We start from the raw sequence: 114,302 nt of genomic DNA, 5'->3' as shown, positions 1-114,302 counted from the left end.
CATCGTCTCGTAGCGCGCGCGGCCTTCGCGAAAATCGTGACGCTCGATGATGCCGGCGTCTTCGAACAGCTTCACCGTGCGATACACCGTCGAGATCGAGATCTTGTCATCCACCGCAACGCAGCGGCGATACAGTTCCTCGACATCGGGATGATCGTCGGCTTCCGCCAGAACGCGCGCAATCACGCGGCGCTGTTCCGTCATGCGCATGCCGGTCGCGGCGCAGCGCGCCTCGATACCAGCAGACTTCATCGCAGATGATTTCAGTGCAGTCATGATCCGAGTCCCATCGTAGCTTCTTTTGCCACTCCGCAGGCGTCAGGACAAGTCGCGCCGCATCACCAGCGCATTCAATTCCGCTCCATCCGCTTCCTTGTAGTAACGTTCCCGGCGTCCCGCGACTGCGAAGCCGGTTCTGTCGTAAAGCCGCCGCGCCGGTAGATTATTTTCCTCGACTTCGAGGAACACGGTACGCACGCCGCGACCGGCCAGATGACCGAGATGGGTGAGAAATAGATCGCGCGACAGGCCGCGGCCGCGATAACCGGCCGATACGGCGATGGAGAGAATCTCGGCTTCGTCGGCCGCGATTCGCGAGACCGCGAAGCCGATGAGGTGGCCGCGCAGTTTCAGCCGATGCACGAGGGTGTTTTGTTCGCGCAGCATCTGTTCGAACTCCCCGGCACCCCAACCGCGATGGAAGGACGCGGCATGCAACTGCGCAAGTTGTCGCGCGTCGCGCAATGTCGCGGGCTCGACCACCGCGTTGCCGCGGCTGAACAGGCGCAGCAACCAGGCCGGCATCATGATGCGGCTAGTGCGGCCTGCTGCATCAGGCTGCTTTGCGGCTTGGCATCAGGGGCGCGCAGATAGTAGGGACGCGCCAGCGCGGTTTCCGGATTCACCGCGGCGCCAAGCCATGCCACCCATGAGATTTCGGGAGCGGGTTGCATGTCGACGTGCAACGGCGCCGGCGCATCGGACGGCCAACGCGTGGCCAGGATCTCTGCGGCATTGCCGACCAGATACGGTGCGCCGAACTGCACGGCCTCAAGGGCCTCGTCGATGGGGATGACGCCCGGCCGCACCAGCGAGGTGCCGTTACCGCTGACGACCTGGAAATAGACATGGTCATGCCGCGCATCGATGGCGGCGATGACAGGCGCATCCATGTTCTCGCTGACGACAGGGGCTGCATAGGCCGTCAGCGTGGTGATGCCGACCACGGGCTTGCTCGCCGCCAGGCCAATGCCGCGCGCCGCCGCCAGGCCGACGCGCAGCCCGGTGAAGCTGCCGGGGCCAGTGGTGACGGCAATGCGGTCGAGGTCAGCGAAGGCGATGCCGGAGCCCGCCATGACGCGCCCGAGCAACGGCATCAGCGCCTCGGCATGACCGCGCTTCATCGGCATGGACTCATGCGCAATGAGCTTGCTGGTGCGGGTGTCGAGGATGGCTGCGGCGCAGGCATCGAGGGCGGTATCAATGGCAAGGATCAACATAAAAGAGACGCTACCACGGCTTGCGAGGGTTTGCGCCTGCCACTCGCAGAATATCGCTCCACGCGCAATGGTGCTGTGATTCGCTTTGCTGCCGGAGAGGGGCGGCAGCTTTGGCGTGCATCCACTACTCGCTTTCTCATAAAGATATTTCACAAGATACGATAGCGAGACCACGAAAGTTCCCGTGAGCGAAATGGGCTCGTGGAACAGCTTCAGTTTCACTCTGGTTAAAAGCTTCACTTAATAAATTCTTCGGAGATCGATGAGATAAGCATACCGTTTGGAAGCGACATTTCGCGGATGCGTGTGGCTTTCATGCGGGCTGAAATTATTCGTCTAATTTTTTGGATACGATTATATTTATGGGAGGCGATCCGATGCTGCATTGGTTGAGCAGTTCAGAGGCGCGCGAGGGGCGGGCCCTGGCGGCAGCGATCAAAAAATCGCAAGCCGTGATCGAGTTCAGCGCTGACGGCACGATTCTCGGAGCCAATCCAAACTTCCTGTCCGCCCTTGGATATACGCTGGAAGAAATCGTCGGCAAGAACCACAGCATGTTCGTGACGCCGGAAATGAAGAGCAGCGCGGAATATCGCGCGTTCTGGAATAACCTCAATCGCGGCGAGTACCAGGCCGGCGAGTTCAAGCGTCTCGGCAAAGGTGGCAAGGAGGTCTGGATCCAGGGTTCCTACAACCCGATCCTTGGGAATGATGGCAAGCCCCTGAAAATCGTCAAGTTTGCCATGGATACAACTGCAGTGAAAACCCGCAGTATGGACGATGCCGGCAAGATCGCAGCCATCAGTCGTTCGCAGGCTGTCATCGAGTTCAAGCTCGATGGGACGATTGTCACGGCCAATGACTTGTTCTTGAATGTCATGGGTTACAATCTCGCGGAAATCGAAGGCAAACATCACAGCATGTTTGTCGATTCTGCAACTCGCGACGGCGCGGCCTATCGCGAATTCTGGGCCAGCCTCAATCGTGGTGAATATCAGGCCGCCGAATACAAGCGGATCGGCAAGAACGGCAAAGAGGTCTGGATTCTCGCGACCTACAATCCAATCCTTGATGAGACAGGCCGGCCAATCAAGGTAGTCAAGTTCGCGTCAGACGTTACCGATCAGAAGCTGCGCACGGCGAATTTCTCAGGTCAGATCGAGGCCATCGGCAAGTCGCAGGCCGTGATCGAATTTAGCATGGATGGCATCGTTCTCAGCGCCAATGAGAATTTTCTGGGCGTGCTCGGTTACGCGCTCTCGGAAATACAGGGCAAGCACCACAGCATGTTCGTTGTGCCGAGTGAGCGCGACGGTGCCGACTATCGCGAATTCTGGGCGGCGCTCAAGCGGGGTAACTACCAGGCGGCGGAGTACCAGCGGATCGGTAAGGGCGGCAAACAAGTCTGGATACAGGCTTCGTACAATCCGATTCTCGACCTCAATGGCAGGCCCTACAAGGTCGTGAAGTATGCCACCGACACCACGGCGCAGGTGATCGCGCGCATGAAGAGCGAACGCGTCCGCGCGATGATGGAATCGGTCGCCGCTGGCGCTGAGGAACTGAACGCGTCGGTGCGCGAAATCTCTGAGGCCATGATGAAATCAAAGACCACGGCGATGTCTGCGGTGGGCAAGGTCGAGTTGGCGGACGATCAAGCGCAGCGTCTCAGCACGGCAGCGCAGGCGATGAGCGGGATCGTCGAGCTGATCGGCAACATCACCGGGCAAATCAACTTGTTGGCGCTGAATGCCACCATCGAATCGGCGCGTGCCGGTGAAGCCGGTCGTGGCTTTGCGGTCGTTGCATCGGAGGTGAAAAATCTGGCCAACCAGGCCAAGCAGGCGACCGATAAGATCGCCAGCGAGATCGGCAGCCTCAATGGCATTTCGAGCGATGTGGTCGACGCGCTGAGCGCGATCAAGCAGGAGATCCAGAACGTCAGCGAATATGTCACCGCAACGGCGGCCGCCGTCGAAGAGCAGAGCACGGTGACGAACGAAATGTCATCGAGCATGCAGCGGGCCGCAGAAGAAGCCGCAAGTATCGGCCGCTAAACGAAGGCTGGTTCCAGAAACGAAAATGCCCGGGATTGTCCCGGGCATTTTTATGTGTCGCGGTGCGACCGAACTTACATCGGGCGGACTTCGACAACGTCCGGCACGAAGTGCTTCAGCAGGTTCTGTATGCCGTGCTGCAGGGTCGCTGTCGATGACGGGCAGCCGGCGCACGACCCCTTCATGTTCAGATAGACGATGCCGTCCTTGAAGCCGCGGAAAGTAATGTCGCCGCCGTCATTCGCAACAGCCGGGCGCACGCGGGTCTCGATCAGGTCCTTAATCGTATCGACTGTCTCGGCGTCTTCCTCATTGAAGAATTCTGCCTCGTCGTCGGAGATCACGTCGCCCTTCACGCTGCCGTCGGCCATGAGCGGCGCGCCGGACATGTAGTGCTCCATGATGGCGCCGAGGATCGCCGGCTTGAGGTGCTGCCAGTCGCTGTCGTCCTTGGTTACGGTGACGAAGTCGGAGCCGTAGAACACGCTGGTGACGCCCTTCACGGCGAACAGCTTTTCGGCCAGCGGCGAACGCGTTGCGGCTTCCGGTGAGGTGAATTCCATGGTGCCGCTGTCGAGCACGTCGCGGCCGGGAATGAACTTCAGCGTGGCGGGATTGGGGGTAGCTTCGGTCTGGATGAACATCGGTCTCTCCTGCGTCGCCGGTTCAAGGCCGGCGCGTGAGTATCCCCTAGCAGATGGCGACGAAAAACGCACGATCAAGGCGCGAAATCGCCGAATTCGGCCTATTTCGCAGTCCCTTAGCCGTCCGAAAGGGTGGTTACGACAGGGCGTCGATGTCGAGGTCGCTCAGGGCGCCCGACACGATGACGACCGGCACCGGAAACGAGCCGACCAGCTTGGCCATCATGGTGACGATCGGGCCGGGGCCTTCCGCGCCGGCCGAGGCAGCCAGCACCAGCATGGAAATGTCGACGTCCTTGTCGATTACGTCGAGGATTTGCTCGGTGGGATCACCCTCGCGGATCACGCGTTCAGGGGTGATGGCGGCGATGCCATTGGCGCGGCCCGAGGCGCGGTCCAGCGCGGCATTGGCGCCTTCTTCGGCTTCGGCCTTCATGACGTCGGCAACGCCGAGCCATTGCTGGTTGCGATCTTCAGTGTCGATGATGCGCAGCATTACCACGCCGCCACCGACACGAATGGCCCAGCGACTGGCGTAATATACTGCGCGATCCCATTCCTCGCTGTCATCGACGACCACGAGGCATTTCGGCTTGTGGCCGCTCTCATAACTACGTCGCTGGGTGCTCATGCATGTCCCGATGCTGTGGCGCGTCTGATGCGCCAGAATGTGAGCGGCTTGGCAATCGTGTCATGCTGCCACGGCGCAGCGACGTTCGACAAGCGCGACGCAAGGATGACTTGCGTCGCGTCGATTGTGGCGGAGAAAAGGAATGCGGTAGCGAAAATTACCGCTTGTGGACGAAGCCGATGATGTCCTTCACGGACTTGATGGTTTCGGCAGCGATGACACCTGCGCGTTCACCGCCATCGGCCAGAACCTGATCGACATAGGTCAGATCGGATGTCGTCAGCCGCTTCATCTCGCCGGCGATAGGCGACAGTTTTTCGACAGCGAGATCGACGAGGCTCGATTTGAAGCCGGAAAACTGCGCGCCGCCGAATTCTGTGAGAATGTCAGCCTTCGACCGGTTGGACAGTGCGGCATAGATACCGACGAGATTGTCGGCCTCGGGACGCGGCTCAAGGCCCTTCTCTTCCGACGGCAACGGTTCCGGATCAGTCTTCGCCTTGCGGATCTTCTGCGCGATGGTGTCCGCATCATCCGTGAGGTTGATGCGCGAATTGTCCGACGCGTCCGACTTCGACATCTTCTTGGTGCCGTCGCGCAGGCTCATCACCCGCGTTGCCGGGCCAGTGATGACAGGCTCCGGCATCGGGAAGTAAGGGCCGTCATGGCCCTGCGCTGCGATGGATTCGGCGAAGTCGTTGTTGAACTTCTGCGAAATGTCGCGGCACAGTTCGAGATGCTGCTTCTGGTCCTCGCCGACCGGAACGTGCGTGGCGCGATACAGCAGAATGTCCGCAGCCATCAGCACCGGATAATCATAGAGACCCACGGACGCGTTTTCGCGGTCCTTGCCGGCCTTTTCCTTGAACTGGGTCATGCGATTCAGCCAGCCGAGGCGAGCGACGCAATTGAAAATCCAGGCCAGCTCGGCGTGGCCGGAGACCTGGCTCTGGTTGAAGATGATCTGCTTCTTTGGATCGATGCCCGAGGCGATGAAGGCCGCAGTCACTTCACGGGTGTTGCGGCGCAATTCATCCGGGCCGCCCCACACGGAAATAGGCACGGTGACGGCATGCATATCGACCACGCAGTAGATGCAATTATGCGTCTCCTGCAGTTTGACGAAATTCACGATCGCGCCGAGATAGTTGCCGAGGTGCAGATTGCCGGTCGGCTGGACGCCCGAAAAAACCCGTTGAGTAAAAGCCATCGTCTAGTTCCTGTACGCCCGTGGTGGAATGCGGGCCAAGGGGCGTGACTTGCCATAGGCGCCGGGCGGCGTCCATTGCCAATCTGCCCTAGCCGGCCGCCGGTGATCGCTTGAGGGCGCCGCGGACTTCGGCCCAGCGCACGGCGCCGGAGAGGGTGAGCAGTGCTGCGTAGATTGCCAGCCCGCCAACGATCAGGAGGCCGAGCAAGCTCGCTCGTACCAGGCCGTGGGCCTGCGCCGTCCAGGGCAAGGCAATATGCGCGGCGAGCCATAGCAGGCCGCCCATGGTCAGCGACGACAGGACAATGATCGGCAGTCGGCGTCTTGCATCATGGTCGGGCGAGAAGCCGAAAGCTGCTGCGCTCCGGACGATCAAAAAGATCGCGCTGCCCCACGCAGCCAGAGCGATCGCCGCCGCGATGCCGCTCGTACCGAATGGCCTATTCAAAACCAGTGCGAAGATGATTGCGATTACCAAACCGACGAGCGTCGCCAGCAGCGGCGTCGTCGTGTCCTCGCGTGCGAAGAAGGCCGGCGACAAGGCTTTCACGAGCACCTGAGCGGGCAGGCCCAAAGCCAGCCATATCAGCGCGCTTGCAGTCGAGATCGTGTCGCTCGCGCCGAACGCGCCGTGTTGGAACAGACACTGCACGATGAGATGGCTCAATATCATCAGTCCGAGCGTAGCCGGCAATGCGAGACCGATCGCGAGTTCAAACCCGCGCGATTCCGCCTGCGCGATGGCGGCTTGATCGTCTGATCGCACGGCGCGCGTCAATGCGGGGACCAGCACAGTGCCCATGGCCGTGCCGACGATGCCGAGCGGCAGTTCAATCAGGCGGTTCGCGAAATACAGCCACGATACGGCAGCCGGAGTCGTCGATGCGATGATTGCGCCGGTGACGATGAGAAGCTGCGGCCCGGAATTGGCGACCATGCCAGGCAACGCCTTGCGGAAGAAGCCGCGCATCTCGCCATCGAACGACAGCCGCAAAGGCGCCGCAAGATTGCCGCCAGATTTCCGCAAGATCAGCATCAGCAATTGTAGCAGCCCGGCAATGCCCACAGTGGCCGCCATGGCCATAGCGGCAGTGTCCGGCTCTTGCCGCCACACTAGCAGTAGGGCCATGACGGCGATCAGGGCGATGTTGAAGAGCAGCGGCGAAAATGCGGTCACCGCGAAGCGTTGTTGCGCGTTCAGCAGTCCCATCATGACAGTGACGGGGCCGGCGAAAGCGAGATAGGGCAGCATCAATCGCGCATTGTCGACGGCGAGCTGCAGCGTCGGCTGGCCGACGAAACCCGGGGCAAGCATTGCGATCACGAGCGGCATCGCAAAGCCGATCAGGATCGTCGCGACCATCAGCGCAACGCTGATGGTGCCGAGCACACGACCCGCAAAAGCTGTGGCTGCGACAGCGCCCTGCGTCGTCTGGATGCGCAGCCAGGCCGGAATCAGCGCCGCGTTCAGCGCGCCCTCGGTGAGCAGCCGGCGGATCACATTGACGAGCTGAAATGCGACCAGAAAAGCATCCGCGATCGGGCCTGCACCGAGCAGCGCAGCCACCATTGCGTCGCGGGCAAAGCCCAGCAATCGCGACGCCAAAGTGCCCGTGGAAACGGTCAGGATGGAACGGATCATAGAACCATCGTAAGGGGCTGTCCTTGCTGGCGCGGGGCAGAACGTGATAGTCGCTGCAGCCATCAAACCGGCCTTTGCCGACGGCTCAACTTGGGCGACCGCGAGACGAGTTGAAACGGATTTTCAGCCTCATCGCAATTGCCGCAACGGGATATTCTTAATGACCTCAGCAAAATATGACGTGCTCGGAATCGGCAACGCGATTTTCGATGTGCTGGTGCAGGCCGACGACAAGTTTCTCGCCGCGCATGAGATGACCAAGGGCGGTATGGCGCTGATCGACGAAGCCCGCGCCGCTGCGATCTACAAGGCGATGGGCCCTGCCACCGAAATGTCCGGCGGTTCGGCCGCCAATACCATCGTCGGCCTCGCCAGCCTCGGCGCCCGCGCGGCCTATGTCGGCAAGGTCAAGGATGACCAGATCGGCACGCTCTATACCCACGACATCCGTGCGGCCGGCGTTGCGTTCGACACCAAACCCGCCACCGGCGGTCCGGCCACCGGCTGTTCCTACATCCTGGTGACGCCCGATGGTGAGCGCACCATGAACACCTATCTCGGTGCCGCGCAGGATCTGACGCCCGCCGATATCGACGCCGCCGCCGTTGCAGCTTCTTCGATCGTCTATCTCGAAGGCTATCTATGGGATCCCGCCAGCGCCAAGGAAGCCTTCGTGAAAGCCTCGAAGATCGCCCACGACGCCAAGCGCCAGGTCGCGTTAACGCTGTCGGACGCGTTCTGCGTTGGTCGTTATCGTGCCGAGTTTCTCGACCTGATGCGTTCCGGCACCGTCGATCTCATCTTCGCGAACGAGGCCGAACTGACCTCGCTCTACGAGACCACGGATTTCGATGCCGCGCTCAAGCAGCTCGGTAAGGACATCAAGCTCGGCGTCGTCACCCGCAGCGAGAAGGGCTGTGTCGTGACATCGGGCGATGGCATCGTTGCGGTCCCTGCACACAAGATCGAGAAGCTCGTCGACACGACAGGCGCTGGCGATTTGTTCGCAGCGGGCTTCCTGTTCGGCCTGGTGCGCAACGCCGGGTATGAGAATGCCGGCAAGCTCGGCGCGATGGCCGCTGCCGAAGTCATCCAGCATATCGGCGCGCGTCCCCAGGTTTCGCTGAAGGACCTTGCGGGCAAGAACGGGTTGCCGGTTTAAGGCTGCATTTCTTGGGTTTTCTTCTCTGTCGTCATGCCCGGCAGCGTGAAGCGAGCTTCGCTAGATGTGCCGGGCATCCACGTCTTGGCAAGAGAGGAAAGTCGTGGATGGCCGGGTCAAGCCCGGCCATGACGTGGTGAGAGATCAGCGCATCGCGGCTCTCACGCCGCCTTCTTCGCATGCAGCTCCGCATAAACGGCGCGTTCGAAATCCGAAAACACCTTTAAACAGGTCGAATCCGCAAACGGCAGCACCTGCATCATGATGACGCCGGTGATATCTCGCGCTGGATCTATCCAGTAATAGGTGTTAGCGAGTCCGGCCCAGGCAAGGCTGCCGGCGCTACGGCCTTCGGCTGACTGCGCCGTGTTGATCATGAAGCTGAGGCCGTATTTCTTGTCGATGCCCGGAAGGAAGTCGACATTGTTACTGGCGGTCGGCACTGCTGAAGTCATCGGCGTCATGTTGAGTTCGCCGATGTGGTTGTGGCTCATCAGCGCGACGGTCTCTGGCTTTAATATCCGATTGCCGTTGCCGGTCCCGTTATTCAGCATCATTTGCGTAAACTTGATGTAGTCGGGGGCGGTGCCATAGAGCCCCCCGCCACCGGCGAAGAATTCCGGATCCTGTTTGATCTCGAATGGGATCGGGGTCAGTGCACCGTCGGCGCCGCGGCTGTGCATGGCAACGAGGCGCTTGCGCTGGTCGCCGCCAATCACGAAGGCGGTGTCGGTCATCCCAAGTGGCGCCAGCAAATGGTTCTGGAAATAGGCGTCCAGGCGTTCGCCGCTGACGGCCTCGACGACCTTGCCGACGAAGTCGATATTGGTGCCGTACTCCCAGCGGGTCCCGGGATCGCGCATGATCGGCACCTTCATGGCGGCGTTCAGTCCGGAGCGAAACGGCGGAATGCCGGTTGTCTCAAGATAGCGCACCATGTCGCCGTTCCACATGTCGTAACAGAAGCCGGCGGTGTGGGTCAGCAGATGCCGCAAGGTGATCGGCTGGCGCGGCGGACGTAGTTTCGGAGTGCCTTCGCTGTCGAAACCATCCAGCACCTGCGTCTCCGCGAGGTCCTGAAGCATGGTCGCCAGCGGTGCGTCCAGCGTCAATTTGTCCTGCTCCACCAGCTGCATCGCTGCAGCGGCCGTAATCGCCTTGGTCATGGAGGCGATCCAGAACACGCTGTCCGGCGTCATGGTGGTATCTTTGGATGCGTCGCGCTTGCCGAATGCTCCTTGGTAAATGATCTCATTCCGCGTCGCAGCCACCGTCACGGCACCTGGAATCGCGCTGGTTTCGCTGGCTTGCTGCAGAATCCGGTCAATCTCGACTTGAACTGACATCCGTTTCCTCTCCGATCTCTTTGATCTTACCGATGTGCGGCGTGGACATTCAACTTGGGCGCGAGGTCGTCGGTCTCGCGGATGTGATTACATTTGCGCTGGTTTTAGCATTTGAGGGGAACCATATCGGGCCTGGGGGCGAGTTTCATCGCGCCTTGGAACGAAATTGGCGCAGCTGTGTTCAAAGAATGACGTGAACGTCAAAGCGCTTTCCGACACTAACCCGTAAGACGATGAGTAACACGTGCAGCGTGTCAGCTGCGGAGACCGACGATGATCGCGAACTGGACCGACTGGAAACATTATCCCCGCGCTTCCCGTGGCGAGAGCATCGAGGCCCCGATCGGTCCAGGAATTTTCGAAGTTCGCGTGGCGCAGACCGGCGCCCTGTTCGCTTTCGATGCGGCTGAAAATCTGGCGCAGGCGCTGGCGAAGATTTCGGCCCCGCCCAAATCGTTTATTTCCTGGTTCGGTCGCAGCGACGCAGCGATGCTGCCGGAGCTGGAATACCGCACCTTCTCCACGACCAACCGTGCCAACGCCCGCATCGCTTTCGAGCGAATGATCGATCGGCGCGAGACCTATATGCGCGGCGCGGCCTGATCGGGCTTGCGGCGTTCTGCGACTGTTGAATTCGGGCGTTAAATACCCCTGCGGGCGATAGCTGCCATTCGCCGCCAAGGGGCGCTTTCGGGCCTATACTCCTCTACAAGTCCGCGGCTATACGTTCGCGACACTTTCCGCAGGAGAACCGCCCATGTCACCGACCTCAGCCGCACGCCAGTCCACCGCCCCTTCGCTGCGCGACCGCCTCAAGGACCCCTCGCTGCTGCGCGACAAGTGCTACATCGACGGCGCCTGGGTCGGCACGGGCGAGACCTCGGTGACCAATCCGGTCAATGAGATTGAAATTGCCAAGGTGCCCAATATGGGCGCCAAGGAAACGACGCAGGCTGTCGAGGCCGCCGAAAAGGCGTTTCCTGCCTGGGCTAAGTTCACCGCCAAGCAGCGCTCCAACATCCTTCGCAAGTGGTTCGAGCTGATCATCGCCAACCGCGAGGATCTCGCGCTGATCCTGACCACCGAGCAGGGCAAGCCGCTGGCCGAAGCGCTGGGCGAGGTCGATATCGGCGCCGCTTATATCGAATTCTTCGCCGAGGAAGCCCGCCGCGTCTATGGCGAGACCATCCCGACCCAGCGTGCCGATGCCCGGCTCCTCGCCATCAAGCAGCCGATCGGCGTCTGCGGCGCCATCACGCCGTGGAATTTCCCGAACTCGATGATCACCCGCAAAGTGTCGCCGGCGCTGGCCGCCGGCTGCACCGTGGTGATCAAGCCTGCCAACGAGACGCCGCTGTCGGCGCTCGCGCTGGCTGAACTCGCCGAGCGTGCCGGCGTGCCGAAGGGTGTGCTGAACATCATCACCGGCGACGCATCGGCGATCGGCCTCGTGCTCTGCGAACATCCTGCGGTGCGTTTCGTCGGCTTCACCGGCTCCACCAATGTCGGCAAGATCCTCTACAAGCAGGCTTCGGTCGGCGTGAAGAAGCTCGGCCTTGAACTCGGCGGCAATGCGCCCTTCGTGGTGTTCGACGATGCCGACATCGACGCCGCCGTCGAAGGCGCGATCGTGTCGAAGTATCGCAACATGGGCCAGACCTGTGTCTGCGCCAATCGCCTCTACGCTCAGGACGCCATCTACGATCAGTTCGTCGAGAAGCTGGCGAAGAAGGTTGCGGTCATGAAGGTCGGCGACGGCACCGAGCAAGGCATCACCCAAGGCCCGCTGATCAACGAAAAGGCGATCGAGAAAGTCGAGCGTCACATCGCTGATGCCGTGAAGGGCGGCGCAAGGATCGTCACCGGCGGCAAGCGCCATGCGCTCGGTGGTACGTTCTTCGAGCCGACGGTGCTCGCCAATGTGAAGTCGGATGCGCTGGTCTCGCAGGAAGAAACCTTCGGCCCGCTGGCGCCGGTGTTCCGTTTCAAGGACGAAGCCGACGTTATCGCCATGTGCAACGCCTCGCCGTTCGGTCTGGCATCGTACTTCTATTCGCGTGATCTCGGCCGTGTCTGGCGTGTTGCGGAAGCGCTGGAGTCCGGCATGGTCGGCGTTAATACCGGCCTCATCACCACCGAAGTCGCTCCGTTCGGTGGTGTGAAGGAGTCGGGTTTGGGCCGCGAAGGCTCGCATCACGGCATGGAAGAGTATGTTGAGATCAAATACATCATGATGTCAGGGATCTGAGGCGTCACCTCCGACCCAATTAAAATTCATTATGCGTCATGCCCGGCCAGCGCGAAGCAAGCTTCGCTAGATGTGCCGGGCATTTGCATTTGGGCTGGCCGAGCCAGCGTCGCTCAGTAGCAGCGACGTACGCGCACGCCATTGACCCAGACGGTGCGGCACGCGACCGCCACCGGGCGGCGCACCACCGCGGCGCCACGATAGCCGGCGCAGCCGGCACGGTAAACGCCGCGTGCGCAGACGACGGCGTTGGCGTCGGTGGCTTCAAACGTCATCGTCGTGCCGAATGCGAGAACGGCTGCAACCATCATCAAGAAAGTACGCATGGTGATCTCCCGGCTGTGTTGGTTGGCAAAACAAACGAAGAAAGGTTCGTGGGCTTCAGTAGGCGGAATTAAGAACGATCAAATGAGAAGTGGCTTCACGCGCAAAGAGTAGTTCGCAGGAGACGCAAAGGCTGAGTGGTCAATCAGAAATCTTGCGACGCCGCCTTGCGTCTCGATCCGACAGAACGTTTATTCGATCTCCTAAATACAAATCCTTGCCGACCAGAAACATGCGATGGGACGATTTTGCCCGGTGTTGATCTCAACAGGAGAAAGCATGTCGGATTTCAGAACCAGGTGGCTTACTTTTCACGGTCGACATATCGAGCCCGCTTCAAAGGAAATATTCGGTCACGTCGAAAAGATGGTGATCGGCACTTTGATCATCTCGGCCGGGGCGCATGTGTCGAGCAATGAGCCCCTGATCGTTCTGTTTGGATATTTGCGCCACGGTCTTGTCGGTCGCGGTGTCATGCTGTTCGGAATTGTTTTGTTGCTGCTGAATTTCCTCGATGGCCTCTACAAGCTCGCAAAGTTGGAATGGCACGTGGCGCTTCAGATCATCATGTCGCTCTGTTACGTCATTCTGTCTGTCCGGTTGATCCAGTTGATTTTGGCCTTCCGTGGAGAGTGATCCCGCCTATTGCCGGGCGCATCGTGTTCATCGTTGAGCGAATGGCGCAAGAACGCTGGTGCAAGCCGGCGAAAGTGATGCGCTGTTGCTGGCCAGGCATTGCACGATGCGGCCGCCACCAGGCGCTATGCCGCCGCAGAGCGATCTGATGTCGCCACCGCATGCTGATCTCATCACGAGCAATTCTTCGCGTGGCCGCATCGGCCGCAGCACGATGGCTGCAGGAGCAGCGGCGGCGGCAGGCGTAGCGGTTGTGGCTGCCGCAGCAGGTGGCGGGGCTGTGCTTTTCACTGCCGCCTTTGGTGCGGCAGTGGCGGGCGCGGGCTTGGTAGCCGGTGGTGTTGCTTCTGTCTTGGGCGCTGCAGCAGGCGTCGGCGCGGTGGCCTTCGGTGCCGCAGTTGGCGCCTGAACTGCGCGCACCGCGCCCGCACATCCCGCAGAAAGACTAGCCATGTTCTTTTGCAGGCATTGCAGCGAGGCTTCTCCACCAGGAGGAACGCTTGAGCAATGCGCGATGTAATCCGAGCGACACTGCGTCTTGATCGCGTCACGCTGCGCCTGGCTCGGCGCTTGCGCAAAGGTGGGGCTCGCGATTGCGATTAGAATGATAGTAGCCATCGATACGCGATATCGCGCGGCCAAGCCGAACATGAAATTCATCGCTGAAATCCTCGTTGCTACCGCCCGGTTAGTCAGGGCAACTGCGTAAAATCTTCAAGAAGCGTGAGTTCTGAAAGGCATTCGCAAAACAACTTCGGTCCGACATCATTTTACGGTTTCGGTTTCACTACAAGTGGATTGTTGCTATTGATGCGGGCGGCTGTCGTTTTTGGCCAAGGATTTTTTTGAGAGTCTTTTGATTGAGGCAGGACAATGCGATTTGTGCGCGCCTGTTCATCTGGACCGAAAACCCGCATTGAGCAGCTGCAGCATGTCACGGTCATGCGTGTTTCAAGCATCGCGCTGGCGAGTCTCTTTTTAAGTGCCTGCGAGCAAAACACTTTCGTGCAGCCACCGCCGCCGAAAGTTGAGGTGGCGGTCCCTGTGCAGCGCGGCATCACGCGCTTCCTCGAAGCGACAGGCAATACAGCACCGATCAAGAATGTCGATCTCGTGGCGCGCGTTCAGGGCGTTCTGCAGTCGATCAACTACCAGGACGGCTCCTTCGTCAAGCAGGGCACGACGCTGTTCACGATCGAGCCTGAGACATACCAGTTGAAGCTTGAACAGGCGCAGGCTGCGGAAGCCGGTGCGCAGGCGTCTGCAAAGCAGGCGGAATCGGATTTCAAGCGCCAGTCGGACCTCGTATCCCGGCAGGTTGTTGCGCAGTCAACGCTCGAGCAGTCGACGGCGACACGAGAAAATTCACAAGCCAATCTGCAGCAGGCGCAAGTCAACACTAAAATCGCGGCCGTCAATTACGGTTATACGAATGTCATTGCGCCATTTGACGGCATCGTCAGCGCACATCTGGTGTCGGTTGGCGAACTGGTTGGTGTCGCGTCGCCGACCCAGCTTGCGACGATCGTGCAGCTCGATCCGATTTATGTGAATTTCAACGTCAACGAACAGGATGTTCTGCGCATCCGGGATGAAGCCCGGCGACGCGGGCTGACGGTGAACGATCTCAGGCAGCTGCCGATCGAGATCGGACTGCAGACCGAGACTGGTTTTCCGCACAAGGGCCAGATCGACTACATCTCGCCGACTATCAACCAATCGACGGGTACGCTGCCGGTGCGAGGTGTTCTGCCAAATCCGGATCGCATCCTGTTGCCGGGTTTTTATGTTCGCGTGCGCGTGCCTATCGACCAGCAGGACAGCGCCCTGCTGGTGCCGGATGTATCGCTCGGCAGCGATCAGGCCGGGCGTTATGTGCTGGTCGTGAATGGCGACAATGTCATCGAGCAGCGCAAGGTCGTCACCGGCCCGCTGGAAGGTGAGCTTCGCGTAATTGAAAGCGGTCTGAAGCCGGATGATCGCGTCGTCATTGCAGGCCTGCTGCGTGCCATTCCGGGGCAGAAGGTCGATCCGCAACTGAGAAAGATCGAAGCGCCGACCCCGACCAAATAGGACAGGCCATGATTTCGAAGTTCTTCATCGAGCGGCCGGTCCTGTCCAATGTCATCGCGTTGCTGATGATCCTGATCGGCGGCGTCTCGCTCTATGGCCTCGCAGTCGCACAATATCCGGACGTGGTGCCGCCGACCGTCCAGGTGACGACGCGCTATCCCGGCGCCAGCGCCAAGACCATCGTCGACACGGTGGCGCTGCCGATCGAGCAGCAGGTGAATGGCGTCGAGGATATGCTCTATATGCAGTCCTACAGCGCAGCGGATGGCACCTATTCACTCACGGTCACGTTCAAGATCGGCACCGATTTGAATTTTGCGCAGGTGCTGGTGCAGAACCGCGTATCGAGCGCGCTGTCGTCGCTGCCGACCGCCGTGCAGAATCAGGGCGTGACCGTTCAGAAGAAATCGACGGCGATCCTGTTGTTCGTGACACTGACGTCGCCGAAGGCGACCTATGACAGCCTGTTTCTGAGCAATTACGCCACGATCAACATCCGGGACGAGTTGTCGCGTCTGTCGGGGGTCGGCAATGTGACGGTGTTCGGCGCCGGCCAGTATTCGATGCGGATATGGCTGGATCCGAGCAAGCTGCAAGTGCGCGGGCTGATGCCGCAGGATATCATCCAGTCCATCCAGCAGCAGAGCCAGCAGGTTTCTGCGGGGCAAATCGGCATGCCGCCGACGCCCGCGGGACAGGCCTTCCAGTACACACTGAACATCAACGGGCGGCTGGATGATCCCAGCGAATTCGAGGACATCATCGTCAAGACCGGCGACAATGGCGATGTCACGCGGGTCCGTGACGTCGGACGCGTCGAATTGGGTGCGCAGACCTACAGCCAGATCTTTTCGCTCAACCAGAAGCCAGCCGTCGGCATCGGCGTATTCCAGTCGCCGGGCGCCAATGCGCTCGAGGTGGAGAAGGCTGTCGAGAAGAAGATGGCGGCGCTGGCCACGCAATTTCCCGACGACATCAAATACGACACGCCGTTCGACACCACGAAATTCGTCCAGGCATCGATCAACGAGGTCTACAAGACCCTTATCGAGGCTGGCCTTCTCGTGCTGGTGGTCATCCTGATCTTCCTGCAGGACTGGCGCGCGATGCTGGTGCCGGCGACGACGGTGCCGGTGACGATCATCGGCGCCTTTGCGGCCATGGCGGCGCTCGGTTTCACGATCAATCTGTCGACCCTGTTCGCCATCGTTCTGGCGATCGGCATCGTCGTCGATGACGCCATCGTGGTCGTCGAAGGCGCGGCCTACAACATCGAGCAGGGCATGTCCGGCCATGACGCGGCGATCAGCGCGATGGACAAGCTGTTCGCCCCGATCATCGGCATCACGCTGGTACTGATTTCGGTGTTCCTGCCGGCGGCATTCCTGCCCGGGCTGACGGGGCGCATGTATGCGCAATTTGCACTGGTCATCGCGGCCACGGCGCTGCTCAGCGCCGTCAATGCGGCCACGCTGAAGCCGACGCAATGCGCATTGTGGCTGCGCCGCCCGGTGCCGCCGGAGAAGCGCAATTTTTTCTATCGTGGGTTCAACAGGGTCTACGACCGGCTCGAACGGGGCTATGCCGCTCTGATCGGTCGCATGGTCGCGCACAGCAATCTCTCGGTTGTCCTGGCATTGATCCTGATCAGTATTGGCGGTTACGGCCTATCCCGGATCCCCACCGGCTTCATCCCGATCGAGGATCAAGGCTATCTGCTGGTCGCAGTCCAGTTGCCCGATGGTGCCGCGCTGGATCGGACTCAGCGTGTACTCGATCGAGTCAGTGAATTGGCCGCGAAGACGCCAGCGGTGGAACAGGTGGTTACCATCGCCGGCATCTCCGCGCTCGACAGCAGCTCCAGCCTGGCCAATGCCGGTGTCGCCTATCTGATCCTGAAAGAATGGAGCGAGCGCGGACCGGGACAGGATCTTCGTTCGCTGTTCGTTGGATTGAACGAGAGCCTGTCGGTGATTCCAGAGGCGCGCATTCTGGTGATCCCGCCGCCGCCCATTCAGGGCATCGGCAACGCGGCGGGCTTCGCCATGCAGATCGAACTGCGCGATGGCAATGCCGATTACAGCAAGCTGCAGGCGATCACCGGGGCGATTGTAGCTAATGCAGAGACGCAGAGTGCTTTGCAGCGCGTCAGTTCGCCGTTCCGCTCAATGGTGCCGCAATTCGATATCGAGATCGACCGTATCAAGACCCAGACCCTGCATGTCACGACGGATCAGGTGTTCTCAACCCTGTTGTCCTATCTGGGCTCGTCCTTCGTCAACCAGTTCAACAAGTTTGGCCGCACCTTTCAGGTCTACACACAAGCAGATGCCAAATTCCGGCTGACTGCCCGGGACATCGAGAACCTGATGGTGCGCAACCAGCAGGGCAACATGGTTCCGCTTGGCACCGTGGCGAAGATTACGCCTGCCGTGGGGCCGTCGCTGATCAGTCTCTATAATCTTTATCCGACGGCGACGGTGATCGGCCTGCCAGCACAGGGCTACAGTTCGGGGCAGTCCATGGCGTTGATGGAGCAGATTGCGGCGAAGACGCTGCCTCCGGGAACGGGCTTCGAGTGGACGGCGATGTCGTATCAGGAAAAGATCGTCGGCAATCAGCTCTATTATGTGTTCGGTCTTGCGTTGCTGCTCGTCTATCTGGTGCTCGCAGGGCAGTATGAAAGCTGGTACGCGCCGATTTCGGTGATCCTGGCCGTGCCGCTGTCACTGCTCGGCCCGATGGCGGTACTCACCGCGCTGCGGATCGAGAATAATCTCTACACCCAGATCGGCATTATTCTTTTGATCGCGCTGTCGGCGAAGAACGCGATCCTGATCGTTGAGGTGGCGATCGAACTGCACGTGCATGATCGCAAGCCACTACTGGAGTCGGCGGTCGCAGCCGCACGTGCGCGATTCAGGCCGATCCTGATGACGTCCTTCGCCTTCATTCTCGGCGTGCTGCCGCTGGTGCTCGCGACCGGCGCCGGCGCCAACGCCCGCAAGTCGATCGGCATCACCGTATTCTCGGGCATGCTCGCCTCGACCTGCCTTGCCGTCCTGTTCGTTCCGACCTTTTTTGTCGTTGTCCAAAGGTGGGAGAACTGGCGCGCCAGCCGCAAGGCAACGAAACCTGCCAATTCGGCCGTCGGTGTCGGCGGCTCCAACTCGTAGACGATCGCGACGTCCGTTTCAGATGCGCTGTGTCGGCTATTCTTACCTTCGCAGCACCGCGATCATCCGGCTCGCAAAAGCCAGCCTCTCCGCCATCACAGACACGAAATAAGTCAGCAGTTTCTGGCTCAATGCCGGATGGTTCTGCTTGATGTCCTCGAAGGCGTCGGCGCGCAGCAGATACAGCACGCTGGCGATCTCTGCCTGGATGGTGGCGCTGCGCGGTGCATAGGCGACAAGGCCCATTTCGCCCACCGTCGTGTAACGCCCGAGGCTGCGCACCCGCGTCAGCTTGCCATCGCCCGCCGGCACCATGATGCCGAGTCGGCCGTCCAGAATGAAGTGCATGGAATCGGCAGCGTCGCCGGCCTGAACGATGATCTCGCCGGCAACGACCTCGACGCGCTGGCAGCGGCGCATCAGTTCTTCGGAATCGTCGGCGGTGCGCAGGATCTTGGTGAACCAGTCGCGCAAGTTGGCTTCTTCTTCGGCGAGCCCGCGATGCCGCGCGATCACCTCGTTCTCGCACCACTCCAGCGCGTGATCGAGTTCGCCCATGACCTTGACGGCGTCATCGATGAACAGGCTGGCGCGCAAATTGCGATTGGCTGAGGGATGAAGATTGGCGAGCACCAGCGTGGTGCCGTGGCCTTCGGCGATGCGCTTGATCTGGGCGAAGCTGTGGGCGGCCGACGAATCGATGCCCGTCACCAGCTTGAAGTCGAAGACGAGATAGCGGCACTCGGGATGACGGCGCAGCAGCGCCTTGACATGCAGATAGAGCCGGTTGGCCGAGCCGAAGAACAAATAGCTCTGCAGGTTAAGGCCTTGGATTTCGCGGCCATGCGCCGCCAGCGTACGCTGATCCTCAAGTGATCGATCGAGCGAACTGCGATATTCGGAGCCATCGAAACCGTATTTGATCGAGGATACCCGCGATACGCTGAGCGCAAAGGTGGTGCAGCCGATCACGATGCCGATCAGCACGCCGGCCACGAACCCCCATGTGAGAATAATGATGATGATTGCCAGTAGCGACAGGTAGTCGAGCAGCGACAGCCGCTTGCGGGAGTCGACGATCCAACGATGAAGTTGCTCCAAGCCGAGATACAGCAGCAGGCCGCCGAGCACGAAGCGCGGCATATAGGCCAGCAGCGCGGGGTCGACGACGAGCATCAGCGCGGCTGCCGCGGCGACGGTGAGGCCCGAAAGCCGCCCCGTGGCACCGCTGTTGCGATTCAGGAGCGAACGGCTGATCGAGATGCAGCCGGCATAGCCTCCGAGTACACCGGCCAGGATATTGGCCGCCCCGGTCGCATTGAGCTCGCGTTCGATATCGGCTTCCCGATGTGCGGCGACTTCGAGGCCCGTCGTATTGAACAGGGTACTCACGGCCGTCACGAAGATCACAGCGATGAAATTGCCGATGAGTCCGGGCAGCGCCTGCCATGGATAGCCGTCGCTGAAGAAGGCCCAGGGTAAGGTCAGGTTGGCCTTGGGCGGCGATGCGAAGGTCCAGCCCATAGCCTGTGCCTCGATCACGGACACACCGGCGATCTTGAAAATTAGATGAGCCGCTATGACGCTCCCGATGAGAATCATCGGCAGGCCTAGTGGCTTACGGGACCGATGCCAGGTCGCATAGATGGTGAGTGCGACGGCTACCGCGGCCAGCAACTCGTAGAACATCATCGGATTGGCGAGTTTTGCCAGGTTCGTCCATTGCAGCTTGTAGCCGGTGATCACCTGAATGGCGCCGGTGACGATCAGGCAGGCGGTGGCTCCCAAAAATCCGCCGATCACCGGATAGGGCACATAGCGGATCGCGCGTCCCATGCGGGTAACGCCGAAGCCGCACAGCACAATGCCGGTGATGATCGTGGCCGAGGATAGGGTGATGAGCACCGGGCCAAGCAAGGCAGACGGTGCATCGGCCGTAACGATGTGCTCGACCAGAGCCGCCGCCAGGATGGCGGTGACGGCTGCGGTCGAGCTCTCGGGGCCGGCGACCGCGAAGGGGAACGAACTGCCAAGGGCGATCACGGCGGCTATGACGCTTGCAGAGATGAAGGTCGCGGCAATGCCGTAGGGCAGCAGCGAGGCCAGCGGCCCGGTGAAGATCAGCACCGAATAGGACAGGCCGAAGCTGATGGTGAGGACGCTGGCGACCAGGCCGCCGAACACGTCATTGCGCCATGCGTGCAACACGCCCGGGCTGACAAGGGAGTCAGTCATGGGCGGCTACTTTCGCAATGACGGGCGATGAGGAGTGCGGGCCGGAAGTATGTCACGCGCGAACCTGTAGGAGCGCTGCGCGACAGGCGCAACCGCCGCCGTCTCTGGTAGACGACGGTGAGATGTACGGACAAGACTATTTTTATGACAGTCCGAGGGAAAGACAGTCAGTTTGTTAGTTGATGACCAGCTCCGTGCCGGTCAGGCGGCGATAGGCCTCCAAATAGCGCTTGCTGGTGGCGTCGATCACCTCAGGGGGCAGCGGCGGCGGCGGGGCTTCGCCGTTCCAGCGGCCGGCGCGGCGCTCGATGTCGAGATAGTCGCGCAGCGGTTGCTTGTCGAAGCTCGGCTGCGGCTGGCCCGGTCTATAGACGTCGGCGGCCCAGAAGCGGGAGCTGTCGGGGGTCATCACCTCGTCGATCAGGATGATGCGGCCATTGCCTTCCCTGCCGAATTCGAACTTGGTGTCGCCGATGATGATGCCGGCCTCGCGAGCGATCTCTTCACCCTGGGTGTAGACGGCGCGAGTCATGCTCTCGAGCGTGAAGGCATCCTCCTCGCCGATAATCTCGCGCATCCGGGCGATGGTAATGTTCTCGTCATGGCCGGTCTCGGCCTTGGTGGCCGGGCTGAACACCGGCTCGGCGAATTTCTCGCTTTCGCGCAGCGCAGCTTCCAGTTTCTCGCCGGCCAACGTGCCTGACGCGGCATATTCCTTCCAGGCCGATCCCGAAATGTAGCCGCGGATCACGCACTCGATCGGGAAGACGGTGGTGCGGCGGCACAGCATGGCGCGACCGGCCAAGGCGGCGCGGTGACCTGCGAGCGCCGGCACCTGCCCGATGATCTCGTCGGCATCGGCCGAGATCATGTGATGCGGGACCACGCCGCCAAGCTGGTTGAACCACCAGGCGCTGATCTGGGTCAGCACCGCGCCCTTCATCGGGATGGTTTCGTTCATGACCACGTCAAAGGCGCTGATGCGGTCGGTGGTCAGCAGCAGCACGCGGTCGTCGCCGACGGAATAGATATCGCGCACCTTGCCGCGACCGATCTTGGGGAGGGGCAGGTCGCTGGCGGCCATTGTGGTCATGTCAGGGTCTTTCGAAAGCAGAGTCGTCCGGCGTCTGGCCGGCGGCGACGTGATGAAGGAGTGAGCCTATTCCGGCAGCGGGATGAATTCGTGTTCGTTGGGCACATGCGCGAAGCGGCCGGTTTTCCAGTCCTCTTTCGCCTGCTCGATGCGCTCCTTGCTGGAGGACACGAAATTCCACCACAGATGCCTCGGCCCTTCCAGCGCGTCGCCGCCGAGGAACATCATGCGGGTATTGCGCGTCGCCTTGATAGTAATGGCATCGCCGGGCCGGAAGATCAGCAGTTGCGGCGCCTCATGGCGGTCGCCAGCGATCTCGATCTCGCCATCGACGATATAGACCGCACGTTCCTCATGGTCGGGATCGAGCGGCACACTGGTGCCGGCCTCGACGGCCACTTCGGCATAGAACCATGGCGACACCATCGACACCGGCGAAGCTTTGCCAAACGCCTTGCCGGCGATCACGCGCGCGGTGAAGCCGGTGTCGGTGATGGTCGGCAGGCTGTCTGCGGCATAATGCTGGAACGACGGTGCGATTTCCTCGGAGCCCTTGGGCAAAGCGATCCAGCTCTGCAGGCCAAGCATCTTCTGGCCGTCGCGGCGTTGCACATCCGGCGTGCGCTCGGAATGGGCAATGCCCTTTCCGGCAGTCATCAGATTCATGGCGCCGGGCTGGATCTCGCGGACATTGCCCTCGCTGTCGCGATGCATGATCGCGCCGTCGAACAGATAGGTCACCGTGGCCAGGCCGATATGCGGATGCGGCCGCACGTCCATGCCCTTGCCGGAGATGAACTGCATCGGGCCGAAATGGTCGAAGAAAATGAACGGGCCGACCATCTGGCGCTTGCCATGGGGGAGGGCGCGGCGGACGAGGAAGCCGTCGCCGAGATCGCGGGTGCGCGGCACGATCACGAGCTCCAGCGCGTCGCAGGTCTGCGCGTCGCCGAGGATCGGATCTTCTGATGGTTGCCAGCTCATGAGGGCTCCGTGGGGTTGGGCCCATCATAGCAGCATTTGGCGGGGCGGGTAAAAGGCCTCAGCCCGGATGGATCGCTCCGTCCGGACTGAGGAATGGCTGTGCTTACAGCGGTTTGATCTGGACCTTGCGGAATTTCACCACGCCGGAGCCGTATTGCAGGGCGATCGGGCCGGCGGCGTGCTTGGTGTCCTCGACATCGACGGTCTTTTCGCCGTTCAGGATGACCGTGAGCTTCGGGCCCTTCGCCGTGATCTCATAAGTGTTCCACTTGTCCGCCGCCTTGGGCATCGGATTGACCTTGGCCACATCGACGATGGCGCCGGTGCCGTAGGACGGGTCGGGCCGCTTGTCGAAGATGTTGACCTCGTAGCAGGTCTTGCCGTCGATCACCTTCGGGTTATCGCAGCGGATGAAGATGCCGCTATTGGCTTCGGCATCGGTCCAGAACTCGGCTTTGATCTGGAAATCCTTGTAGGGCGTCTTGCTGACGAGATAAGCGAGATCCTTGCCGGAGAGCAGCTTGTCGGCGGCGAGCGCGCCGTCCTTCATTTCCCAGTTGGCGTCGCCGACCTTGTCCCAGTCGCCCATCTTGGTGCTATCGACCAGCGTGACCCAGCCGTCAGACTGGCTCATGGCAGGCTGGATTGTCGTAAGAGCCGCAACGCCGATAACGAATCCGGCTGCAATCGCTGTAACGCGCAACATAAAGGTCTCCTCCTGTTTGCTTTTTATTGGCGTGACGTTAGCCACGGGAGAATGCGGTTGTAAATCTACTTCACATTGTGCGGTGCGTTAACGCTTGATGCCTTGCGCTTATCTGCAGGGCCGCGGGTCGTTCGTTCGTCCAGCAGCACTTTTTGCATTGCCTGGACGTTCGGCGAAGCCGCGCCCTTGCGCCAGATCAGCACCGTCTCGGCGTGATTCTCGCCGCGCGGCAGGCGATGCACGGTGAGCCGCTTGCCCTCCGGGAATGTCGACAGCACGCTTTCCGGCAGCAGCGCGATGCCCATACCCGCGACTACGCAGCCGAGCATGGCGTGATAGGAGCCGAGTTCGATGGTGCGCTCGGGCATCTCGCCGCGCTTTGCATACCAGTCTTCCAGCCGCTTGCGATGCGGGCAGCCGTTCTCGAACACCAGTACCGAGCGCGGCGCGCTGTCCTTGCGCCCGATCGGCGGATGGCGTGGCGACGACACGATCACCGGCTCCTCGTCGAACGCATGCATGCGGTCGAACGGCGCCGCGGCAATCGGCTCGGCCACGAAGGCGGCGTCGAGATCACCGGCAAGGATGCCTTTCGCGAGGGTCTCCGGATTGCCGATGCGCATTTCGAGTTGCACGTCGGGATAGCGGCGGTGAAATTCATTGAGCGGTCCGGGCAAGCGCACCGCCGCGGTGCTCTCCATGGCGCCAAGGCGGAAGACGCCGCGCGGCCGTGGGTCCTGCACCGCGTCGCGGGCCTCGTCGGCCAGCGCCAGCAGCCGGTCGGCATAGCCGAGGAGCGTTTGGCCCGCGGGCGTCAGATGCAGGCGCTTGCCTTCGCGCACGAACAACGCCGTGCCGAGATCGTCCTCGAGCTGACGCACCCGCGTCGTCACGTTGGACTGCACGCGGTGCAACCGTTCCGCGGCGCGCGTCACACCGCCTTCGCGCACAACGGCGCGGAAGATGCGCAGCTCGGACAGATCCATACATCTCTCCATGAGATCGAAACGATCTTGATTATTCATTTTATGGGATGAAATGCGCCGGGTAAACCCGCATGGCCAACGGCACCCATCAGCGGAAAGGGGCGGACATGATCGACGACAAACGCGAAACGTATGCGCACGACGTCCGTCGCCTGACGCCGCTGCAATGGACTGCGCTGAAGCGATCCATCATCCGGCGTGTCCATGCTGAGCGCGGCCGGATGTTGCGTTCGGTCGCGATCGCCGCCGTCGCGGCCCTGCGTCACGGCTGGCGATGCCTGCGCGAGCGGCAACAGGCGCGTGACGAACTACGCTCCATGAGCGATTACGAATTGCGCGATATCGGCGTGACCCGCGCCGGCATTGATGCGGTGACCCGCCGTGGCAACGACGACGCGACGCAGAGCGCGTCACAACGATCACATCAAAACTGGAGAGCCATGATGTCGAAAGCCTACTGGATTGTCCGCGTCTCGGTGCGCGACGAGGGCCGTTATCCGGAATATCTCGCTGCGGCCAAGCCGGCGTTCGACAAGTTCGGCGCACGGTTCATCGTGCGCGGCGGCGCCTTCGAAACCATGGAAGGCGACGCCCGCGATCGCAATGTGGTGGTGGAATTCGCCGACCACGCGACCGCAACCGCCTGCTACCGTAGCCCGGAATACGAAACCGCCAGATCCATCCGGCAAAAATACGCCGAGGCCGATTTCATCGTCATCGACGGCGCTTGATGTCCGTTACCGTCCCAGCGCCGTCGCCGTCGCCACGCGGTCGAAAGTCTCAAGCGAGAGGATCGCATCCGCGAATTTCTCGGCGCGATTGTTCAGCACGGGGCGCGCGAGCTGCAGGAATTTCTGCTGCATCGCCACGGCATCGGGAAACGATGTCGGCTCGCCCGACGGATCGGCATAGATGCGCTCATGCACGCCATCTTCAGTGTGGATGCTGACGCGTGCGCCGAACGGATGACGCTTGCCTTCCAGGCGTTCGTCCTGAACCACGTCGAAGCGGTCGGCCAGCGTGTTGATCGCGCTGTCGCCGAGGCGCTTATAGTCGTCCCAGCCGAAGCTGCCCTGATCGAGCGCGAGCGCGCCGGTGAAGAACATCGAGAACTGGCCGCCAACGATGGAGGTCGGATGACGCTTGGTGGCGGCGTCGCCGGTCAGCGTGATGCCGTTGCGATGCAATCCGATCTCGACGCGCTTGACCTGCTCGGGCGTCAGATTGTGCTCGCGCCGCATCGCCACCAATGCGTCGATGGCCGCATGCGTATAGCGGCAGCTCGGATAGGGCTTGATGCCGATCTTCATGGTCTCATAGACCGAGCCGAGATCGGCCACGGCCTTCTCCGGATGCGCGTTATCGCTATAGCCAACCAGGAGGCCGTGCTTGCCTTCGACGGATTCGGTCGCGCCGATGAAGTCGTTGCGCGCTAAAGTCGCGGCGATCACGCCGTTCATGGCGGCCGCGCCGACCTGGTAGCGCTTGTTCCAGGCGCCGTTGACGAGGAACTGCAGCGAACCCGCCGCTTGGCTGCCCGACACGCCGAAGGCTGAAATCAGCTGATCCTTCGAGAGCCCGAACAACTTGCCGGCTGCAGCCGCAGCACCATAGGTGCCGGCCGTCGCGGTGGGGTGGAAGCCCTTGGCATAATGCGAGGTCGGGTCGAGGGCGTTGCCGAGCCGGCAGCAGACTTCGTAGCCGGCGACGATGGCTGTGAGCACCTGCTTGCCCGATGCGCCGACCATTTCGCCGATGGCGAAGGCGGCGGGTACCACGGGAGCGCTGGGATGCAGCGAGGAATCGGCATGGGTATCGTCGAAATCGAGCGAATGGCCGAGCGCGCCGTTGAGCAGGGCGGCCACGGCCGGTGTCCAGGTCTTGCTGTCGCCGAAGACGGTGGATTCTCCCTTGCCGTCCAGCGACAGGGCCTCCAGCATCTTGAGCAAAGAGGGGGTGGATTCGGCCTCGCTGCGGGCACGGATGGTGCTGCCGAGATAATCGAGGGTGAGGACCTTGGCGCGTTCCAGCACGTCCTGCGGAATGTCGTCGAATTTCAGGTCCGCGACATAAGCGGCAAGCGTTGCGGTCTCATTGGCCATTGTGTTTCCTCACTCTTGTTGAAATAGCCTTAGGCGGACCAAATCGGCGTTTCAAGCGGCCATGGCGACGCGTGGATCAGCCATGCTGAAACTGGTTCGTCAAAATCCGTTTCAGGGATCAATTCTGACATGTCCGCATCGAAGCGAATTCTCGGCTTCCTGAAACGGGTGGTTGCCTTCTTCCGGGCGCGAAAGGTCGAACTCGGCCTCGGCGTCCGGGTGACCACAGCGGCGCTTGCTGCGCTGATCATAGCCCTGACCGTCGGGCTGAAACTGCCGCTGTGGGCTGTGCTGACGGCGATCATTGTCACCCAGATGAGTGTCGGGCGGTCGCTGAAGGCAACACGTGATTATCTGGTCGGCACGATCGGCGGCGCCATCTATGGCGGCGCGGTTGCGATCCTGATCCCGCATTCCAATGAAGGCGCGCTGCTCGCCGTTCTGGTGCTGGCGGTGGCGCCGCTGGCCTTCATCGCGGCGATCAATCCCAGCCTCAATGTTGCAACGGTGACGGCGATCATCGTGCTGTTGCTGCCGATGATGAATCACAACACACCACTGGAATCCGCCATCGACCGCGTGCTCGAAGTCACGGTCGGTGCCGTCACAGGTCTTCTGGTGTCGTTCCTGGTGCTGCCGTCGCGGGCGCATAATCAGGTCCGCGCCAGTTCGGCCGAGGCGCTCGATCTGATCGCGACGGCGCTCACCGAACTGCTCGCCTCTCTGACGCGCGGCCGCGACAATGAAGCACTGCACCGGTTGCAGGATGGCATCGGCCATGCGCTCACCAATCTGAATGCGATCGGCGCCGAAGCCGAGCGCGAACGTGCGGCGCATCTGTCCAGCGGCCCTGACACTGGCCCGCTGTTGCGCACAACGCTGCGGCTGCGGCATGACCTGGTCATGATCGGGCGGTCCACTGTGGTGCCGTTACCATCTGCGTTGCAGGTCAGGCTGGCGGGTCCGCTGTCGCGGGTCAGCGATGCGATGGCGACGTTTCTGCATTCGACCGCCGTAGCACTGCGCAGCGGCACCGGCGCGCCGGCGATCTGGCCGGTGCAGACCGCACTACAGGCTTATGCAGGAGAGGTCGGTGCGCTTCGGCAAGAGGGGCTAACGCGCGGATTACCCGGCGATGTAGCCGAGCGCTTCTTCGCGATCGGCTTTTCGCTGGAACAGATGCGGCAGAATTTGAAGGATCTCGAACGTTGCGTCGCCGAATGGGCCGAGACGGATCCGGTGAGCAAGGAGCCTACTGACGCGATTTGAGCAATGCCAAGGCGTGGAGCTGCAGCTTTTCCGGGTCGCGCTCCCCGCGCGATGCTTCATCGAGAATACTGCTCGAGAGCAACTGCACGGCGTCCGATGAAATCTGCAGCGGCAATTCATCGAGGCAGCGATCCAGCGCTGTGGACATCGCAGCGACCGTCTCCGGGCCGAACGACTGGTTTCGTTGGTCGTCAGTCTGAGGTGCCAGATCGGGAGATGCGACGTCACGAATGCGGGTGGAAAGCCGCGCCGCCTCGGCGAGTACGCGGAGGTAAATCAATCCGGCCTCGCTGAGCGCCTTTTCATCGATCTGTCCTGACCGCGCCACGGCGACAATCCGCGCGGCAAGGCGGCGGCGGTTCTCGGGCGTGTCCGCGGACTCGCCTTCATGCGTCACAAAGGGCTGCCAAGCGGCGTCAAACGCGTGCGCCAGCGTGACTTTCAGCTCCTCGTTCTGCGGATCAATCTCTGTAAATGGCATATGGGCTAACGGGCTGCGATGACCCAGGTTCCCCACGGCTGCCACGGCAAATTCAGCGCGTGACCTGCCGCAGCATGGAACGGACCACCATTCGGTGAAACGGCTTGATGACCGTCAGGTAGATACGTCCGAGCCAGTTATGCATCAGCACGACGGTCGTTGCCGTAACGCGCTGGCCGGTACCGTCCGCTGCGACATCGACCACGACGCGAAAATCGAGATGATTGTCATTGAAGCCCGCGATCAGACGCTGCGGCGTCTCGCTGAGCACAGGGAAAAAGCCGACCTTGTCGACATTGGCGTGACGCGCGGATTGCGCCGTCTTCAGCCCGAAGGGCGCAACGATCAGATCCCGCAGCCGCATCAAGGCGTCCACCCAAGGCGGAGAATGGCTGAGCATGCGGGTGGCGGCGTCGCGGGCGGTCAGGTCCGTCGTCTCGGTCGTGATACTGAAGGCGTCGGCGAATTGTGCGCCGGTCAGCAGGCTCTTGGTATCGATCGTTGGGTGAACCATGGAGATGGTCATAGGACCTCCGTAGACGTCAAGGAACGGCGCCGCACGCCGTCGGTTACGCCGCTCTGCAGCATAACATGTCTTTGCATCCGGCGCCGGATACTCCCTAAGATCACGGAAAAATCAGGCAAAGATCTACTTAGACAAGACCTGGTCAGGGAGGATTTGGGATGGCTTGGTTCAGGCTTGCTCCGCTCTGTCTGGTGCTGATCGCGCCGCTGTGTGCATCCGCGCAGGATTATCCCACCCGTCCCATCACGCTCGTTGTGCCATTCGCTGCCGGCGGCAGTTCCGATGTCAACGCACGGCTGATTGCCGAACAGATGAGCCGGCATCTCGGTCAGCCCATCGTGATCGAAAATATCGGCGGTGCGGGCGGGGCCGTGGCGCTGGCTCGCGTCGCGCAGGCCCCGCCTGACGGCTACACCATCGTGCAGGGCAATAGCGGCACCAATACTGCGGTCTACCTGTTCACGCCCGATGTGAAATTCGCGCCGTCGGATTTTGTAGGCATCGGCATGTTCAACAAGAGTTCGGCTATGGTTGCCATCCGGCGCAATTTTCCGGCCGACAATCTCGCGCAATTCATCGCGCATGCGAAACAGAATCCCGGCCGTCTCAATATCGGCCACTCCGGCGTGGGCTCGCAGAACTATCTATTCTGCAAGGCTTTCGTTCAGGCTGCGGGCATCGATGTTACGCTGGTCGGCTATCGCGGCGGCGGTCCGGCCCTGAATGATCTGATCGGTGGGCAGATCGATGGCATCTGCGATTCCTCGGCGTCGGTGACGCCGGCCATCCAGAGCGGTCTCATTCGCGCGATTGCGCTGGCATCCAGAACGCGCTTGCCGCATCTGCCTGACGTTCCGACTGCCAGCGAGGCCGGGTTGCCGCAATTTGAAATATCTGGCTGGTATGCGCTGTTCGCGCCGAAGGGCACGCCTGCGCCGATCATCGCGAAGCTCAATGCCGCGATGCGCGCTGCTGTTGCCAATCCCGATTATCAGAAGCGCCTCGATGATCTCGGCTCGATGCCCGCCGCAGATGCCGAAATGGCGCCGGCCTATCTTGCGCATTTCGTGCCGCAGGAGATCGAGCGTTTTCGAAAGATGCTGGGTGACAGCAAGTGATCTAAGGCCGGACCACCCATGCAACGGTATAGTATGGCCGTCATCGCTTCTGTGTTATAAGGGTTCCAGTCTGATTGTGGGTGGGGGACTAAGTTGGCTTATGATCGTTCGACCGTTGAAGCGGTGATCCAGCATTATTTCGACGGCCTCTACGAGGCTGATGCCGACAAGCTTGGCGCGATCTTTCATCCGACCGCGGATCTGCGCTGGGTCGAGAATGGCGAGCTGAAAGTGCTGACTATGCCGGACTGGATGGCCATGGTTCGTACGCGGACCTCGGGCAAGGTCGATGGCAAGACCCGCGATGACCTCATTGTCACCATCGATCGCTCCGACGACAAGACAGCCTTCATCAAGGTGCGCTGCCAGCTGCCGCCGCGTTACTTCACCGATTACCTGATCGCGATGAAGCTGGCCGATGGCTGGCAGATCGTCTCGAAATCCTATCGCTACGACGTGAAGGACTAATAGGCGCAGGCATCCTGTCTGCGCCTATAGAAGAGACGCGTCAGGTTCGGTTGCGCGACATTGGTTGTAAGTATCAAAAATTGCGATTGATCCCGGTCGGAATCCGTTCGCGGGCTTGACCTAAGTCAATCGCTGTGGCGGCGGAGTGAGTTAGTCGTGATGGTGTGAGGATGCTCTGTGCCGATCGGGCGCTGCGCGTCCTGCCTGACGAGCCGCCGCGAGACGAGCAGGGGACGACCGGATGATCGCGCAATTGACCAAATCGGAGCGGCAGCTCGCGCTCATCATCCTGCTGGCTCTCACGATTTGCGGCCTCGCGATGGCGATCGCCGGCCGCCAGGACCCGCTCGGCGTCCATGGTGCGATTGTCATGCTGGCGGGGATCGCCGGCATCTTCGGTGTCATTTATGTCTATTACGAGCCAGAGCCGGACGAGGCCCGGCTGGCGCTGTATTACGATGACCCTACCAAATTGGCGATCATCCTGGCGATGATCTGGGCCGTGATCGGCATGTTCATCGGCGACTGGGTTGCCTGGCAGCTGGTGTTTCCCAATCTGACGTTCGATGCCGGCTGGTCGAGCTACGGCCGCATCCGCCCTGCGCATACCAGCGCGGTGATCTTCGGCTTCGGCGGCAATGGGCTGATTGGCACTTCGCTCTATGTGCTGCAGCGGACCTCGCGCGCGCGGTTGCCCGATCAGATCAGCCCGTGGTTCGTACTGCTCGGCTACAATCTGTTCTGTGTGCTCGCCGCCACCGGCTACTTCATGGGCGTCACCCAGTCGAAGGAATATGCCGAGCCGGAATGGTATGCCGACGTCCTGCTGGAAATCGTCTGGATCGTCTATTTCGTCATCTATATGCGGACGCTGGCGCGGCGGAAGGAGCCGCATATCTACGTCGCCAACTGGTACTACATGGCCTTCATCCTGGTGGTGGCGATCCTGCATACCGTCAATAATCTGGCGATGCCGGTCTCGTTCGGTCACGCCAAGAGCTATTCGGCCTTTTCCGGCGTGCAGGATGCGATGACCCAATGGTGGTACGGCCACAACGCCGTCGCCTTCTTTCTCACCTCCGGCTTCCTCGGCATGATGTATTACTATCTACCGGTGCGGGCGGGACGGCCGATCTATTCCTACCGGATGTCGATCATCTCGTTCTGGGGCATCACCTTCATGTATATGTGGGTGGGCTCCCATCACCTGCATTACACGGCGCTGCCGCAATGGGTGCAGACGCTCGGCATGACTTTCTCGCTGATGCTGCTGATTCCGTCCTGGGGCTCCGCCGGCAATGCGCTGCTGACGCTGAACGGCGCCTGGTACAAGGTGCGCGACGATGCGACGCTGCGTTTCATGATGGTGGCTGCGGTGTTCTACGGCCTCACCACGTTCGAGGGATCGTTCATGGCGATCCGCTCGGTGAACTCGCTGTCGCATTACACCGACTGGACCGTCGGCCACGTCCATGCCGGCGCACTCGGTTGGGTGGCCATGATCACCTTCGGCTCGATCTATGCGTCGGTGCCGTGGCTGTGGAAGCGCGAGCGGATGTATTCGCCGGCGCTCGTCGAATGGCACTTCTGGCTCGCTGTCGCCGGCCTCTTCACATACGTCTTCGCGATGTGGAATTCAGGTATCATCCAGGGCTTGATGTGGCGCACCTATAACAGTAGCGGCACGCTGTCTTATTCCTTTATCGAGACAGTGATCGCGATGAAGCCCTATTACGTTGCGCGCGCGGTCGGCGGGTTCTTCTTCTTCGCTGGTGCGGTGATCGGTCTCTACAACATCGTCATGACTATCCGCACTGCTGATCAGCCGGCCGATGAACGCGCCGCAGATCGTCCGGCGGCACAGCCCGCTGGCGTGCCTGCGCTGCAGCCGGGAGAATGACGATGGGTTTGTTCGGCCTGCATTACAAGCTCGAACGCAAGACGATGAGTCTTGCCATCGGCATCATCATTGCCGCTAGCATCGGCGGCCTCATCGAGATCGTGCCGCTGTTCACGATCCATCAGACGGTGGAAGATGCACCGGATATGCGCGTCTATACGCCGCTCGAAATCGCCGGCCGCAACATCTACATCCGCGAGGGCTGCTACGCCTGTCATTCGCAGATGATCCGCACATTGCGCGACGAAGTGGAGCGTTATGGGCCATATTCGCTCGCGGTCGAATCCAAATACGACCATCCGATGCTGTGGGGCTCGAAGCGTACCGGACCGGATATCGCGCGTCTCGGCGGCAAATATTCCGACGAATGGCACGTTAAGCACCTGATCAACCCACGCGACGTGGTGCCGGAATCCGTGATGCCGCCTTATGCCTATCTCACGCGCGCCAAGGCGCGGATCGACGATCTCGGCCTGCATCTGGCCGCGCTGCGCAAGGTCGGCGTGCCTTATACGGATGAGATGATCGCCAACGCATCCAACGATGCCTATGGCCAGACCTCGCCCGATACGCCCTTCGCCGAAGGCGTCACCAAGCGCTATGGTGAGGCGACCAATGTGCGCGCCTTCGATGGCCAGCCCGGCGAGCCCACCGAGATGGATGCGCTGGTCGCTTACTTGCAGATCTTGGGCAAGCTGACTGATGCGGCCCACAAGGCTAAAACGGCTGCGGCGGGAGAGTGACGATGGAGCACGAGGCCACTGTCTGGTTCGCGAAGTCCTTCGGGCTGTTCTATCTGATCGCAATGTCGATCGGCGTGGTGGTCTATGCATATTGGCCGAAGAACAAAAAGTCGTTCGACTCTGCGGCGCAGTCGATCCTCGATCCTTCCGTTGAGGACAAGCCGTATGAGGCAAAGCGATGGCAGTAGAGGAACGCGATCCCGTCTCCGGCTATCTCACCACCGGCCACGAGTGGAACGGCATCAAGGAATTGAACACGCCGGTGCCGCGTGCGGTGGTCTTCTTTCTCTGGGCGACCTTTCTCTATTCGGTCGTGTACTGGATCCTGATGCCGGCCTGGCCGCTGGGCGTGACATATACCAAGGGTCTGCTGGGGATCGATCAGCGCAATATCGTTGCGGAGCAAATCAAGGACGCGGCCGCGGAGCGCGCCAAATGGAGCAAGCTGATCGAGACCGAAAGCTTCGAGGCTATTCAGGCTGACAAGCGGCTGATGACGATCGTGCGGCAAACCGGCGCGACGTTGTTCGGCGATAATTGCGCCGCCTGTCATGGCCGCGCCGCCGAGGGCGGCAACGGCTTTCCAACGCTGGTGTCGCAGGCCTTCCTGTGGGGCGGTACGCCCGATGCGATCGCCGAGACGATCCGCGTTGGCATCAATTCGCCGCATAAGGATTCACGGACCTCGCAGATGCCGGCCTTCGGCCGTGACGGAATGCTGAAGCGCGAGCAGATCGACGATGTCGTCGACTATGTTCGCAGCCTGTCGAACCCTGCCGTCGCCAAGGCGATCGCGCCCGGGAAGCTCGCCAGCGGCAAGGTGGTGTTCACCGACAATTGCGTCGCCTGCCATGGCGAGAACGCGACCGGCAATATCGAACTCGGTGCGCCGAACCTGCGTGACAATTTCTGGATCTATAGCGGTGACGCCCAGTCGGTCTTCACGACTGTTTGGGGTGGCCGGCAAGGTCACATGCCGAGCTGGGATTCCCGGCTGTCGGCGCTCGATCGCAAGATCCTCGCGCTCTATCTCGTCAACCTCAGGGCTGCCGGGCCATGAATGTAGCAGCGATGAAGCACGTCAACGCGAAGATCTGGGTCTGGATGGCGATTGGTGCCGGTCTGCTACTGGTGCTGATGGCCAATGCGCACATGGTCTATGTGGCGTTTTCGTCGCAGCCCGACTGTATCGATCACGTCAAGCGCGGCGCCAGTGTCGCGGAAGCCGGCAAATTCAGTGCGGCGTCCTCGTCATGCACGCCGCGTCATTGAGATTGCGAGGTCGAAGATGACTCTTCCAGCCGTTGCCCCTCCGCGGCCGCCCTCGGTGTCGTGGAATCGCCATGTCGCGCCATCCGTCGCCTTTGACTGGCTCAAAGCCGGCTGGCGCGATCTGACAATTATCCCGTCGGTGAGCCTCAGCTATGGCGTGCTCGTTTTCGCGGTCTCGGTCGTCCTGGTCGGCGGGTTGTTCGCCTTTGGCTGGGACTACATCCTGTTTCCGGCCTTTGCCGGCTTCATGGTGGTCGGGCCGGTACTCGCCATCGGACTCTATGAGAAGAGCCGCCGGATCGCCGCCCATGAGCGTGTCTCGCTGTTGCAGATAATTCTCGTCCGGCCGAAGTCGGGCGGGCAGTTGCTGTTCGCGGGCCTCTTGTTGTGCTCGCTGATGTTGGTCTGGATCCGCGCCGCGGTGATCATCTACGCGCTGTTTTTCGGCATGAACCCGTTTCCCGGCCTCGATGGCGTCGCTTCCATGCTGTTCACCACACCCGTCGGCTGGGCGATGCTGATCGCCGGCACCGCGGTCGGCGGCATCTTTGCGGCATTCTCCTTTGCGATCAGCGTGTTCGCCATTCCCATGCTGCTCAACGAACGCGTCGATGCGCTTACCGCCATGGGCACCAGTATGGGAATGGTCTGGGCCAATCTGCCGGTCATGCTGACCTGGGCGGGAATCGCGCTGGCTTTGTTCTTGATCAATGTCATGACCGGCCTGCTCGGTATGATCGTCGTGTTTCCCGTGCTCGGTCACGGGACATGGCACGCCTATGTGGCGATGAAGCCGGGTGTCGAGGTGACTGGCTAAAGCATGATCCGGAGAAGCGGGAACCGGTTTCCGAAAGGATCATGTGCAAAGTGAGAAACGAGGTCTCCGATGAGTTGCTGTGGCTCAGGAGCAGAATTGGCCATACTGTCGGCGCCGGATCCGCGCGAAATCCTGCTGGTCAGCCGGACCATTGCGGGCGGTTTGAGGCAGACCGATCTCTCGGTGCCGGACGTTCATTGCGGCGCCTGTATTCGCACGGTCGAACAAGCGCTTGGTGCGCTTGACGGCGTAACATGGGCGCGGGTGAATCTCTCGACCAAGCGCGTCACCATCAAATGGCGCGCCGATGCCGCACCGCCGCCTTTCATCGAAACGCTGCGCAAAGTCGGCTATGAAGCGCATCTGTTCGAGGTCGACGGCGATGCCACGGATACGACGCTGTCGGAACTGATCCGTGCGCTCGCGGTATCGGGCTTTGCGGCCAGCAACATCATGTTGCTATCGGTCTCGGTGTGGTCCGGTGCCGAGCCCGCGACGCGCGATCTGTTCCACGGTATCTCTGCGCTGATCGCGCTGCCGACGCTGATCTATTCCGGCCGGGTATTCTTTCGCTCGGCCTGGCAGGCACTGCGTCACGGTCGCACCAATATGGATGTGCCAATCTCGCTCGGCGTGTTGCTGGCCTTCGGCATGAGCCTGTATGAGACTGCGATCCATGGTCCGCATGCCTATTTCGATGCGTCGGTGTCGCTACTGTTCTTCCTGCTGATCGGCCGCACCCTCGATCACATGATGCGCGAGCGCGCGCGTGTCGCGGTGAAGGGGCTCGCACGCCTGGCGGCGCGGGGTGCGCTGGTTCTGCAGAGTGACGGTGCGCAGATCTATCTGCCGGTCGGTGAAATCACTGTGGGTATGACCATCATGCTTGCTGCCGGCGAGCGCGTGCCGGTCGATTCGCAGGTGACCAAGGGTCTGTCGGAACTCGATGTCTCGCTGGTGTCAGGCGAAAGCGTGCCGCAGCCGGCACTGCCGGGGTCGGTGCTGCGCGCGGGCACATTGAATCTGACGGGGCCGCTGACGATTACCGCGATGGCCTCTGCCAACGAGTCGTTCCTCGCCGAGATGCTGCGGATGATGGAAGCCGCGGAGCAGGGCCGTTCGGTCTATCGCCGCATCGCCGATCGTGCAGCTGGGCTCTATGCGCCGGTCGTACATCTCACCGCGGCCATCACACTCGTCGGCTGGCTCGTTGTGTCCGGCGATGTGCATCGCGCGATCACCATTGCAGTGGCGGTGCTGATCATCACTTGTCCTTGTGCGCTTGGCTTAGCTGTGCCGATGGTGCAGGTGGTTGCTGCGCGGCGGCTGTTTGAGAGCGGCATCATGATCAAGGATGGCGGGGCGCTTGAGCGTCTCGCCGAGATCGATACGGTGGTGTTCGACAAGACGGGCACACTGACGCTTGGCAATGCCCGCGTCGTCAATTCGGACAACGTCGATCCTGCGACCCTGGCGCTGGCCGGCGCGATCGCCGCGCATTCACGTCATCCCTATTCGCGTGCACTCGCTGCTGCCGTTTCAACAACGACGACTCCGATTGCGCTCGATGATGTCTCCGAACATCCGGGCTGCGGCATGGAAGCGCGCTTCGGCGGCAACGTGCTGCGCCTCGGCCGGCCGGAATGGGCCCTCGCCGATACCAGCGGTATGGATCTCGATGGATCCTCCGTCGTGTTGTCGCGCGATGGACAATGCGTGGCGGATTTCCGCTTTGAGGATCGGTTGCGCGAGGGCGCAACTGAGACGGTCGGCGCGTTGAAGCGCAACGGGCTCGCTGTCGAAGTCGTTTCGGGAGATCGTGAGACGCCGGTGCGGATGCTTGCGAGTGGCATGAGCGTGCCGCATTTCGCGGGCGTGCTGCCGGGCGGCAAGGCGGCGCATGTGGCGAAGCTGGCATCGGCCGGCAAGAAGGTCCTGATGGTCGGCGACGGGCTCAATGACACGCCGGCGCTGATGGCCGCGCATGCGTCGATGGCGCCGGCGTCGGCTGCCGATGTCGGGCGCAACGCCGCAGATCTCGTCTTCCTGCGCGAGGATCTGTCGGCCGTGTCTCAGGCAATCGCGGTCTCGCGCGAGGCAGGGCATCTCGTGCGGCAGAATCTCGCGCTGGCAGTCGGCTACAATCTCATTGCGGTGCCGATCGCGATCATGGGTCACGTCACGCCGCTAGTTGCCGCGATTGCGATGTCCGGTTCGTCCATCGTCGTGGTGGCCAACGCGCTGCGGCTGCGTGGCCGCGGCAAGTCCGACAAGTCTCAGGGCGCAAGCGCATCAACGCCGCGAATGTCAGTCAGAATGGAGCCGGCGGAATGACAGACTATTTCTATCTGATTCCGATCGCCATCGGGCTTGGCCTATGCGGCCTCGCGGCGTTCCTGTGGTCGCTGAAATCAGGCCAGTATGACGATCTGCAGGGCGCCGCCGAACGCATCCTGCATCAGGATGATGTGCCGCTGTCGCATTAGCGAAGTAGATGCCGGTTCGCGTCAGGAAAACGAGTCAAAACAAAAAGAAAGAGCCCCGGTCCTGCTCAGAACCGGGGCTCTTTCTTCAGCGGCAGTGTTGCTTACGGCTGGATCGCCGAGGCGTCGCGGCTGGCGAACTGCCGGTTGATCGAGATCGCAAGCAGGGTCACGACCGCGCCCGACAGCAGATACACGCCCGACGAGGACAGGCCGAAGCGGCTCGACATCACCAGCGCCACGAATGGTGCGAAGCCGGCGCCGAACAGCCAGGCAAGGTCGGTGGTGAGCGCCGAACCCGTATAGCGGAAGCGCTTCGAGAAGCTCGATGCAACCGAGCCCGACGACTGACCGAGCGACAGGCCGAGCAGGATGAAGCCGGTCACCATGAAGGCCAGTTCCCCGACGATGCCGCCGTCCAGCATCTGCGGAGCGAAGCCGCTAAACACGGCGATGGCAATCGCCGAGCCGGTCAGCAGCGTGCGGCGACCGACCTTGTCGGCGACATAGCCCGACACGATCATGGCGACGATGCCGAAGACGGCGCCGATACATTCGACGATCAGGAAGCGGCCGGGTGCTTCGCGGGTGAACAGGAACACCCATGAGAGCGGGAACACTGTGACCATGTGGAACAGTGCGAAGCTCGCCAGCGGTGCGAAGGCGCCGATAACAACGGTGCGGCCCTGCTGGGCGATCGTCTCGGTGATCGAAGACGGCTCGAGTTCGCGGGCTTCGAAGAGTTCGGTGTAGCCCGGCGTCACCACCATGCGCAGGCGCGCGAACAGGGCGACGACATTGATGGCGAAAGCAACGAAGAACGGATAGCGCCAGCCCCAGTCGAGAAAGTCGTCAGCGGACAGCGTGTCGACGAAGAAGGCGAACAGCGCGCTCGCCACCAGAAGGCCGATCGGCGCGCCGAGCTGCGGGATCATGGCGTACCAGCCCTTCCTGCCTTCCGGCGCATTGAGCGCCAGCAGCGAAGCAAGGCCGTCCCAGGTGCCGCCCCAGGAAATACCCTGGCCAATACGTGCAGCAGCCAGCAGCCACGCCGATGCGACGCCGATGGATTCGTGGCTGGGCAGGAAGGCGATGGCGACGGTGGCAACGCCGAGCAGGAACAGCGCGATGGTCAGTTTGGCGCCTTTGCCCTGGCTGCGATCGATGGCCGTGAAGATCATCGTGCCGATCGGGCGGGCGATGAATGCCAGCGAAAAGATCGCAAAGGAATAGAGTGTGCCGGTCAGAGGATCGAGATAGGGGAAGACGAGCTTTGGAAACACCAGCACCGAAGCGATCGCATAGACGAAGAAGTCAAAGAACTCGGAGGTCCGGCCGATGATGACGCCAATGGCGATCTCGCCCGGGTTAACCGCTCCGTGGCCATCCGTGTGCAGAAGGCGTGCGTCCCGTTCGATCGTCGATGACGTCTGCGCCATTTTTTCTATCCGTCGGTGGTGTGTTGAAGGTCATGCAATCGACGCCCAAAGGGCGACGCGAGGTTGACGATTTGTCGCGAACCGCGTCTTCGGACCATTGGACAAATTGTCCAATGTTGCCCTGCAGCAAATACGCCTAACCGTGCGCGCGACGGACATTATTGAATGGGTAACACCTTGAGCCGCCTACGGATACTCCTTTTGCTGCCCTTGGTTGCCTTGCTGGGCGGATGCAATTTCGTCGTGATGAATCCTGCGGGTGACATCGCAGTGCAGCAACGCGATCTCGTGGTCATTTCCACGGTGTTGATGCTGCTGATCATCGTGCCGGTGATGGCCCTGATCGTGTTCTTCGCCTGGAAGTACCGGCAGTCGAATGCCGACGCGAAATACGAGCCGGACTGGGATCACTCGACCCATCTCGAGCTGGTCATCTGGTCGATGCCCCTCCTCATCATCATCTGTCTCGGCGCCGTGACCTGGTCCAGCACGCATCTGCTCGACCCGTATCGTCGGCTCGACCGGATTGCGCCCGGCAATGCTGCGAGCCTTCTGGAGCCGCTGCAGGTCGAAGTCGTCGCGCTCGACTGGAAGTGGCTGTTCTTCTACCCGGAATACGGCATTGCTACGGTCAATGAACTGGCCGCGCCGGTCGATCGTCCGGTGCGCTTCAAGATCACTGCTTCGTCGGTGATGAACTCTTTCTATATCCCCGCGCTCGCCGGCCAGATCTACGCGATGCCCGGCATGGAAACCAAGCTGCACGCGGTCATCAACAAGGCTGGCGTCTATGACGGCTTTTCGGCGAACTATAGCGGCGTCGGCTTCTCCGGCATGCGCTTCAAGTTCCATGGCGTCGATCAGGCCGGCTTTGATGCCTGGATCGCCAAGGCCAAGGCGAGCAATGAGACGCTGAGCCGCGAGGCCTATCTGGATCTCGAAAAGCCCAGCGAGAATGTGCCGGTGCGTCTCTACAAGGAAGTCGCGCCTGACCTCTACAAGGCGATCCTCAACATGTGCGCCCAGCCCGGCAAGATGTGCATGAGTGAAATGATGGCGATGGATGCGAAGGGTGGCCTCGGCCTCGCCAGCGCTCGCAACATCCTGCCGCTGAAATACAATATCTCGATGCTCGACGGCACAAGCTCGACGAAGAACTACGTCGCCAGCGTCTGTACCCTTGCCGAGGCCGCACGCGAAGCAGCCGATCACCGCTCGACGACGACTCCACTCGACCCGACACCGGTCACCGGTGCCGGTCTCGCGCGCCCGGGTGCCGCCCCCGCGCCGTTCAATTTCACGCCTGCGCCGCCGCCTGCCGAGCGGCGCGCTTCCAACACCTGATCGGGTCGATCTAAATGTCTGATACAGCCGCACTGGCAAATACCGGGCTTGCGAAGTTCATCTTCGGCCGCTTGACGCTTGAGTCGTTTCCATATCATGAGCCGATTCTGGTCGCGACTTTCGCGATGGTCGCGCTCGGCGGCATCGTGCTGCTCGGCGCGCTGACCTATTTCAAGCTGTGGGGCTATCTCTGGAAGGAGTGGTTCACCAGCGTGGACCACAAGAAGATCGGCATCATGTATATGGTGCTGGGCATCGTCATGCTGCTGCGCGGTTTCGCCGACGCGATCATGATGCGCGCCCAGCAAGCCATGGCCTTCAACGGCTCCGAAGGTTTCTTGCCCGCCCATCACTACGATCAGGTGTTCACGGCGCATGGCGTGATCATGATCTTCTTCGTCGCGATGCCGCTGGTCACCGGCCTGATGAACTACATCGTGCCGCTGCAGATCGGTGCGCGCGACGTGTCGTTCCCGTTCCTGAACAATTTCAGCTTCTGGATGACCACCGGTGGCGCCATCCTTGTCATGATGTCGCTGTTCGTCGGTGAGTTCGCCAAGACCGGCTGGCTGGCTTATCCGCCGCTATCGAACATCGGCTACAGTCCGGATGTCGGCGTCGACTACTATATCTGGGCGCTGCAGGTGGCCGGCGTTGGCACGACGCTGTCGGGCATCAACCTGATTGCGACCATCGTGAAGATGCGTGCGCCGGGCATGACCATGATGAAGATGCCGATCTTCACCTGGACCTCGCTCTGCACCAACGTCCTGATCGTCGCGTCCTTCCCGATCCTGACCGCCGTACTCGCGCTGTTGTCGCTGGATCGTTATGTCGGCACCAACTTCTTCACGAACGATCTCGGCGGCAACCCGATGATGTATGTGAACCTGATCTGGATCTGGGGCCATCCGGAGGTTTACATCCTGATCCTGCCGCTGTTCGGCGTGTTCTCGGAAGTGACCTCGACCTTCTCGGGCAAGAAGCTGTTTGGCTACACCTCGATGGTCTACGCCACGCTGGTCATCACGATCTTGTCCTATCTGGTCTGGTTGCATCACTTCTTCACCATGGGCTCGGGCGCCAGCGTGAATTCCTTCTTCGGCATCACGACGATGATCATCTCGATCCCGACGGGCGCGAAGATATTCAACTGGCTGTTCACAATGTATCGCGGCCGCATCCGGTTCGAACTGCCGATGATGTGGACGATTGCCTTCATGCTGACCTTCGTAATCGGCGGCATGACCGGCGTTCTGCTCGCAGTACCGCCGGCCGACTTCGTCCTGCATAACAGCCTGTTCCTGATCGCTCACTTCCACAACGTGATCATCGGTGGCGTGGTGTTCGGCATCTTCGCTGCCATCAACTTCTGGTTCCCGAAGGCCTTCGGCTTCAAGCTCGATCAGTTCTGGGGCAAGGTCTCGTTCTGGGGCTGGGTCCTCGGCTTTTACTTTGCCTTCATGCCGCTCTATGTGCTTGGTCTGATGGGCGTCACCCGCCGCCTGCGCACCTTCGACGATCCGTCGCTGCAGATCTGGTTCGTCATCGCCGCCTTCGGTGCGGTTCTGATCGCGATCGGCATCGGTGCTTTCCTCGTCCAGATCGCCGTCAGCATCTGGAATCGCGAGAAGCTGCGCGATACCACGGGCGATCCCTGGAACGGGCGCACGCTGGAATGGGCAACGTCGTCGCCGCCGCCGGATTACAACTTCGCTTTCACCCCGGTCATTCACGACAATGACTCGTGGTGGGACATGAAGCGCCGCGGTTATACGCGCCCGCTGGAGGGCTTCAGGCCGATCCATATGCCAAAGAACACCGGCACCGGCGTGATCCTCTCGATCTTGGCCACGGCGATGGGCTTCGCCCTGATCTGGTACATGTGGTGGCTCGCGGCCCTGAGCTTCGTTGCCATCGTCGGCGTCGCGATCTTCCATACCTTCAACTACAACCGTGACTTCCACATTCCGTTGGAGGACGTCATCCGTACCGAAGGCGAGCGTACGAAACTTCTCGCAGTGCAGGCCGCGTCATGAACGTACCGACCCAAACGATAAACGGCACTGAAGTGCCGGTCTTCTACGTCGTCGATGAACACGATCATCCGGCCGGTTCCAGCACCATGCTGGGCTTCTGGCTCTACCTGATGAGCGATTGCCTCATCTTCGCGATGCTGTTCGCCACCTTCGGCGTACTCGGCGGCAGCTATGCTGCGGGCCCCGGGCCGAAGGATTTGTTCGACCTCAAGCTCGTCGCGCTTAACACCGCGATGTTGCTGTTTTCGTCGATCACCTACGGCTTCGCGATGCTGGAGATGATGAAGGGCAGAGTGAAGTCGACCCAAATATGGCTCGGCATCACCGGTCTGTTCGGCCTCGCGTTCCTCTGCATCGAACTCTATGAGTTCCATCACATGATCCACGAAGGTGCAGGCCCCTGGCGCAGCGCCTTCCTGTCGTCCTTCTTCACGCTGGTCGGCACCCACGGTCTGCACGTCACCTTCGGTATCATCTGGCTGGTGACGCTGATGGTGCAGGTCGCCCGTTTCGGCCTGATCGAGGCGAACCAGCGCCGGCTGATGTGCCTGAGCATGTTCTGGCATTTCCTCGACGTCGTCTGGATCGGCGTCTTCACCTTTGTTTATCTGCTGGGAGTGCTGCGATGAGCGCCGATGCACATGCCGCGCACGGACATGGTCACGATGACCACGGCCACGACGACGGCCGCGACCATGGTTCGTTCAAGTCGTATATGACTGGCTTCGTCCTCTCGGTCATCCTTACCGCCATTCCATTCTGGCTGGTGATGACGGGCGCGATCGAGAACAAGAACTGGACCATCGCGATCGTCGTTGCGTTCGCTGTGGTGCAGATCGTGGTTCACATGGTCTACTTCCTGCACATGAACACGACGTCGGATGCCGGCTGGACCATGATGGCGCTGATCTTCACGATCATCATCGTCGTGATTGCGCTGAGCGGTTCGCTCTGGGTGATGTACCACCTCAACGTCAACATGATGCCGGTTCACGACATGAGGAATATGCCCTGATGGCCACGGCGCGCGCCAACGACGGGATCGTCGTAGGCCGCCCGGCCAGACAGGAGTCATCTGAATCGAAAATGGAATCCGGGCGGTCGCCACGTCGCGCGACAACCCTCACGGTGCTGGGCTTGCTGGCACTGCTCGGGATCGCGGGATTGACCGCGCTGGGCATCTGGCAGGTCGAACGCCGCGCCTGGAAACTGGATCTGATCGCACGTGTCGATCAGCGCAGCCACGCCGCGCCCGAAGCTGCACCCGGGCCTGCGGCGTGGCCTGCGATCAATCGCAATGACGATGAATATCGTCGCGTCAGCGTCACCGGGCGGTTTGTGCCGGGCGCCGATACTTTGGTGCAGGCTGTCTCGGATCTCGGCGCCGGTTTCTGGGTGCTGACGCCGCTGCGCGCCGAGGCCGGATACACTGTGCTGGTGAATCGGGGCTTCGTCAGCCCCGACGAGCGCAAAGCCGGCGCATTCGCGGCGCCCGCGACGTCGGTGTTGGTGACGGGCCTGTTGCGCGTCACCGAACCGAAGGGCGGGTTCCTGCGCTCAAATGATCCCGCTGCCCAGCGCTGGTATTCCCGCGACGTCGAGGCGATTGCCGCCAGCCAGAAGCCCGGCGCTGTCGCACCCTATTTCATCGATGCCAATGCCGCGCTGGACGCGCCGGGGCAGCCCCATGGTGGCCTGACCGTGATCGCCTTCCCGAACAACCACGTGGTCTATGCCATCACCTGGTTCGGCCTCGCTTTGATGCTGGCGGGCGGTGCCCTGTTCGTCGCTCGCGACGAGTGGCGGATTCGGAAAAAATCACTACCTCGCGTATGACGTCTTGTATGACGCGCTGGTCCGATTCAGGCCGGCCGATCAAGCTGACGGGGCCAGATGCCGGGTTTGGGAGCAGAGAGCAAGGTGGGCACACCAGACGTCACTGGCGTCAGCGCGGTTGCCGCGTCACCAGTCGACGCGACGGGTGTCACCACACCCGTTGCAGTCCCGGCTCTGCCGCTCGACGAGACCACCAATATCAAGAACATCAATCTGCTGATCCAGTTGCGCTGGATCGCAGTGGTCGGGCAGGTCCTGACCATCGGCTTGGTGCATCTGGTGATGGGCATTTCGCTACCACTGATGGCCATGGTCATGGTGCTGTGCGGCTCAGTATTCCTGAATGTCATCAGCCAGGAGTGGTTGCGCCAGCAGACTGACGCGCGTGACCGCGAACTGCTTCTGCTTTTGCTGCTCGACGTCGCGGCGCTGACCGCCCAGCTTTATCTGAGCGGCGGCGCCACAAATCCATTCATATCGCTCTATCTCCTGCAGGTTACGCTCGGGGCGATGTTGCTGAACGGCCGCTCGACCTGGGTCGTTGTTGTTGTCGCCTGTCTGTGCTTCGCCGGGCTGATCGTGTTTCATCGCCCCCTCGATCTGCCGGACGCGCTGCGCAACGATCTGTTCCAGTTGCACATCATCGGCATGTTGATCTGCTTCGTGCTCGACGCGGCGCTGATCGTCGTTTTCATGACCCGCATTGCAGAAAACCTGCGCGAGCGCGACGAGGGTCTGGCAGCGCTGCGTCAGCAGGCCGCGGAGGAGGATCATATTGTGCGTATGGGTCTGCTCGCCTCCGGCGCGGCGCATGAACTCGGTACGCCGCTGGCCTCACTGTCGGTGATCCTCAGTGACTGGCGCCGGATGCCGGAACTTGCAGGCAACCCGGAGCTGATGGAAGAGATCAGCGAGATGCAGGCCGATGTGCAGCGCTGCAAGTCGATCGTCACTGGCATTCTCATGTCAGCGGGCGACATGCGCGGCGAGGCGCCGGTTGTGACGACCGTCAACGGCTTCTTCGGCGAACTGGTCGAGGACTGGCGTGGCGCGCGCTCGATCAACACGCTGGTCTATGAGAATCGCTTCGGCGAGGACATGCCGATTGTGTCGGACTCGGCGTTGAAGCAGATGATCTTCAACGTGCTCGATAACGCCAACGAGGTATCGCCGCTCTGGGTTCGCCTCGCCATCGAGCGCGATGGCGATTCGCTGGTGCTGAAGGTCAGCGACATGGGACCGGGTTTCGCCAAGGAGATGCTGGCGAATTTCGGCAAGCCCTATAATTCAAGTAAGGGCCAGTCCGGGCGCGGGCTCGGTCTGTTTCTGGTGGTCAATGCCGTCCGCAAATTGGGCGGTACGGTGGTGGCGGAGAATCGTCCTGTGGGCGGTGCCCTCGTGACGTTGTCGCTACCACTATCCGCCCTCGCGATTGGAGCGCGCAAACATGTCGGATGAACGTCTGCTGGTCATTGTCGAGGATGACGAGGGTTTCGCGCGCACGCTGAAGCGATCGTTCGAGCGTCGCGGTTACACCGTGCTGCATTCCGAGGGCTTCGAGACCTTGACCGAGGTGCTCGGCGACAAGGTGCCGGGCTATGCGGTGGTCGATCTCAAGCTCGGCGGAGCCTCGGGCCTGGCTTGTGTCGAGGCGTTGCATGCGCTGAGCCCTGAGATGCTGATCGTAGTGCTCACCGGCTATGCCAGCATTGCCACGGCGGTGGAGGCGATCAAGCTCGGCGCGTGTCATTACCTCGCCAAGCCTTCGAACACCGACGATATTGAGGAAGCGTTTCAGAAGGCGACCGGCGATGTGCAAGTGGCGCTCACGGAACGTCCGACCTCGATCAAGACGCTGGAATGGGAACGCATCCACCAGACGCTGGTGGAGAGCGATTTCAACATTTCGGAGACGGCGCGCCGCCTCGGCATGCATCGCCGCACGCTGGCACGAAAGCTGGAAAAACGTCAGGTGAACTGAAGCCGCTGAAGGTTTGGTGAGCTAGCAGCGCCCCCGCTGCTAGCAACACCCCTGTTGCCGGAACCAGTGCGACACGGCGCTTTCGAACGGTGCCCAGGCGCGTTCGAACGCCTTGAACTGGGGCACGCTCTTGCGATAGAGCCCGCGCAACTCGGTCTCCATGGCCTCTAGGTCGACGCCGGTCGGCTTGCCATCGCGGCTGATGGTGCGCCCGTCGACCACGACATCGCGGATGCAGCTCGTATTGCCGCGCGCAAACAGCATGTCGATCGGATCGACCGGCATGATGGCATCGCGGTCGAGCTGACCAATATCGAGTGTCACGAAATCAGCGGCTTCTCCGGCGGCGAGCATGCCCGATCCCGGCGCGCCGATCGACTTCCGGCCGTTGCGGACGGCGAGCGTGAGAAACTCCGCACGACTCCATGTGCGGTCGAAGCCGAGGCCGTCATGCGCCATCTGCACGAGACGCATTTCGCGGATCGCATCATCGTCCTCGTCGAGGGCGACACCGTCGATGCCGACGGCGATCGGGCAGCCACGGCGATGCGCATCGGCAATCGGAGCGAGGCCGGAATGCAGATGCAGATTGGAGCTGAAATTCGTCACGATGGTTGCGCCAGACTCGGCGATCATATCGAGTTCGTCCGGCCGGGCATGAATACAATGCGCCAGCGTGAGCCGGTTCGACAGCAGGCCGATGTCTTTCAGATAGCGCACAATGCCGCTCGGAAAAGCGCGGTCGGCCCATTGCCGCTGATAGATGGTCTCGAGCAGATGCATGTGCACGCGCCGGCCGGTCGTCGCGGAGCGCTCAGCAATGGCTTCGAGCAGTACAGACGAGCACCACTGGACGCCGGCCGGACCGTATTGCACATCGATCATCGGACCGGCGATGGCGGCATGAATGGCTTCGACGCGGTCGAGATATTCCGATGGTGTCGGGCTCGGACGAACGAACATGTCCTGGATCGTGCTGCGGTCGTCTTCGGGCAATGCGGCAAGCACGTCGGCGCTATCGCCATAGACGATCGGGTTCTGGTCGCGTACGGCCAGCGCGAAGGCCAGCCGGATGCCGACATCGCTCGCGGCCTTTGCGATTGCGATCGACTCATCGACGATCGGCATCTTGCCGCTCGGCCGGGTATAATGAATCATCGCGCCGCCGCAGCCTGCACGCGCCGCACGGGCGAGCGAGACAGCGGCGACGAGATAGGGATCTGGCGGCGTGCCGAATGCCGAGCGGACGATCCACGATTCCAGCGGCATGTTCGATGCGCCGAAGGATGTCATGGACGGCCGGGCGTGGTCGTGGGCGTTGACCAGTGCGGGGATGATCAGGTGATTTGTCTGCGGCGAAATATGCGCGCCGGCCGAGACGCTCGTGATCAGGCCATCCGCATGGTGGATGCTGGCCTGAGGCACGAGGCCTCGATCTGCGCCGGTGAAAATATTCGTCGCAGACAGGATCCCGTTCATCCGCGTGCAAGCCTTAGTTCGCCGTATAGACCAGTTCGCGATCCCCGCGCGCCGGCAGGAATTCGCGCGAGAATACTTCCTTCGGGGTCGGGGTGCGCTTCAAGTCGTAACCTTCGACGACCATGCCGATGGCACGGGTCATGCGGTCATCCTTGATGTCGCCAACGCCGATTTCTTTCATCTCGGGCGAGACCATCAGCTTGTCGAAAGAATACTGCAGGCGGCGCTTCTCGACGGGGACATCGACGAGGTTGTCGAAGGCGACGACCGAAGCCATGCCGGCATTCTGATCCTTGGCGACGGCGATGTTAGCCTTGTTGATGGCGCGGACCAGACCGGCAACGGCCTTGGGATTCGAGGCTAGCAGCTTCTGCGACACCATCACGCCGTTGGAATACAGGTCGAGGCCGAATTCACCGAAGGAGAACCACTTGTAATCCTTCTCGGGATCCTGACGGTTCAGGACGAGGTTGAAATAGCTGGTGATGTTGAACACCAGCGCGGCGTCGATATCGCCCTTGATCAGCATCGGCTCCTGCAGATTGGGAGCCATGTTCGTGACCTTGATCTTGTCGGCCGCAAGGCCGTTCTTCTGGATGAAGACAGGCAACAGACGGGTCGTCGGCGTGCCTTGCGCGCCGCCCAGCGTGTGTCCTTCGAAATCCTTGATCGTTTTGATGCCGCTGGTGTTCTTGGTGACGATCGAGAAGGGAGGCTGGTTCCACATCATATAGACCATCACCGGCGCGTCCTGTGGGCGCGTCGAGGAGTTCTGGATGATGGCGTTGACGTCGCCGAAGCCAGCGTCCCAGGCGCCGGACATGATGCGGGTCACTGTTGCGCCCGAGCCTTCGCCCTGATCGATGACAACGTTCAGGCCCTCTTCCTTGAAGTAGCCCTTGTCCTTCGCGTAGAAGAATGCCGCATCACTGCCCTGGGTTTTCCAGCCCAGCGTGAACTTGATGGTCGTCTCCTGAGCGAAGGCAGAGCCTGTGAGCAGGACGCTGCCGACTGCGAGGGCGGTCAATCTCTTCAACATGATATTCTCCTGGTTGATGTGGGTGGATTAGGTGGCAACGAGATCGTTCTTGCGTGTGGCCCAGCCGGTCACACGCGCCTCGATCAGAGAGAAAATGACGTAGAGCGCCACGCCAAGGATCGCGAGAATGAACAGGCAGGCGAACACCAGCGGGACGTTGAAGTTCGACGATGCGCTCATCATCACATTGCCGATGCCGCGATTCGACGCGACGGTCTCGGCCAGAACGGCACCGACAAAGGCGTAGCTGACCGCGACTTTCAGCGAGGCAAAGAAGAACGGCATGGTGCGCGGCAGGCCGACATTCCAGAGAATGTCCATCTTGCTGGCGCCGAGTGCCTTCAGCACGTCTTCCAGCTCCGGTTCAGTGGTAGCGAGGCCGGTCGCGATATTGACGACGATGGGGAAGAAGCAGATCGACAGCGCGGTAAGAATCGCAGGCACGGAGCCCGAGCCGAACCAGAGAACGAAGATTGGCACGACGGCGACTTTTGGAATCGACGAGAAGCCGACCAGCAGAGGATAAGCGGTGTCATAGGCGACTTTCGAGACGCCGATGACCGCGCCCAGCACGACACCGAGACCGACGCCAAGCACGAAGCCGGCCATGGTCGTGCCGAGAGTCTGTAGAATATGCGGCCACAGGATCGGGAAGCGCGCGATCAGCGTCGCAATGATTTCCGTCGGGCGCGGAAGAACCAGATCCGACACGCCCGACATGGCGCAAAATAATTGCCATCCGGCGAAGAAGATGACGATCAGTCCGAACGACCAGAGTTTCTGACGCAGGCCTACACTCATGACCTATGCCTCCTGCGCTTCGGGAGCGTTGCTCCGGGCGTTGACGATGAATTCACGCAGGCGCTGATTGAGTGCGACGAAATCAGGCTCGAAAGTCATGGGGATGGTGCGCGGGCGCGGGAAGTCCACCGGGCTGTCGTCGAGGATGCGGCCCGGTCGTGCGCTCATCACGCAGATGCGGCTGGCCAGGAAGCCGGCTTCGCGGAGGTCATGCGTTACCAGCAGCACTGTCGGTTTGTGTTGCAGCCAGAGGCTCTGCAGGATCGACCAGAGTTCTTCCTTGGTGAACTGGTCGAGCGCGCCGAACGGCTCGTCGAGCAGCAACATACGCGGCTCATGGATCAGCGCGCGGCACAGATTGGCCCGCTGCAGCATGCCGCCGGACAACTGCCAGGGATACTTGTTGCCGAAGTCCTTGAGGCCGACCTGGGCCAGCAATGCATGCGCCTTGTCGCGAAATTCGCCTTTGCGCTTCTGTCGATACTCCGACCGGAACGGCTCCACGATCTTGAGCGGCAACATGATGTTCCGCTCGATGGTCAGCCAGGGCAGCATGGTCGGGTTCTGGAAGGCCATGCCGATCCGCAATGCCTTGGCGGCGACCTCACGCCCGCCAACGATGACGACGCCGGTGGTCGGGCGGAGCAGATTGCTGACGAGCTTGAGGATCGTCGACTTTCCGCAGCCGGAGGGGCCGACAAGGGCAAGGAATTCGCCGTCGGGGATGATAAGGTTCGTCTCCGCAAGCGCCGGCGTGGCGGTCGGGCCGCGGCCGAACGTTACCGAGGTCGCTGACAGTTCAACGGCGGTCGGTCTGCGTTGGCCCTCGGTGGGTCCATTTTCTTGCATACTTGTCATGGCAATAAGTGCATGCAATTGGGGTGCCACTTGAGTCCGGGGCGAAACGTTGTCATTTTATGTTCGCTCGCCATTCCCTGAGGAATTATTGGGCAGTCACTCTCCTCGATTGCATGCACTTCGGGCACGGCCGAGAATGCCCAAATCGCGACAGGTTCGATCTGAATGCCAGAAGCGCCGAATTCAAAAGACAAGGTTGGGATGATCTGCCGCGCGCTGCGGCGGGCGATCATCGAGCAGGCTCTGGAACCCGGCGCCAAGCTTCCCGAGGACTCCTTGGGTGAGCGCTTTGGCGTCAGCCGCACCATTGCGCGCTATGCACTCGGGCAACTGGCGTCCGAGGGGCTTGTGGAGCTGCGACGTAACCGCATCGCTGTGGTCGTGACGCCGAGCTGGCAGGACGCGCGCGACATCTTCGACATCCGGATGGATCTCGAGCGGCTGATCGTCCGCAAGATCGCCGGCAAGCTCAGCAGCAGCCAGATCGCGCGCCTCAAGGCGCATGTCGAGGCGGAGCGCGAGGCGCATGACGGGCCGAACGCCGTGTCCATTCGCCTGGCGACTGAATTTCATATCATGCTGGCGTCGATGACCAACAGCCCGGTGCTGGTCCGCTATGTCAGCGAGATCGCCTATCGCTGTTGTCTGACACTGTCGCTGTTCAGTCGCCCGCATTCGTCGGAATGCGGCATCAGCGAGCATATCGCGATCATCGAGGCGCTTCAGGACGGCGACGCCAACAAGGCGATGTCGCTGATGCATTCGCATCTGGACTCGGTCGCCAACCGCGCGCTGGTGGAGCCGACCCCGGCGCGGGGCCGGGATCTGCTCGACGTACTGGCCCCCTATACCGAGGAAGCGACCTGAAGGCGTCGTGGCGTCTATTGCAACCGGCGCAGCAGAAATTCGTAGAATTTTGGATTGTCCGCCCGCGACACATTGATCCTGATCGCCCGTGCTAGCGGACTGTTCTTGTCGAGGCAGAACAGGCTTCCCGGCGCGATGAAGATGCTGTCCTTCGCGCCTTCGCGCGCCAGCGCCATATCGTCGATTCCGTCCGGCAGCAGCAGATACAGGTAATAGCCCGTGCGTGCGTCGGCATAGAGCGGATGTCCGCCGCGCACGAGATTGGCGCGCACCTGGCCCATGGCGGCTTCACTCCGCTGTCCCAGCCGCTTCAGGTGCCGTTCATAGTGGCCGTCCGCGAGCAGCCGGTGCAGCAGTCGCTCCACATGGCCTGAACTGTTGACGGTGGTAAGCATCTTCAATTCGGCCAGCGTCGCGATGCGGTCGCTGCGGGCCGCGATGAAGCCCGATCGCAGGCTCGCCGACAGCGTCTTCGAAAAGGTTCCGATCGAGATCACATTGTTCAACTGATCGAGCGTCGCCAGCCGGCTGTTCACCGCCATCGGCAGATCGGCAAACGGGTCGTCCTCGACGATCACGAGGTTCGATCGCATCGCCGTCTGAAGCACCGCATGCGCCACGGGCAGCGTGATCGATCCTCCGGTCGGATTGTGGCCAAGCGACTGCGTGAAAAACAGCTTCGGCCGCTCCGACTGGATCTTTGCGGCGAGGTCGTCGACATCCGGCCCATCCGCCAGGCGGCGAACGCCGACGATGCGAACCTGCGCCAGCGTGAGCTTTGCGAACAGAGGATAATAGCCGGGCTCGTCCACCAGCACTGTATCGCCAGGCGACAGCATCGCGCGGATGATCAGGTCGAGCGCGTGATTGGCTCCGAATGTGAGCAGAAGCCCGTCTTCCTTCACCGCGATTTGCTGGGCCTGCAGCCGCAATGCGATCTGTTGTCGGAGCGGCAGGAATCCGAGCGCGGAGCCATAGGCGTCAGCGGCGGCCGGCAGGATCCGTCCGGTCCCGCTCAGATGGCGCTTGATCTCCGATTGCTCCGTCCACGAAGCCGGCGGCCGTCCGTCGCCGACGCGGATCTCGAAATTCTGCGAGAGCTGGGCACTTAGCAGCGATGCGATGTCGACGGCTTCGCTCACGTGTTTCGGTCGCCCGCCATCATCGCCGCGATAGATGACAACGAAACCGGAGCCTGCCTTTGCCGCGACGAGATTGCCAAGCACCAGTCGGTCATAGGCTTCGACCACGGTGTTCTTCGACACGCCAAATTCCCCGGCGGCCTTTCTGATCGAGGGCAGGCGGTTGCCTTCCGGCAATGCGCCGGAGAGGATTTGCACACGCAACCGGCCGGCCAAAGTCTCGGCCAGCGTTGTGCCGCGGTCGGACGGCTCACGAGAAGCGGTCAAGCAATGCCTCCAGGTGCAGTGCTGGACGGTCCATCGGAACCGTACCTTTCTCCAAGAGCGACAAGATTGAATTCAATCGTCCAGTCTCATGTCTTCGCGCAGATGGACCTGGTCTGCGCTCATTTGCACGGAAGAATGCTGCATCCGCGAATACAGAGGTCATATCGCCATGGGTACAGTCTAGGACAATATTTCAGAACTGTCTCTTTCGGACGTCATCCGCGGATGCCTAACGTGCCGCCAACAGAAGACCCTGTGTGGGAGGCGCCGCAATGGCCGGTTCGAAGTCGGGCGAACAGCCCGGAAAGATCTATTCGCGTTTGGAAAATCTGCGCAATCTCGCGCCTGCCGAAAGGCTGGACCGTGTGATCGACGCGACCTCGCTCGGTGATACCGAGCGCGCGGCCTTCGGCCCCGGTGCGCTGCCGCTCGAACTCGCCAATGGCATGATCGAGAATGTCATCGGCACGTTCGAACTGCCGGTCGGTATCGCCACCAATTTCACCGTGAACGGCCGTGATTACCTGATTCCGATGGCGGTCGAGGAGCCGTCGGTGGTGGCCGCGGCGTCCTATATGGCGCGCATCGTTCGCAAATGCGGCGGTTTCCAGACCTCAAGCTCCGCGCCGATCATGCGTGCGCAGGTGCAGGTGCTGGGTGTCACCGATGTGCATGGCGCCCGCGCCCGCGTATTGCGTGAGCGCGATGCCATCATCGAGGCGGCCAATGCCAAGGACAAGGTGCTGATCTCGCTCGGCGGCGGCTGCCGCGACGTCGAGGTGCATGTGTTCGAAGACACGCCGGTGGGGCCGATGATGGCCGTGCATCTCATCGTCGACGTGCGCGATGCCATGGGCGCCAACACCGTCAACACGATGGCGGAGACGGTCGCGCCGCTGATCGAGAAGATCACAGGCGGAACCGTGCGTCTGCGCATCCTGTCGAACTATGCCGATCTGCGCATCGCGCGTGCCATGGTGCGCGTCACACCGGAAGCGCTGAAGACCGACGAATACAGCGGCGAGCGGATCGCCCGCGGCATCGTCGAGGCCTGCGCGTTTGCGATCGTCGATCCCTACCGCGCTGCGACCCACAACAAGGGCATCATGAACGGTATCGATCCCGTCGTGGTCGCCACCGGCAATGACTGGCGCGCCATCGAGGCCGGCGCCCATGTCTGGGCCTCGCGCTCCGGCCGCTACACCTCGCTCACCAATTGGGAAATCGATGGCAAGGGCAATCTCGTCGGCACCATTGAGATGCCGATGGCGCTCGGCCTCGTCGGCGGTGCCACCAAGACCCATCCCGCTGCGCGAGCGGCCCTGAAGATACTTGGCGTGCAGAGTGCGCAGGAGCTGGCGGAAGTCGCCGTTGCCGTCGGTCTGGCGCAGAACATGGGCGCGCTTCGTGCGCTGGCCACCGAAGGCATCCAGAAGGGGCACATGGCACTGCATGCGCGCAACATCGCCATCGTCGCCGGCGCCACCGGTGACGAGATCGAGATGGTCGCCGTCGCGCTCGCCGCCAATCACGACGTGCGTGTTGATCGCGCCAAGGAAGTTCTCGAGAAGCTGCGTTCGTAGAAGTGGAGGCGTTCTAACGCCACTTTGTGCAACGCAACTTCGTGCAGGCATCACGCCTGCACGGCCGGCGGGTATGAAAATGTATCTTCGATACTCATGCTCTTGTACGAAAACCATGCGTGCCGATGTTGTCGGCGGATATTCGTATGGACTGGGAGGATGATGTGAACACAGCAGAAAAGATAGGTGGGCTCAAGGAGCGCAACGGTCCTCTCAAGGGCGTGACGGTGCTTGACATCACGCGTGTTGTCGCAGGTCCATTCTGCTCGATGTTGTTCGCAGACCTGGGTGCCACCGTGATCAAGGTGGAGCATCCCGGAGAGCCGGATTATGCGCGGACCTTTCCACCCTTCGTCGGCAACGACGATGAGCAACTCAGCGCCTTCTTCACACAGTTCAACCGCAACAAGAGGGGCATTACGCTCAATCTGAAATCCGATGATGGCAAGGCCCTGCTGAAGAAGCTGGTGCAGAAGGCCGACATCCTCGTCGAGAACTTCCGTCCCGGCACCATGGACAAGCTTGGCCTCAGCTACGAGGTGCTGCGCGAACTCAATCCCAGGCTCGTCTATACCGCTATCAGTGGCTTCGGTCGCACAGGTCCAAATTCATCCAAGCCGGCCTATGACAATACGGGGCAGGCGGCCGGCGGGCTGTGGTCGATGAATGGCTATGCCGACATGCCGCCCGTTCGCGTCGGCACGATCATCGGGGACCTCGCCGCTTCCCTCTATGCGGCTATCGGAACGCTCGCAGCATTGCGAGAGGCGGAGAAGACCGGCGTCGGTCAGGTGGTCGATGTGTCTCAGCAAGACTCCGTGCTGACTCTGACCGAGAACGCCGTGGTCCGTTACACCGCGCAGAAAGAAGTCGCCTCGCCACTGGGCAACGATCATCCGTTCGTTCGGCCCTATGGCCAGTTTCCCTGCAAGGACGGTTACGTTTTCTTCGGCGGCTACACCGACAAGTTCTGGGCGATTACCTGCACGCTGTTCGGCGAGCCGGAACAGGCCAAAGATCCTGCCATCGATACGATGGAGAAGCGGTTCGATCACGCGGTGGCAGAGACCAGGGTCAAGCCGCTGCTGGAACGCTGGTTCGCGAACTACACCAAGGCCGAACTCGAGGAGATGGCCGGCGACAAGATACCGCTCAGCGCCATCAAGACCATCGCCGAAGTGGTGGAAGACCCGCACATCGCTGCGCGTAACATGATCGTCGACGTTCCGATCGCCGGAAAGCTGATCGGCATGTTCGGTCTGCCGATCAAGCTATCCGGTGCGGGACAGATGTCGTTCGAAAAAGCGCCGCTGCCTGGCGAGGACAATGCAGAGGTTCTCTCCCGGTTGGCGGATGTCACGGCGGCCGAACTGGCGCGTCTCAAGGCGTCGGGAGCGATCTGATGGCGATTGATTTCACCAAGGACAGTCACGTGGCAACGGTCCGGATCAACCGGCCGGACAAGATGAATGCGCTGACGCTCGCCATGTATGACGACCTCGGCCGCGCATTCCACGCCATCAAGGATGACGATGAGATCCGGGCCGTGGTGCTGACCGGTGCGGGCGATCGCGCCTTCTGCGTCGGTGCTGACCTCCGGGAGTCTATTCCTGCACTTGCGGCGGACACGATCGACATCTCTGCCTGGGATCCGGCGCACATCAAGTTTCCCGGATTCTATAAGCCGGTCATCAGCGCCATTCGCGGCATGTGCATGGGCGGCGGGTTCGAGATCATGCTGGCGACGGACATCCGGATCGCGGCGCGCGACGCTGTCTTTCAACTGCCCGAACCGAAGCACGGTTTCGTGCCGGCGGGAGGCACGCTCGTGCGCCTGGTCCGGCAGATCGGCTACGCGCATGCCATGGAGATCATGCTGACGGTAGAGCGCTTTTCCGCGGATGACATGCTTGCCAAAGGCGTCGTCAACCGGGTTGTCGATTCCGATCAAGTCGAACCGCTGGCCTATGAGATGGCAGCCAAGATCGCGGCACTGAGTCCGGTCGCCATCCAGACCATCAAGGAAGCGGCGCTGACGCTTCAGGACCTGCCGCTCGCAGAGGCATTTCGCGTGGAGGCCGCGCTCGGTCAGCGCACCTTCACGAGTGCGGATGCCAAGCTTGGCTTGGCTGCGTTTGCGAACAGAGGAAACGGGAAGTGACGATGCGATAGGTCCCTGGAGAGATCGCGCGTTGCAGGCATACTGAAAAATCAAAAACGTAAAAGGGGTGGAGGATATGAGACGATCTGAACTGGGTGCGTGTTTTACGACGGCGATTGCCAGCGTTTTTCTTTGCACCGTCTCTGCTTTGGCGCAGAACGCGCAGGTCTCGGATGGCGTCGTCCGTGTCGGCGTCATCGAGGATATGTCGGGCGTCTATGCCGACATTACCGGCAAGGGTGCCGTGACTGCGGCGCAGATGGCGGTGGAGGATTTCGGCGGCAAGGTCCTCGGCATGCCGATCGAAGTCGTATTCGCAGATCACCAGAACAAGCCCGATATTGCCGCCAACGCTGCACGCAAATGGTTTGATACCGACAAGGTCGATGCCATTCTCGACGTTGCGTCGTCGTCGCCTGCTTTGGCCGTCCTTGAAATCGCCAAGGAGAAGAAGAAGATCATCACGCTGAGCTCGCCGGGATCGACCCGGATCACGAACGAGGTGTGTGGACCCTATGTGGTTCATTGGGCCTATGACACATTCGCGATCGCGAACAGCACAGGCAAGGCGCTAGTCAGCCAGGGTTTCGATACCTGGTATTTCGTGACGGCGGACTATGCGTTCGGTCAAGGCCTCGAGAAGGACACTGGCGATGTCGTCAAGGCATCGGGCGGCAAGGTCGCCGGTGCAACGAAACACCCGGTCGGGACCGCGGACTTCGCCTCCGTCCTACTGCAGGCACAGTCGTCCAAGGCCAAGGTTGTGGCTCTCGCCAATGCCGGCGGCGACACCATTAACTCGATCAAGCAGGCGGCAGAGTTCGGCTTGACAGCAGGCGGCCAGAAGCTCTCGGCACTGGCCGGATTTATCAACGACGTTCACGGTCTCGGGCTGAAGGAGGCCCAGGGGCTGACGATCACCGAGGCGTCGTATTGGGACATGAACGACGAGACGCGGAAGTGGTCGAAGCGCTTCTACGGGAAGGTGAACGCCATGCCGAACATGCTTCAGACCGGCACATATTCATCGGTACTGCATTATCTGAAAGCCGTGCAGGCCGCCGACACCGACAGCACCGAAGAGGTGATGAAGAAGATGCGTGAACTGCCCGTCGATGACGTGTTCTACAAGAACGGCAAGATCCGCGAAGATGGTCGTATGGTCCACGACATGTATCTGTTTGAGGTGAAGAAGCCGAATGAGTCCAAGGCACCATGGGACTATTACAAACTGCTCGCCACGGTACCCGCCGATCAGGCGTTTCAGCCGTTGGCGCAGTCGCGCTGCCCGCTGGTGAAGAAGTAGGATAAACGCAAAAAGGCCCGCCAGAATGGCGGGCCTTTTCAGTTTTATCTCTAGGGTGCGATACGCTTACACGTCCACATTCGCGCTGAGCGAATTGTCCTGGATAAATTCGCGGCGCGGTTCGACCACATCGCCCATCAGTTTGGTGAAGATGTCGTCGGCCTCGTCGACTTCCTTGACCCGGACTTGCAGCAGCGAACGCTCATTGGTGTCGAGCGTGGTTTCCCAGAGCTGGCCGGGGTTCATTTCGCCCAGACCTTTGTAGCGCTGCAGGGCCACGCCCTTGCGGCCGGCGTCGGTGACGGCCTCGAACAGCGAGACGGGGCCGTGGATCGGGAATTCGATGTCCTTGCGGCGCAGGACGCCGGATTTCGGATAGGCCTCCTGCAGGCTGCCGGCATATTCGTCGAGCTTGCGCGCATCGGCGGAGCCAAGCAGGGCGTCGTCGATGAAGGAGACGTCCTTCACACCACGAATCGTGCGTTCGAAGAAGAAGCCCTGACCTTCGCGGAATTCACCGATCCAGCCACGCTCGACTTCGTCGGCCAGCGCGTCCAGCCGCTTGGCGATGTAGTCGGCAGCGGCATTGGCGGTGGCGAGATCAGCGGTGACCCGCGGATTGAGCACGCCAGCGATTGCAGCCTGCTCGACGACTTTGCGATTATAGCGCGAGTGCAGATTGTTGAGCGTGCCGCGGATGATGCGGGCATCTTCCACCAACGCCAGTAGATCGCGGCCTGTGCGATCCTCGCCCGAAGCGAGCTTGAAGATGCAGTCGTCGAGACCGGTATCGATCAGGTAATCTTCCAGCGCCCGCTCGTCCTTGAGGTATTGCTCGGACTTGCCGCGCGTCACTTTGTAAAGCGGCGGCTGCGCGATGTAGAGATAGCCGCCTTCGATCAGCGTCGGCATCTGGCGGAAGAAGAACGTCAGCAGCAGCGTGCGGATATGCGCGCCATCGACGTCGGCGTCCGTCATCAGGATGATCTTGTGATAACGCAGTTTCGACAGGTCGAAGTCGTCGCGACCGATGCCGGTGCCGAGCGCCGTGATCAGCGTACCGATCTGTTCGGAGCCGAGCATCTTGTCGAAGCGCGCGCGCTCGACATTGAGGATCTTGCCGCGCAGCGGCAGCACCGCCTGGAATTCGCGGTTGCGGCCCTGTTTCGCGGAGCCGCCTGCCGAGTCACCCTCGACGATGAACAGTTCGGACTTGGCGGGATCGCGCTCCTGGCAGTCGGCCAGCTTGCCGGGCAGGGAGGCGATATCCAGCGCGCCCTTGCGCCGGGTCAGTTCGCGGGCCTTGCGGGCGGCTTCGCGGGCGGCGCCGGCCTCGATCACCTTGCTGACGATGATCTTGGCTTCGGTCGGATGTTCCTCGAACCACGAGGCGAGGGCCTCGTTGAGAACGTTCTCCACCACTGGACGCACTTCCGAGGACACCAGCTTGTCCTTGGTCTGCGATGAAAATTTCGGATCGGGCACTTTCACCGACAGAACGGCAGTGAGGCCTTCGCGGCAATCGTCGCCGGTCAGCGCGATCTTTTCCTTCTTGGCGACAACTTCGGCATAGCCGTTGACCTGGCGCGTCAGCGCGCCACGGAAACCGGCCAGATGGGTACCACCGTCGCGCTGTGGGATGTTGTTGGTGAAGCACAGCACGTTTTCGTGGTAGCTGTCGTTCCACCACATCGCGACTTCGACACTGATGCCGCTCTGTTCGGCGCGCATTACGATCGGCGTCGGCACCATCGCCTTCTTGTTGCGGTCGAGATATTTGACGAATTCCTCGACGCCGCCCTCATACATCATGTTCTCGGTCTTCTCGACCGGATGACGCAGATCCGACAATCTGATGTTGACGCCGGAATTCAGGAAGGCGAGCTCGCGCAGACGATGTTCGAGTGTTGCGAAATCATATTCGAGTGTCGTGAATGTTTCCGCCGAGGCATAGAATGTCACTTCGGTGCCGCGCCTGCCATTGGCATCGCAGACCACCGAGAGCGGCGCCACCGCGTCGCCATGGGCGAATTCGATGCGGTGCTCTTTGTCGTTGCGCCAGACGCGAAGGATCAGCTTGCTCGACAGCGCGTTGACGACGGACACGCCGACGCCATGCAGACCGCCGGATACCTTGTAGGAGTTCTGGTCGAATTTTCCGCCGGCATGGAGCTGGGTCATGATGACCTCGGCTGCCGAAATGCCTTCGCCCTTGTGGATGTCGACGGGAATGCCGCGACCATCGTCGCGCACCGTCACCGAACCATCGGCATTCAGAATAACTTCGACGGCGCTGGCGTGACCCGCAAGCGCTTCGTCGATCGCGTTATCGACGACTTCGTAGACCATGTGATGCAGGCCCGAACCGTCGTCGGTATCGCCGATATACATGCCCGGGCGCTTGCGGACGGCGTCGAGTCCCTTCAGGACCCGGATCGATTCCGCACCGTATTCGATGGGAATGGCATGCTCAGTATCGGCGATGGGTTGCCGGGCTGGTTCAGTCATGTAGGGGCCTTCGAAGGTGTGCCGAATCAGCGCGGAAAACGGCGCTTGAATCGCTCTATTTGTGCCATGAAAGGCGCATTGCGCCTAGCGCAAAGTAACGCGCAGCAAGCTATTGAATAAATAGGTTTTTTTGGCGTCATTTCAAGCCGATTTGAGGCCGTTTTCGTAGCCTGATTTCGCGCCTGTTCTGGGCATCGAAATGCCCGGCTTGCGTGCATCCGAGAGGCTATTTGTCGGCCAGTCCCGTAGCTGGTTTGGCGGCGTTTGCCTTGAGGCCGCGCCGGGCGATCAAATGCGCGGCCAGCACGACCGGCTCCAGCAGCACCATTCCAAACAGAATGCCAAACAGGCGGTCATAGCCGGGCTCCAGGGCGGCATTGGCGTAGTTGTCAGGCACCAGCACCACGAGGAAGGCCAAAGTGAATTGCAGGCCCGCATAACTCATAGAGGGCGGGCCATTTTCGATGTGACGGCCGATCATGACGCCGAGCGCGAGTCCGATGGTCATCACGACGGGCGAATGGCGGCTGACCAGCAGGATCGCGCTGGCGAGCAGGCCGCCCGCGAGACAGCCGACCAGCCGGTTCATCATGCGCGAGGAAACCGGGCTGAGCATCCCCTCCGCCAGCGAGGCGGCGGGCACCAGCATGACCGCGAAGATCGTGATGCTGGATTGGCTGAGCGACGGGATACCGAGCCACTGCCAGGCCCACGGGATTAGCGCCAATGCAATGCCGCCGACCAGAGCGTGACGCGCCACCGTGGTGTGCCATTGCCGCGTCGGCTGGTCGACCGGCTTGGCGCGCAGATTGTTGTCCGGATTCGGTAGCGCGCGCCGCACTGTCCAGGTCGAGATCGCACTGACGATGACGCAGGCGGTGGTACCGGCCAGCACTTCGAGCACGCGTGTCGAGGCAAAGCGCAGGATCGGCTCGCACGCATGCTCCATGCCTTCGATCAGCACCATCAGGAAAGTGAGGCCGGTGAACAGCCAAGCATAGGCGCGGCGGCCGATGATGGCGAAATAAAGGGTGATGCTGCCACCGATCAGAAGACCGAGACTCAGCAGCACCGGCTGGCGCAGCAGCAAAGGCGCAGCGGCAAGCGCGAGTCCTGCGCCAGCAAGCGTCCCAATCACGCGGAGGATGCCGCGTGTAAAACTTTCGGCGACATGCGAGCGCATTACCATGTATCCGGAGAACGCGGCCCAGCCGACATTCTCCGCGCCGATGGCGTGCGACAAGACGATTGCCAGCAGCACCGAACAGATGCATTCGGCCTCATCGATCATGCGCGGCCCGGGGATCGGAAGCGAACGCATTTCGGTTCTGAACGCGCGCGCGATCCGCGACAGATGAATGGCCAAAAATACCAGCATAGCCAGATATTTATGCTGTCGAACGTGGTCTACAACAGACGATTTCTCATGGCCCAATGCAGTGGCGGACGCGCGCTGGCGCGCTTGCACGCTTCGTCCTCAGTAGAGCTGCAGCGGGAGGATATCCCGACCGTCAGGGCCAACCATCAGGCCCCAGCTATCGTTGGCCGCCACCTTGATCGTACTGTCATGTCCGGGCTTGCCCGCCGCCTTGATCGTGACCTTGTAGGCGCCGGGCGGCAGTTCCATCGTCGGACCGTTCGGATTTTGCGGTCCGCCCACGCCGGGCGCGACCTTGATCGTCTTGTTATTGACGCTGACCGATACTTCCGCGTCACCCATATTGCCGAACAGCAGCCGAACCTTGCCCAGTGCAGGCAGGATACCCGCCTTCGTCGCTTCTGCGGGATGGCGCACCACCAGACTGACCGTGGTTTCGTCGTTGCGGCGTTCCAGCTTCAGCATGGCCGGCCCATCAGGGGCCTTGAAGGCGAGCGTGGCGCTGTCCGGCTTGATGACAGCGCTCTTCGTGTCTTCCTGCCACTGTCGCTGCGTGAGTTCGCGTCGGTAGAACGCCAGAACCGAGTCCAGTCCCGCAGGCACAGATGCACTCAACTCATGTCTGAACGGCGCGCCGCCTGGCAGCCCTGAAGTACCCAGCGATCGCAACGTCCGCTGCTTCGGCGTGGGATAATCGGTGTCGCCATCGGACTCGAGAACCTGTTCGGCGCTCTTGGCGTTGCCCGTGGTGGTGGTGGCAACGGCCGCGACTGGCACGCCCTTCAGGCCCGAGCCTGTCGCCGTGACATTGACCTTCGGGCCCATCTGCATCGCCGTCATTGAGATGCTCTGCTTGGCCTTGCTGAAATTCAATACCACCATATTGGGATTGTTAATGACTGACGGCGTGCTCTTCCAGCCGAGCGTCTTCATTCCGCTGCGGTAAAAATCCGCCAGCGCGCTGACGCTTGATGAGCTGTTGAATGCGAGCCTGCCATCGGCGCCGTCGAAGTCGATCTCGCTGGCGGTGTCGGGGACGGGAATCGGTGTGCTCGAACCGTCCATCGCGCGCAACGCAGTTTCCGGCCCATGCGCGGCTTGTGCCGCTGCGCGCTTCGCATCCGCTTCGGCAATAGCTGCTTGCCCGAACGCGAGTGCATCCTTGATAAAGCGGTCGTCTGCTTCCTTCTTGGCCTTGGCGCGCGCTGCGATCACCGATGGCAGAACCTGTACGTCGATCTGCACGGTGGTCAGATCGTATTTGCGACCGATCTGCATCGTTGCCGTCTCTTCCGGCGATGTGAATGCGAGCGAGGCGCGATCGGCGATGACGACGGTGTCCTTGCTCTGTTCGACCCAGCCCTTCTTGCCGAGTTCGCGGCGATAGAAGGCCAGCACCGGGCCAAGTTCAGCCGGGATCAGCGCATGCGCTTCACGCTTGATGGAATCCGCGCTGCCCGTGGTTCCTGCGGATTTAATGCGTTCCGGTCGCGGCAGGCCTGCGGATTCAGGGCCCGCAGCGAGATCTTGCGGAAGCGCGAAGGGCGCGACGCGAATTTCGACGCTGGTCTTGTTATCGGCGCTCCGCTGCAAGGTCAGCATCACCGGCAATTGCCGCGTGTTGCCGTCACGAGAAAAATAGACGCGCACGCCATTCGCGATCGTCTCGTCGATCTTCGCATCCGGCCAACGCGCCTCGGCTGCGCCCGCGGACAGCGGCGACCAGCCCGATGTAGCGAGTTCTTTCTGAAAGAAGGCGAGCGTCGCATCAACGGTTTCAGCCGTCGTGCATCCAAGATACGGCCGCCGTTCGTCATAGACGATATCGGTCGCGCGATCGGGGAAAGGCAGGTTCACTTCCAGGCGCTGCGAGCTGTAGCTGATGCCCGACCGATCGGTTCTACTGCCGTCGCTCATAAAAGAGGCCGACACACCCTGCGCACCCTTCTTGTACCAGCGACTGCGATCTGATCCCTCGAGTGGCGGCGTGTAGGCGATCCAGCCATCGGCTGCGAGTAATTTTCCGGTGTTGGCAATGGTGTCCGCGACGTTGCCTGCGCCGAAATAGCTGGCGCTGAGATTGGGGTATTTGGTGGCTTCAGGCCGGGCCATCGCGCCTTCGATATGCGGCAGCGTTCTCACATCCACCAGGCCGTCTTCCGCACGGCAGGCCAGCGAGCCGCCGGCGATGGCGGTGCTGACGAGCAGGGCCAACAGGCAGTGTCTGGTCGGAAGCTGTATCCCGAGCTCGTTTAAAAACATCACTGAAGGCCTCCGGCGTTGCTTGCGTGCATGCAAAAGCGCTGCCCACAAGGGCAGCGACATTATTTGCGCGAGGCACTTAGAGTGAGTTGTAGGAGGTGTTGCTTTGGTTCAACCGGCCGGCTGGCGCTGCGCGATACGCCCATTGGCGACGTCGAAAATCTCGCCGGATGGGCCGATTTCTGCGAAAGCAACAGGATCGGCGCCGGTCATCCAGACCTGGGCGCCCAATTTCGAGAGTTCGCCGAACAGCGACTTGCGCCGATCAGGGTCGAGATGGGCGACGACTTCGTCAAGTAACAAGAGCGGCGTGATGCCGGTCATCTCGGCGACCAGCGTGGCGTGGGCGAGGATGAGCCCGATCAACAGGGCCTTCTGTTCGCCAGTGGAGGCATCGCGCGCCGGCATGTTTTTCGGCGCATAGATCACCTGCAGATCGGTGAGATGCGGGCCGTCGAGCGTGCGGCCGGCGGCGGCATCACGCGGGCGACCATCGCGCAAGATCTGGCGATAGCGATCTTCGACCGTTGTGGCCGGTTCATTGGCCAGCGCATTCTCCATCCAGCCGTCGAGCATGATGAGTGCGGATGGAAACGCCGAGGCTTCGCCGCGGACGCGCAACATCTCTGCGAGCCGCATTGCAGTCTGGCCGCGCGTCGCGGCGACGGCGACCGCGAGTTCGGCGGTCTCGCGCTCGATGGCATCGAGCCAGTGGGCGTCGCTGTTCCGGTCTTCGAGCAAGCGGTTGCGCGAACGCAGGCTTCGCTCGAGCGCGGAGACGCGACCGGAGTGATCCTTGTCGATGGCCAGCACGAGGCGGTCGAAGAAGCGCCGGCGTTCGGAGGCGGCGCCCATGAACAGCTGGTCCATGGCTGGCGTCAGCCACACCATGCGCAGGTGATCGCCAAACGCTGCGGCAGAGCCTACCGGCTCACGGTCGATACGACAGCGACGGCTGGTGGATGCACCCTCTGCTGCGGGGGCATCGATGCCGGTGCCGAGTGTGGCGAGACCAACCTCACCCTCGACTGTCGCCGACACGGCCCAGGAACCGTCGCCTTCGTTATTCGCAACGTCTTCGAGCGTCGCGCGGCGCAGGCCGCGGCCGGGCGACAGAAACGAGATCGCTTCGATGCAATTTGTTTTGCCGGCGCCGTTCGGGCCGACGAGGGCGACCATGTCCGCCGACGCCTCCAGCGACGCCGCGCGATAGCTGCGGAAATTGGTAAGCGACAGGCGATGGATGCGGGAGGCGGTCATTCGTGAATATGGGACTCAGCTAAAGTCGTCGCAACGCGCCGCGCCAATCTCCGTCGTCATCCCCGCCGAGTGCGCCGAAGGCGCATGCGGGGCGGGGATCCATAACCACGGCCGGCACAATTAAAACGGCAGAGTCGTGGCTACCTGGCTGCAACTAGTTCTTCGGAAGCTATGGATCCCCGCTTTCGCGGGGACGACACCTGAAGGAACTCACACCCGCATCGGCATCAGCACATAGAGGGCGCCCTTGGCGTCCTTGTCCTGTACCAGCGTCGGCGAACCGGGATCGGCAAGGCGCAGCACGGCGACTTCGCCTTCGATCTGGGCGGCGATGTCGAGCAGATAGCGCGAGTTGAAGCCGATATCGAGCGCGTCGGAGGCGTATTCGACCTCAAGCTCTTCGGTCGCACTGCCCGAGTCCGGATTGGTCACGGACAGCACCAGCTTGCCCGCGGACAGCGCGAGTTTCACGGCGCGGCCGCGCTCGCTGGAGATCGTCGAGACGCGGTCGACTGCGTTCTCGAAGTCCTTCTTGTCGATCACCAGTTCCTTGTCGTTGTTCTGCGGGATTACGCGGCCATAGTCGGGGAAGGTGCCGTCGATCAGCTTCGAGGTCAGAACCACGTTGCCAAGCGTGAAGCGGATCTTGCCCTGCGACAGCTCGATGGTGATCTCGGCTTCCAGATCCTCGATCAGGCGCTGCACTTCACCGACCGTCTTGCGCGGCACGATGACGCCCGGCATGCCGTCGGCGCCCTTGGGCAGCTTGAGGTCGATCTGCGCCAGACGATGACCGTCGGTGGCGACGGCACGCAGGGTCGCCGCGGTTGCGGTGCCGGTGGCGTGGAGATAGATGCCGTTGAGATAATAGCGGGTCTCCTCGGTGGAGATCGCGAACTGCGTGCGGTCGATCAGGCGTTTGACGTCGGAGGCGGGCAGCGCAAACGAGTGCGTCATTTCGCCGGCGGCGAGATCCGGGAAATCATTCTCCGGCAGCGTCTGCAGCGTGAAGCGCGAACGGCCGGCGCGGATCGCCATCACCGAGCGGTCGCCATCGGCTTCGAGCACGATCTGGGAGCCGTCCGGCAGTTTGCGGACGATGTCGTAAAACATATGGGCAGGCACGGTGGTGGAACCGGCAGTGCCGACTTCGGCGGCCAGGGTTTCCGTGACTTCAAGGTCGAGGTCGGTGGCCTTTAGCGACAGCCGGGCATTTTCGGCACGGATCAGTACGTTGCCCAGGATCGGAATCGTGTTGCGGCGCTCGACCACGCGATGCACGTGGCTCAGCGACTTCAGGAGTTGCGCGCGTTCGACGGTGACCTTCATAACAAAACCCGCCCGATTCAATCCGGTGTCGTGTGGAAATGCCTGGCGGCCCGAATGGGCGCCGCGGCGATGACACCCGCAAGCTCGATCAAGTGGATTTTGCTCAATCCCGCGGGGGACCGCAAGGTGGCGTGGATGGCCGGGAAGCGCAAGAGAGATGCGCTTCCGGCCCCCAATGTTTTGACGGTTAACACCCTCGTCCTGCCCCGGCGCACGCTTTGGCGCGTCGGGGGCGGGGACGCTTTTACTCCTGCAGTTGGCGCTTCAGCGTCTCGACCTCATCCTGCAGGGCCACGTCCTTGCCGACCAGCGCCTCGATCTTGCGTACGGCATGCAGAACCGTGGTGTGATCGCGGCCACCGAAGCGGCGGCCGATTTCCGGCAGCGAGCGCAGCGTCAGGGTCTTGGCCAGATACATCGCAACCTGACGGGGGCGCACGACATTGGCGGTGCGGCGCGACGACAGGAGGTCGGACCGGCTGACATTGTACTGACGCGCGACGACACGCTGGATGTCCTCGATCTTGATCCGCTTCGGCTCCTGCGGGCGGATCAGGTCGCGCACTTCGCGTTCGGCCATTTCCAGCGTCACCGGCGTGGCGTTCAGCTTCGAATGCGCCAGCAGGCGGTTGATTGCGCCTTCGAGATCGCGGCCATTGTGGGTGATGGTGCGGGCCAGATAGTCCAGCACCGGTTCCGGCACCTCGAACGAGGCATGATGTGCACGGGCCGCAGCAACGCGCGACTTCAGGATGCCCAGGCGCAGCTCTTCGCCGAGCGAGCTCATCTCGACGACGAGACCGCCGGCGAGGCGCGAACGCACGCGTTCGTCAAGGCTTTCCAGATCCGACGGCGGACGATCGGCGGCGATCACCACCTGGCGGCCGGCATCGATCAGCGCGTTCAGTGTGTGACAGAATTCGGCCTGCGTGGTCTTGCCCTGCAGGAACTGCATGTCGTCGATCACCAGCACGTCGATGCCGCGTAGCGCTTCCTTGAAGGCGAGCGCCGTCTGCGTCTTCAGCGCAGCGACGAAGCCGTACATGAACTTCTCGGCGGTGAGATACAGCACCTTGCGGTCGGGGCCGGAATTGCCAGCCCAGGTCACGGCCTGCAACAGATGGGTTTTGCCGAGGCCGACGCCGGCATGGATGTAAAGCGGGTTGAACATCACCGGATCGCCGCGGCGACCTTCGGCGACCTGACGCGCAGCAGCATGGGCCAGCGTGTTGGCGCGGCCGAGCACGAAGCTCGCAAAAGTCAGGCGCGGATCGAGCGGCGAGCCGCCGAGTGCTTCATGGCTTGCGGACACCGGCGCGGTGGCCGTGGCGCGGAGTTCGGGCGCGGGACGGTTGTTGAACGTCTCGGTGCGGCGCGCTTCGGTCGGCGCTGCGGCTTCCTTGTTGGCGGGCGCAACGTTGCGCATCGCCGAACGCACGGTGAGATCGACGCGATGAACTTGCGGCATCTCGGCCTGCCAGGCGTTCAGCACGCGCTCGGCGTAGTGGGCCTGGATCCAGCTCTTCAGGAATCGGGTGGGTACCGAAAGATGGACGCTGTCGTCCTGCACGCTTTCGAGATCCATCCGCGCGAACCAGCTGGAGTAAACGTCTTCGCCAACCGTCGACCGCAGCCGACCTTTCACGCGAGACCAGTGATCCTGTTCCATATTAGCCATTGTCAGAGAACTTTTCAGATAGAGTGAGTGTCCGGCACAACGCTGCCGATGAATGTCCGCGTATGGAGACGCGGTGCGACCTCGTGTGACGCGTCGTCTTCGGGCACAGCTCCGCCAACGGCCATCCGGCCGAGGTCAGATCAGTGATGTCGAAGAGGACCTCGTCGCGAGGTCAGCGCGTACTGGAGGGTCTGTCGGGAGCGTGCGCGGAGGTGTGGGTCGCCGCATGTGCTGCCATATCTGAACGAAACGCAGATCGCAGTCGCTGGAATGCTGTCGTGGTCGATTTGCGCATAAAGCCTCCCCCGCTCACCGCGGTCGCTCGCGGCAAGATGTCAGTTTACATGTGGTTCAAAGTCAGTCCGCAACGCTGAACATCGAAACTCGTTCAGTCGCATTCCCGTATCGTCGTCTTGCCCGCTCGCCTGCCCGCTTACTTCCGCACCGTCAGCTTTGCTGGTTGCGATTGGACGGTGCGCATTTCTTTTCAAAGCATCCGAATGGATACCCGAGAAATTTCGACACAGAACAACCCTTCCCATATTGCTATGGGCTGCGATCCGATCAAAGCTTGGAAGGTGTCGCTAACCTGAAGACCGTCGCTGATCCTAAGGTCCGTCCTGGTTCTTAAATCGCTCTGATCTGAAGAACCGCGGGCGCCGCGAGTGATTAAAGAAATACAGCACGCCCGGTTTCTCGCAACGGAATCATTTTTCGGGTGCCCCGCAAAAGCCTCACTTGCGCAGCCCGGAACACGTCGTGATTTTTTTGACGATGCGTCAAGGTTTTGAATCAACGCGCTGAATCGTAATGTGACAGTGCCGTTGCAGATTCGATCCAGCGAAAAAAGAAATTCATAATTCATTTACGAATGAAGGGGCGGAGTCCGCGTTTTCAAACTGGTCCGCTTCGCTATGCCGATAAGTGATTAGAGCCGCGCGTTTTTTTCTGTGCGTTGAGTCAGGGTAACCCTAGACATCGGACTCGCGCTGGCGGCGTGGCGCTGTTGCTTTTTCAGAATCAAGCTGACGCAAGCGATAACGCGGATTGGCACTCGGTGTGATGCGTTGTGCGTTCCGGCTGTGCCGTTGAAGAGACATGACGAGACGCGCATCGCGCAAGCGCGCGGCGGTCTTTGCGCTTCATCAGAATTTGTGACGCGATAGCGCGAACGCATTGCGGCATAAAAAAAGCCCGGCGTGAAGCCGGGCTTTTTGGAAAGAATGTTGTCGTCAGATTACTGCGCGAGCTTCGCGATCTGATGGACGAGACGCGAGACCTTGCGGCTTGCGAGATTCTTGTGAACGAGGTTGCGCTGAGCAGCCTTCATCAGTTCGGGCTCGGCGAGCTTCATCGCCTTCAGCGCCGCTTCGCGGTCGCCGCTCTTGATCGCCGCCTCGACGGTGCGGACTGCACCGCGCATCTGGGTGCGGCGGGACTTGTTGACGATGGTGCGGCGGGCAATCTTGCGCGTCGCCTTCTTGGCGGAGGTCGTATTGGCCATATCTCACTATCCTTCAGCAGCGTCCCGTCTCGGGCGCCGGGCTGATTGACGTCTGCCGCTCGACTGCGGCCAACGCTGATCTGTTTCCGGGGTGTTCCTGAAAATGCTATCCCCGGAGCGGCAAAGCTCACGCGTTTCGAAACTCACGGGGCGCGCCGCTCAAAGAACAGCGGCGGCGGGATTGCGCCCACCGCCATTGGCGCTCCTTATAGAGTGCCCGATTTCCACCGTCAACGCCTTCCGGCTGCGCCTTTAGACGAAAAACAGCCGCAGAGTGGCGGTTAAGTTGCTGATGAGGTTGAATTTCTCGGATTTGCCCGGTATTGCCGGGGGTGAGAGCGATGAGGGGATTCGGATGATCCGCGGGTTTTTCCGCCTGATAGGGCTGTTATTGCTGGCCGGTGGGTTCGTGTTCCTAGTCTATGATGGGGCGCGCTCGATTGCCGATCAAGCGCTGCGGCTGACCCGGCTCGGGGAGTTCTGGAACGACATCAACCAGGCCAGCCAGCGTTCCTTCCAGGCGATGGTCGATGCCAATGCGCCGTTCCTCAGCGGGCTTCTCAAATTGCTGCTCAACCAGCCGGCCTGGGCCGTCATGGGCGTGCTCGGCATCGTGCTGATGCTGTTGTTTCGGCCAAGCAAGCCGTTGATCGGCTATTCGCGGAATTGAACGGCGCTCGACGACGTAACACACCTGCCGTTTCCCTCGTAGATACCTATATTGCCACCTGAGATACGCCGCGCGACAGGAGTGAATCCGGTTCTGCCTCGCGGGTGCTGTTGGCCCCCAGATCTGCGCGTTCGTCCAGCGAACCGGAGTCCACTTCGTTCGCGAGCGCGCCGGGAGATGATCCATGCTTTTCATGCGCAAGACCGCTGCATTGCCGACCGCCGCCGAAGCACTGCCCGGTCGCGATACGCCGATCCCCACTGCCAAGCATCACTTCGTCAATGGCAGCAACATCCAGCCGCCCTATCCAGAAGGAGTTGAGCGGGCGGTGTTCGGGCTCGGTTGCTTCTGGGGTGCTGAGCGCAAGTTCTGGGAGCTCGGCGACGGCATCTATACGACCGCGGTCGGTTATGCCGGCGGCTTCACGCCGAACCCGACCTATGAAGAGACCTGCTCGGGCCGTACCGGTCACACCGAAGCGGTGCTGGTGGTGTTCGATCCGAAGAAGATTTCTTACGAGCAGTTGCTGAAGACGTTCTGGGAGAGCCACGATCCGACCCAGGGCATGCGTCAGGGCAACGACATCGGCTCGCAGTATCGTTCCGCGATCTACACCTTCAGCGATGCACAGCGCGATGCCGTCGCAGCGTCGAAGGCGGCGTATCAGAAGGCACTGTCCGCGAAGGGCCTCGGCGCCATCACCACCGAGATTGCGCCGGCCGGGAAGTTCTACTTCGCCGAGGACTATCACCAGCAGTATCTGGCAAAGAATCCTGGCGGCTATTGCGGTCTCGGCGGCACCGGTGTGTCGTGCCCGATCGGGGTCGGCGTCACGGCCTGAGCTGACCACGGCTAAGTGTAGATAAACAACGTCAAAAGCCCGCTTTCGGAGCTCCCGAAGGCGGGTTTTTTGCTGCCTGATGGAAGGCCATGACAACGGAATTTTAACCATAAGAGGCCAAAACCGAGGCTGCCTCTATGAGGGATATGTCCAGTGTCGTCTGCCCGCGCGTTTCGTCTGCCCATGATTGTCGCGGTTGCCGCGCTGGCTTTGTCCGGCTGCATGCGGAGACCGGGTCCTGTTGCAGTGGTTGCGCCGGCTGCCGATCTCGACACGCTCGCTTACGGTCGCCCGGGTTACGGGCCGGCAGCAGTGCCGGTTGCTTATGCTCCCCCGGTCTCGACCTATGATGCGCAGTACAAGCTCGATGCCGGCGACAAGCTGCGCGTCGTGGTTTACGGCCAGGAAGGTCTCACCAATTCCTACGCCATCGATGCCGGTGGCGCGATCACCATGCCGCTGATCGGCCGCGTGCCGGCGCGCGGCATGACGCCCGCTGGGCTGGCTGCGAGCATCACCGGCCGCCTGCGTAATGGCTTCATTCGCGAGCCGTCGGTGGCTGTCGAAATCGAAGCCTACCGTCCGTTCTTCATCCTCGGTGAAGTTGCCGCTCCTGGACAGTATCCCTACGTGCCCAATATGAGCGTCGAGAGCGCAATCGCCATCGCCGGTGGTTTTTCGCCACGCGCCAAGCGTGACGAAGTCACGCTGACCCATACCACCGTCGAGGGCTCGTACCGCGCCGTGGTGCCATTGGGCACGCCGATCAATCCCGGTGATACGGTGCTGGTCAGCGAGCGCTGGTTCTGATCGCACGCATCGATCGCGATCATCACCTCACACGCGATTTTCTCCGCTTCACGGAATAGACGCGCTTTCCCGCGATGAAATTGGCTGCGATGTATCGGCGCATTGGCGTGAGGATACGCGTTGCTCTGTATCAGAATCGTCTCCCGCCCTGTAGCAATGATCAAGCGAGGCCAACTCGCTGAAATGCGCCGCCATGTCGGCACATATGGATATCAGGGGGAGAAGAGATGAAGACCAGTCCGTCGGTCAACGTGATGCGCGGCGTCACTCTGGCAGCCATCGTGGCGCTGGGAGCGGCGCTGTCTTCGCAAGCATTTGCGCAGACCGCGCAATCCTATCCCGATCGGCGCATCACTTTCGTCGTGCCCTATGCGCCTGGCGGTGCCACTGACGTCGCTGCGCGGCTGCTAGCACAGAAGCTGCAAGAATCCTGGAAGCAGACCGTCACCGTGGAGAACAAGCCGGGCGCCGGTGGCGTGATCGGCAACGATTTCGCTGCCAAGGCTCCGGGCGACGGCTACACGGTGCTGATCGCAATCACGCAGATCATCCAGGCGCCGAGCCTGATGTCGAAATTGCCCTACGATGCGTTCAAAGATCTCGCGCCCGTCACGCAGGTCGCGATCTCGCCGATCGTGCTCGTCGTGCCCGAAGCGCAGCCGATGAAGTCCGTGAAGGAACTGGTCGATCTTGCCAAATCCAGTCCCGGAAAATATCCGTACGGCACTTTTGGCAATGCCACGACGTCGCATCTTTATGGCGAGCTTCTGAAGAAGAACACCGGCATTGATATGACCCATGTGCCGTATCGTGGCGCCGCGCCGCTCTTGAACGACTTGCTCGGCAATCAGGTCACGGCGGCCTTCCTCGACTTCACCACGGCCGGTCCGCAGGTCGAAGCCGGCAAGATCCGTCCGCTCGCAGTGGGCGGCGAGAAACGCAAGCCCAAGCTGCCGAACGTGCAGACCATGGCCGAACTCGGCTATCCCGGTTTCGAGGCTGAAGGCTGGGTCGGCGTCTTCGTGCCAGCAGCGACGCCGAAGGACATTGTGAGCAAGCTGTCGGCCGAGCTCGGTCGCATCATCAATTCGCCGGAGGGGACCGCCGGCCTGCAGGCGGTCAATCTCGTTCCGGTCGGTGATAGCCCCGAGTCCTTCGAGAAGAGCCTGCGTCGCGACTTTGAGCGCTGGGCAACGGTGGCAAAGACAGCGGGCGTGAAGGGCGAGTGATGTTCCAATCTCTCCCGACTGGCAGGGAAAGATCGAGGCTGCTCCCTCTCAGTCGTCATACCCGGGCTTGACCCGGGTATCCAGCTTTGCCCAAGCGCCTGTTGGTGCCGCAAAGGTGGATTGCGGGGTCAAGCCCGGCAATGACGTGGAGAGGGCGGCGGCTTACTTCAGATGCTTCGCGAGGAACGCGAGGCTCCGTTCTCTCGCAACATCCGCGCTGGCTTTGTTGTAGCTGGCGCGCTGATCGCAATTGAAGCCGTGTTCGGCACCGTCATAGACGAAGATCTCCACATCCGGCCGCTTGGCGCGGATGGTCTCGACGTCCGACAGCGGAATGCCGTGATCCTTTTCGCCGAAATGCAGCTGCGTCGGGACGGTCGGCTTGTCGTCGGCAAAGCGCACCACGGCGCCGCCGTAATAGCCGATGGCGGCGCTGAGGCCCGTCAATTTCGTGGCGGCGGCGAAGGCAACGCTGCCGCCAAGGCAGAAGCCGATGATGCCGACATTGCCGATATCCCCAACGGAATCGATCGCGGCCTGGGTATCGCGCAGCATCGCGGGCCAATCCGGATTAGCAACGAACTTGCGCGCGATGGCGATTTCCTCGGGCGAATAACCGGACTGGAAGTTGGGTTCGGTGCGATCGAAGATCGACGGCGCCACCGCAACATAGCCTTGCACAGCGAAGCGATCGCAGACCGTGCGGATGTGGTCGTTTACGCCGAAGATCTCCTGGATCACCACCACGGCGCCCTTGGGCTTGCCCTCAGGCTGGGTGCGGTAGGCGCCGAGTTTGAAGCCGTCAGATGCAGTCAGCGTGATGTCTTGTCCCACGAGGTATTCCATATCGTTGTTAAGGGGTGAGGTCTGTTTGGCGCGGACGACAGCACGGGTCTACTCACAAAGCGGCTACTGCCACATCCAATGCCGGCCCCAGTCGCCCTTCCAGCCGGTCAGGCGTCCCTTGCGAAACTGGAGATAGAGGCGGTCGCGGCGGTCGAAGAAGCCGCTGCCGCCGAAGGTGCGGATAGCCAGATAGATCTCATCGCCCGGTCGGCCGCTGACATAGGTTAGCGGGGTGCCCAAGATACGGGCGGCGTCATCCGCCGCCATCCCAAAAGCCAGCGGGGTGGCGTTCGAAAGGGTTGCCGTGAATGGCAGATCGGGCCTCGTCCCGGCGGGCTGCCCGTGGGCTGGAACCGTGACGGCGAGGGCGGTCGCGACGCCGAGGATGAACCTGATGGTCTTCATGGCGCGATTGTTTTCCGGATCGGATTCCGGCGCAAGGCGGCATTGCTTAAAGTTTTCGCGAAAGCCCTAACCGACTGATAGTGCTATCCGCCGGAATGAAACCTTCCGGGGGGCGATCAGGAAGCATTAACAATACCCATTAAGCTTCAAGAACCCTGTTCCAAGGTATGTATGTCCTGCTTGCGGCCCGTTCGCCGCAATAGATCGAGGGCATATGACCGCTTCAGTCAACCAATCGCCGGCGCGCCGCCGACTGCTTCTGGCATCGGACCGCAGCGATCACAGCAGCGAACTCGTCGATATCCTGCAGAAGGTCGGCGAAGTCGATGTTGTCCCAACGTCAGCCATTCCGGAGACACCGCCCAGCGAGCTGTCGGGTATCGTGGTCGATATCAATCTGCGTTCGGCAGAGGCCGTGCAGCGCGTGCGCAACAAGCTGCGCCACAAATCCTATGAAGCGATACCGCGCCTGTTCGTACTGGCCGACTCGCTGCATCACGGATCCATGCAGGCCTGGGCGCTCGGCGCCACCGATACGATCGCGCGGCCGTTCGATGCACGTGGCATCATGCAGCGTATCCGCGCCGCGTTTCCGAACCCGCATGACGAGGACTTCTCCGCCCGCGGGAAGGCGCTGAATCGCGGCGTCGAGGCGGCGCATGCGGTCATGGTCAAGATCTTCGAGAAGCTGCCCGCCGGCGTTCCGCTCACCTTCAACGACGTGATGCAGGCCGAGAACCAGATTCTGAAGGCCATCAAGCGCACATCGCTGCGCGAATGGCTGGCCGCCGTCGGCCGTCATCATAATCACAGCTATCGTCACTGCCTATTCGTGACGGGGTTCGCGGTGGCCTTTGCGCAGCATCTCGGCATGCGCGACGAAGATCAGCGCCGTCTCACGCGCGCAGCTCTCGTGCACGACGTGGGCAAGGCGTTTATCCCGGTGTCGATTCTGGACAAGCCGGGCAAGCTCACTGAGGACGAGACGCTCGAGATGCGCAAACATCCGCGTCTCGGCTTCGAAGCGCTCGTGGCGCAGGGCAGTTTTCCGCGCGAGATGCTCGACGTGGTGCTGCATCACCACGAGTTCCTGGATGGCAGTGGTTACCCCGATGCGCTGGCCGGCGACCAGATCAGCGACATCGTGCGCCTGATGACCATCGTCGACATCCACGCGGCTCTGGTGGAGCGGCGCGCCTATCGCATGGCCTTCACGCATGCCAAGGCATTCGAGATCATGGAGCAGATGGGCGACAAGATCGACCAGCAATTGCTGCAGGTGTTCCGCCCGGTGGCGCTCGGCGCGTAAGCGCCGTTCGCCTCAGGCCAGCAGCTTGCGCAACTCGGCCTTGGCGACTTTCTCGAGAGTTGAACGTGGCATCTCGTCCACGAAATGGATTTCGCGGGGCACTTTGAAATCCGCCAGCCCGCTCTTGCAGGCCGCCATGACATTGTCATGCAGCGCGGGTGGCGCCTGCGCCACGCCGGCATGCGGGATGATGAAAACCACCGGCACTTCATCCAGCATCGGATGTTTCTTGCCGACGACGGCCGCCTCGCGAACGCCGGGCACCGTGATGACGACTTGCTCGATCTCGGACGCGGCAACGTTCTCGCCGCCAACTTTCAGCATGTCCTTCGCACGGTCACCAAACTTGATATAGCCGCGCTCGAGTAGCGTGACGCGGTCGCCAGTGATGAAGAAGCCGTTGGTGTCGAAACTGTCTGAGGTCGCAGCTTCGTTGTGCAGATACTCCTTGAACAGCGACAGGCCGGGAATGCCCTTGATCGTAAGATTGCCAGTCTCACCCACAGCAGTCGGCGTGCCGTCGTCGTTGGTGACGCGGATGCCATATTCGGTTGCGGCGCGGCCGATGGCCATCGGCGTGTTGGGCTGATCGACCTCGCCGATGATGCCGTGAGTAATGGTTTCGGTCATACCCCACCAGCCGATGATCTTGACGCCGAATTTGGCGAAGGCCGGCGGATCGCAGAACGACGCACCCCACAGCCGGAAATGATGCTTCGGCACGTCGTGCTCGAGCAGCGCCTTCATGCAGAACGGGATGGTCGACAGCCAGGTGGCGCGATGTTCGAGCGCCACGTTCCAGAACCGGCGCGCGGAAAAACGCGGCTGAAGCACGAGGGAGGCACCGACCCACAACGTCGCCAGCATCGAATAGGCCAGTGCGTTGGTGTGGAACAGCGGCAGATAGGTCATATGCGTATCGAACGCATGCAGGTCCTGATGCGCAGCATTCACCTTGCCGCCCCACAGCGCATTGGCATGGGTCCACAGCACCGCTTTGGGCCGCGATGTGGTGCCTGACGTATACTGGACGCTACAATGCGCCCAAGGGTCGACCGGGCGTCGCGGACGATCGGCGCTGTCAGCGAACAGGGATTCGAACCGCTCAGCCTTGCCCACTGCATGGCCGTCGGCCGACGCGCCGGCGTTGTGCGACGTCACCGCGATCCAGCGCAGTTTGCGGCAATTTGCGACGACGAGCTCGGCATAGGATGGCTGGGTGATGGCGGCGACGGCGCCGCAATGATCGGCGAAATATTCGATCTCCGCAGCCGACGAGCGGGTATTCGTGGTGACGGCGATGGCGCCGAGTTCGACGCAGGCGAACCAGGCCAGCAGCATCTCGACGCAGTTGTCGAGATGGATCAGCACATAGTCACCCTGGACGATGCCGCGTTGGGCAAGGCCTGCGGAAAGTGCCCCGACGCGCTCGTGAAATTCGCCATAGGTCCATGGCCGCGCCGGCGCATCGAATGGCGACCAGATGATGAAAGGGCGATCGCGACGCGTCTCGGCGTGCATGCGCAGCAGCCACGGCACGTCCATGCCGTCGAACGGGCCGATCGAACCGGGAATCATGGCGGGATTCGTCACGGGGTGGGGCATGCATCCTCCGTCGAAAGCCGCCGGAGCGACCGCTTACGCGGGTGCGGCTTTCTTATTCTTGTTTTTACGGAAGATGTTGTGCCATCAGCGGCGGCGGTGCGCAAACCGCAACGCGTGCAGGATCAGCCTATTTCGTAAGACGAAATTTCAATCAGGCTGCCATCGGGATCCCGGCAATAGACCGAGCGCAAGGTGCCGCGCGCTCCCTGTTTGGCCACCGGGCCTTCCTCGATAGCAACATCGCAAGCGCCGAGATGCGCAACTACGGCGTCGGGCGGTGATGCAGTGAGAAAACAGAGGTCGTCACTGCCGGCCATCTCATGATCCGCCGTGAACCACTCGACCTTATCGGCGCCGATCGGCCGCAGATTGATCTTTTGCACGCCAAAACTCACCGATGTGCGCGGCAACTTGCCCGGACCGGGATCGAACACCTTTCACCTCCATGCCCAGGACGCGTTGATACCAGGTGGCTGAGCGCTGGACGTCAGTGACATTCAGGACGAGATGATCGAGGGCCGTGACGGTGAGGGACATGAAATGGTCCTTGGCGTTGCCTTGACGTTTCTTTGGGCTGGTGCCGCAGTAGTGTCGCACTGGCCGATAGTTGAATTGTTTGGTAGATACGGCCGTTGTCAATTCAACACACGCTGACCGCGCGCAAAGTTGCGGCAGCCGGAGGGAATAAAATATGACGTCACGTCGTGCCGCGATCGGTCTGATTGCGCTTGGCTTTTCTGCTTTTACTGCAACCGCTCTCGTTCCGGTCAGCTCGGCGCTGGCCGTGGATTATCCGACGCGGCCGGTTCGCTTTGTCGTCGGCTATCCTGCTGGCGGTGCAACCGATATTCTGGCTCGCCTGATCGGGCAGAAGCTATCCGAGCGAACCGGTCAGCAATTCGTCGTCGAAAACAAGCCGGGCGCGGGCAACAATATCGGCACCGAATCTGTCGTGAATGCAGAACCCGACGGCTACACGATCCTGCTGGTCAATCCGGCGAACTACATCAACGCCACGCTTTATGGGAAGCTGAGCTTCAATTTCGTGCGTGATATCGCGCCTGTCGCCGCCTTCCATCGCACCGCCAATGTGATGACCGTCAACAAGGACATCACGGCGAAGACCGTCGGGGAATTCATCGCCTATGTGAAGGCCAATCCGGGCAAGGTGAACATGGCGTCGTCGGGCAACGGCACCTCGGTGCATCTGTCCGGTGAGATGTTCATGATGCTGTCAGGCGCCAAGATGCAGCATGTGCCCTATCGCGGTGCTGCGCCGGCGATCACCGACATGCTCGGCGGTCAGGTCCAGGTGATCTTCGACAATATGCCGTCAATCATCCAGCATATCCGCTCGGGCAGCCTTCGTGCGCTGGCGGTGACGACCACCGAGAAGTCGTCGCTGTTGCCCGATGTGCCGACCGTCGCGGAAACCGTGCCGGGGTATGAGGCCAGCGCTCTGTTCGGCATGGGTGCGCCGAAGAAGACGCCGCCGGAGATTATCGCCAAGCTCAACGCGGACGTTAATGCGGTGCTGGCGGATCCGGCCGTCAAGGCCAAGCTGATCGATCTCGGCGGCGAACCGCTGATCGGACCGCCGGAAGCCTTCGGTAAGATGATCGTCGCGGAGACCGAGAAGTGGGAGAAAGTGGTCAAGGCTGCGGGCCTTAAGGTCGAATGAACCCATGCGGCACTATGGTGTCTAACCCTTGTGATTCCGCCAGTATAAGCGCGTGATCACAAGACCGGGATGTACCGGAGCTTGCGGGAACGTTCATCCGCAGGCTCTGTTGCTTTCTGGGGATGTCACAGGACCGCTGCCGCGGAGGAGAAGACGTGATGCGCAATCTGATGCTGGCCGTGTTGGCTGTTGGTGGTGTTTCGGCCATGGCTTCCAGCCCTGCAGCTGCCGCCCCGGCCTATCCCTATTGCATCCAATCGCAGGCTTTTGGGACCGATTGCTCCTATCCGAGCTATGAAGCGTGCCAGGCCACCGCATCGGGTCGCGGCGTCGACTGCATCGTCAATCCGCGTCTGGCGTTCAGCCCGCAGCCCTATAGTGAACCGCGCCGCAGTCGGCGTTCGGTTGCCTATTAAAACCCATCTTCGTGGCGGCGACGGCTATGTTTTTGGCTTCGTCGCCAGCCAGATGACATGACGGGCGCCACCGCGTGTGCCGGTGGCGCGGATCTTGATTTCCTCGGCGTTGAAGCCTGCCTTGCCGAGGAGCGCCGTGAATTTGTCATATGGAAATGACGACCAGACGGCTAGTACGCCGCCCGGACTGAGCGCGGCCTGGGCCGCGCGCAACCCTTTCAGGTCATAGAGCGCATCGTTCGATTTTCGCGTCAGGCCTTCGGGCCCGTTATCGACGTCGAGCAGGATCGCATCATATTTGCCGCGTGCACCAGCGATCGCTTTAACGACATCGCCCTCGACAATCTCCACGCGCTCATCACTCAGGCTGTCGCCAGACAGCTCGGCCATTGGGCCACGCGCCCAGGCGACGATCGCGGGCACCAGTTCGACCACGGTGATCTTCGCCTTCGGGCCGAGCACCTTTAGCGCAGCGCGCAATGTAAAGCCCATGCCATAGCCGCCGATCAAAAGCCGCGGCGCCTTCATATCCTTGAGGCGAAAGCAGGTGAGTGTCGCCAGCGCTTCCTCGGAGCCGAACAGCCGACTGCTCATTAACTCGTTCTGGCCGAGCTTGATGGTGAACTCTTGCCCGCGCTGCATCAGGCGCAGCGGCACGCCGCCGCCGGGGACTTCGGTCGTATCGATCAGTTTCCAGGGTAGCACGGGTGTCTTTCATCAAGCGATTGCGCGGCGGCCCGTGGTAGCGCGAGAACCGAGCTCCACGCAACTCAGCTATCATGCAAAGGCCTTGCGGCAATTGAAGTCGCTCGTGTCGCAGCACTTCGATCGCAGCGGGATCGGATGCTGGGTTCCGGTCTCTGGAATAGCTCCAACACGTCGCTGCATCTTCGTTTAAAGGGAACTACACTGATGAAGTACTTCGCGCGGGAGCTCCGTTCGCCGTTCTTAACGGGCGGATAACTAACCGAACGGGTTGTGCCGGTGCATTGATAGAACGGAATTGCCAATGGTATCTGGTGCCTCTAAGCAGAATGAAGACCAATGCATCTTCGGGTTGCGCATCGCGCGGCAAGGCGAAGACGCTTTCGTCGGGGCCGAGTGATCTTCAACTCATCGAGAGGAATAGAATGACCAAAATTCTGCACATGATGGCGGCATGTCTCGTCGCCATGTTCATCGTCTCGACGCAGGCAAGTGCTGCGCCGATGATGGGCCAGAGCATCGCTGTCGAAGCGCACGTGATCCCGGTTGCGGGTGGTTGCGGTCCGAACGGCTGGCGCGGTCCCTATGGTGGCTGCCGCTATACACCTTATTACGGCCCACTCCCGGGCGGCTACTATCAGGAAGCTCCCGTAATGGGGAACGGCTGCCCTCCCGGTTACTGGCGCGGTCCTTGGGGCCACTGCCGCAACACGCCCTATCACGGCAATCTGCCGGGCGGCGGCTGGAAGCCATAAGGCAAACGTGACGCTGCGTCGCACGTCGCAGCGCACGATCTGACTGTCGATCAGCTGAAAGGCCAGCCGCAAGGCTGGCCTTTTTGTTGCGCGCAAACATTGAAGCGCAGCGTTGAATGTGTTGCCTTGGGCCATCTACGGATGGCCTGGAGACACTTTAATGACGATGCGATTCACACCGGGTACGGTGACGCTGGCGGACTGGCGGTCGATCTATCGGGGGGCAGTACCAGTTCTCGATGAGAGCTGTATTCCCCGCATCAATGCCAGTGTTGCGGCAGTTGCCCGGATCGTCGCCAAGGGCGAACCCGTCTATGGCATCAATACAGGCTTCGGAAAGCTTGCACATGTCGGCATAGAAGCCGAAAGCATCACGGCCCTCCAGAAAAACATCGTGCTGTCACATTGCGTGGGCGTCGGCGATCCAGCGCCAGCGCCGGTGGTGCGGCTGATGATGTGCCTCAAGCTTGCGAGCCTGGCACAGGGTTTCTCCGGCGTCCGCATGGAGACGGTCCAGTTGCTCAGCGCCATGATTGCGCATGACATCACGCCCATCGTGCCCGCGCAGGGATCAGTCGGTGCTTCCGGCGATCTGGCCCCGCTCGCGCATATGGCGTCGGTCATGATCGGCGTCGGCGAGGCGCTGACGACGTCCGGGCGACTGCCGTCGACGAAGGCGCTCGCCAGTGCGGGTCTGCAGCCGATCGAGCTGCAGGCGAAGGAAGGACTGGCGCTGCTGAACGGCACGCAGTTCTCGACGGCCTATGCACTTGCGGGATTGTTCGAGGCTGAAATTCTTTTCAAGACCGCGCTCGTCAGTGGTGCCTTATCCACCGACGCCGCGCGTGGCTCGGATACGCCGTTCGATCCGCGCATCCATCAACTGCGCAAGCATGAAGGGCAGATTGTATCGGCCCAGGCATTGAAGGAACTTCTCGCCGGCAGCGCGATTCGCGAGTCGCACCGCACTGGCGACGTCCGCGTTCAGGATCCTTATTGCCTCCGCTGTCAGCCGCAGGTGATGGGCGCTGCGCTGGACGTTTTGCGACAGGTGGCGACCACACTTCTCACCGAAGCGAATGGCGTCTCTGACAATCCTCTGGTCTTTGCCGAGGACGATATCGCGATCTCCGGTGGCAATTTCCATGCAGCGCCGGTTGCCTTTGCGGCGGATATGATGGCGCTTGCGATCTGTGAGATCGGATCGATCTCAGAGCGCCGGATCGCCATGCTGGTGGATCCGGTGTTATCCGGTGTGCCCGCGTTCCTGACGCCGAAGCCGGGGCTTAATTCCGGCTTCATGATCGCGCAAGTGACGGCCGCCGCGCTGGTATCTGAGAACAAGCAGCGGGCTTATCCGGCCAGCGTCGATTCGATTCCGACATCGGCCAATCAGGAAGATCATGTCTCGATGGCTGCCCATGCGGCGCGCCGGCTGCTGCCGATGATCGAGAATGCAATGGCCGTCATTGCCATCGAGCTGCTGGCGGGCGCGCAAGGCTGTGATTTCCATGCGCCGCTCAAGTCCAGCGATCGTCTGGAAAGCGTTCGCGCACGGATCCGGGCAGACGTCGCCCATCTCGACGAGGATCGATATTTTCACGACGACATTCAGAAGTCGCTGCGCCTTGTGCGATCCGGTGCGATCGTCGCGGCAGCGAATCTCGATACGATCCCGGGTGTCTAGAGCGCGGGAGGGCAGTTAGCCGATGGCGGTCTTGATCACGCTGAGCAATTCCTGGAATGGCTCGGCGCAGGACGGGTCGGTCGGGTGCTGTTGCAGCACGTCGTAGATCTTGGGCACGAGCTGGACGGCCTGATCGAGTTCACTGTCGCGGCCGGGCTGATAGCCGCCCATCAGGCGAAGGTCGCGGGTGTCCTCAAAGCGGGCGATCATGGCGCGCAGCTTACGCACCAGATTAGCTTCCTCCGGCGACCACACATGCTGGCCGAGGCGCGACACCGATGACAGCACATTGACGGCCGGATAGCGGCCCTGATCGGCAACGTCGCGGTCGAGCATGATGTGCCCATCCAGCGTACCACGCACCGTATCCGCCACAGGTTCGTTGTGATCGTCACCATCGACCAGCACGGCAAAGACGCCGGTAATGGAACCCTGGCCTTCGAGGCCCGGTCCCGAACGCTCCAGCAGACGCGGAAGTTCGCTGAAGACGCTCGGCGCATAGCCGCGTGCGATCGCCGGCTCGCCGGTAGCGAGCGCGACTTCACGGGATGCGTGGGCGAAGCGCGTTACCGAATCGACGATCAACAGCACCGATTCACCGCGATCGCGGAAATATTCGGCGATGGTCATCGCCGTCTTCGGCGCCAGTCGACGCATCATCGGGCTTTCGTCGCTCGTCGAGACGATTGTGATCGCGCGGGTCTTGTGATGGACCAGCGATTCTTCGAGAAATTCACGTACTTCTCGTCCACGCTCGCCGACCAGTGCAGTGACGACTGTGTCGAAGCCGGCGCTGCGTGCCAGCATCGAAAGAAGGGTGGTCTTGCCGACGCCGGAACCGGCGAAAATGCCGATGCGCTGGCCGATACAGAGCGGTGTGAAGAGATCCACGACGCGGACGCCGGTGCGGAGCGGCTTGCTCACGCGGGAGCGGCTCATCGCCGGTGGGGGATTGGCATCCGTTTGCATCTCGCGCTCGCCGACCGGCATGTCGCCGGCGCCATCCAGTGGCTCACCAAGCGCATTGATGACGCGACCTTTCCAGGCCGGATGTGGAGACAGTGTCTTGGGAGGCATTCGGAAGGCGGGAACGCCGAGGCCGGCAGCAAAGTGGGAATCGAACGGTTTGGCCGTTACGCCGTCAGTATCGATCCGCACGACCTCACCGAGATGAACCTGCTTGTCGATTTCCAGTCCGATCAATTCACCGAGCCTGACATAGCGCGATAGGCCGGAGACGCGAAAATGCGTCGGCGTCACCTCGGACACCATGCCACCGACACGAACCGTGGGCACGTCCCGGCGCAGGGTTGCGATGGTCGATTCGAGTTTTTCAAGCGCGTTCATCGAGCTCTCCCGCCGGTCACATCAGGCATCAGGCTTTTGGATCGCCCAGCGTGCGAATGGCGTTCTGCATGGTACTTTCGGAATTGTCGATCAACGAGCTGACGCTCTGGAAGGTGCGCTGTGCGGTCATCATCTGCGTGAGTTCTGTCAGAGGATCGACATTCGATCCTTCGACGTAGCCCTGCTGGAAGCCGACCGTGACGAAGTCGAGCGCGGTGGTCGCCGGCTTGCTCGGAATCACGCCTGACGTTCCGAATCGTTCCAGCTTTGCGTCCGGAGCGATGTCAAACAGGCCAAGCTGACCGACCTGGATTCGGCCCTGCGAAATGGTGCCGTCGCGCACGATCGTCAGCGGGCCGGCGTCGGGATCGACGATGATCGGCGTGCCGCCTGAATCGAGGATTGGATAGCCGGTGAGGGTCTGAAGCTGCCCGTTGATGTCGATCTGCATGCGGCCATCGCGCGTATAGACGGTGCCGTTCGGCCCAGCAAACGCCATCCACGTCGTGTGGCCGGGATCGGGGCCGCCGGGGTACGCGGCCATGCTGTTCCCGGTGACCGCCACGTCCAGGGTATTGCCGGTCTGGGTAATAGCGCCTTCCTTGCGCGAGATGAAGTTTTCGCCGGGCGAGGAGAACGCGACCGCCTGCGTTGCTGCGCGCGACATTGCAGTCTCGAACTTCACCGCGTCGGCACGGAACGCGGCGGTTTTCATATTGGCCATGTTGTTGGCAATGGTTTCGAGTCGCTTCTCAAGCGAGACCTGGGCCGAGAGGCTGACATAGAGCGCTGATTGCATTTTATCGTCCGATTTTCAGGTTCTGCAGGGTGGTCAGCACGTCCGTGCTGAGGCCCATTTCGAGCGGCTGCGTGATAAGGGTGCTTGAAGCCGATTGGGCGGTGGACGTTCCGTTCTCCATCTCCCACATCACCGAAAAACGCTGCAGGAACGTCTGCAGCTTTTCGGGGGTCTGGAAATCCGCGATGTCGACTTTCGCGCTGAGCATATTCGCCTGTTTGTCGACATCCGCCATCGAGGTCATCGGTGAGATGCCAAGCGCGATCTGGGCGACCTTGATCAACGCCGGATCAGCGAGAATCTGATAGATGCTGGTGATCTTGGGCGCCTTGCGCTCGAAATAGAGTGCCAGACGAACGCCTTCATTTTGCGATCCGGCGTCTTCCTCGAGTTGCTGCCGGACGTATTTCTCGACGGTGCCGACCTGCGCGGCGGTCGTGCTCGTCGCCTGGTCACCCAGTTTGGCAAAGTCGAATGCAGTGGCGAATTCGCGGTAGCGGGCGTCGGAAAGCTTGTTGGCGAATGTGGTCGAGCTGGCAACACCTTCCGTAAGAACCTTGCGCATGAACGCCTTGGCATAGGTCATGTCGCTCAACCCGTAAGCCTTCATGGCATAGCTGAACAACCGATAGTCGCCGATGAACTCGTCGATCGTCTTCACATCGCGGATGTGTGACAGGTAGTATTCCGTGTCCTTCGACACGTCCGGCTTCTCCATCGTCTGCTGCAACGATTTGACAATATTCTTGGAGATCAGCTGGTAGCTTGCGATTGTCGAGACCATCGGCAGTGGGTTCCCAGTCTGCGGGCGCATGCGGCGAGACTGGCCTCAAACTCCCCGCACAAGCTTGCGCGGGGCTGGCCGCCGCAGGCCGATGTCAGCCTCGTGCAAGCATCGTTGCCTAAGTGAATCGTATCCTCAATTTGGAGCGGTGCGCTTGAGCATTCTCTTTGGCGTCATTATCACACTCGCCAGTCTGATCGGCGGCTTCACCGCGATGGGCGGGCATCTCAGCGTGATATGGCAGCCCTGGGAGTTCGTCATCATCATGGGGATGTCGCTGGGCACCTATGTCATTGCGAATCCCTGGAAAACCGTGGTCGACACCGGCCGCGCCACCGTGCAGGCATTGACGGTCGCAGTGCCGAAGCAACGCCATTACCTCGATCTGCTCGGGCTTCTGCATTCTCTGATGCGCGAGGTACGAAACAAGGGTCGCAACGAGGTGGAAGCTCATATCGACGATCCATCATCGTCAGAAATATTCACCGCCTTCCCGACCGTTCTCGCCAATGAGCCGCTTCTGCACTTCATCTGCGACTACTTCCGCCTGATCATCATGGGCAGCGCGCGGCCGCATGAGATCGAAGCGCTGATGGACGAGGAAATCGAAACCATCATTCGCAGCAAGATGAAACCATATGGCTCGCTGATGATGGTGGCCGAAGGACTGCCGGCGCTCGGTATCGTCGCCGCGGTACTCGGCGTCATCAAGGCGATGGGCGCTCTCGACCAATCCCCGAAATTGCTCGGCGGCTTCATCGGCGCAGCTCTGGTCGGCACATTCGCCGGCATCTTCTTGTCCTACGGTCTTGTCGCGCCGCTGGCCCACAAGATCAAGCTGGTGCGCGAGCAGCGCGCGCGGATGTATGTAATCGTCAAGCAGTCACTGCTCGCCTTCATGAACGGGGCCCTGCCGCAGATCGCGATCGAACACGGCCGCAAGATGATCGGCCCCGGTGAACGCCCGTCGATTGATGTCGTCGAAAGCGAAACCATCTCCGGCGGTCCCGCGAAGGCGGCGCCTGCTGAATCCTCGGCGAAAGCGGGAGCACGGGCCTGATGTCAGAAGTAAAGTCAGGCCGCGTAGATCAAGGATCAGATCAACTTTTAGGGGCTGCCGGAATTTCCGTCGAACGCATGCCGATGCTGCATGTGATTTTCGACCAGATGACGAATCTTTGCGCCGAAAGCCTGCGATCCATGTCGCCCTCGCAGTCGTATTTCTCGCTAAGCAGCGTGGGCAGCGATCGCCTCTCCGATATCCTCGATCGCTATGAGGGCGAAGCCATTGCCGCGGTGTTCTATGCGCAAGCATGGGATGCGCGCATCCTGATTGGTTTCGATCGCGATTTCGTCTACACCATGATCGAGCTCCTGTTCGGCGCCGATGGTGCGGAGCCGCCGCTGGATATGCCGCGGGTATTCTCGAATGTGGAGTTGCATGTCGCGCAATCGCTGTTCGAGCGCTTTGGCAAGGCGTTGCAGGCGTCATTCGACCGCGCTTCCGACGTGACGTTCAACCTGGAACGTGTCGAGACGCGCATGGACTATCTTGCGATCGGCCGCCTCAACAACATGGCCGTGTGTGCGAAGATCCTGCTGCAGGGTCTCGATCGCGGCGGCGAGATGTTCATCGTCATTCCGCACGCAGCGCTTAATCCGATCCGGCAGTCGCTGTCGCAGATCGTATCCGGTGAGTCGGCATCCACCGATCCGAACTGGAGCCGTCAGTTGCACAGCGAGATCAAGCGGACCGAAGTGGTGCTGAAGGCGGTTCTCGAAGAGCGACAGTTTACTCTCGGCGAGGTCGCGAAATTTCACGTCGGCCAGGTGCTCAAGCTCAACGCCACGCCGGACACAATGGTTCGCCTCGAATGCAATGATCAACGCTTGTTCTGGTGCCAGCTCGGCCAGATGAATGGCGTCTATTCACTGCAGGTCAAGGAATCGGCCGACCAAAAACGGGAATTTATCGATGGTATCCTCGCTCGTTGACATCATCCTTTTTGCAGCCCTGCTTTTCACGAGCATCCGCGTTACCAAGATGCATCGTGAGCTTGTGAAGTTGCGCGCGCATCAGGGAGAGTTTACCGCGGTGGTCGGCAAGACCAATGAGACGGTGGACGACATGGTGTTGATGGTGCGCGAATTCAGTTCGGACGGACGGCAAATGGTTCAGGCGCTTGGCGACAAAATAGATGAGGCGCGCAAGGCTATCGCGGAAATCGATACGCGCACTGCGGCACAAAATCCGGCTTAGGCCACGATCTGAGTTTTCAAGAAGGCAGGGGATATGAAGCAACCATTCGATATCGATCCAGTAAGCGCAGCGACCGCTACAGGCGCCGACCCGCTTAAGGCTGACGGCGCGTCGTTCGGCAAACTGGCAGATCTCGCGGCTCGCGCTGCCGAGGAAACCAGCCGGCTGACAAATCTTGAACCTATTCTGCGCATCCCGGTCACGGTGCAGGTGCTGCTCGGTTCAGCGACCATGCCGGTCGCGGATCTGATGAAGCTTGGCCGCGGCGCAGTGATCCCGCTTGATCACCGTGTGGGCGAACCTGTCGAAGTCGTCGTCAACGGACGCATCGTTGCGCGCGGTGCGGTCGTGGTCGTGGAAGACGAGAATTCGCGTTTCGGTGTATCGCTGACGGAAATCGTCGGAGGAGCGGCCGGGGATCCGGACGCTTAAAGAGATTTTCCCAAAGAGATATTCCTAATGGCATTCAATGCACCTGCTAAGCGCGCCGGCACCAGCATCAAACCGCTGGGTGGCACCGAGAAGGCGGCGGCTCTTTTGCTGGCAATGGGGCGTGAGCTCTCGGGCGGCCTGCTTCGGGAGTTCGATCCCGAAGAGATCAAACTGGTCACGCGGGCTGCGGCTGAGCTCAAGCCCATCTCAGGGCCTGAGCTCGAAGCGATCATCGAGGAATTCGCTCAGAATTTCTCGGAAGGTCCGAATATCTTTGGCACTGTCGGCGAGCTGGAGAAGCTGCTGAATGGCGTGCTGCCGCCGGACCAGATCACTGACATCATTTCCGAAGTTCTGGGCAACAAGACAAAGTCGGTGTGGGAACGCATCTCTCTCGTCTCGGAAAGCCTGCTCGCCAACTATCTTCTCAAGGAGCATCCGCAAACGGCTGCACTCATTCTCTCGCGGGTGAAGCCGGCGTGTGCTGCCCGCGTGATGAGTCATCTTCCGCCGGATATCCGGCACGACTTGATGCGGCGTATGCTCAGCCTCAAGCCTGTTGTCGAGGATGCCATGGGCATTATCGAGAAAACGATGCACGAAGACTTCATGATCAACTTCGCTCGGAACCTGGCATCCGACACCTATCCGCGCATGGCTGACATCATCAACAAGATGGAGCGGACGCAGATGGAGGAATCGCTGAAGAACCTCACCGAATCGCGGCCGAAGTCGGCCGAGATTCTGAAGGGCATGCTGTTTACCTTCGACGACATCGTGAACCTGACCGCCAAGGCACGCATGCTGATCTTCGATCAGGTGCCGACGGACCGTGTGGTGATGGCGCTCAAGGGATCGGATACGACATTCCGCGAGCTCATTCTGTCGTCGCTCGCCTCACGCACCCGTCGTCTGGTGGATCACGAACTGGCAAACGGTATCCCCGCCAATCAGCGCGAAATCCTGGATGCCCGGCGCGCCATTACCGATCTTGCGCTCGATATGGCCGGACGCGGCGAAATTGAACTCAACCCCGATCAAGAAGATCAGCCGGTATTCACCTGAAGATAGAGCATTGTGTCTGACGAACCCGATAAGGACAGTAAAACCGAAGAGGCGACAGAGAAGAAGGTTCGTGATTCCGTTGAGAAGGGCCAAATCCCGGTCTCGCGCGAAGCGCCGATTTTCGCCTCTATGCTCGCACTGCTGATTATTCAAAGCTTTCTGACCACCGACAACGTCAGAAAGCTGACTTTCACTTTAGCCCGATTGATCGACGATCCGTCGGGCATCCGCATCCGTAATGGAACGGATGCTATTGAGTTGCTCACCGCGGTCGGTATGAGTGCGGCGGGACTGGTTATTCCGATTGTTATCGTCTTGATGCTGGCCGGGCTGGCGTCATCTTTCCTGCAGAACGCACCGCGAATTGTGTTCGATCGCATCCAGCCGGAAGCCTCGCGCATCTCAATAGCGAAAGGTTGGGGCAGAATCTTCGGCGCGCAGGGACGTGTGGAATTCGGAAAGTCGGTCTTCAAGTTCGTCGCTATCAGTCTGGTCGTGATGATCGTCCTGCGGGCTGAGGAGGCCGTGGCCGTGAATGCATTGTTTAGCGATCCGGCGGCCGTTCCGGAATTGGTGCTGACTACCGCAATGCGGCTTGTCTCCGCCATCAGCATTGCGACCATTGTCCTGGTGTCGCTCGATCTCGTGTGGGCACGCTTCCATTGGCGCCGCGAACTGCGCATGACGAAGCAGGAGATCAAGGACGAGTTCAAGCAGGCCGAAGGCGATCCGATCGTCAAATCGCGGTTGCGTTCGTTGGCACGCGATCGCGCTCGCAAGTCGATGCTGGCGGCCGTTCCGCGCGCCACGCTGGTGATCGCGAATCCCACGCATTACGCGATTGCGCTGAAGTACAAGCAGGGCGAAGACGCTGCGCCAACGGTGCTTGCAAAGGGGCAGGACCTGATCGCGCTGAAGATCAGGGAAATCGCCGAGAAGAATGGTGTCCCGGTGGTGGAAGACAAGATGCTGGCGCGCTCGATGTATGATGTTGCTTACATCGACAAGATGATCCCGGCGGAGTTTTTCCGTCCTGTCGCAGAAATCATCTACTTCCTGCATTCGCGCAAGCAGAAGACGAATGCGTAAGCGCTCCGTGCATGTCGTGATGCGCATCTCCAGCCTCGGACAAGTTTCCATTTGTAAACCATGATGAAGGAATCATGTTTGCCTGGGGGATAAGTGGGACCCGTCTATCTCTTCGATGTTGCCTCATCGCATGAGCGATGGCTGTCGCTGCGGCAGTCCGCAATCTCGGCGAATGTCGCCAATGCGAACACGCCGGGCTATCGCGCGCAGGACATCGAGCCGTTCAACAAGATCATTGAATCGAAGGTCGTGCCCGTGACGGTGACGTCACCGGCACACATCACAACCGGTTCTTCAGTTGAGGCCCAGGGCATGCGCAAGGAGAAGAGCTGGGAAACCGTGCACTCCGGCAACTCTGTCAGCCTTGAGCAGGAGATGCTGAAGGCTGGCGATATCAATCGCGACTATTCACTGAATACGGCGATCGTCAAATCGTTTCATCGCATGTTCATGACAAGCATGAAGACCTGAGGGAAATGACGATGATTGATCCGTTACAAGCATCTGTTCAGATCGCAAGTTCCGGCCTCGAAGCGCAGTCGACCCGCTTGCGCGTCGTGTCGGAGAACCTTGCTAACGCCAATTCAACCGGCCGCACGCCAGGCTCGGATCCGTATCGCCGCAAGACCACGACCTTCACAGCCGAGATGGACCGTGCCGCTGGTGTGCGCATGGTCAAGGTGAAGGATGTCGGAACCGATCAGGCGCCGTTCCGCGTGGACTATGAGCCAGGCCACCCGGCTGCCGATCCAACCGGTTACGTGAAGCTGCCCAATGTGAACTCGTTGATTGAAATGGGCGACATGCGGGAAACCAACCGGTCCTTCGAGGCCAACCTACAGGTCATCAAACAAGTGAGATCCATGGTGTCGATGACCATCGATCTCTTGAGGAGCTAACCATGCTTGAAGCGGTATCCTCAGTCATCAGCAGTGCTGGTGAGCTCGCCAAAACCAGCGAAGTCATCAATTCCGCGACACCCGCGGTGCAACCTGGTGCGGCCACCGTCGGTTTCAACAACGTCCTCGAACAGGTCGCAGCCGATGCCATCGGTTCGATCAAGGCCGGCGAAGCCGCGTCAATCCAGTCCATCCACGGCAAGCTCTCGGCACAGAAGGTGGTCGAGGCGGTCATGTCTGCCGAACGGTCATTGCAGATGGCTGTCGCCGTCCGCGACAAGGTCGTTCAGGCGTATCAAGAAGTCAGCCGAATGGCGATTTGAGGTTTAATCATGAGAGCTCTGGCCATTGCTGCCACCGGTATGGGCGCGCAGCAGCTTAATGTCGAAGTGATCGCGAATAATATCGCGAATATCAATACGACCTCGTACAAGCGATCCCGCGCGGAATTCACCGATCTGTTCTATCAGATCGACCGCGCGCAGGGCGTTCCCAACCGAAGCGGTGAGGGCGCAGTACCTGAAGGCGCAAAGCTCGGTCTCGGCGTGCGTTCGGCTGCCGTGCGCAAGCTGCATCTGCAGGGCGCCATGGCGCAGACTGGCAACACTTATGACATGGCCATTAATGGCCGCGGCTGGTTCCAGATCGCCGGTCCGAATGGTGAGACGCTCTACACACGCGCCGGTGCATTCAACCTGAATGAAAACCGCCAGCTGGTGACGCCGGACGGCTATCTGGTGACGCCTGCGATCATTGTCCCGCAGAATGCCGTGGATGTCACTGTCAACGAGTCCGGCCAAGTCTTCGCGAAGGTCGACGGGACCGTTGCGCCCGTTCAGCTCGGGCAACTCTCGCTCGCGAACTTCTCCAATGAAGCCGGTCTGGACCCACTCGGCGGAAATCTCTATCGCGAGACGGTTTCATCCGGCGTGCCCGTTGTGGGCTTCGCAGGCGACATTGGCTACGGCAAGCTGCATCAACACTATCTCGAGAGTTCGAACGTCGATCCGGTGAAGGAAATCACTGAGCTGATATCGGCGCAGCGTTCTTATGAAATGAATTCCAAGGTCATCCAGGCGGCTGACGAGATGGCATCGACCATTTCGAAGGGCATGCGGTAATCCACAGAACGGGATCTCGGCCTGATGCGCGCAGTCACCATCGTCACCCGCTGGCTCGCGAGCTTCGTGCTCGCGGCCGGCATCGCAGGCGTCGCAAATGCTGCGGAAGATGCCGTCCGCTATCCCGTGCCGGCCACGGCGATCTATCCCGGTGACGTCATCAGGGATGAAATGATCATGGATCGCAATTTTGCGCCCAATATTCAGGGCGCAAGTGCATTCATCAACGACCGTGCGTCCCTCGTTGGCCGCATTGCGCGTCGTACACTGTTGGCGGGGCACCTGATTCCGATCAACGGTCTCGAAGATCTGAAGGCCGTCACCCGCGGGGCTGTGGTGAAGGTGCTCGTCGAGGATGATGGGCTCATTATCGTCACCTATGCAACATCCCTGCAGTCCGGCAGTGCCGGCATGATGGTGCAGCTTCGCAACCTCGATACCGGCGTCACGATCCGGGGCATCGTCCAGCAGGACGGATCAGTACGGATTCAGAACGGATGATGCTGCGTCTCCTTTGCGGTCTCCTGCTTTCGCTTTCGATCTCTGCGGCAGATGCCGCTGTGCGTGTGAAGGACATCGCCAATCTCAAGGGCGTGCGGGAGAACCAAATCCTCGGCTATGGCCTTGTGATCGGCCTCAAGGGTACCGGTGACACGTTGCGCAACGCGCCGTTCACCGAACAATCGTTGCAATCGATGCTCGACAATATGGGCATCAATATCCGTGGCACCTCGTTGCGCACGCGCAACGTGGCCGCCGTCGTTGTGACGGCCGATCTGCCGCCGTTTGTCGCGGGTGGCTCGCGAATCGACGTCGCGATCTCGTCATTGGGCGACGCATCATCCCTGCTTGGCGGAACGTTGGTGATGACGCAGTTACGCGGCGCCGATGGCGAAACCTATGCTGTCGCGCAAGGTGCTATCGCTGTAGGCGGTTACAACGTCGAAGGCGCTGCACAAACGCTTAGCCAGGGTGTGGCCACAGCTGGCCGTATCCCAAATGGCGCGCTGATCGAACGTGAAGTCAAGGGGCGTTTCAGCGAGATGGAATCGCTCATTCTTGAGCTAAAGAATCCGGATTTCGTCACCGCAACGCGTATCATGGACGCGATCAACGCGCATGGCAGTGGCCGTTACCAAAAGGCCGTAGCCTTCGAACGCGATTATCGTACTATCGTACTGTCCCGACCGCGTGGCACCTCGCCGGTGCGCTTTATCGCCGAGATCGAGGAACTGCTGGTCGAGCCGGATACGCCGGCACGGGTCGTGGTCGACGAACGCACGGGAACGGTGGTCATCGGCCGGAATGTACAGATTTCGACAGTCGCGGTCACCCATGGAAATCTGTCGGTGCGAATCACCGAGGCGCCGATCGTGTCGCAACCGAACCCATTCGCGCGCGGCGAGACGAAGGTGGTGCCGCAAACCTTCATCGAAGCTAACGAGCCCGGCGCCAAGATCGCCATTCTGCGTGGTGCGGACTTGCAGCGTCTGGTGCGTGGTCTCAATCAAATCGGCCTGAAACCGCAGGGAATCATCGCGATCTTGCAGGCGATCAAGGCGGCCGGCGCGCTGCAAGCGGAACTCGTCATCCAGTAAGCCCGGGTCAGCGTCACGCAAGCCAAAGCGTGCAACGCTCGCTCAGCTGAATCACGAGAACACGAATGGCGCGCGTCGCAAATCGATCGATCAAGTTTCTCATGCTGGTCGGTATGGTGCTGTCCACACAGGCATCGGCCGAACCCGAGCAGAAGCTCTCAAAGCCGCTGAACCTCGGTGAATTTGCAAAGACGCCGCAAGTCGCGCGCCCACGCCCGGCTGCCAACAAGCAGGACCCGGTGGTGCGTCCGCCAGCCGATTCGGCGCTGATCACGGGCGCAATTGACAAAAAGGATAGCGCAGCCGCGAACTCCCAGGAATCCGACGTCGCGCGCTTTTGCAGCAATATCGCAGACCAGGCACTCGATGCCCGGGTGGCGTGGCAGCAGAAAGAGCTGGAAGCGACGGAATCCAAGCTGAAGCTGCGCATTGCCGAACTTGAGGCCAAGCGTGCCGAATATGAGGAATGGCTGAAGTTGCGCGAAGAATTCCTCAAAAAGGCGGAAGATAACGTCGTCGAAATCTACTCGCGCATGAATCCGGAAGCTGCGGCGCAGCAGATTGCCAGCATGGCTGATGACACGGCAGCTGCTGTTCTCGCCAAGCTGCGCGTTCGCGTTGCCAGCGCGATCCTCAATGAAATGGAACCGGCACGTGGCGCACATCTCGCTGACACGCTTGCCGGGATGCGTCGCACCGACGACGGGAAAGCCAAGAAATGATGTGGTTGAGAGTGATTCTGATTCCGGTCGCACTGTCGTGCCTGACCGGTTGCGCCAGTAATCTCGCCGAGGTTGGCCAGGCGCCCTACATGTCGCCGATCGGCAACGGTATGCAGGTTGATGCGCGCGCAATTCCGATCGAGCGGCGCGCGTATCGTAGCGCGGGCCCTCACTCGATCTGGAATGACCGCAAGGACCTCTATCGTGATTCGCGGGCAACGCGGGTCGGCGATCTTCTGACCGTGAATATTCTGATGAACGACAAGGCGATTCTCGACAACAAGACGGATCGGTCGCGGGACTCGCAGATCAAGGTGGAGTCCGATTATTCGGCCAATATTGCCAAATGGCTATCGGCCGGAAATTTCGACACCAACGTCAAATCCCAATCATCGAACAAGGGCGCTGGCAAGATCGACCGCAATGAAGAAGTGCGCTTCTCGGTGGCTGCAGTCGTTGTCGATGTGTTGCCGAACGGAAATCTCCTGGTTAGCGGCTCGCAGGAGATGCGCGTCAATTACGAAATGCGCATCGTCAATGTCGGCGGCATCGTGCGTCCGATCGATATCAGCCGCAACAACACCATCGCCTACGAGAAGATTGCCGAAGCCCGCATTTCGTATGGCGGGCGAGGCCGGTCCATGGAAGTGCAGCAGCCGAACTGGGGTCAACAGGTTTACGACCAGGTCGCGCCGTTCTGATGGGAATCGATCATGGCCGATAACACAGCGAATGAAGGCCAGCGCCCAGGATTCATGCAGTGGTTTGGCGCCCTGCTGCTTGTCACGGTGCTCTCGGTCGGGGCTGGAGCGCTGGCAAGCCTGCATCTGATGTCGACGTTCCAGCGCATCAGTGAAAGCCAGAAGGAAGTCCCAGAGAAACCGATCTCGTCGGCCTTCAATGCCAATGATCGTCTGCGCAAGATCACCCCGGTCGTGACCAATCTGGCGGCGCCGCCAAATGCCTGGATCCGCATGGAGGCATCGATCGTAACCGATAAATTGACCGAGGAGGAGGCGAGCATCGTGGTCGCTCGCATAGGTGAGGATGTTGCAGCCTATCTGCGCACGCTCACACCCGCGCAGATCGAGGGTGCCCGCGGCCTGCAATATCTGCGCGAAGACCTGAATGAGCGCGCGCTTACGCGTTCGAGCGGCAGGGTTCGTGAGTTGATTATCGAGACGCTGGTGGTGCAATGAAGCGTATCATTCCGATCCTGCTCCTGGTGCTTCTGCCGACGGCTGCAGTGGCGCAGGTTCCGGATCTGTCGACCTTGCTTCCGCAGGGCGAGGGTAGTGCGAGCGGCCGAATCATCCAGATGGTCGCGCTGCTGACGGTGCTGTCACTGGCGCCGGGCCTACTCATCATGGTGACGAGCTTCACGCGCTTCGTTGTCGCACTCTCATTCCTGCGCACAGGGCTTGGCCTGCAAACCACGCCGGCCAATATCGTGATGATCAGCCTTGCGCTGTTCCTCACATTCTATGTGATGGCACCGACCTTCGATCGCGCGTGGCAGAACGGCCTTCAGCCCCTGATGAAGAATGAGATCACAGAGCAGGAAGCCTATTCGCGTGTCACAGATCCGTTTCGGGATTTCATGCTGCAGCACGTACGTGAAAAGGATCTGCAAACCTTCGAGAACCTTGCTGCCGAAAGTATGAAGATCAAACTCGAAGGTCAGCGGATCGATCTGCGAATCATCATTCCGGCTTTCATGGTGTCGGAGCTTCGCCGCGCATTCGAGATCGGATTTCTTGTCGTCATGCCATTTCTGGTGATCGACATGATCGTTGCAACACTAACGATGTCGATGGGCATGATGATGATGCCGCCCACGGTATTCGCGCTACCGTTCAAGGTACTATTCTTCGTATTGATCGACGGCTGGAATTTGCTCGCAGTTGGTCTTGTGAAGTCGTTTCTCTAGATCATTTGATTCATCACAAGGTAAGTGACGAATCAAATGATCGCTGTTAACTATACGAGCCGCCGCTCCCTTCAGCTTTGGGTAAGGTTTGGCGGCTAGCTTGCAATTCACGACAGGTTGGGTCGATCAGATATCGACATTCCAAAGGCATGATGCCGCCCTCTCGTACCGGTGAAAGTCCGGTATGTCCCCAGCAAATCAATCAAATTAAAGGGACATACGATGTCTAGCTTGATGACCAACTCCCAGGCCATGACCGCGCTGCAGACTCTGCGCTCGGTCGATGCCAACCTCTCCACCACGATGAACCGCATCTCGACCGGCTATCGCGTGGCGACCGCGTCGGACAACGCCGCTTACTGGTCGATCGCTACCACGATGCGTTCGGACGTTCAGGCTCTGGGCGCCGTGCAGGACGCTCTCGGTCTCGGCGCTGCGACCATCGACACGATGTATACCGGCCTCGAAGGCACGGTTGACGTCGTCTCGTCGATCAAGGAAAAACTGGTTGCTGCCCGTACCCCGGGTGTTGACCGCGCCAAGATCCAGAGTGAAATCACCGAACTCCAGAAGCAGCTGAAGAACACCGCCGACTCGGCCGTGTTCAACGGTGAAAACTGGATCTCGGTCGACTCACAGGACCCCACCTACAACTCGACCAAGTCGGTCGTGTCGTCCTTCTCCCGCGCCGGCGGTGTCGTTTCGGTGGACACGCTCACCATCGACCTCGACGCCATCAAGCTCTACGATACAACGCTGGACGCCGCCTACATCACGGCTCACGCTGCCGCCACGACGTCGACCCTCGTTTTCGATCCGGCCACCGTCGGTGCGGCTGGCCCGCCCGCGACGACCACGGGCACGATCGCTTTCGCCGTCACGCCTCTTGGTGGAGCTGTCACGACGACCACGATCAACGTGTCGCAGACTTCCACGGTTCAGGACATCGCCAAGGCACTTAACGGTTTGGGCATCCAGGGCCTCACTGTTGGTGTCAATGCCGATGGCAAGACGCTTGAGATCAAGAACGCCAGTACGACCTCGATCGCCACCACAAGCACCAATGGTGGCGCGACCGGCGGTACCGTTGCGTTACAGCCAGCGGCTACCGCCAATGTGGCGACCCAAAAAGGCGTTCTCGACCAGACCTACGACGTCTACAAGAATGGTGGCTGGACTACCTTCAGCGTCGCTAATCTGGACATCTCGAAGTTCACCGATAGCGCCTCCGATCTGACTGCGCTCGAGACTTACATCTCTGGTACAGACAAAGCGCTGAGCAAGATCACCGATGCCGCCACCAATCTCGGCGCCATCAAGAACCGCATTGGTCTGCAGCAGGACTTCGTGAAGACTCTGACCGACTCGCTCGATCGCGGTATCGGCCAGCTCGTCGACGCAGACATGAACGCCGAATCGACCCGCCTCCAGGCCTTGCAGACGCAGCAGCAGCTGGGCATCCAGGCGCTGTCGATCGCCAATGCCGGCAGCCAGAGCATCCTGTCGCTGTTCCGCGGCTAATCGCTCTCGCATCGTGAATGGGAATGGCCGCGACCGTCATAGGTCGCGGCCATTTCGCTTTCCAGCTCTCCGTAACCCTCGGACAAGCTTCGCAATCGATGATCGATTCGGAAGTGGGCAGGGGTATTTATGGTCAATCGCGAGCACGCGCAGAAGCTCTGGAACAATCTGCTTGAGCTGGGTACGAAGCGTCTCATTTTGCTCGCGGTGGTTGGCCTCGCTGTGTTCGGCGGTGTTGGCGGCGGCGCGTACTACATAAGCCGGCCGGAATACAATGTTCTCTATTCGGGTCTTAGCCGCGAGGACGTGACGCGTGTCAGCTCGGTGCTGCGCGACGCGAATATCGCTTTCGATCTGAATACGGCGGGCGATACGGTCTATGTCCGTCCCGGCCAGACGGCGCAGGCGCGTACGTTGCTGGCCGACAAGGGCCTGCCCAGCACCACCGGCGGCGGTTATGAGCTGTTCGACAAGATTGGCTCGCTAGGCCTGACGTCGTTCATGCAGGAAATCACGCGCGTGCGTGCGCTTGAGGGCGAGATTGCACGGACGATCCAGGTTCTCAAAGGGGTCAAGGCGGCGCGCGTCCATATCGTGATGCCTGCGCGTGGCTCGTTCCGGCGTGAGCAGTCGCCGCCGTCGGCTTCGGTCGTATTGCGGACCGATGGCCCGGCGGATGCACGCACGGCACGTTCGGTGCGTCATCTCGTAGCTGCGGCCGTGCCGGGAATGACCGCGGACAAGGTCACCGTGCTCGATAGTGACGGTTCGCTGCTTTCGGATGATGATGGCAGCGGCAGCGTCGGGGCAACGCCAACCACGATGGCGAATTTGCAGAAGGTCGTCAGCCGCTCGATCCAGGAGAATGTGAGCCGGGCACTGACACCCTATCTGGGGCTCGATAACTTCGAGGTCAGCGTTGCGACCCAGCTGTCGACCGATAAGAAACAGACCAACGAGACGGTCTACGATCCAGATTCGCGGGTGCAGCGTTCTGTGCGCGCTGTACGAGAGAAGGAAACATCGCAGAGCCTCGATCGACAGCAGCCGACAACCGTTCAGCAGAACCTGCCAGATCAGCAGGTCAATGCGACCGGTGCCAAGAATCAGAATGATGAGAAGCAGCGCCGCGAAGACATCACCAATTACGAAGTGTCGTCGAAGACGGTGACGACCACGAGCGATGGTTTCGTGGTGAACAAGATGTTTCTCGCCGTTCTGGTCAACCGGCCGCGTCTGATTGCGAGCCTTGGCGATAAGGTGAGCGATGCCGCGATCGAAGCCAAGGTCGCGGAGATCTCGCAGATTGCGGCGACCGCAGCTGGCATCGATCGCCCGCGCGGCGACCAGATTCAGGTTTCGGCGGTCGAATTCATGGAAGGTGCGCGCGATCTCGCGCCGGTGCCGTCGATCACCTTCACAGAGGTGATGATGCGACAGGCGGGCAGTCTCGTGAGTGCCATCACCATTCTAGCCGTGGCCGGCATGCTGATCTGGTTCGGTCTGCGCCCGGCGATCAATACGATCCTGGCCAGCGCGAAGACGGACGAGACAACGCAGTTCCAGGCGGAGACGAATGCACTCCTCAGTGGCGGCAGCACGATGGCGACCGCGGCTCTGTCAGGAGGCGAGGCTCCGCCCAATCTTATCCAGGATGTCTCGAGCAGTATGCAGAATACGCCGCAGAAACGGTTGGAACAGATCATCCAGCTTGATGAGAAGCAGGCGGCAGCGATTCTGAAACAATGGATCAGACAAGAGGAAGCGGTATGAGCGCAGAGCAAGTCGCACGTCTGATCGCCGATTTCGATCGACCGGAGCCGCCAAAAACACGCAGCCGCGTTGTTCCGTTCGACCATCTGCATCACTCCAGCGTGCAGCCGCAACATCAGCCGCTTCTGCAGAAGGCAAAGCAGCAACCGTCGTTTCAACCGCAGCCGCAGATGCAGCCAAAGCCGCCTCTCGTGCAGGAGGATGATGGCTATGAGCGCGGTCGCGCCGAAGGCTATGCGAGTGCACTCGCCGAGTTCGAACGGCGCATTGAGCAGGAGAAGCAGGCACTTGCGGCACAGGCCGCCGAAGAACGGCAGCAACTGCTCAACGAAACGGCGGCCAAGCTCGCCGGCGATATCGCGGAAATGGGTGACCAATTGCAGGGAAGAATCGCCGGCGTAGCGGCTCGACTTCTCGAGCCACTCATCAGTAACGCCGTGCAGAAACAGGCCGTCACTGCGTTCATCGAGCATCTGTCGTCAATCACGACCGATAGCCGCCGCCCGGTCCTGCGCATCACAGGCCCATCGGAGCTGCTCGAACTGATCCGCAGCAAGCTCGGCGTCCGCGCAATCGCATCGGAATTGCGTGCCGGCCCCGAGGCGGAAGCGTCGATTGTCGTTGATCAGATCGTGCTTGAGACTCAGCTCAAGGTTTGGACCGAACGACTGAAGATGGCGGTCCAGAGCTGAGATGGCCGATCCGCTTCCGCCAGAAATAGTGATCATCCGCCGCCGCAGTTCGCTCGAGAGCGGCGAGACGAAGAACAGTGTCTGGAAAATCGCTTACGCCGACTTCATGACGGCGATGATGGCATTCTTCCTGGTGATGTGGCTGATCAATGCCACCAATCAGGAAACGCGCGAAAGCGTGGCCACCTATTTCAATCCGATCAAGCTGACGGACTCGACGCCGGATCGTAAAGGCATCAACGATGCCCGGCGGGTTGACCCCGGCAAGGCCGTGGAAGGCGAGAGCAAGTGGCCGCATCCGGAGCCAGGTCAGCCGACGGATTCGCTCGCGCGTCCGCAGCCTCCGCAGCCACGCTATGGCGAGGCGACGTTGTTTCGCGATCCTTATGCTGTGCTCTCGGAGATTGCCGGCGGTCCTCCGCGTCCGGGGCAGACCAGCGCGGCGCTCGATCCAAATCGCAAAGAAGGTCTGAAGGGCGGAGAGGCCTATCGAGATCCGTTCGATCCGATCAACTGGCCGATGGCGTCGATCTCGTCGCTCGAGAAGAAGCTGTCGGGACGCAAGGACGCGGGCAGCCTACCATTCGGCGAAGATGTTGCTGCCGCGGCGAGCGAGGGTCAGGAGCCGCGCCCGCTCGATGCCAAGCCTGATGCCACCGGCACCCCGGGGCAAGAGATGTCCGGATCGAATTCAACTCCCGCAAAATCCGACAAGCAGGAGGCACCGAAGCCCGCCGGGTTGTTTGCCGACGATGGCGACAAGTCCAATCCGGCAGCGGGTCGTCCGCAACCGGCGCAGGCAGACAAGACTGCAGCGCCGGCTGACAAATCCCCGGCGCAGCCTGACAAGGCGCCCGCCCAGCAAGAAAAAGCCCAACCGATGGACGCCGCCAAGCTCCAGGCCGCAATTTCGGCGGCGCTGGCCGCCATTGGACCGGCGCGTCCGGTGGCCGAAGTGAGGGAAACCCCCGAAGGACTTCTGATCAATCTGACGGACGACGTGAACTACGGAATGTTTGCCAACGGCTCGGCCGAGCCCACGCCCGGTCTCGTTCGTGCGCTCGACAAGATCACGCCGATGATTGCGCAGAACCGCGGCCAGGTCATCGTGCGTGGTCACACCGATAGCCGTGTCTATCGCACGTCGGAATATGACAATTGGCGGCTTTCGACCGCGCGTGCGCATATGGCGTATCACATGCTGGTGCGCGGCGGCCTCGACGCCGGGCGGGTCGAGCGCATCGAGGGCTATGCGGACCGCCGGCCGAAAATTCAGAACGACCCGCTTGCCGCGCAGAACCGGCGGATCGAGCTTCTGATCCGTGCTCCCGTGCTATGACCAGCGCCAGGATCATTGCAGCAACGCTTCTAGCCTGTCTTGGCAGTGCACATGCGCAGCCGGCCGACGACCAAATGCGCGAGCCGTATCAGATGGTTCGTTCATTGCAGATGCTGCAAGATCAGATCGCGCGCGGCGATCTCGACGCTCACAATTCCCAACCCGCCCTGCTGAAGCGCTTGGGTGAGAACTTCCTGAAAGCCGATGCCACCGTCTGGAAGGAGCCGCGCAATTCGCGTGCAGCTGTCACCTTCCTCTTGAGTGGCGGGTCGCCGCAAGTGGTTGCGAGCCTCCGCTCCCGCAACGTGCTGAATATTGACGAGGCTATTGTCGATGGCGCCATCGCTTATGTCGAAGGGCGCACGGACGAAGCGAAGTCGAAGCTCGCCAATATCAAGCCACGCAGCCTGCCTGCGGCACTCGGTGCCGAGATCGCGCTGGTGCAATCGGCACTGGTTGCACAGGACGACCTGAAGGTCGCGATCGCATTGCTTGACGAGGTGCGGCTGATGATGCCGGGCACGCTGGTCGAGGAAGCGGCACTGCGTCGGGAGATTTTCATCGTCGGACAGGACGACGACTTCGACAAGTTCGAAGCCCTCGCGGTGCGCTACTTTCGCCGATATAGGCATTCTATCTATGCAGGCAATTTCCGCCAGCGCTTTGCGCTCTCTGTGGCACGCTTCAGCTTCGTACAGCGCCCCGATCGTTTCCCGCGTCTTGTCGCTGTGCTCGATCATCTTGATCGGGCGAGCCAGCGGGCACTCTATCTTCTTATTGCAAGAACGGCATTGGTTCGCGGCAAGACTGAAATGACAGTGCTCGCCGCCGACCGTGTATTCGCATTGTCCGATGACGACAGCGCCGAGCGCGTACGCGCGCGCCTGTACCGGGCCGCGGCACGCGTTGCCACATCTGCACACAGTACGGCAATCGCCGAGCTTGAGCAGATCGACAAGGCAAAACTATCCGAACGTGATGTCGAACTGCAAAGCGCGGCGCTTGCCATTGGACTGAATGTTCGAAAGGCGCTGCCGGAGGCAAAAGCCAAGAGCGACGGAAGCAGCGAAGCGAAGACGGCCATGCGGCCGCGCATTGATTTCAGCCGCTCTCTCGCTGCCGTCGATCGGGCACAAAAGTTGCTCGATGCGTCGCAGGAACAATTAAAGGAGAAGGTCCGATGAACAATGCTGATCTCCTGATGGCAGCGCTTCGCCAGACAGCGGCCGGAAAGGCTGGGACGAAAGGCGGATTGAACGGCGGTGCCCATGCCAAGGACGGCAAGGAGAAGGCCGATCACTTTCGCGAGCAGCTCCGTCTGGTCTCAAAGGAGACCAAAACAGTCACGCCGCATGTTGCCAAGACAGCCGATAACGCGAAAATCGTCGACGCAAAGCCGATACTCGACGCGGCATCCGTTCTTGCGGAATTGACCGGTGAAGTCGCGCAAAAGCCAAACGTCAGCGACGATCAAGCTGATGATGACGATTCAAAGGCCACGAAGGGCGACGAGAGCGCGACAAAATCTGCACCCTGGCGCGGACCGGATCCCGCGCTTAGCGCGGTAATGGCCAAACTCGATCACGCACACTCACCTTTGCCAAGTGATGACAAGGCGGCGTCTCGCATTTCGGTATCGGACGTGAAGGCAGATGATGCTCCGCGCGATCCCACGAAGCTCATTCACGCCGCAACAGCCGACGTGCCTGACGCCGATGCGGCCACCACGCAACGATTTACGTTGGCGGTCGAGACGACGGATACCAAGCCGCTTCCGGTTGCGAAGGCGGTCGTCCGTGAGCAAGAGACGCATTTCGAACCCGTGCAACAGGTGACGACGCTGCAGAAGATCGTCGATCGGATGGCTACTGATCTGGTGACCGTCGCATCATCTGAAGGGGCTCGCGTGGCTGACGCGCCGGGGCTCGAAACGAACAAAGCTGCGGATAGCCGGCCGGTGCGCATGATGACGCTCGAACTCGATCCGCCCAATCTCGGCTCTGTCACGGTGAAGATGCGGCTTGCCGGCGATTCCGTGGAGATTCATCTCACTGCGGATCGCTACGAAACCACGCAGATGCTGCGGCAGGAGCGCGGTGCGCTCACCGACGCCATGCAGTCGGCTGGCTACACGTTCGACATCGCGGCGATCGATCATACCCGCACCCCCGACGCAAATCTGAACAACGGTCAGCAGCAACAGCAACAACAAGCGCCGTCCGATCAACGTTCTTCGCTGCCGTCGTCAGGCGGATCGCAGGCGGACGGTGGTTCTTCGGGCCGGTCGTCCGGCGATGCGCAGAGCGGCGCACGGCATAACAGGCAGGATCATGAGCAATCGCCAAGGTCGTCGGAGCGGCAGCAGGATCAGAATAGTAATCGGGTTCGCAGCAGCACTGTTTATATCTAGCGCTGTAACGGACGCTCGAGCCGAGGGGCCGTGCGAACGGGAGATGGCGCGCGCGGCACGCCGCCACAATGTGCCACTCGGCGTTCTCTTTGCGGTCGGTCTCAGTGAGACCGGGCGCAAGGGTGTGCTGAATCCCTATGCGCTCAATGTCGATGGCCGGACGGTGCTCGCCACCGATCTGCGCAATGCCGTTGCGCGTTTCGCCGAGGAGAAGAGCAGGGGCGCCAAGCTGGTCGATCTCGGCTGCATGCAGATCAATCATCGCTATCACGGGGAAAAATTTCCAAGTGTAGAGGCGATGTTCGATCCCGCGCGCAATGTCGACTACGCCGCACGATTTCTGAAAGACCTGCGTGAGCGCGAGGGAAACTGGACGATGGCTGTCGCGCGCTACAATGCTGGGCCGACCAATATTGTCGGCCAAAAACGCTACATCTGCAGTGTTATCGGCAGCCTTGTCGCGAGCGGATTTGGGTCGTGGACGAGCAAGGCCCGAGATTTTTGCGCCGAGCGCACTGCGTCACGATGACCCTGTGGATAACCGCCAGCCTCGCGCAAGCAACTTCAACTCTAATACTTCACACGTGAAACGGAGGATAATCGATGAGTCTGTATGGGGTGATGCGCACAGGCGGCTCCGGCATGAACGCGCAGTCGAACAAACTGGCGACGGTCGCTGACAATATCGCGAACGTGAATACCACGGGCTACAAGCGCGCCTCGACGGAATTCTCCTCTCTGATCCTTCGCAGCGGAACCGGAAACTACAATTCCGGTAGTGTCGAGACGCAGGTTCGTTACGCGATCTCTGATCCCGGTACGATGAATTACACGACGTCCGCGACCGATTTGGCGATCCAGGGCAACGGATTCTTTGTTGTCAGCGACGCAGGAGGCACGCCTTACCTCACGCGCGCTGGCTCTTTCGTTCCGGATGGCCAGGGGAATCTCTACAATACCGGTGGCTACTATCTGATGGGCTACAACATCAAGAATGGCGCCCAGCCGAACGTCGTTGCCAACGGCCTCGGCAATCTCGAGGTCGTAAACATCGCGCAGCAGTCCTTGCTGGGAAATCCGACGACCCAGGCAGGCATCAGTAGCGCCAACCTGGATTCCAATGCTGCGATCAGCGCCGGACCGCCGAACTTTACGTCGAAAACGTCGGTCATCACCTACGATAATATTGGAAATGCGGTGAAACTTGACATGTACATGTTCAAGACAGCCGCCAATACATGGGATGTGCAGATCTACAACAGCGCAGGCGCGGCAGCAGGCGGCGGCTTCCCCTATGCAGCCGGGTCGCAGCTGGGCACCACCCAGACATTTACCTTCGACGTCAGCGCCACCGGCAAGGGCCGCCTCGCTGCCGCGAGCCCGACCTCGATGGCCTTCACAATCCCGGGCGGCTCGCCCGTCACTTTCGATATGTCGAGTATGACGCAGGTCGCAGACGAGTTCCAGTTCAAGGCCACGACCAACGGCAATGCGCCGAGCGCGCTCGACCGTGTGGAGGTGAGCTCAGACGGCACCATGTATTCGATCTTCGACGACGGCACGCGAATCGCGAGCTACAAGATCCCGCTGGCGACGGTACCGAGTCCCGACAATCTCTCGCCCGAAGTCGGGAATGTCTATTCGATCAGCACCAACTCCGGCAACATCCAGGTCGATTTCGCGGGCAATAGCGGTCTCGGTACCATCAAGCCGGAAGCGCTCGAAGCATCCAACGTCGATCTGGCCAACGAGCTCACGGCGATGATCGAGTCGCAGCGTGGCTACACCGCGAATTCCAAGGTGTTCCAGACCGGCGCGGACCTGCTCGACGTACTCGTCAACCTGAAGCGCTGACGCACAGCGCGGATCACTGACGGGAGTCTCCAATGTCACTTACGGTCGCACTCAATTCGGCCCGCTCGTCGCTTATGGCGTCGGGCGTCCAGTCTTCCGTCATCTCGCGCAACGTCGCCGGCCTGCATCAGGACGGTTACTCCCGCAAGAATGCTCTGATCGTTTCCCAGCCGGGCAGCGGTGTCTATGTCAGTGGTATTCAGCGGGCCGCCAGCGCCGGTCTGTTCAACAATGTCGTCAAGGCGGTATCGAACACCGCACAGCAGGATGCCCTTTATAACGGTCTGCAGAAGGTTGCGGCTGTCACCATCGACGACCCCGAGCTCGATCAGTCTGCCGCGGCGCAACTGGCCAAGCTGAAAAGCGCCCTGCAGCAATATGCATCGGCGCCGGATAACGTAACGTTCGCGAATTCCGCCGTCACGGCGGCCAAAAATGTTGCCGCATCGCTGAACGATTCGACCAACACCGTGCAGACTGTTCGCGCGGATGCCGACGCCGAAATGGCGACGTCGGTCGGGAATATCAATCAGCTTCTGGCGCAATTCGAGACGGTCAATACGGCGATCATCAAGGGAACGATCTCCGGCTCCGACGTCACCGACTACCTTGATACGCGCGATAGTATCCTGTCGAAGCTGTCCCAGGAGGTTGGGATCACGTTTGCCACCCGCGCAAACAATGACATGGTTGTCTATACGGATTCCGGGGTCACGTTGTTCGAGCGTACCGCTCGCTCCGTAACCTTCGCTCCGACAAATTCCTACACGGCAGCCACAACGGGTAACGCTGTGGTCGTCGATGGCGTTCCCGTTACCGGCGCTAACGCGATCATGCCGATCGGCTCCGGCAAGCTCGCTGGTCTCGCGACGCTTCGCGACGACAAGATGGTGACCTATCAGAATCAGCTCGACGAAGTTGCGCGCGCCGTGATCGAGATTTTTGCCGAAAAGGATCAGAGTGCCGCCGCTGGACCAGACCAAACCGGCCTCTTCACCTATGCCGGTGGACCCGGAATGCCGACCACGGGCGTGATCAATGTCGGGCTCGCCGGGACGATCAAGGTTACCAATCTGGTCGATCAGGCGCTGGGTGGCAATCCGAGCCTGATTCGTGACGGAGGCATCAATGGTGCCAACTACGTCTACAACACGGGCGGAGAGGCAGGCTTCTTCGCGCGTATCCAGAGCGTCGTCGACGGTATAGCGGCATCCCGAACTTTCGATCCGGCCGCGCTCGGCAAGCCAAGCGGCAGCCTCATCGACTTCGCCGGCTCATCGGTGAGTTGGCTGGAATCGCAGCGCAAGAGCGTGGGCGACGACGCCACTTATAGCCAGACGCTACTGGAGCGCAGTGCCGATGCGTTGTCGAACGTCAATGGCGTTAATATGGATGACGAGATGACCTTCATGTTGCAGGTCGAACGCACCTTCTCGGCATCGTCGAAGCTGATTTCAACCATTGACGACATGCTGAAAGAACTTCTGATGGCGGTGGGGTAATCGATATGGCTACAAATTTCATTTCATCGAACTCGATCTCGACCACCCTGCGCATCTCCGCGTCGAAAAGCCAGGTGGCGATCTCAAAGGCCACCAAGGAGGCGACGACAGGAAGGCTCGCTGACGTCGGGGGGAGTCTTGGTGCACTCACGGGTCGCGACGTGACCCTGCGTGCGGAGCTTCTCGATATGGAGAAAATCGTCGATACCAATGCACTCGTGAGTGCCCGCCTGGACGTCACGCAGGAGCGTGTTTCGCAATTGATCGAGACGGCACAGTCCTTCCAGAAGGATTTGCTGGCGGCGCGCAATTCGGCAAATGGCGGCGTCATCATCGCCCAGCCGGCAGCGTCGAACCTCCAGTCGCTTCTCACGACGCTCAATGTTTCGATGGACGGACAGTATCTGTTCGCCGGCATCAACACGGCGCAACAGCCGATGACGCCTTATCAGACCGGTTCGGCTAGCAAGACGGCAATCGATGCGGCTTTTACTGCCGCTTTTGGTTTTCCGCCCGGTGACGTGGCTGCCGTAAATATCACCCCCGCCGCCATGAATAACTTCCTCGACAATGCGTTTGCGACCGAATTCGACGATCCGGCCTGGGGAACGAACTGGTCGTCGGCATCCGATCAGGTCATGCGCAGTCGCATCTCTACGACACAAACCGTCGATTCCTCCGCCAGCGCCAATGACAAGGCATTCCGGAACCTGGCGATGGCCTACACGATGCTCAGCGGGCTTGGTCTGGAAACTCTGAATCAGAGCGCGTTCCAGGCCGTTACAGACAAGGCGCTGCTGCTGGTCGGCGGTTCGGTGTCCGACCTCGCGAGTGTCGGTGCACGCCTCGGCACCGCGCAGGAACAGACGACAAATGCAACCAGTCGTCTCAAGGTGCAGACCGACATCGTCAACAAGCAGATCAACGCGATGGAAGTGGTCGATCCGGAAGAGGCATCCGTCCGGGTCAACTCTCTGAAAAATCAGTTGGAGATGTCGCATGCGCTGACCGCGCAAATTCAGAACCTCAGCATCCTCAATTATCTCTGATAGGTGGGCTGATCTATGAAGCAACAGGTTATCGATTGAAATGACATTGGCAGGTTACGACGCGGAAATCGAGGATAGCGGCCGCGAGGCGCGATCCAGGGAACAACAAGCGCTCAATCACGGAATTAAACTACTTCAGAAAATCCAGAGCGGAGCGCTTGCTTCATCCGAAGAAACAGATGCCTTACTCTATATTCGTAATCTCTGGACCTTCTTCATACAAGATCTGTCGAATCCACGAAACGGCCTGCCGGAGCAGTTGCGAGCGCAGCTGATTTCGATTGGTCTCTGGGTCATCAAGGAAGCCGAGCGCCTTCGGGAAGGGCAGTTGTCGGACGTGAGCGATCTCGTTGCGATCAATATCGTCATCCGGGATTCGCTGGCATGAAGAAGCCAATGTGCATATCGCTGCGATCGGGCGAGAAAATCTATATTAACGGCGCAGTTTTGCGGGTCGACCGCAAGGTGACGTTGGAACTGATCAACGACGTGACTTTCCTGCTGGAAAGTCAGGTCATGCAGGTCGCCGATGCGACAACGCCGCTTCGGCAGCTCTATTTCGTTGTGCAACTGATGTTGATGAGCCCGGGCGATATCGAACAGGCGCGTGCGGTCTTTGGGCATCAGCGCTGCGCGATCTACGCGGCGGCGGACAACAAGGAGTTGTTGCAGGGCCTCGATGCGATCGAGGAGCTCGTCGAGGCTAAACGTTATTACGAGGCGTTGCGGAAGATCCGGGCTCTGTTCGAAGTCGAACAGGCGATCCTGAGCGGCGCCGACATGCTGCTGCCGGTCGTGGCCTAACCCAGGGAGAGCGAGATGATCGTCAACGGCGTAGATACTGCGAAATCCACCACAAGCACGACGTCATCGACGTCGTCGACCAACATGATCGACTACAACGGCTTCCTGCAGCTTCTGATCGCGCAGATGCGCAACCAGGATCCCACCAATCCGACCGATTCAACCGAATATATGAGCCAGCTTGCACAGCTGTCGTCCGTCGAGCAGGCGGTTCAGACCAATGCAAAGCTCGATACGCTGCTATCGACCAGCGCAATCACCCAGGCAGAAGGACTGATCGGCCGCACCGCTTCATTTACGGATGAAAGCGGAACGAGCACGACCGGCAAGATCAAGGAAGTCTATATCATTCAGGGCGGTGCGGTCGCGACGCTCGAGAACGGGGTCAAGGTTTCTCTTGGACCCGGCATCACGATCAGCTGAGCCATGAACGAGCGCGACGCCCTCGATATCGCCCAACAGGCGATCTGGACCATCATCGTTGCCGCCGGCCCGGCGGTCGGTTCCGCGATGTTCGTCGGCATCGTCATTGCCCTCCTGCAGGCGCTGACCCAGGTACAGGAAATGACGCTGACCTTCATCCCCAAGATCGTGGTGATGTTAATCGTGGTCGCCGTCACCGGCTCCTTCATGGGAGCCCACATCTTTGCCTTCACCGAAGTGCTCTACGGCCGGATCGAGCGCGGCTTCTAGCCGCCACAGTCTTCACCATCTTCACGCAAGGTCGGCGCTGCACAGTGCGGCCATGATATTCGCGCGAGACTTGCCATGGCCGACGTAATGATTTCAGCCCTGCCGGCCGAACGGCGGGCCGGCACGGACGTGGCCTTTGCATTCGGCATCGTCACCATTCTGGTGATGCTGGTGCTGCCGGTTCCGACGATCCTGATCGACCTCGGCCTGGCCTTCTCGATCGCGTTGTCCGCGCTGATCCTAATGGTGTCGCTGTGGATTCAGCGGCCGCTGGATTTCTCGGCATTTCCGACCGTGCTACTGATCGCGACCATCCTGCGTTTGGCGCTCAACGTCGCGACCACACGCGTGATCCTGTCGCATGGCGGTGAGGGAGAACACGCCGCCGGCTATGTCGTCGCCGGCTTCGCCAAATTCGTGATGGGCGGTGATTTCGTCATCGGTCTGATCATCTTTGCAATTCTCGTTACCGTGAATTTCGTAGTGATCACCAAGGGTGCGACGCGTATCGCCGAAGTCGGTGCTCGTTTTTCGCTTGACGCCATTCCGGGCAAGCAAATGGCGATCGACGCCGACCTGTCGGCGGGTCTGATCGATGACAAGGAAGCGCAGCGCCGGCGCCACGAGCTGGAGGAGGAGAGTTCGTTCTTCGGCGCCATGGATGGTGCCTCGAAATTCGTGCGCGGCGACGCCATTGCCGGCCTAATCATCACTGCCATCAACATCTTTGGTGGCATCATCATCGGCGTCACTCATCATGGCATGGAACTGTCACGCGCCGCTGACGTCTTCACCAAGCTCTCCGTTGGTGACGGCCTGGTCTCGCAGATCCCCGCGCTGATCGTGTCGCTCTCGGCCGGTCTGCTCGTCTCCAAGGGCGGCACCCGCGGCTCTGCCGAGCAGATGGTGCTGAAGCAGCTCGGAAAGTATCCGCGCGCCCAGTCAGTTGCCGCGATGATGATGTTTGCGCTCGGTCTGCTCCCCGGCCTGCCATTCCTGCCCTTCGCGCTGCTTGGCAGCGCCATGGCCTTCATGAGCTTTACGCTCCCGCGCCAGCAGGCCGCCCGCGCGAAGGTGGAACAGGCGCGCATCGCGCAGGTTCAGGAAAAGGTGCAGATCGAGAACAGGGATTCCGTCAAGGAATTGCTCAAGACCTCCGATGTCGAGCTCTGCGTCGGTAGCCAGCTTGCGATCCAGATGCTGAATGCCCATGGGGAATTGGCGCATCGCGTCGCCAAGGTTCGGCGGCGTTTCGCTGCCCAATATGGCTTCGTCATTCCCGAGATCAAGCTGACCGACGACCTCTCCATCGGGCCGAAGTCATATCGTATCAAGATCTACGGCACCGTCGTGGCCCATCACGAATTGCGCATTGGCGAGTCCCTCGTGTTGTTTGACGGCGATAGGAAGCCCGATGTTCCGGGCGACGAGACGATCGAGCCCGCTTTCGGCATGAAGGCGATGTGGGTTCCGGAGACTTTCATCGACGAAGTCAAACAGGATGGCTTCAAGATCGCGGACAATATCTCGGTGCTGCTCACGCATCTCAGCGAGGTCGTCCGCAACAATCTGGCCCAGCTCCTTACCTACAAGGACACCCGCGCACTGATCGATCGGCTCGATCCCGAATACAAGCGGTTGATCGAGGATATGGTGCCATCGCAGATTTCCTATTCAGGGCTGCAGGCGGTGTTCAAGCTTCTGCTGGCAGAGCGTATCTCGATCCGCAATCTGCACCTCATTCTGGAAGCCATCGCCGAGATCGCGCCGCATGTGCGTCGGTCCGAGCATGTGGCCGAGCACGTACGGATGCGTATTGCGCAGCAGATCTGCGGCGATTTCGCCGACAACGGCGTGCTCAAGGTGCTCCGCCTTGGCAATCGCTGGGACCTCGCCTTTCATCAAAGCATCAAGCGCGACGGCAAGGGTGAGATCGTGGAATTCGACGCCGATCCGCGGCTGGTCGAGCAATTTGCGGATGACGTGTCGGTTGCAGTTCGTAAGGCGGCCGCGAATGGCGATACCGCGGTGCTGGTCGCGCCGCCTGACGTCCGTCCTTATGTGCGCATGATCACCGAACGTATGTTCCCCACGCTGCCGGTGCTGTCGCATGTGGAGATTGCGCGGGGGGCCGAGGTGATGTCGCTCGGAGCCGTGTCTTGATCGCAAGCAGCTCCGCCTCCATCCTGGCCACGTTCCTGATCTTTTGCCGCATCGGAACTTGCATGATGGTGGCGCCGGGCTATTCCCGCGTCAATATCCCGACACAGATCCGGTTGTTCCTCGCCATCAGCGTCACCTTGATGCTCACACCTCTGCTGGAGTCTACGGTCCGGCCTGCTGTGGAAGCGGCAACGGCGCCGGACCTCCTCCGCTTGATCATGTCCGAGCTGATGGTGGGCCTTGTCATCGGACTCACTGCACGCATGTTCTTCGCGGCGCTGGAAACGATGGCTACATTCGTCGCGTCGGGGATCGGTCTGACCCTCCCTGGTGTCGCCGACGATGGCGAGCATGTGCCGGCGCTGGTGCCGCTGATCACGCTGACTGCGACGGTGGTCTTCTTTGTAACCGACCAGCATTGGGAATTGTTGCGCGGCCTGGTCGGGTCCTATCAGATCTGGTTGCCGGCAACCGGGATCAGCGCCGAGGGCGGGTTAACGCAACTCGTAGATCATCTCTCCATGGCCTTTACGCTGGCGCTCCGGGTCGCCAGTCCCTTCGTCGTCTATGCTGTCATCGTCAATTTCGCGGTTGGTCTCGCCAATAAACTGACGCCAAGCATTCCCGTCTACTTTATCTCGATTCCCTTTGTACTCACTGGCGGTCTGCTGCTGCTCTATCTCACGGGCCGCGAAATGATGCTGCAATTCAGCATCGCTTTCGCATCCTGGCTGTCCGGGTGACGAACCATGCAGAAGCGCGACCACAAGATCCGCCGTATCGCCGCCGTGCAGGCAAGGCTGCACCGGATTGCCGAGTGGCAGCTGATGGAATGCCAGGCACGGGAGAACCAGCTCGAGGAGAAGCAGCGCCTCATTCTGGAAGGGTTCAATGATGAGAGCAAGCTTCCGGATTTGGCCGTGCAGACCGCCAGCCAAAGTCTGCGCGCCGCTAGCATCGAGCAAGGCGTCGTAGCCAAGACCAGGGAAAGACTGGCGGCGCACGCGCGCGACGAAGGCCGCAAGCTGAAACATGCGCTGAAGATGGTGAAGTCGGCGGTCGGGCGCACGGTTCGGGCCGACGAAAAGCGGGTTCTGGACGACGAAATCGACAAGGCCGCACGGCGGTCGATCGAGGGAGCATAGACCGATGGGAATTCTGACAGTTGCGCAGGGTATGTCATGACAGTCGCCCCGGTATCTAATGATCTGATCGCGGATGTCATGAAGGCGGCCGATCCGGCCGCCCAGCGCGTAGCGGCGACCAGGCTCGAGCGGATGGCGCCGGCAGACAAAGCGAATTTTGCATCCGCGATCGCCGAAGAGTTCGCTGCGGGCCAGACGGCGCAGAGCGCGACGGCTGTACCGATCAGCGGCGGAGAGGTCGCGACGACGCCGATCATCCGGAAGGCAGAAGGAAGCAATCCGACTTATCGCAAGTTCGAAGCCTTCGTGCTGCAGATGTTCGTGGAAACGATGCTGCCGAAGGACGCCGAGGACGTATTCGGCAAGGGTACTGCCGGCAATATCTGGCGTTCGATGCTCGCCGAGCAGATCGGCAATGAAATGGCCAAGGGCAACGGCGTCGGCATCGCCAAGCAACTGG

At 60.8% G+C, this 114,302-nt stretch carries 112 protein-coding genes and 2 pseudogenes (2 of these 114 cut by a window edge); 76 read left to right on the top strand and 38 right to left on the bottom strand.

What is annotated here, in order from left to right; genetic code table 11:
- The 3 genes in view from AB7828_RS20520 to tsaB are tightly spaced (at most 42 nt apart) and all read right to left on the bottom strand, a layout consistent with a single transcriptional unit that may run on beyond the window.
- On the bottom strand, nt 1-276 hold the 5' portion of the coding sequence (locus AB7828_RS20520; protein ID WP_068730031.1) for a Fur family transcriptional regulator. The gene continues 177 nt to the left of window position 1, outside the view; 276 of the gene's 453 nt are visible here — the first part of the coding sequence; the start codon lies at nt 274-276; its stop codon lies beyond the left edge, outside the window.
- A gap of 42 nt (nt 277-318) precedes the next feature.
- A complete protein-coding gene (gene rimI, locus AB7828_RS20515) occupies nt 319-804 on the bottom strand; it encodes a ribosomal protein S18-alanine N-acetyltransferase (protein ID WP_441228977.1) in 486 nt (161 codons plus the stop codon).
- Entirely contained in the window at nt 804-1,499 is a 696-nt protein-coding gene (tsaB, locus tag AB7828_RS20510) for a tRNA (adenosine(37)-N6)-threonylcarbamoyltransferase complex dimerization subunit type 1 TsaB (RefSeq protein ID WP_441228274.1), read from the bottom strand. The genes rimI and tsaB overlap by 1 nt, the downstream gene beginning before the upstream one ends.
- A 377-nt stretch (nt 1,500-1,876) precedes the next feature.
- Between tsaB and AB7828_RS20505 the strand changes: the two genes are divergently transcribed.
- Nucleotides 1,877-3,556 carry a methyl-accepting chemotaxis protein gene (locus AB7828_RS20505; protein WP_441228273.1) on the top strand — a complete coding sequence of 560 codons (1,680 nt, stop codon included), beginning with the start codon at nt 1,877-1,879 and terminating at the stop codon, nt 3,554-3,556.
- Nucleotides 3,557-3,630: 74 nt separating this feature from the next.
- On the opposite strand, the gene AB7828_RS20500 is transcribed toward AB7828_RS20505, so the two are convergent.
- The 4 genes from AB7828_RS20500 to murJ all read right to left on the bottom strand — a co-directional run bounded on the left by AB7828_RS20500 (nt 3,631) and on the right by murJ (nt 7,683).
- Nucleotides 3,631-4,200, bottom strand: coding sequence for a NifU family protein (locus AB7828_RS20500; protein WP_120287600.1), 570 nt, complete (start codon nt 4,198-4,200; stop codon nt 3,631-3,633).
- Nucleotides 4,201-4,336: 136 nt separating this feature from the next.
- Nucleotides 4,337-4,831: a universal stress protein gene (locus AB7828_RS20495; protein WP_089263331.1), complete on the bottom strand. Its 495-nt coding sequence runs from the start codon at nt 4,829-4,831 to the stop codon at nt 4,337-4,339.
- Nucleotides 4,832-4,988: 157 nt separating this feature from the next.
- The gene (gene trpS / locus AB7828_RS20490) at nt 4,989-6,041 is read right to left on the bottom strand and encodes a tryptophan--tRNA ligase (RefSeq protein ID WP_441231035.1); all 1,053 of its coding nucleotides are present in this window, start codon (nt 6,039-6,041) and stop codon (nt 4,989-4,991) included.
- An 88-nt stretch (nt 6,042-6,129) separates the two neighbouring features.
- Nucleotides 6,130-7,683 (bottom strand): murein biosynthesis integral membrane protein MurJ, encoded by a 1,554-nt coding sequence (gene murJ, locus AB7828_RS20485; RefSeq protein WP_441231034.1) that lies wholly within the window; start codon nt 7,681-7,683, stop codon nt 6,130-6,132.
- Nucleotides 7,684-7,843: 160 nt separating this feature from the next.
- Between murJ and AB7828_RS20480 the strand changes: the two genes are divergently transcribed.
- Complete coding sequence (locus AB7828_RS20480) at nt 7,844-8,845, top strand: adenosine kinase (RefSeq protein ID WP_309941794.1); 1,002 nt, start codon at nt 7,844-7,846, stop codon at nt 8,843-8,845.
- 161 nt (nt 8,846-9,006) lie between these two features.
- On the opposite strand, the gene AB7828_RS20475 is transcribed toward AB7828_RS20480, so the two are convergent.
- Nucleotides 9,007-10,191, bottom strand: a complete 1,185-nt coding sequence (locus tag AB7828_RS20475) for a serine hydrolase domain-containing protein (RefSeq protein WP_441231033.1) — start codon at nt 10,189-10,191, stop codon at nt 9,007-9,009.
- Nucleotides 10,192-10,464: 273 nt separating this feature from the next.
- Here AB7828_RS20475 and AB7828_RS20470 point away from each other — a divergent pair, with 273 nt between their 5' ends.
- Together AB7828_RS20470 and AB7828_RS20465 are read left to right on the top strand one after the other, a co-directional pair.
- Nucleotides 10,465-10,794: a hypothetical protein gene (locus tag AB7828_RS20470; protein ID WP_120287595.1), complete on the top strand. Its 330-nt coding sequence runs from the start codon at nt 10,465-10,467 to the stop codon at nt 10,792-10,794.
- 154 nt (nt 10,795-10,948) lie between these two features.
- Nucleotides 10,949-12,439, top strand: a complete 1,491-nt coding sequence (locus AB7828_RS20465) for an NAD-dependent succinate-semialdehyde dehydrogenase (RefSeq protein ID WP_441231032.1) — start codon at nt 10,949-10,951, stop codon at nt 12,437-12,439.
- A gap of 113 nt (nt 12,440-12,552) precedes the next feature.
- Here the strand turns inward: AB7828_RS20465 and AB7828_RS20460 are convergent, their stop codons facing one another.
- Nucleotides 12,553-12,765 carry a hypothetical protein gene (locus AB7828_RS20460; RefSeq protein WP_089263345.1) on the bottom strand — a complete coding sequence of 71 codons (213 nt, stop codon included), beginning with the start codon at nt 12,763-12,765 and terminating at the stop codon, nt 12,553-12,555.
- 253 nt (nt 12,766-13,018) lie between these two features.
- Between AB7828_RS20460 and AB7828_RS20455 the strand changes: the two genes are divergently transcribed.
- From AB7828_RS20455 to AB7828_RS20440, 4 genes are all read left to right on the top strand, one after another.
- Nucleotides 13,019-13,399 carry a hypothetical protein gene (locus AB7828_RS20455; RefSeq protein ID WP_441231031.1) on the top strand — a complete coding sequence of 127 codons (381 nt, stop codon included), beginning with the start codon at nt 13,019-13,021 and terminating at the stop codon, nt 13,397-13,399.
- A 58-nt stretch (nt 13,400-13,457) separates the two neighbouring features.
- Nucleotides 13,458-13,808 (top strand): hypothetical protein, encoded by a 351-nt coding sequence (locus AB7828_RS20450; RefSeq protein WP_139285799.1) that lies wholly within the window; start codon nt 13,458-13,460, stop codon nt 13,806-13,808.
- A gap of 533 nt (nt 13,809-14,341) precedes the next feature.
- Nucleotides 14,342-15,472: an efflux RND transporter periplasmic adaptor subunit gene (locus tag AB7828_RS20445; protein ID WP_441231030.1), complete on the top strand. Its 1,131-nt coding sequence runs from the start codon at nt 14,342-14,344 to the stop codon at nt 15,470-15,472.
- Between the two features lie 8 nt (nt 15,473-15,480).
- A complete protein-coding gene (locus tag AB7828_RS20440; protein WP_441231029.1) occupies nt 15,481-18,648 on the top strand; it encodes an efflux RND transporter permease subunit in 3,168 nt (1,055 codons plus the stop codon).
- Between the two features lie 42 nt (nt 18,649-18,690).
- Here AB7828_RS20440 and AB7828_RS20435 read toward each other — a convergent pair whose 3' ends face one another.
- The 5 genes from AB7828_RS20435 to AB7828_RS20415 form a co-directional block, all read right to left on the bottom strand.
- On the bottom strand, nt 18,691-20,883 hold the full coding sequence (locus AB7828_RS20435) for an SLC26A/SulP transporter family protein (protein WP_441231028.1): 2,193 nt from the start codon (nt 20,881-20,883) through the stop codon (nt 18,691-18,693).
- A gap of 175 nt (nt 20,884-21,058) precedes the next feature.
- Nucleotides 21,059-21,976 carry a phosphoribosylaminoimidazolesuccinocarboxamide synthase gene (locus AB7828_RS20430; RefSeq protein ID WP_441231027.1) on the bottom strand — a complete coding sequence of 306 codons (918 nt, stop codon included), beginning with the start codon at nt 21,974-21,976 and terminating at the stop codon, nt 21,059-21,061.
- 66 nt (nt 21,977-22,042) lie between these two features.
- The gene (locus AB7828_RS20425; RefSeq protein WP_120287589.1) at nt 22,043-22,960 is read right to left on the bottom strand and encodes a pirin family protein; all 918 of its coding nucleotides are present in this window, start codon (nt 22,958-22,960) and stop codon (nt 22,043-22,045) included.
- Between the two features lie 103 nt (nt 22,961-23,063).
- Complete coding sequence (locus AB7828_RS20420; protein WP_089263360.1) at nt 23,064-23,666, bottom strand: 3-keto-disaccharide hydrolase; 603 nt, start codon at nt 23,664-23,666, stop codon at nt 23,064-23,066.
- 65 nt (nt 23,667-23,731) lie between these two features.
- Entirely contained in the window at nt 23,732-24,652 is a 921-nt protein-coding gene (locus AB7828_RS20415) for a LysR substrate-binding domain-containing protein (protein ID WP_441231026.1), read from the bottom strand.
- Nucleotides 24,653-24,723: 71 nt separating this feature from the next.
- On the opposite strand from AB7828_RS20415, the pseudogene AB7828_RS20410 reads away from it, so the two are divergent.
- A pseudogene (locus AB7828_RS20410) lies at nt 24,724-24,999 on the top strand (DUF1127 domain-containing protein); the annotation flags it as partial.
- A gap of 96 nt (nt 25,000-25,095) precedes the next feature.
- Entirely contained in the window at nt 25,096-25,383 is a 288-nt protein-coding gene (locus AB7828_RS20405; protein WP_441232286.1) for a DUF1330 domain-containing protein, read from the top strand.
- 6 nt (nt 25,384-25,389) lie between these two features.
- Here AB7828_RS20405 and AB7828_RS20400 read toward each other — a convergent pair whose 3' ends face one another.
- Nucleotides 25,390-26,754, bottom strand: coding sequence for an MmgE/PrpD family protein (locus AB7828_RS20400; RefSeq protein ID WP_441231025.1), 1,365 nt, complete (start codon nt 26,752-26,754; stop codon nt 25,390-25,392).
- 129 nt (nt 26,755-26,883) lie between these two features.
- Here AB7828_RS20400 and AB7828_RS20395 point away from each other — a divergent pair, with 129 nt between their 5' ends.
- Entirely contained in the window at nt 26,884-28,023 is a 1,140-nt protein-coding gene (locus AB7828_RS20395; protein WP_441231024.1) for an FUSC family protein, read from the top strand.
- On the opposite strand, the gene AB7828_RS20390 is transcribed toward AB7828_RS20395, so the two are convergent.
- Both AB7828_RS20390 and AB7828_RS20385 read right to left on the bottom strand, forming a co-directional pair.
- A complete protein-coding gene (locus AB7828_RS20390) occupies nt 28,007-28,549 on the bottom strand; it encodes a hypothetical protein (RefSeq protein WP_441231023.1) in 543 nt (180 codons plus the stop codon). The genes AB7828_RS20395 and AB7828_RS20390 overlap by 17 nt on opposite strands.
- A gap of 7 nt (nt 28,550-28,556) precedes the next feature.
- Complete coding sequence (locus tag AB7828_RS20385) at nt 28,557-29,030, bottom strand: DUF2867 domain-containing protein (protein WP_089263368.1); 474 nt, start codon at nt 29,028-29,030, stop codon at nt 28,557-28,559.
- Between the two features lie 158 nt (nt 29,031-29,188).
- On the opposite strand from AB7828_RS20385, the gene AB7828_RS20380 reads away from it, so the two are divergent.
- The 10 genes from AB7828_RS20380 (at nt 29,189) to ccoS (ending at nt 37,834) form a co-directional block, all read left to right on the top strand.
- Nucleotides 29,189-30,148, top strand: a complete 960-nt coding sequence (locus AB7828_RS20380) for a tripartite tricarboxylate transporter substrate-binding protein (protein ID WP_441231022.1) — start codon at nt 29,189-29,191, stop codon at nt 30,146-30,148.
- 93 nt (nt 30,149-30,241) lie between these two features.
- A complete protein-coding gene (locus AB7828_RS20375; RefSeq protein ID WP_068729987.1) occupies nt 30,242-30,616 on the top strand; it encodes a nuclear transport factor 2 family protein in 375 nt (124 codons plus the stop codon).
- 241 nt (nt 30,617-30,857) lie between these two features.
- Nucleotides 30,858-32,516, top strand: a complete 1,659-nt coding sequence (gene ccoN, locus AB7828_RS20370) for a cytochrome-c oxidase, cbb3-type subunit I (protein WP_441231021.1) — start codon at nt 30,858-30,860, stop codon at nt 32,514-32,516.
- Nucleotides 32,517-32,518: 2 nt separating this feature from the next.
- On the top strand, nt 32,519-33,259 hold the full coding sequence (gene ccoO / locus AB7828_RS20365) for a cytochrome-c oxidase, cbb3-type subunit II (protein ID WP_439065349.1): 741 nt from the start codon (nt 32,519-32,521) through the stop codon (nt 33,257-33,259).
- A 2-nt stretch (nt 33,260-33,261) separates the two neighbouring features.
- On the top strand, nt 33,262-33,447 hold the full coding sequence (locus tag AB7828_RS20360) for a cbb3-type cytochrome oxidase subunit 3 (protein WP_439065348.1): 186 nt from the start codon (nt 33,262-33,264) through the stop codon (nt 33,445-33,447).
- Nucleotides 33,438-34,319, top strand: a complete 882-nt coding sequence (gene ccoP, locus AB7828_RS20355) for a cytochrome-c oxidase, cbb3-type subunit III (RefSeq protein WP_441231020.1) — start codon at nt 33,438-33,440, stop codon at nt 34,317-34,319. Before AB7828_RS20360 ends, ccoP begins: the two co-directional genes overlap by 10 nt.
- Nucleotides 34,316-34,531 carry a hypothetical protein gene (locus AB7828_RS20350; RefSeq protein WP_441231019.1) on the top strand — a complete coding sequence of 72 codons (216 nt, stop codon included), beginning with the start codon at nt 34,316-34,318 and terminating at the stop codon, nt 34,529-34,531. The genes ccoP and AB7828_RS20350 overlap by 4 nt, the downstream gene beginning before the upstream one ends.
- Nucleotides 34,532-34,547: 16 nt before the next feature.
- Nucleotides 34,548-35,348 (top strand): DUF2189 domain-containing protein, encoded by an 801-nt coding sequence (locus AB7828_RS20345; RefSeq protein WP_441231018.1) that lies wholly within the window; start codon nt 34,548-34,550, stop codon nt 35,346-35,348.
- Between the two features lie 69 nt (nt 35,349-35,417).
- Nucleotides 35,418-37,682 (top strand): cation-translocating P-type ATPase, encoded by a 2,265-nt coding sequence (locus tag AB7828_RS20340; protein WP_441231017.1) that lies wholly within the window; start codon nt 35,418-35,420, stop codon nt 37,680-37,682.
- Complete coding sequence (gene ccoS, locus AB7828_RS20335) at nt 37,679-37,834, top strand: cbb3-type cytochrome oxidase assembly protein CcoS (protein ID WP_089263381.1); 156 nt, start codon at nt 37,679-37,681, stop codon at nt 37,832-37,834. The genes AB7828_RS20340 and ccoS overlap by 4 nt, the downstream gene beginning before the upstream one ends.
- A 101-nt stretch (nt 37,835-37,935) precedes the next feature.
- Here ccoS and AB7828_RS20330 read toward each other — a convergent pair whose 3' ends face one another.
- Nucleotides 37,936-39,270 (bottom strand): MFS transporter, encoded by a 1,335-nt coding sequence (locus AB7828_RS20330; RefSeq protein WP_441231016.1) that lies wholly within the window; start codon nt 39,268-39,270, stop codon nt 37,936-37,938.
- Nucleotides 39,271-39,447: 177 nt separating this feature from the next.
- On the opposite strand from AB7828_RS20330, the gene cyoA reads away from it, so the two are divergent.
- From cyoA to AB7828_RS20295, 7 genes are all read left to right on the top strand, one after another.
- Entirely contained in the window at nt 39,448-40,614 is a 1,167-nt protein-coding gene (gene cyoA, locus AB7828_RS20325) for a ubiquinol oxidase subunit II (RefSeq protein ID WP_441232285.1), read from the top strand.
- Between the two features lie 14 nt (nt 40,615-40,628).
- Complete coding sequence (gene cyoB / locus AB7828_RS20320; protein ID WP_231078730.1) at nt 40,629-42,653, top strand: cytochrome o ubiquinol oxidase subunit I; 2,025 nt, start codon at nt 40,629-40,631, stop codon at nt 42,651-42,653.
- Nucleotides 42,650-43,282, top strand: a complete 633-nt coding sequence (cyoC, locus tag AB7828_RS20315) for a cytochrome o ubiquinol oxidase subunit III (RefSeq protein WP_441231015.1) — start codon at nt 42,650-42,652, stop codon at nt 43,280-43,282. The genes cyoB and cyoC overlap by 4 nt, the downstream gene beginning before the upstream one ends.
- The gene (gene cyoD / locus AB7828_RS20310) at nt 43,279-43,668 is read left to right on the top strand and encodes a cytochrome o ubiquinol oxidase subunit IV (protein WP_093757703.1); all 390 of its coding nucleotides are present in this window, start codon (nt 43,279-43,281) and stop codon (nt 43,666-43,668) included. The genes cyoC and cyoD overlap by 4 nt, the downstream gene beginning before the upstream one ends.
- Entirely contained in the window at nt 43,668-44,489 is an 822-nt protein-coding gene (locus tag AB7828_RS20305) for an SURF1 family protein (protein ID WP_441231014.1), read from the top strand. Before cyoD ends, AB7828_RS20305 begins: the two co-directional genes overlap by 1 nt.
- A 174-nt stretch (nt 44,490-44,663) precedes the next feature.
- Nucleotides 44,664-45,947: an ATP-binding protein gene (locus tag AB7828_RS20300; protein ID WP_441232284.1), complete on the top strand. Its 1,284-nt coding sequence runs from the start codon at nt 44,664-44,666 to the stop codon at nt 45,945-45,947.
- The gene (locus tag AB7828_RS20295; RefSeq protein WP_231078731.1) at nt 45,937-46,470 is read left to right on the top strand and encodes a response regulator transcription factor; all 534 of its coding nucleotides are present in this window, start codon (nt 45,937-45,939) and stop codon (nt 46,468-46,470) included. The genes AB7828_RS20300 and AB7828_RS20295 overlap by 11 nt, the downstream gene beginning before the upstream one ends.
- Nucleotides 46,471-46,509: 39 nt before the next feature.
- On the opposite strand, the gene AB7828_RS20290 is transcribed toward AB7828_RS20295, so the two are convergent.
- The 4 genes from AB7828_RS20290 to AB7828_RS20275 all read right to left on the bottom strand — a co-directional run bounded on the left by AB7828_RS20290 (nt 46,510) and on the right by AB7828_RS20275 (nt 50,647).
- Entirely contained in the window at nt 46,510-47,895 is a 1,386-nt protein-coding gene (locus AB7828_RS20290) for an amidohydrolase family protein (RefSeq protein WP_441231013.1), read from the bottom strand.
- Nucleotides 47,896-47,962: 67 nt separating this feature from the next.
- Nucleotides 47,963-48,988 carry an ABC transporter substrate-binding protein gene (locus AB7828_RS20285; protein WP_120287570.1) on the bottom strand — a complete coding sequence of 342 codons (1,026 nt, stop codon included), beginning with the start codon at nt 48,986-48,988 and terminating at the stop codon, nt 47,963-47,965.
- Between the two features lie 27 nt (nt 48,989-49,015).
- Entirely contained in the window at nt 49,016-49,789 is a 774-nt protein-coding gene (locus tag AB7828_RS20280; RefSeq protein WP_441231012.1) for an ABC transporter permease, read from the bottom strand.
- Nucleotides 49,790-49,792: 3 nt separating this feature from the next.
- Nucleotides 49,793-50,647 carry an ABC transporter ATP-binding protein gene (locus tag AB7828_RS20275; RefSeq protein ID WP_441231011.1) on the bottom strand — a complete coding sequence of 285 codons (855 nt, stop codon included), beginning with the start codon at nt 50,645-50,647 and terminating at the stop codon, nt 49,793-49,795.
- A 165-nt stretch (nt 50,648-50,812) separates the two neighbouring features.
- Here AB7828_RS20275 and AB7828_RS20270 point away from each other — a divergent pair, with 165 nt between their 5' ends.
- The gene (locus AB7828_RS20270; protein WP_439074237.1) at nt 50,813-51,514 is read left to right on the top strand and encodes a GntR family transcriptional regulator; all 702 of its coding nucleotides are present in this window, start codon (nt 50,813-50,815) and stop codon (nt 51,512-51,514) included.
- 14 nt (nt 51,515-51,528) lie between these two features.
- Here the strand turns inward: AB7828_RS20270 and AB7828_RS20265 are convergent, their stop codons facing one another.
- The gene (locus tag AB7828_RS20265; protein WP_441231010.1) at nt 51,529-52,923 is read right to left on the bottom strand and encodes a PLP-dependent aminotransferase family protein; all 1,395 of its coding nucleotides are present in this window, start codon (nt 52,921-52,923) and stop codon (nt 51,529-51,531) included.
- 272 nt (nt 52,924-53,195) lie between these two features.
- On the opposite strand from AB7828_RS20265, the gene AB7828_RS20260 reads away from it, so the two are divergent.
- From AB7828_RS20260 to AB7828_RS20245, 4 genes are all read left to right on the top strand, one after another.
- Complete coding sequence (locus tag AB7828_RS20260) at nt 53,196-54,506, top strand: hydroxymethylglutaryl-CoA reductase, degradative (protein ID WP_441231009.1); 1,311 nt, start codon at nt 53,196-53,198, stop codon at nt 54,504-54,506.
- 164 nt (nt 54,507-54,670) lie between these two features.
- A complete protein-coding gene (locus AB7828_RS20255; protein WP_441231008.1) occupies nt 54,671-55,909 on the top strand; it encodes a CaiB/BaiF CoA transferase family protein in 1,239 nt (412 codons plus the stop codon).
- Nucleotides 55,909-56,667 (top strand): enoyl-CoA hydratase/isomerase family protein, encoded by a 759-nt coding sequence (locus tag AB7828_RS20250; RefSeq protein WP_441231007.1) that lies wholly within the window; start codon nt 55,909-55,911, stop codon nt 56,665-56,667. Before AB7828_RS20255 ends, AB7828_RS20250 begins: the two co-directional genes overlap by 1 nt.
- A gap of 76 nt (nt 56,668-56,743) precedes the next feature.
- Nucleotides 56,744-57,973, top strand: a complete 1,230-nt coding sequence (locus AB7828_RS20245; protein WP_441231006.1) for an ABC transporter substrate-binding protein — start codon at nt 56,744-56,746, stop codon at nt 57,971-57,973.
- Nucleotides 57,974-58,039: 66 nt separating this feature from the next.
- On the opposite strand, the gene gyrB is transcribed toward AB7828_RS20245, so the two are convergent.
- From gyrB to rpsT, 7 genes are all read right to left on the bottom strand, one after another.
- Complete coding sequence (gene gyrB, locus AB7828_RS20240) at nt 58,040-60,481, bottom strand: DNA topoisomerase (ATP-hydrolyzing) subunit B (protein ID WP_441231005.1); 2,442 nt, start codon at nt 60,479-60,481, stop codon at nt 58,040-58,042.
- A 226-nt stretch (nt 60,482-60,707) separates the two neighbouring features.
- Nucleotides 60,708-61,802: an FUSC family protein gene (locus tag AB7828_RS20235; RefSeq protein ID WP_441231004.1), complete on the bottom strand. Its 1,095-nt coding sequence runs from the start codon at nt 61,800-61,802 to the stop codon at nt 60,708-60,710.
- 156 nt (nt 61,803-61,958) lie between these two features.
- The gene (locus AB7828_RS20230; RefSeq protein ID WP_441231003.1) at nt 61,959-64,073 is read right to left on the bottom strand and encodes a hypothetical protein; all 2,115 of its coding nucleotides are present in this window, start codon (nt 64,071-64,073) and stop codon (nt 61,959-61,961) included.
- Between the two features lie 159 nt (nt 64,074-64,232).
- Nucleotides 64,233-65,381: a DNA replication/repair protein RecF gene (gene recF, locus AB7828_RS20225; RefSeq protein ID WP_441231002.1), complete on the bottom strand. Its 1,149-nt coding sequence runs from the start codon at nt 65,379-65,381 to the stop codon at nt 64,233-64,235.
- A 210-nt stretch (nt 65,382-65,591) separates the two neighbouring features.
- Nucleotides 65,592-66,710 (bottom strand): DNA polymerase III subunit beta, encoded by a 1,119-nt coding sequence (gene dnaN / locus AB7828_RS20220; RefSeq protein ID WP_441231001.1) that lies wholly within the window; start codon nt 66,708-66,710, stop codon nt 65,592-65,594.
- A 244-nt stretch (nt 66,711-66,954) separates the two neighbouring features.
- On the bottom strand, nt 66,955-68,388 hold the full coding sequence (dnaA, locus tag AB7828_RS20215) for a chromosomal replication initiator protein DnaA (protein ID WP_309941879.1): 1,434 nt from the start codon (nt 68,386-68,388) through the stop codon (nt 66,955-66,957).
- Nucleotides 68,389-69,625: 1,237 nt separating this feature from the next.
- Nucleotides 69,626-69,892 carry a 30S ribosomal protein S20 gene (gene rpsT, locus AB7828_RS20210; protein WP_068729934.1) on the bottom strand — a complete coding sequence of 89 codons (267 nt, stop codon included), beginning with the start codon at nt 69,890-69,892 and terminating at the stop codon, nt 69,626-69,628.
- Nucleotides 69,893-70,247: 355 nt separating this feature from the next.
- Here rpsT and AB7828_RS20205 point away from each other — a divergent pair, with 355 nt between their 5' ends.
- The 4 genes from AB7828_RS20205 (at nt 70,248) to AB7828_RS20190 (ending at nt 73,442) form a co-directional block, all read left to right on the top strand.
- Nucleotides 70,248-70,562 (top strand): hypothetical protein, encoded by a 315-nt coding sequence (locus AB7828_RS20205; protein WP_068729932.1) that lies wholly within the window; start codon nt 70,248-70,250, stop codon nt 70,560-70,562.
- A 184-nt stretch (nt 70,563-70,746) separates the two neighbouring features.
- The gene (gene msrA, locus AB7828_RS20200) at nt 70,747-71,403 is read left to right on the top strand and encodes a peptide-methionine (S)-S-oxide reductase MsrA (protein ID WP_120287555.1); all 657 of its coding nucleotides are present in this window, start codon (nt 70,747-70,749) and stop codon (nt 71,401-71,403) included.
- 183 nt (nt 71,404-71,586) lie between these two features.
- A complete protein-coding gene (locus tag AB7828_RS20195) occupies nt 71,587-72,213 on the top strand; it encodes a polysaccharide biosynthesis/export family protein (RefSeq protein ID WP_089263414.1) in 627 nt (208 codons plus the stop codon).
- 227 nt (nt 72,214-72,440) lie between these two features.
- On the top strand, nt 72,441-73,442 hold the full coding sequence (locus AB7828_RS20190) for a Bug family tripartite tricarboxylate transporter substrate binding protein (RefSeq protein ID WP_441231000.1): 1,002 nt from the start codon (nt 72,441-72,443) through the stop codon (nt 73,440-73,442).
- A gap of 162 nt (nt 73,443-73,604) precedes the next feature.
- Here the strand turns inward: AB7828_RS20190 and AB7828_RS20185 are convergent, their stop codons facing one another.
- Nucleotides 73,605-74,276, bottom strand: coding sequence for a dienelactone hydrolase family protein (locus AB7828_RS20185; RefSeq protein ID WP_120288071.1), 672 nt, complete (start codon nt 74,274-74,276; stop codon nt 73,605-73,607).
- Nucleotides 74,277-74,351: 75 nt separating this feature from the next.
- Nucleotides 74,352-74,693 carry a hypothetical protein gene (locus AB7828_RS20180; protein ID WP_093757685.1) on the bottom strand — a complete coding sequence of 114 codons (342 nt, stop codon included), beginning with the start codon at nt 74,691-74,693 and terminating at the stop codon, nt 74,352-74,354.
- Nucleotides 74,694-74,907: 214 nt separating this feature from the next.
- On the opposite strand from AB7828_RS20180, the gene AB7828_RS20175 reads away from it, so the two are divergent.
- Entirely contained in the window at nt 74,908-76,002 is a 1,095-nt protein-coding gene (locus tag AB7828_RS20175) for an HD-GYP domain-containing protein (protein WP_089263417.1), read from the top strand.
- 12 nt (nt 76,003-76,014) lie between these two features.
- Here the strand turns inward: AB7828_RS20175 and AB7828_RS20170 are convergent, their stop codons facing one another.
- Both AB7828_RS20170 and AB7828_RS20165 read right to left on the bottom strand, forming a co-directional pair.
- Complete coding sequence (locus AB7828_RS20170) at nt 76,015-77,607, bottom strand: AMP-binding protein (protein ID WP_320445962.1); 1,593 nt, start codon at nt 77,605-77,607, stop codon at nt 76,015-76,017.
- 122 nt (nt 77,608-77,729) lie between these two features.
- Nucleotides 77,730-78,144 (bottom strand): annotated as a pseudogene (locus AB7828_RS20165) (VOC family protein).
- A 154-nt stretch (nt 78,145-78,298) separates the two neighbouring features.
- Here AB7828_RS20165 and AB7828_RS20160 point away from each other — a divergent pair.
- A complete protein-coding gene (locus AB7828_RS20160) occupies nt 78,299-79,288 on the top strand; it encodes a Bug family tripartite tricarboxylate transporter substrate binding protein (RefSeq protein ID WP_089263420.1) in 990 nt (329 codons plus the stop codon).
- A 158-nt stretch (nt 79,289-79,446) separates the two neighbouring features.
- Complete coding sequence (locus AB7828_RS20155) at nt 79,447-79,704, top strand: DUF3551 domain-containing protein (RefSeq protein ID WP_309941896.1); 258 nt, start codon at nt 79,447-79,449, stop codon at nt 79,702-79,704.
- Nucleotides 79,705-79,728: 24 nt separating this feature from the next.
- Here the strand turns inward: AB7828_RS20155 and AB7828_RS20150 are convergent, their stop codons facing one another.
- Nucleotides 79,729-80,409 (bottom strand): spermidine synthase, encoded by a 681-nt coding sequence (locus AB7828_RS20150; RefSeq protein WP_093757681.1) that lies wholly within the window; start codon nt 80,407-80,409, stop codon nt 79,729-79,731.
- Between the two features lie 425 nt (nt 80,410-80,834).
- Here AB7828_RS20150 and AB7828_RS20145 point away from each other — a divergent pair, with 425 nt between their 5' ends.
- Nucleotides 80,835-81,164, top strand: coding sequence for a GCG_CRPN prefix-to-repeats domain-containing protein (locus tag AB7828_RS20145; RefSeq protein ID WP_231078751.1), 330 nt, complete (start codon nt 80,835-80,837; stop codon nt 81,162-81,164).
- A gap of 160 nt (nt 81,165-81,324) precedes the next feature.
- Complete coding sequence (gene hutH / locus AB7828_RS20140; protein WP_441230999.1) at nt 81,325-82,851, top strand: histidine ammonia-lyase; 1,527 nt, start codon at nt 81,325-81,327, stop codon at nt 82,849-82,851.
- 15 nt (nt 82,852-82,866) lie between these two features.
- Here the strand turns inward: hutH and fliI are convergent, their stop codons facing one another.
- From fliI to AB7828_RS20125, 3 genes are read right to left on the bottom strand one after another with little or no spacing between them, the layout of a single operon-like run.
- Complete coding sequence (gene fliI, locus AB7828_RS20135) at nt 82,867-84,198, bottom strand: flagellar protein export ATPase FliI (RefSeq protein WP_441230998.1); 1,332 nt, start codon at nt 84,196-84,198, stop codon at nt 82,867-82,869.
- A gap of 28 nt (nt 84,199-84,226) precedes the next feature.
- Complete coding sequence (gene flgF / locus AB7828_RS20130; protein WP_093757679.1) at nt 84,227-84,997, bottom strand: flagellar basal-body rod protein FlgF; 771 nt, start codon at nt 84,995-84,997, stop codon at nt 84,227-84,229.
- Nucleotide 84,998: 1 nt separating this feature from the next.
- A complete protein-coding gene (locus tag AB7828_RS20125) occupies nt 84,999-85,781 on the bottom strand; it encodes a DUF1217 domain-containing protein (protein ID WP_441230997.1) in 783 nt (260 codons plus the stop codon).
- A 154-nt stretch (nt 85,782-85,935) separates the two neighbouring features.
- Between AB7828_RS20125 and motA the strand changes: the two genes are divergently transcribed.
- From motA to AB7828_RS19955, 34 genes are all read left to right on the top strand, one after another.
- Complete coding sequence (gene motA, locus AB7828_RS20120) at nt 85,936-86,841, top strand: flagellar motor stator protein MotA (protein WP_256461226.1); 906 nt, start codon at nt 85,936-85,938, stop codon at nt 86,839-86,841.
- Nucleotides 86,841-87,776, top strand: a complete 936-nt coding sequence (locus AB7828_RS20115) for a FliM/FliN family flagellar motor switch protein (RefSeq protein ID WP_089263426.1) — start codon at nt 86,841-86,843, stop codon at nt 87,774-87,776. Before motA ends, AB7828_RS20115 begins: the two co-directional genes overlap by 1 nt.
- Nucleotides 87,757-88,041 carry a hypothetical protein gene (locus tag AB7828_RS20110; protein ID WP_093757678.1) on the top strand — a complete coding sequence of 95 codons (285 nt, stop codon included), beginning with the start codon at nt 87,757-87,759 and terminating at the stop codon, nt 88,039-88,041. The genes AB7828_RS20115 and AB7828_RS20110 overlap by 20 nt, the downstream gene beginning before the upstream one ends.
- Nucleotides 88,042-88,074: 33 nt before the next feature.
- Entirely contained in the window at nt 88,075-88,473 is a 399-nt protein-coding gene (gene fliN / locus AB7828_RS20105) for a flagellar motor switch protein FliN (RefSeq protein WP_089263428.1), read from the top strand.
- Nucleotides 88,474-88,500: 27 nt separating this feature from the next.
- Nucleotides 88,501-89,538 (top strand): flagellar motor switch protein FliG, encoded by a 1,038-nt coding sequence (locus AB7828_RS20100; protein WP_089263429.1) that lies wholly within the window; start codon nt 88,501-88,503, stop codon nt 89,536-89,538.
- Between the two features lie 12 nt (nt 89,539-89,550).
- A complete protein-coding gene (gene flhB, locus AB7828_RS20095; protein ID WP_175369215.1) occupies nt 89,551-90,627 on the top strand; it encodes a flagellar biosynthesis protein FlhB in 1,077 nt (358 codons plus the stop codon).
- Nucleotides 90,628-90,720: 93 nt separating this feature from the next.
- Nucleotides 90,721-91,098 carry a flagellar basal body rod protein FlgB gene (flgB, locus tag AB7828_RS20090; RefSeq protein WP_092141368.1) on the top strand — a complete coding sequence of 126 codons (378 nt, stop codon included), beginning with the start codon at nt 90,721-90,723 and terminating at the stop codon, nt 91,096-91,098.
- 11 nt (nt 91,099-91,109) lie between these two features.
- Complete coding sequence (gene flgC, locus AB7828_RS20085) at nt 91,110-91,526, top strand: flagellar basal body rod protein FlgC (RefSeq protein ID WP_089263697.1); 417 nt, start codon at nt 91,110-91,112, stop codon at nt 91,524-91,526.
- A 2-nt stretch (nt 91,527-91,528) separates the two neighbouring features.
- Nucleotides 91,529-91,849: a flagellar hook-basal body complex protein FliE gene (locus tag AB7828_RS20080; protein WP_068729891.1), complete on the top strand. Its 321-nt coding sequence runs from the start codon at nt 91,529-91,531 to the stop codon at nt 91,847-91,849.
- A 9-nt stretch (nt 91,850-91,858) separates the two neighbouring features.
- On the top strand, nt 91,859-92,647 hold the full coding sequence (flgG, locus tag AB7828_RS20075) for a flagellar basal-body rod protein FlgG (protein ID WP_089263432.1): 789 nt from the start codon (nt 91,859-91,861) through the stop codon (nt 92,645-92,647).
- 24 nt (nt 92,648-92,671) lie between these two features.
- Nucleotides 92,672-93,148: a flagellar basal body P-ring formation chaperone FlgA gene (flgA, locus tag AB7828_RS20070; protein ID WP_115032323.1), complete on the top strand. Its 477-nt coding sequence runs from the start codon at nt 92,672-92,674 to the stop codon at nt 93,146-93,148.
- Nucleotides 93,148-94,245: a flagellar basal body P-ring protein FlgI gene (flgI, locus tag AB7828_RS20065; RefSeq protein WP_175369603.1), complete on the top strand. Its 1,098-nt coding sequence runs from the start codon at nt 93,148-93,150 to the stop codon at nt 94,243-94,245. The genes flgA and flgI overlap by 1 nt, the downstream gene beginning before the upstream one ends.
- A gap of 65 nt (nt 94,246-94,310) precedes the next feature.
- Nucleotides 94,311-94,967: a MotE family protein gene (locus AB7828_RS20060; protein ID WP_244558224.1), complete on the top strand. Its 657-nt coding sequence runs from the start codon at nt 94,311-94,313 to the stop codon at nt 94,965-94,967.
- 5 nt (nt 94,968-94,972) lie between these two features.
- Nucleotides 94,973-95,668 carry a flagellar basal body L-ring protein FlgH gene (gene flgH, locus AB7828_RS20055; protein WP_089263698.1) on the top strand — a complete coding sequence of 232 codons (696 nt, stop codon included), beginning with the start codon at nt 94,973-94,975 and terminating at the stop codon, nt 95,666-95,668.
- Nucleotides 95,669-95,722: 54 nt separating this feature from the next.
- Nucleotides 95,723-96,166 carry a flagellar basal body-associated FliL family protein gene (locus tag AB7828_RS20050; protein ID WP_441232283.1) on the top strand — a complete coding sequence of 148 codons (444 nt, stop codon included), beginning with the start codon at nt 95,723-95,725 and terminating at the stop codon, nt 96,164-96,166.
- Entirely contained in the window at nt 96,163-96,897 is a 735-nt protein-coding gene (fliP, locus tag AB7828_RS20045; RefSeq protein ID WP_068729883.1) for a flagellar type III secretion system pore protein FliP, read from the top strand. Before AB7828_RS20050 ends, fliP begins: the two co-directional genes overlap by 4 nt.
- A gap of 222 nt (nt 96,898-97,119) precedes the next feature.
- Nucleotides 97,120-98,418: a flagellin N-terminal helical domain-containing protein gene (locus AB7828_RS20040; protein ID WP_184512385.1), complete on the top strand. Its 1,299-nt coding sequence runs from the start codon at nt 97,120-97,122 to the stop codon at nt 98,416-98,418.
- 129 nt (nt 98,419-98,547) lie between these two features.
- Entirely contained in the window at nt 98,548-100,191 is a 1,644-nt protein-coding gene (gene fliF, locus AB7828_RS20035) for a flagellar basal-body MS-ring/collar protein FliF (protein ID WP_093757669.1), read from the top strand.
- Complete coding sequence (locus AB7828_RS20030) at nt 100,188-100,883, top strand: hypothetical protein (protein WP_441230996.1); 696 nt, start codon at nt 100,188-100,190, stop codon at nt 100,881-100,883. Before fliF ends, AB7828_RS20030 begins: the two co-directional genes overlap by 4 nt.
- Before the next feature lies 1 nt (nt 100,884).
- Nucleotides 100,885-102,222, top strand: coding sequence for a MotB family protein (locus tag AB7828_RS20025; protein WP_441230995.1), 1,338 nt, complete (start codon nt 100,885-100,887; stop codon nt 102,220-102,222).
- On the top strand, nt 102,219-103,406 hold the full coding sequence (locus tag AB7828_RS20020) for a chemotaxis protein (RefSeq protein ID WP_231081262.1): 1,188 nt from the start codon (nt 102,219-102,221) through the stop codon (nt 103,404-103,406). Before AB7828_RS20025 ends, AB7828_RS20020 begins: the two co-directional genes overlap by 4 nt.
- The gene (locus AB7828_RS20015; RefSeq protein ID WP_441230994.1) at nt 103,403-104,632 is read left to right on the top strand and encodes a flagellar hook-length control protein FliK; all 1,230 of its coding nucleotides are present in this window, start codon (nt 103,403-103,405) and stop codon (nt 104,630-104,632) included. Before AB7828_RS20020 ends, AB7828_RS20015 begins: the two co-directional genes overlap by 4 nt.
- 43 nt (nt 104,633-104,675) lie before the next feature.
- Complete coding sequence (locus tag AB7828_RS20010) at nt 104,676-105,161, top strand: transglycosylase SLT domain-containing protein (protein ID WP_231078761.1); 486 nt, start codon at nt 104,676-104,678, stop codon at nt 105,159-105,161.
- A 74-nt stretch (nt 105,162-105,235) separates the two neighbouring features.
- Nucleotides 105,236-106,486 (top strand): flagellar hook protein FlgE, encoded by a 1,251-nt coding sequence (locus AB7828_RS20005; protein WP_068729872.1) that lies wholly within the window; start codon nt 105,236-105,238, stop codon nt 106,484-106,486.
- 32 nt (nt 106,487-106,518) lie between these two features.
- Nucleotides 106,519-107,988 carry a flagellar hook-associated protein FlgK gene (gene flgK / locus AB7828_RS20000; RefSeq protein WP_439060105.1) on the top strand — a complete coding sequence of 490 codons (1,470 nt, stop codon included), beginning with the start codon at nt 106,519-106,521 and terminating at the stop codon, nt 107,986-107,988.
- A gap of 5 nt (nt 107,989-107,993) precedes the next feature.
- Complete coding sequence (locus AB7828_RS19995; RefSeq protein WP_089263446.1) at nt 107,994-109,037, top strand: flagellar hook-associated family protein; 1,044 nt, start codon at nt 107,994-107,996, stop codon at nt 109,035-109,037.
- A 40-nt stretch (nt 109,038-109,077) separates the two neighbouring features.
- Nucleotides 109,078-109,425 (top strand): flagellar biosynthesis regulator FlaF, encoded by a 348-nt coding sequence (gene flaF / locus AB7828_RS19990; RefSeq protein WP_068729866.1) that lies wholly within the window; start codon nt 109,078-109,080, stop codon nt 109,423-109,425.
- Between the two features lie 8 nt (nt 109,426-109,433).
- Nucleotides 109,434-109,841 carry a flagellar biosynthesis repressor FlbT gene (gene flbT, locus AB7828_RS19985; RefSeq protein ID WP_315844274.1) on the top strand — a complete coding sequence of 136 codons (408 nt, stop codon included), beginning with the start codon at nt 109,434-109,436 and terminating at the stop codon, nt 109,839-109,841.
- A gap of 15 nt (nt 109,842-109,856) precedes the next feature.
- Entirely contained in the window at nt 109,857-110,264 is a 408-nt protein-coding gene (gene flgD, locus AB7828_RS19980; RefSeq protein WP_441230993.1) for a flagellar hook assembly protein FlgD, read from the top strand.
- Nucleotides 110,265-110,267: 3 nt separating this feature from the next.
- Nucleotides 110,268-110,534, top strand: a complete 267-nt coding sequence (gene fliQ / locus AB7828_RS19975; RefSeq protein WP_089263448.1) for a flagellar biosynthesis protein FliQ — start codon at nt 110,268-110,270, stop codon at nt 110,532-110,534.
- A gap of 75 nt (nt 110,535-110,609) precedes the next feature.
- The gene (gene flhA / locus AB7828_RS19970; protein ID WP_231078764.1) at nt 110,610-112,697 is read left to right on the top strand and encodes a flagellar biosynthesis protein FlhA; all 2,088 of its coding nucleotides are present in this window, start codon (nt 110,610-110,612) and stop codon (nt 112,695-112,697) included.
- Entirely contained in the window at nt 112,694-113,440 is a 747-nt protein-coding gene (gene fliR, locus AB7828_RS19965) for a flagellar biosynthesis protein FliR (RefSeq protein ID WP_441230992.1), read from the top strand. The genes flhA and fliR overlap by 4 nt, the downstream gene beginning before the upstream one ends.
- 6 nt (nt 113,441-113,446) lie before the next feature.
- Nucleotides 113,447-113,842, top strand: a complete 396-nt coding sequence (locus tag AB7828_RS19960; protein WP_089263451.1) for a hypothetical protein — start codon at nt 113,447-113,449, stop codon at nt 113,840-113,842.
- A gap of 36 nt (nt 113,843-113,878) precedes the next feature.
- On the top strand, nt 113,879-114,302 hold the 5' portion of the coding sequence (locus AB7828_RS19955) for a rod-binding protein (RefSeq protein ID WP_309941951.1). 41 nt of this gene lie beyond the right edge of the window; only the first 424 of its 465 coding nucleotides appear in the window; it begins with the start codon at nt 113,879-113,881; its stop codon lies off the right edge, out of view.

Source organism: Tardiphaga sp. 215_C5_N2_1, assembly GCF_052076055.1.
In the GTDB taxonomy this organism is placed as follows: Bacteria; Pseudomonadota; Alphaproteobacteria; order Rhizobiales; family Xanthobacteraceae; genus Tardiphaga; species Tardiphaga robiniae.
This window is presented reverse-complemented; position numbering and strand designations above follow the sequence as displayed.

Bases quoted from the DNA above. Each gene is read 5' to 3' on its own strand.
- flgA (WP_115032323.1), top strand. From the start codon at position 92,672: ATGCGCGCAGTCACCATCGTCACCCGCTGGCTCGCGAGCTTCGTGCTC.
- AB7828_RS20340 (WP_441231017.1), top strand. From the start codon at position 35,418: ATGAGTTGCTGTGGCTCAGGAGCAGAATTGGCCATACTGTCGGCGCCG.
- fliQ (WP_089263448.1), top strand. From the start codon at position 110,268: ATGAACGAGCGCGACGCCCTCGATATCGCCCAACAGGCGATCTGGACC.
- cyoB (WP_231078730.1), top strand. From the start codon at position 40,629: ATGTCTGATACAGCCGCACTGGCAAATACCGGGCTTGCGAAGTTCATC.
- hutH (WP_441230999.1), top strand. From the start codon at position 81,325: ATGACGATGCGATTCACACCGGGTACGGTGACGCTGGCGGACTGGCGG.
- AB7828_RS20460 (WP_089263345.1), bottom strand. From the start codon at position 12,765: ATGCGTACTTTCTTGATGATGGTTGCAGCCGTTCTCGCATTCGGCACG.
- flgG (WP_089263432.1), top strand. From the start codon at position 91,859: ATGAGAGCTCTGGCCATTGCTGCCACCGGTATGGGCGCGCAGCAGCTT.
- AB7828_RS20475 (WP_441231033.1), bottom strand. From the start codon at position 10,191: ATGTCAGTTCAAGTCGAGATTGACCGGATTCTGCAGCAAGCCAGCGAA.
- AB7828_RS20015 (WP_441230994.1), top strand. From the start codon at position 103,403: ATGAACAATGCTGATCTCCTGATGGCAGCGCTTCGCCAGACAGCGGCC.
- AB7828_RS20500 (WP_120287600.1), bottom strand. From the start codon at position 4,200: ATGTTCATCCAGACCGAAGCTACCCCCAATCCCGCCACGCTGAAGTTC.
- cyoC (WP_441231015.1), top strand. From the start codon at position 42,650: ATGAACGTACCGACCCAAACGATAAACGGCACTGAAGTGCCGGTCTTC.
- trpS (WP_441231035.1), bottom strand. From the start codon at position 6,041: ATGGCTTTTACTCAACGGGTTTTTTCGGGCGTCCAGCCGACCGGCAAT.
- flbT (WP_315844274.1), top strand. From the start codon at position 109,434: ATGTGCATATCGCTGCGATCGGGCGAGAAAATCTATATTAACGGCGCA.
- AB7828_RS20020 (WP_231081262.1), top strand. From the start codon at position 102,219: ATGACCAGCGCCAGGATCATTGCAGCAACGCTTCTAGCCTGTCTTGGC.
- AB7828_RS20345 (WP_441231018.1), top strand. From the start codon at position 34,548: ATGACTCTTCCAGCCGTTGCCCCTCCGCGGCCGCCCTCGGTGTCGTGG.
- AB7828_RS20275 (WP_441231011.1), bottom strand. From the start codon at position 50,647: ATGACAAGTATGCAAGAAAATGGACCCACCGAGGGCCAACGCAGACCG.
- AB7828_RS20400 (WP_441231025.1), bottom strand. From the start codon at position 26,754: ATGGCCAATGAGACCGCAACGCTTGCCGCTTATGTCGCGGACCTGAAA.
- AB7828_RS20010 (WP_231078761.1), top strand. From the start codon at position 104,676: ATGGCGCGCGCGGCACGCCGCCACAATGTGCCACTCGGCGTTCTCTTT.
- gyrB (WP_441231005.1), bottom strand. From the start codon at position 60,481: ATGACTGAACCAGCCCGGCAACCCATCGCCGATACTGAGCATGCCATT.
- AB7828_RS20145 (WP_231078751.1), top strand. From the start codon at position 80,835: ATGACCAAAATTCTGCACATGATGGCGGCATGTCTCGTCGCCATGTTC.
- msrA (WP_120287555.1), top strand. From the start codon at position 70,747: ATGCTTTTCATGCGCAAGACCGCTGCATTGCCGACCGCCGCCGAAGCA.
- fliP (WP_068729883.1), top strand. From the start codon at position 96,163: ATGAAGCGTATCATTCCGATCCTGCTCCTGGTGCTTCTGCCGACGGCT.
- AB7828_RS20420 (WP_089263360.1), bottom strand. From the start codon at position 23,666: ATGTTGCGCGTTACAGCGATTGCAGCCGGATTCGTTATCGGCGTTGCG.
- AB7828_RS20180 (WP_093757685.1), bottom strand. From the start codon at position 74,693: ATGAAGACCATCAGGTTCATCCTCGGCGTCGCGACCGCCCTCGCCGTC.
- AB7828_RS20295 (WP_231078731.1), top strand. From the start codon at position 45,937: ATGTCGGATGAACGTCTGCTGGTCATTGTCGAGGATGACGAGGGTTTC.
- AB7828_RS20430 (WP_441231027.1), bottom strand. From the start codon at position 21,976: ATGACCACAATGGCCGCCAGCGACCTGCCCCTCCCCAAGATCGGTCGC.
- flhA (WP_231078764.1), top strand. From the start codon at position 110,610: ATGGCCGACGTAATGATTTCAGCCCTGCCGGCCGAACGGCGGGCCGGC.
- AB7828_RS20305 (WP_441231014.1), top strand. From the start codon at position 43,668: ATGGCCACGGCGCGCGCCAACGACGGGATCGTCGTAGGCCGCCCGGCC.
- AB7828_RS20115 (WP_089263426.1), top strand. From the start codon at position 86,841: ATGTCAGAAGTAAAGTCAGGCCGCGTAGATCAAGGATCAGATCAACTT.
- AB7828_RS20235 (WP_441231004.1), bottom strand. From the start codon at position 61,802: ATGCGTTCGCTTCCGATCCCCGGGCCGCGCATGATCGATGAGGCCGAA.
- AB7828_RS20470 (WP_120287595.1), top strand. From the start codon at position 10,465: ATGATCGCGAACTGGACCGACTGGAAACATTATCCCCGCGCTTCCCGT.
- AB7828_RS20285 (WP_120287570.1), bottom strand. From the start codon at position 48,988: ATGTTGAAGAGATTGACCGCCCTCGCAGTCGGCAGCGTCCTGCTCACA.
- AB7828_RS20005 (WP_068729872.1), top strand. From the start codon at position 105,236: ATGAGTCTGTATGGGGTGATGCGCACAGGCGGCTCCGGCATGAACGCG.
- tsaB (WP_441228274.1), bottom strand. From the start codon at position 1,499: ATGTTGATCCTTGCCATTGATACCGCCCTCGATGCCTGCGCCGCAGCC.
- murJ (WP_441231034.1), bottom strand. From the start codon at position 7,683: ATGATCCGTTCCATCCTGACCGTTTCCACGGGCACTTTGGCGTCGCGA.
- dnaN (WP_441231001.1), bottom strand. From the start codon at position 66,710: ATGAAGGTCACCGTCGAACGCGCGCAACTCCTGAAGTCGCTGAGCCAC.
- AB7828_RS20385 (WP_089263368.1), bottom strand. From the start codon at position 29,030: ATGACCATCTCCATGGTTCACCCAACGATCGATACCAAGAGCCTGCTG.
- AB7828_RS20495 (WP_089263331.1), bottom strand. From the start codon at position 4,831: ATGAGCACCCAGCGACGTAGTTATGAGAGCGGCCACAAGCCGAAATGC.
- AB7828_RS19995 (WP_089263446.1), top strand. From the start codon at position 107,994: ATGGCTACAAATTTCATTTCATCGAACTCGATCTCGACCACCCTGCGC.
- AB7828_RS20445 (WP_441231030.1), top strand. From the start codon at position 14,342: ATGCGTGTTTCAAGCATCGCGCTGGCGAGTCTCTTTTTAAGTGCCTGC.
- AB7828_RS20435 (WP_441231028.1), bottom strand. From the start codon at position 20,883: ATGACTGACTCCCTTGTCAGCCCGGGCGTGTTGCACGCATGGCGCAAT.
- AB7828_RS20155 (WP_309941896.1), top strand. From the start codon at position 79,447: ATGCGCAATCTGATGCTGGCCGTGTTGGCTGTTGGTGGTGTTTCGGCC.
- AB7828_RS20250 (WP_441231007.1), top strand. From the start codon at position 55,909: ATGGCGATTGATTTCACCAAGGACAGTCACGTGGCAACGGTCCGGATC.
- flgD (WP_441230993.1), top strand. From the start codon at position 109,857: ATGATCGTCAACGGCGTAGATACTGCGAAATCCACCACAAGCACGACG.
- flgF (WP_093757679.1), bottom strand. From the start codon at position 84,997: ATGCAATCAGCGCTCTATGTCAGCCTCTCGGCCCAGGTCTCGCTTGAG.
- AB7828_RS20025 (WP_441230995.1), top strand. From the start codon at position 100,885: ATGGCCGATCCGCTTCCGCCAGAAATAGTGATCATCCGCCGCCGCAGT.
- AB7828_RS20125 (WP_441230997.1), bottom strand. From the start codon at position 85,781: ATGGTCTCGACAATCGCAAGCTACCAGCTGATCTCCAAGAATATTGTC.
- AB7828_RS20110 (WP_093757678.1), top strand. From the start codon at position 87,757: ATGGTATCCTCGCTCGTTGACATCATCCTTTTTGCAGCCCTGCTTTTC.
- AB7828_RS20245 (WP_441231006.1), top strand. From the start codon at position 56,744: ATGAGACGATCTGAACTGGGTGCGTGTTTTACGACGGCGATTGCCAGC.
- AB7828_RS20190 (WP_441231000.1), top strand. From the start codon at position 72,441: ATGAAGACCAGTCCGTCGGTCAACGTGATGCGCGGCGTCACTCTGGCA.
- AB7828_RS20480 (WP_309941794.1), top strand. From the start codon at position 7,844: ATGACCTCAGCAAAATATGACGTGCTCGGAATCGGCAACGCGATTTTC.
- AB7828_RS20330 (WP_441231016.1), bottom strand. From the start codon at position 39,270: ATGGCGCAGACGTCATCGACGATCGAACGGGACGCACGCCTTCTGCAC.
- ccoO (WP_439065349.1), top strand. From the start codon at position 32,519: ATGGGTTTGTTCGGCCTGCATTACAAGCTCGAACGCAAGACGATGAGT.
- recF (WP_441231002.1), bottom strand. From the start codon at position 65,381: ATGACCGCCTCCCGCATCCATCGCCTGTCGCTTACCAATTTCCGCAGC.
- ccoP (WP_441231020.1), top strand. From the start codon at position 33,438: ATGGCAGTAGAGGAACGCGATCCCGTCTCCGGCTATCTCACCACCGGC.
- cyoD (WP_093757703.1), top strand. From the start codon at position 43,279: ATGAGCGCCGATGCACATGCCGCGCACGGACATGGTCACGATGACCAC.
- AB7828_RS20425 (WP_120287589.1), bottom strand. From the start codon at position 22,960: ATGAGCTGGCAACCATCAGAAGATCCGATCCTCGGCGACGCGCAGACC.
- AB7828_RS20415 (WP_441231026.1), bottom strand. From the start codon at position 24,652: ATGGATCTGTCCGAGCTGCGCATCTTCCGCGCCGTTGTGCGCGAAGGC.
- AB7828_RS20030 (WP_441230996.1), top strand. From the start codon at position 100,188: ATGAGCGCAGAGCAAGTCGCACGTCTGATCGCCGATTTCGATCGACCG.
- AB7828_RS20505 (WP_441228273.1), top strand. From the start codon at position 1,877: ATGCTGCATTGGTTGAGCAGTTCAGAGGCGCGCGAGGGGCGGGCCCTG.
- AB7828_RS19960 (WP_089263451.1), top strand. From the start codon at position 113,447: ATGCAGAAGCGCGACCACAAGATCCGCCGTATCGCCGCCGTGCAGGCA.
- flaF (WP_068729866.1), top strand. From the start codon at position 109,078: ATGACATTGGCAGGTTACGACGCGGAAATCGAGGATAGCGGCCGCGAG.
- ccoS (WP_089263381.1), top strand. From the start codon at position 37,679: ATGACAGACTATTTCTATCTGATTCCGATCGCCATCGGGCTTGGCCTA.
- AB7828_RS20170 (WP_320445962.1), bottom strand. From the start codon at position 77,607: ATGCCCCACCCCGTGACGAATCCCGCCATGATTCCCGGTTCGATCGGC.
- dnaA (WP_309941879.1), bottom strand. From the start codon at position 68,388: ATGGCTAATATGGAACAGGATCACTGGTCTCGCGTGAAAGGTCGGCTG.
- AB7828_RS20405 (WP_441232286.1), top strand. From the start codon at position 25,096: ATGTCGAAAGCCTACTGGATTGTCCGCGTCTCGGTGCGCGACGAGGGC.
- flgK (WP_439060105.1), top strand. From the start codon at position 106,519: ATGTCACTTACGGTCGCACTCAATTCGGCCCGCTCGTCGCTTATGGCG.
- AB7828_RS20270 (WP_439074237.1), top strand. From the start codon at position 50,813: ATGCCAGAAGCGCCGAATTCAAAAGACAAGGTTGGGATGATCTGCCGC.
- AB7828_RS20360 (WP_439065348.1), top strand. From the start codon at position 33,262: ATGGAGCACGAGGCCACTGTCTGGTTCGCGAAGTCCTTCGGGCTGTTC.
- AB7828_RS20080 (WP_068729891.1), top strand. From the start codon at position 91,529: ATGCTTGAAGCGGTATCCTCAGTCATCAGCAGTGCTGGTGAGCTCGCC.
- AB7828_RS20160 (WP_089263420.1), top strand. From the start codon at position 78,299: ATGACGTCACGTCGTGCCGCGATCGGTCTGATTGCGCTTGGCTTTTCT.
- fliI (WP_441230998.1), bottom strand. From the start codon at position 84,198: ATGAACGCGCTTGAAAAACTCGAATCGACCATCGCAACCCTGCGCCGG.
- AB7828_RS20440 (WP_441231029.1), top strand. From the start codon at position 15,481: ATGATTTCGAAGTTCTTCATCGAGCGGCCGGTCCTGTCCAATGTCATC.
- AB7828_RS20380 (WP_441231022.1), top strand. From the start codon at position 29,189: ATGGCTTGGTTCAGGCTTGCTCCGCTCTGTCTGGTGCTGATCGCGCCG.
- AB7828_RS20050 (WP_441232283.1), top strand. From the start codon at position 95,723: ATGCAGTGGTTTGGCGCCCTGCTGCTTGTCACGGTGCTCTCGGTCGGG.
- fliN (WP_089263428.1), top strand. From the start codon at position 88,075: ATGAAGCAACCATTCGATATCGATCCAGTAAGCGCAGCGACCGCTACA.
- AB7828_RS20100 (WP_089263429.1), top strand. From the start codon at position 88,501: ATGGCATTCAATGCACCTGCTAAGCGCGCCGGCACCAGCATCAAACCG.
- ccoN (WP_441231021.1), top strand. From the start codon at position 30,858: ATGATCGCGCAATTGACCAAATCGGAGCGGCAGCTCGCGCTCATCATC.
- AB7828_RS20465 (WP_441231032.1), top strand. From the start codon at position 10,949: ATGTCACCGACCTCAGCCGCACGCCAGTCCACCGCCCCTTCGCTGCGC.
- AB7828_RS20060 (WP_244558224.1), top strand. From the start codon at position 94,311: ATGGCGCGCGTCGCAAATCGATCGATCAAGTTTCTCATGCTGGTCGGT.
- rimI (WP_441228977.1), bottom strand. From the start codon at position 804: ATGCCGGCCTGGTTGCTGCGCCTGTTCAGCCGCGGCAACGCGGTGGTC.
- AB7828_RS20040 (WP_184512385.1), top strand. From the start codon at position 97,120: ATGTCTAGCTTGATGACCAACTCCCAGGCCATGACCGCGCTGCAGACT.
- fliF (WP_093757669.1), top strand. From the start codon at position 98,548: ATGGTCAATCGCGAGCACGCGCAGAAGCTCTGGAACAATCTGCTTGAG.
- flgI (WP_175369603.1), top strand. From the start codon at position 93,148: ATGCTGCGTCTCCTTTGCGGTCTCCTGCTTTCGCTTTCGATCTCTGCG.
- AB7828_RS20260 (WP_441231009.1), top strand. From the start codon at position 53,196: ATGGCCGGTTCGAAGTCGGGCGAACAGCCCGGAAAGATCTATTCGCGT.
- AB7828_RS20350 (WP_441231019.1), top strand. From the start codon at position 34,316: ATGAATGTAGCAGCGATGAAGCACGTCAACGCGAAGATCTGGGTCTGG.
- AB7828_RS20175 (WP_089263417.1), top strand. From the start codon at position 74,908: ATGACCGCTTCAGTCAACCAATCGCCGGCGCGCCGCCGACTGCTTCTG.
- AB7828_RS20205 (WP_068729932.1), top strand. From the start codon at position 70,248: ATGATCCGCGGGTTTTTCCGCCTGATAGGGCTGTTATTGCTGGCCGGT.
- AB7828_RS20395 (WP_441231024.1), top strand. From the start codon at position 26,884: ATGTCCGCATCGAAGCGAATTCTCGGCTTCCTGAAACGGGTGGTTGCC.
- AB7828_RS20280 (WP_441231012.1), bottom strand. From the start codon at position 49,789: ATGAGTGTAGGCCTGCGTCAGAAACTCTGGTCGTTCGGACTGATCGTC.
- rpsT (WP_068729934.1), bottom strand. From the start codon at position 69,892: ATGGCCAATACGACCTCCGCCAAGAAGGCGACGCGCAAGATTGCCCGC.
- AB7828_RS20195 (WP_089263414.1), top strand. From the start codon at position 71,587: ATGATTGTCGCGGTTGCCGCGCTGGCTTTGTCCGGCTGCATGCGGAGA.
- flgC (WP_089263697.1), top strand. From the start codon at position 91,110: ATGATTGATCCGTTACAAGCATCTGTTCAGATCGCAAGTTCCGGCCTC.